The sequence below is a fragment of the Pseudomonas edaphica genome (assembly GCF_965277385.1).
Lineage (GTDB): Bacteria > Pseudomonadota > Gammaproteobacteria > Pseudomonadales > Pseudomonadaceae > Aquipseudomonas > Aquipseudomonas edaphica.
Genome location: NZ_OZ255725.1, coordinates 4,642,538 through 4,756,131, shown reverse-complemented (window position 1 = coordinate 4,756,131; position 113,594 = coordinate 4,642,538). Strand labels below are relative to the sequence as shown.

Annotated in this window: 104 protein-coding genes, 4 tRNA genes, 4 pseudogenes and 1 riboswitch (2 of these 113 running past the window's edge); of the genes and pseudogenes, 51 read left to right on the top strand and 61 right to left on the bottom strand. The window is 58.5% G+C overall.

The features are described from left to right. Positions 1-31, top strand: partial view of a flagella synthesis protein FlgN gene (locus tag ACQY47_RS21670; protein ID WP_017138391.1) — the final stretch only. The gene continues 440 nt to the left of window position 1, outside the view; only the last 31 of its 471 coding nucleotides appear in the window; its start codon lies beyond the left edge, outside the window; its stop codon occupies positions 29-31. A 96-nt stretch (positions 32-127) separates the two neighbouring features. Continuing rightward, on the top strand, positions 128-877 hold the full coding sequence (locus ACQY47_RS21665) for a flagellar brake protein (RefSeq protein WP_017138392.1): 750 nt from the start codon (positions 128-130) through the stop codon (positions 875-877). Positions 878-938: 61 nt separating this feature from the next. Here ACQY47_RS21665 and ACQY47_RS21660 read toward each other — a convergent pair whose 3' ends face one another. Together ACQY47_RS21660 and ACQY47_RS21655 are read right to left on the bottom strand one after the other, a co-directional pair. Beyond that, positions 939-2,330: an MFS transporter gene (locus ACQY47_RS21660; RefSeq protein WP_017138393.1), complete on the bottom strand. Its 1,392-nt coding sequence runs from the start codon at positions 2,328-2,330 to the stop codon at positions 939-941. Between the two features lie 329 nt (positions 2,331-2,659). Further along, positions 2,660-2,736: transfer RNA gene (locus ACQY47_RS21655), tRNA-Arg, on the bottom strand. A gap of 325 nt (positions 2,737-3,061) precedes the next feature. On the opposite strand from ACQY47_RS21655, the gene ACQY47_RS21650 reads away from it, so the two are divergent. The 3 genes from ACQY47_RS21650 to ACQY47_RS21640 all read left to right on the top strand — a co-directional run bounded on the left by ACQY47_RS21650 (position 3,062) and on the right by ACQY47_RS21640 (position 4,199). Then, positions 3,062-3,289: a hypothetical protein gene (locus ACQY47_RS21650; RefSeq protein ID WP_099548206.1), complete on the top strand. Its 228-nt coding sequence runs from the start codon at positions 3,062-3,064 to the stop codon at positions 3,287-3,289. 11 nt (positions 3,290-3,300) lie between these two features. Continuing rightward, entirely contained in the window at positions 3,301-3,480 is a 180-nt protein-coding gene (locus ACQY47_RS21645) for a PA3371 family protein (RefSeq protein WP_428551710.1), read from the top strand. 392 nt (positions 3,481-3,872) lie between these two features. Beyond that, on the top strand, positions 3,873-4,199 hold the full coding sequence (locus ACQY47_RS21640; protein WP_003193592.1) for an Arc family DNA-binding protein: 327 nt from the start codon (positions 3,873-3,875) through the stop codon (positions 4,197-4,199). A gap of 123 nt (positions 4,200-4,322) precedes the next feature. Here the strand turns inward: ACQY47_RS21640 and mgtE are convergent, their stop codons facing one another. From mgtE to ltaE, 8 genes are all read right to left on the bottom strand, one after another. After that, entirely contained in the window at positions 4,323-5,765 is a 1,443-nt protein-coding gene (mgtE, locus tag ACQY47_RS21635; protein ID WP_017138415.1) for a magnesium transporter, read from the bottom strand. Positions 5,766-6,104: 339 nt separating this feature from the next. After that, a tRNA-Arg gene (locus ACQY47_RS21630) sits at positions 6,105-6,181 on the bottom strand. Positions 6,182-6,253: 72 nt separating this feature from the next. Beyond that, a tRNA-Arg gene (locus ACQY47_RS21625) sits at positions 6,254-6,330 on the bottom strand. A gap of 108 nt (positions 6,331-6,438) precedes the next feature. Continuing rightward, positions 6,439-6,529, bottom strand: a tRNA-Ser gene (locus tag ACQY47_RS21620). 62 nt (positions 6,530-6,591) lie between these two features. Further along, positions 6,592-6,780, bottom strand: a complete 189-nt coding sequence (gene csrA / locus ACQY47_RS21615) for a carbon storage regulator CsrA (RefSeq protein WP_003175645.1) — start codon at positions 6,778-6,780, stop codon at positions 6,592-6,594. Between the two features lie 174 nt (positions 6,781-6,954). After that, positions 6,955-8,196, bottom strand: coding sequence for an aspartate kinase (locus ACQY47_RS21610; RefSeq protein WP_017138417.1), 1,242 nt, complete (start codon positions 8,194-8,196; stop codon positions 6,955-6,957). Positions 8,197-8,293: 97 nt separating this feature from the next. Then, the gene (gene alaS / locus ACQY47_RS21605) at positions 8,294-10,912 is read right to left on the bottom strand and encodes an alanine--tRNA ligase (RefSeq protein ID WP_138450939.1); all 2,619 of its coding nucleotides are present in this window, start codon (positions 10,910-10,912) and stop codon (positions 8,294-8,296) included. 146 nt (positions 10,913-11,058) lie between these two features. After that, on the bottom strand, positions 11,059-12,063 hold the full coding sequence (gene ltaE, locus ACQY47_RS21600; RefSeq protein ID WP_428551703.1) for a low-specificity L-threonine aldolase: 1,005 nt from the start codon (positions 12,061-12,063) through the stop codon (positions 11,059-11,061). A gap of 182 nt (positions 12,064-12,245) precedes the next feature. Continuing rightward, a riboswitch (FMN riboswitch) is annotated at positions 12,246-12,415 on the top strand. A 114-nt stretch (positions 12,416-12,529) separates the two neighbouring features. On the opposite strand from ltaE, the gene ACQY47_RS21595 reads away from it, so the two are divergent. Further along, positions 12,530-13,039: a 6,7-dimethyl-8-ribityllumazine synthase gene (locus tag ACQY47_RS21595; RefSeq protein WP_003233516.1), complete on the top strand. Its 510-nt coding sequence runs from the start codon at positions 12,530-12,532 to the stop codon at positions 13,037-13,039. A 166-nt stretch (positions 13,040-13,205) separates the two neighbouring features. Here the strand turns inward: ACQY47_RS21595 and astE are convergent, their stop codons facing one another. The 7 genes from astE to ACQY47_RS21560 form a co-directional block, all read right to left on the bottom strand. After that, positions 13,206-14,210 (bottom strand): succinylglutamate desuccinylase, encoded by a 1,005-nt coding sequence (gene astE / locus ACQY47_RS21590; protein ID WP_428551699.1) that lies wholly within the window; start codon positions 14,208-14,210, stop codon positions 13,206-13,208. A gap of 11 nt (positions 14,211-14,221) precedes the next feature. Further along, positions 14,222-14,512 (bottom strand): hypothetical protein, encoded by a 291-nt coding sequence (locus ACQY47_RS21585; RefSeq protein WP_003214319.1) that lies wholly within the window; start codon positions 14,510-14,512, stop codon positions 14,222-14,224. Positions 14,513-14,549: 37 nt separating this feature from the next. Continuing rightward, positions 14,550-15,896, bottom strand: a complete 1,347-nt coding sequence (gene astB, locus ACQY47_RS21580; protein WP_138450944.1) for an N-succinylarginine dihydrolase — start codon at positions 15,894-15,896, stop codon at positions 14,550-14,552. 169 nt (positions 15,897-16,065) lie between these two features. Beyond that, positions 16,066-17,535 carry a succinylglutamate-semialdehyde dehydrogenase gene (astD, locus tag ACQY47_RS21575; protein ID WP_428557373.1) on the bottom strand — a complete coding sequence of 490 codons (1,470 nt, stop codon included), beginning with the start codon at positions 17,533-17,535 and terminating at the stop codon, positions 16,066-16,068. Next, positions 17,532-18,557, bottom strand: coding sequence for an arginine N-succinyltransferase (gene astA, locus ACQY47_RS21570; RefSeq protein ID WP_017138423.1), 1,026 nt, complete (start codon positions 18,555-18,557; stop codon positions 17,532-17,534). The genes astD and astA overlap by 4 nt, the downstream gene beginning before the upstream one ends. A gap of 49 nt (positions 18,558-18,606) precedes the next feature. Beyond that, complete coding sequence (gene aruF / locus ACQY47_RS21565; protein WP_017138424.1) at positions 18,607-19,626, bottom strand: arginine/ornithine succinyltransferase subunit alpha; 1,020 nt, start codon at positions 19,624-19,626, stop codon at positions 18,607-18,609. Between the two features lie 246 nt (positions 19,627-19,872). Then, the gene (locus ACQY47_RS21560) at positions 19,873-21,093 is read right to left on the bottom strand and encodes an aspartate aminotransferase family protein (RefSeq protein WP_138814190.1); all 1,221 of its coding nucleotides are present in this window, start codon (positions 21,091-21,093) and stop codon (positions 19,873-19,875) included. Between the two features lie 299 nt (positions 21,094-21,392). On the opposite strand from ACQY47_RS21560, the gene ACQY47_RS21555 reads away from it, so the two are divergent. Further along, complete coding sequence (locus tag ACQY47_RS21555) at positions 21,393-26,429, top strand: dermonecrotic toxin domain-containing protein (protein ID WP_428551693.1); 5,037 nt, start codon at positions 21,393-21,395, stop codon at positions 26,427-26,429. Positions 26,430-26,436: 7 nt separating this feature from the next. Here the strand turns inward: ACQY47_RS21555 and ACQY47_RS21550 are convergent, their stop codons facing one another. From ACQY47_RS21550 to acs, 7 genes are all read right to left on the bottom strand, one after another. Next, positions 26,437-27,417, bottom strand: coding sequence for a GlxA family transcriptional regulator (locus ACQY47_RS21550; protein WP_017138427.1), 981 nt, complete (start codon positions 27,415-27,417; stop codon positions 26,437-26,439). Positions 27,418-27,663: 246 nt separating this feature from the next. Beyond that, positions 27,664-28,428, bottom strand: a complete 765-nt coding sequence (locus tag ACQY47_RS21545; protein WP_017138428.1) for an ABC transporter ATP-binding protein — start codon at positions 28,426-28,428, stop codon at positions 27,664-27,666. 27 nt (positions 28,429-28,455) lie between these two features. Beyond that, positions 28,456-29,568: a succinylglutamate desuccinylase/aspartoacylase family protein gene (locus ACQY47_RS21540; protein ID WP_428551688.1), complete on the bottom strand. Its 1,113-nt coding sequence runs from the start codon at positions 29,566-29,568 to the stop codon at positions 28,456-28,458. 1 nt (position 29,569) lies between these two features. Then, positions 29,570-30,268, bottom strand: coding sequence for an ABC transporter permease (locus tag ACQY47_RS21535; protein WP_017138430.1), 699 nt, complete (start codon positions 30,266-30,268; stop codon positions 29,570-29,572). After that, positions 30,265-30,954 (bottom strand): ABC transporter permease, encoded by a 690-nt coding sequence (locus ACQY47_RS21530; RefSeq protein WP_017138431.1) that lies wholly within the window; start codon positions 30,952-30,954, stop codon positions 30,265-30,267. Before ACQY47_RS21530 ends, ACQY47_RS21535 begins: the two co-directional genes overlap by 4 nt. A gap of 92 nt (positions 30,955-31,046) precedes the next feature. Then, positions 31,047-31,832, bottom strand: coding sequence for an ABC transporter substrate-binding protein (locus ACQY47_RS21525; protein ID WP_017138432.1), 786 nt, complete (start codon positions 31,830-31,832; stop codon positions 31,047-31,049). Between the two features lie 769 nt (positions 31,833-32,601). After that, positions 32,602-34,557, bottom strand: a complete 1,956-nt coding sequence (acs, locus tag ACQY47_RS21520) for an acetate--CoA ligase (RefSeq protein ID WP_056861684.1) — start codon at positions 34,555-34,557, stop codon at positions 32,602-32,604. Positions 34,558-34,954: 397 nt separating this feature from the next. Between acs and ACQY47_RS21515 the strand changes: the two genes are divergently transcribed. The 3 genes from ACQY47_RS21515 to ACQY47_RS21505 all read left to right on the top strand — a co-directional run bounded on the left by ACQY47_RS21515 (position 34,955) and on the right by ACQY47_RS21505 (position 39,062). Further along, complete coding sequence (locus ACQY47_RS21515) at positions 34,955-35,224, top strand: DUF2790 domain-containing protein (protein WP_017138434.1); 270 nt, start codon at positions 34,955-34,957, stop codon at positions 35,222-35,224. 577 nt (positions 35,225-35,801) lie between these two features. Then, on the top strand, positions 35,802-37,052 hold the full coding sequence (locus tag ACQY47_RS21510; protein ID WP_017134657.1) for a ribonucleotide-diphosphate reductase subunit beta: 1,251 nt from the start codon (positions 35,802-35,804) through the stop codon (positions 37,050-37,052). 423 nt (positions 37,053-37,475) lie between these two features. Beyond that, entirely contained in the window at positions 37,476-39,062 is a 1,587-nt protein-coding gene (locus tag ACQY47_RS21505; RefSeq protein ID WP_428551681.1) for a DNA cytosine methyltransferase, read from the top strand. Positions 39,063-39,202: 140 nt separating this feature from the next. Here ACQY47_RS21505 and ACQY47_RS21500 read toward each other — a convergent pair whose 3' ends face one another. The 5 genes from ACQY47_RS21500 to ACQY47_RS21480 are packed head-to-tail and all read right to left on the bottom strand — an operon-like array spanning position 39,203 to position 48,991. Continuing rightward, positions 39,203-40,975, bottom strand: coding sequence for an AIPR family protein (locus ACQY47_RS21500; protein WP_428551678.1), 1,773 nt, complete (start codon positions 40,973-40,975; stop codon positions 39,203-39,205). Beyond that, positions 40,965-41,987 carry a PD-(D/E)XK motif protein gene (locus tag ACQY47_RS21495; RefSeq protein WP_428551675.1) on the bottom strand — a complete coding sequence of 341 codons (1,023 nt, stop codon included), beginning with the start codon at positions 41,985-41,987 and terminating at the stop codon, positions 40,965-40,967. Before ACQY47_RS21495 ends, ACQY47_RS21500 begins: the two co-directional genes overlap by 11 nt. Beyond that, positions 41,971-44,883 (bottom strand): Z1 domain-containing protein, encoded by a 2,913-nt coding sequence (locus ACQY47_RS21490; RefSeq protein ID WP_428551672.1) that lies wholly within the window; start codon positions 44,881-44,883, stop codon positions 41,971-41,973. The genes ACQY47_RS21495 and ACQY47_RS21490 overlap by 17 nt, the downstream gene beginning before the upstream one ends. Then, on the bottom strand, positions 44,880-46,337 hold the full coding sequence (locus ACQY47_RS21485) for an ATP-binding protein (RefSeq protein WP_428551669.1): 1,458 nt from the start codon (positions 46,335-46,337) through the stop codon (positions 44,880-44,882). Before ACQY47_RS21485 ends, ACQY47_RS21490 begins: the two co-directional genes overlap by 4 nt. A 38-nt stretch (positions 46,338-46,375) precedes the next feature. Further along, entirely contained in the window at positions 46,376-48,991 is a 2,616-nt protein-coding gene (locus ACQY47_RS21480; protein ID WP_428551666.1) for a sigma-70 family RNA polymerase sigma factor, read from the bottom strand. 410 nt (positions 48,992-49,401) lie between these two features. Between ACQY47_RS21480 and ACQY47_RS21475 the strand changes: the two genes are divergently transcribed. The 3 genes from ACQY47_RS21475 to ACQY47_RS21465 all read left to right on the top strand — a co-directional run bounded on the left by ACQY47_RS21475 (position 49,402) and on the right by ACQY47_RS21465 (position 51,650). Further along, positions 49,402-49,851, top strand: a complete 450-nt coding sequence (locus tag ACQY47_RS21475) for a very short patch repair endonuclease (RefSeq protein WP_428551663.1) — start codon at positions 49,402-49,404, stop codon at positions 49,849-49,851. A 357-nt stretch (positions 49,852-50,208) separates the two neighbouring features. Further along, positions 50,209-50,733, top strand: coding sequence for a BRO-N domain-containing protein (locus tag ACQY47_RS21470; RefSeq protein ID WP_428551660.1), 525 nt, complete (start codon positions 50,209-50,211; stop codon positions 50,731-50,733). 272 nt (positions 50,734-51,005) lie between these two features. Then, positions 51,006-51,650, top strand: a complete 645-nt coding sequence (locus ACQY47_RS21465) for an HAD-IB family hydrolase (protein ID WP_099550488.1) — start codon at positions 51,006-51,008, stop codon at positions 51,648-51,650. Between the two features lie 126 nt (positions 51,651-51,776). On the opposite strand, the gene vapC is transcribed toward ACQY47_RS21465, so the two are convergent. From vapC to ACQY47_RS21450, 3 genes are all read right to left on the bottom strand, one after another. Then, on the bottom strand, positions 51,777-52,175 hold the full coding sequence (gene vapC / locus ACQY47_RS21460; protein ID WP_428551657.1) for a type II toxin-antitoxin system tRNA(fMet)-specific endonuclease VapC: 399 nt from the start codon (positions 52,173-52,175) through the stop codon (positions 51,777-51,779). After that, positions 52,175-52,405 (bottom strand): type II toxin-antitoxin system VapB family antitoxin, encoded by a 231-nt coding sequence (gene vapB, locus ACQY47_RS21455; RefSeq protein WP_428551654.1) that lies wholly within the window; start codon positions 52,403-52,405, stop codon positions 52,175-52,177. The genes vapC and vapB overlap by 1 nt, the downstream gene beginning before the upstream one ends. Before the next feature lie 285 nt (positions 52,406-52,690). Next, positions 52,691-53,650 carry a LysR family transcriptional regulator gene (locus ACQY47_RS21450; protein WP_428551651.1) on the bottom strand — a complete coding sequence of 320 codons (960 nt, stop codon included), beginning with the start codon at positions 53,648-53,650 and terminating at the stop codon, positions 52,691-52,693. A 193-nt stretch (positions 53,651-53,843) separates the two neighbouring features. Here ACQY47_RS21450 and argH point away from each other — a divergent pair, with 193 nt between their 5' ends. From argH to ACQY47_RS21420, 6 genes are all read left to right on the top strand, one after another. Beyond that, entirely contained in the window at positions 53,844-55,271 is a 1,428-nt protein-coding gene (gene argH / locus ACQY47_RS21445) for an argininosuccinate lyase (protein ID WP_428551648.1), read from the top strand. A gap of 98 nt (positions 55,272-55,369) precedes the next feature. Further along, on the top strand, positions 55,370-56,248 hold the full coding sequence (locus ACQY47_RS21440; protein ID WP_105695533.1) for an amino acid ABC transporter permease: 879 nt from the start codon (positions 55,370-55,372) through the stop codon (positions 56,246-56,248). A gap of 24 nt (positions 56,249-56,272) precedes the next feature. Then, positions 56,273-57,037, top strand: coding sequence for an amino acid ABC transporter ATP-binding protein (locus tag ACQY47_RS21435; protein ID WP_017134648.1), 765 nt, complete (start codon positions 56,273-56,275; stop codon positions 57,035-57,037). A 25-nt stretch (positions 57,038-57,062) separates the two neighbouring features. Next, on the top strand, positions 57,063-57,884 hold the full coding sequence (locus ACQY47_RS21430) for an ABC transporter substrate-binding protein (RefSeq protein ID WP_395600680.1): 822 nt from the start codon (positions 57,063-57,065) through the stop codon (positions 57,882-57,884). 203 nt (positions 57,885-58,087) lie between these two features. Beyond that, positions 58,088-59,263: an MFS transporter gene (locus ACQY47_RS21425; RefSeq protein WP_058422241.1), complete on the top strand. Its 1,176-nt coding sequence runs from the start codon at positions 58,088-58,090 to the stop codon at positions 59,261-59,263. A 94-nt stretch (positions 59,264-59,357) separates the two neighbouring features. Then, positions 59,358-60,311 carry a hypothetical protein gene (locus ACQY47_RS21420; protein ID WP_428551641.1) on the top strand — a complete coding sequence of 318 codons (954 nt, stop codon included), beginning with the start codon at positions 59,358-59,360 and terminating at the stop codon, positions 60,309-60,311. Here the strand turns inward: ACQY47_RS21420 and ACQY47_RS21415 are convergent. Continuing rightward, entirely contained in the window at positions 60,308-60,973 is a 666-nt protein-coding gene (locus ACQY47_RS21415) for a DUF6933 domain-containing protein (protein ID WP_099550482.1), read from the bottom strand. The two genes, ACQY47_RS21420 and ACQY47_RS21415, sit on opposite strands and share 4 nt — an antisense overlap. Before the next feature lie 43 nt (positions 60,974-61,016). Beyond that, a complete protein-coding gene (locus tag ACQY47_RS21410; RefSeq protein ID WP_017137865.1) occupies positions 61,017-61,379 on the bottom strand; it encodes a hypothetical protein in 363 nt (120 codons plus the stop codon). 189 nt (positions 61,380-61,568) lie between these two features. On the opposite strand from ACQY47_RS21410, the gene ACQY47_RS21405 reads away from it, so the two are divergent. Beyond that, positions 61,569-61,949 carry an XRE family transcriptional regulator gene (locus ACQY47_RS21405; protein WP_428551637.1) on the top strand — a complete coding sequence of 127 codons (381 nt, stop codon included), beginning with the start codon at positions 61,569-61,571 and terminating at the stop codon, positions 61,947-61,949. Here the strand turns inward: ACQY47_RS21405 and ACQY47_RS21400 are convergent. From ACQY47_RS21400 to ACQY47_RS21385, 4 genes are all read right to left on the bottom strand, one after another. Further along, on the bottom strand, positions 61,879-62,436 hold the full coding sequence (locus ACQY47_RS21400) for an AAA family ATPase (protein ID WP_428551634.1): 558 nt from the start codon (positions 62,434-62,436) through the stop codon (positions 61,879-61,881). The genes ACQY47_RS21405 and ACQY47_RS21400 overlap by 71 nt on opposite strands. 58 nt (positions 62,437-62,494) lie before the next feature. Next, positions 62,495-64,009 (bottom strand): amidase family protein, encoded by a 1,515-nt coding sequence (locus ACQY47_RS21395; protein WP_428551631.1) that lies wholly within the window; start codon positions 64,007-64,009, stop codon positions 62,495-62,497. Between the two features lie 125 nt (positions 64,010-64,134). Next, positions 64,135-64,593 carry a hypothetical protein gene (locus tag ACQY47_RS21390; protein ID WP_017137869.1) on the bottom strand — a complete coding sequence of 153 codons (459 nt, stop codon included), beginning with the start codon at positions 64,591-64,593 and terminating at the stop codon, positions 64,135-64,137. A gap of 389 nt (positions 64,594-64,982) precedes the next feature. Beyond that, complete coding sequence (locus tag ACQY47_RS21385) at positions 64,983-66,041, bottom strand: MBL fold metallo-hydrolase (RefSeq protein ID WP_428551628.1); 1,059 nt, start codon at positions 66,039-66,041, stop codon at positions 64,983-64,985. A 140-nt stretch (positions 66,042-66,181) separates the two neighbouring features. Between ACQY47_RS21385 and ACQY47_RS21380 the strand changes: the two genes are divergently transcribed. From ACQY47_RS21380 to ACQY47_RS21360, 5 genes and pseudogenes are all read left to right on the top strand, one after another. Next, positions 66,182-66,808 (top strand): TetR/AcrR family transcriptional regulator, encoded by a 627-nt coding sequence (locus ACQY47_RS21380; RefSeq protein WP_017137871.1) that lies wholly within the window; start codon positions 66,182-66,184, stop codon positions 66,806-66,808. Positions 66,809-66,998: 190 nt separating this feature from the next. Continuing rightward, positions 66,999-68,057: a diguanylate cyclase gene (locus tag ACQY47_RS21375; RefSeq protein ID WP_428551624.1), complete on the top strand. Its 1,059-nt coding sequence runs from the start codon at positions 66,999-67,001 to the stop codon at positions 68,055-68,057. Positions 68,058-68,281: 224 nt separating this feature from the next. Continuing rightward, positions 68,282-69,091 (top strand): annotated as a pseudogene (locus tag ACQY47_RS21370) (PAS domain-containing protein); the annotation flags it as partial. 114 nt (positions 69,092-69,205) lie between these two features. Next, positions 69,206-69,640 carry a methyl-accepting chemotaxis protein gene (locus ACQY47_RS21365; protein WP_395600972.1) on the top strand — a complete coding sequence of 145 codons (435 nt, stop codon included), beginning with the start codon at positions 69,206-69,208 and terminating at the stop codon, positions 69,638-69,640. A gap of 76 nt (positions 69,641-69,716) precedes the next feature. Next, a complete protein-coding gene (locus tag ACQY47_RS21360) occupies positions 69,717-70,235 on the top strand; it encodes a DUF1003 domain-containing protein (protein WP_099550475.1) in 519 nt (172 codons plus the stop codon). Between the two features lie 232 nt (positions 70,236-70,467). Here the strand turns inward: ACQY47_RS21360 and ACQY47_RS21355 are convergent, their stop codons facing one another. After that, positions 70,468-71,346, bottom strand: coding sequence for a LysR family transcriptional regulator (locus ACQY47_RS21355; RefSeq protein ID WP_176991466.1), 879 nt, complete (start codon positions 71,344-71,346; stop codon positions 70,468-70,470). 80 nt (positions 71,347-71,426) lie between these two features. Here ACQY47_RS21355 and ACQY47_RS21350 point away from each other — a divergent pair, with 80 nt between their 5' ends. Together ACQY47_RS21350 and ACQY47_RS21345 are read left to right on the top strand one after the other, a co-directional pair. Beyond that, positions 71,427-72,134, top strand: a complete 708-nt coding sequence (locus ACQY47_RS21350; RefSeq protein ID WP_236446355.1) for a CTP synthase C-terminal region-related (seleno)protein — start codon at positions 71,427-71,429, stop codon at positions 72,132-72,134. Beyond that, positions 72,131-72,451 (top strand): antibiotic biosynthesis monooxygenase family protein, encoded by a 321-nt coding sequence (locus tag ACQY47_RS21345; protein WP_428551619.1) that lies wholly within the window; start codon positions 72,131-72,133, stop codon positions 72,449-72,451. The genes ACQY47_RS21350 and ACQY47_RS21345 overlap by 4 nt, the downstream gene beginning before the upstream one ends. Before the next feature lie 206 nt (positions 72,452-72,657). On the opposite strand, the gene ACQY47_RS21340 is transcribed toward ACQY47_RS21345, so the two are convergent. After that, positions 72,658-72,981 (bottom strand): DUF2025 family protein, encoded by a 324-nt coding sequence (locus ACQY47_RS21340; RefSeq protein WP_056859595.1) that lies wholly within the window; start codon positions 72,979-72,981, stop codon positions 72,658-72,660. Positions 72,982-73,213: 232 nt separating this feature from the next. Here ACQY47_RS21340 and ACQY47_RS21335 point away from each other — a divergent pair, with 232 nt between their 5' ends. Together ACQY47_RS21335 and ACQY47_RS21330 are read left to right on the top strand one after the other, a co-directional pair. Next, complete coding sequence (locus tag ACQY47_RS21335; protein ID WP_285678859.1) at positions 73,214-74,341, top strand: glycerophosphodiester phosphodiesterase; 1,128 nt, start codon at positions 73,214-73,216, stop codon at positions 74,339-74,341. Beyond that, positions 74,342-75,019, top strand: coding sequence for a helix-turn-helix domain-containing protein (locus ACQY47_RS21330; protein WP_428551615.1), 678 nt, complete (start codon positions 74,342-74,344; stop codon positions 75,017-75,019). Here the strand turns inward: ACQY47_RS21330 and ACQY47_RS21325 are convergent. Beyond that, positions 75,011-75,874: a sterol desaturase family protein gene (locus ACQY47_RS21325; protein WP_138453571.1), complete on the bottom strand. Its 864-nt coding sequence runs from the start codon at positions 75,872-75,874 to the stop codon at positions 75,011-75,013. The genes ACQY47_RS21330 and ACQY47_RS21325 overlap by 9 nt on opposite strands. A 154-nt stretch (positions 75,875-76,028) precedes the next feature. On the opposite strand from ACQY47_RS21325, the gene ACQY47_RS21320 reads away from it, so the two are divergent. From ACQY47_RS21320 to ACQY47_RS21310, 3 genes are all read left to right on the top strand, one after another. Beyond that, entirely contained in the window at positions 76,029-76,334 is a 306-nt protein-coding gene (locus ACQY47_RS21320; protein WP_017137880.1) for a PepSY domain-containing protein, read from the top strand. A gap of 228 nt (positions 76,335-76,562) precedes the next feature. Continuing rightward, positions 76,563-77,585: a transporter gene (locus ACQY47_RS21315; RefSeq protein ID WP_017137881.1), complete on the top strand. Its 1,023-nt coding sequence runs from the start codon at positions 76,563-76,565 to the stop codon at positions 77,583-77,585. A gap of 469 nt (positions 77,586-78,054) precedes the next feature. After that, a complete protein-coding gene (locus ACQY47_RS21310; RefSeq protein ID WP_017137882.1) occupies positions 78,055-79,671 on the top strand; it encodes an inorganic phosphate transporter in 1,617 nt (538 codons plus the stop codon). 123 nt (positions 79,672-79,794) lie between these two features. On the opposite strand, the gene ACQY47_RS21305 is transcribed toward ACQY47_RS21310, so the two are convergent. The 3 genes from ACQY47_RS21305 to ACQY47_RS21295 form a co-directional block, all read right to left on the bottom strand. Next, positions 79,795-80,769 (bottom strand): biotin-dependent carboxyltransferase family protein, encoded by a 975-nt coding sequence (locus ACQY47_RS21305; RefSeq protein ID WP_428551609.1) that lies wholly within the window; start codon positions 80,767-80,769, stop codon positions 79,795-79,797. Beyond that, positions 80,766-81,644, bottom strand: coding sequence for a 5-oxoprolinase subunit B family protein (locus ACQY47_RS21300; RefSeq protein ID WP_017137884.1), 879 nt, complete (start codon positions 81,642-81,644; stop codon positions 80,766-80,768). The genes ACQY47_RS21305 and ACQY47_RS21300 overlap by 4 nt, the downstream gene beginning before the upstream one ends. A gap of 268 nt (positions 81,645-81,912) precedes the next feature. Further along, positions 81,913-82,698: a 5-oxoprolinase subunit PxpA gene (locus tag ACQY47_RS21295; protein WP_138452965.1), complete on the bottom strand. Its 786-nt coding sequence runs from the start codon at positions 82,696-82,698 to the stop codon at positions 81,913-81,915. Positions 82,699-82,920: 222 nt separating this feature from the next. Between ACQY47_RS21295 and ACQY47_RS21290 the strand changes: the two genes are divergently transcribed. Then, positions 82,921-83,838 carry a LysR family transcriptional regulator gene (locus ACQY47_RS21290; protein ID WP_017137886.1) on the top strand — a complete coding sequence of 306 codons (918 nt, stop codon included), beginning with the start codon at positions 82,921-82,923 and terminating at the stop codon, positions 83,836-83,838. Here the strand turns inward: ACQY47_RS21290 and ACQY47_RS21285 are convergent. Further along, positions 83,835-84,731: a LysR family transcriptional regulator gene (locus ACQY47_RS21285; protein WP_428551604.1), complete on the bottom strand. Its 897-nt coding sequence runs from the start codon at positions 84,729-84,731 to the stop codon at positions 83,835-83,837. The two genes, ACQY47_RS21290 and ACQY47_RS21285, sit on opposite strands and share 4 nt — an antisense overlap. Positions 84,732-84,837: 106 nt before the next feature. Between ACQY47_RS21285 and ACQY47_RS21280 the strand changes: the two genes are divergently transcribed. Next, complete coding sequence (locus tag ACQY47_RS21280; RefSeq protein WP_017137888.1) at positions 84,838-85,596, top strand: SDR family NAD(P)-dependent oxidoreductase; 759 nt, start codon at positions 84,838-84,840, stop codon at positions 85,594-85,596. Between the two features lie 50 nt (positions 85,597-85,646). Continuing rightward, positions 85,647-86,552, top strand: a complete 906-nt coding sequence (locus tag ACQY47_RS21275; RefSeq protein ID WP_186618137.1) for a LysR family transcriptional regulator — start codon at positions 85,647-85,649, stop codon at positions 86,550-86,552. Here the strand turns inward: ACQY47_RS21275 and ACQY47_RS21270 are convergent. Beyond that, positions 86,539-86,979, bottom strand: coding sequence for a multidrug/biocide efflux PACE transporter (locus tag ACQY47_RS21270; RefSeq protein ID WP_177033286.1), 441 nt, complete (start codon positions 86,977-86,979; stop codon positions 86,539-86,541). The two genes, ACQY47_RS21275 and ACQY47_RS21270, sit on opposite strands and share 14 nt — an antisense overlap. A gap of 88 nt (positions 86,980-87,067) precedes the next feature. On the opposite strand from ACQY47_RS21270, the gene ACQY47_RS21265 reads away from it, so the two are divergent. Further along, entirely contained in the window at positions 87,068-87,922 is an 855-nt protein-coding gene (locus tag ACQY47_RS21265) for a LysR family transcriptional regulator (RefSeq protein ID WP_099550467.1), read from the top strand. A 123-nt stretch (positions 87,923-88,045) separates the two neighbouring features. Here the strand turns inward: ACQY47_RS21265 and ACQY47_RS21260 are convergent, their stop codons facing one another. From ACQY47_RS21260 to ACQY47_RS21245, 4 genes are read right to left on the bottom strand one after another with little or no spacing between them, the layout of a single operon-like run. After that, positions 88,046-89,269, bottom strand: coding sequence for an RNA polymerase sigma factor (locus tag ACQY47_RS21260; protein ID WP_428551598.1), 1,224 nt, complete (start codon positions 89,267-89,269; stop codon positions 88,046-88,048). Next, positions 89,266-89,742 carry an SRPBCC family protein gene (locus tag ACQY47_RS21255; RefSeq protein ID WP_017135435.1) on the bottom strand — a complete coding sequence of 159 codons (477 nt, stop codon included), beginning with the start codon at positions 89,740-89,742 and terminating at the stop codon, positions 89,266-89,268. The genes ACQY47_RS21260 and ACQY47_RS21255 overlap by 4 nt, the downstream gene beginning before the upstream one ends. Before the next feature lie 35 nt (positions 89,743-89,777). Beyond that, on the bottom strand, positions 89,778-90,122 hold the full coding sequence (locus ACQY47_RS21250; protein ID WP_017135434.1) for a YciI family protein: 345 nt from the start codon (positions 90,120-90,122) through the stop codon (positions 89,778-89,780). Positions 90,123-90,164: 42 nt separating this feature from the next. Further along, positions 90,165-90,584, bottom strand: coding sequence for a YybH family protein (locus ACQY47_RS21245; RefSeq protein ID WP_169985084.1), 420 nt, complete (start codon positions 90,582-90,584; stop codon positions 90,165-90,167). Between the two features lie 148 nt (positions 90,585-90,732). Here ACQY47_RS21245 and ACQY47_RS21240 point away from each other — a divergent pair, with 148 nt between their 5' ends. Genes ACQY47_RS21240 through ACQY47_RS21225 form a run of 4 tightly spaced genes read left to right on the top strand, consistent with a single transcriptional unit; the run spans position 90,733 to position 93,391 of the window. After that, a complete protein-coding gene (locus ACQY47_RS21240) occupies positions 90,733-91,251 on the top strand; it encodes a GNAT family N-acetyltransferase (RefSeq protein WP_428551593.1) in 519 nt (172 codons plus the stop codon). A gap of 42 nt (positions 91,252-91,293) precedes the next feature. Continuing rightward, complete coding sequence (locus ACQY47_RS21235) at positions 91,294-91,548, top strand: helix-turn-helix domain-containing protein (protein ID WP_017135431.1); 255 nt, start codon at positions 91,294-91,296, stop codon at positions 91,546-91,548. Further along, complete coding sequence (locus ACQY47_RS21230) at positions 91,541-92,749, top strand: type II toxin-antitoxin system HipA family toxin (protein WP_428551589.1); 1,209 nt, start codon at positions 91,541-91,543, stop codon at positions 92,747-92,749. Before ACQY47_RS21235 ends, ACQY47_RS21230 begins: the two co-directional genes overlap by 8 nt. A 36-nt stretch (positions 92,750-92,785) precedes the next feature. Then, positions 92,786-93,391: a pyridoxamine 5'-phosphate oxidase family protein gene (locus tag ACQY47_RS21225; RefSeq protein ID WP_428551586.1), complete on the top strand. Its 606-nt coding sequence runs from the start codon at positions 92,786-92,788 to the stop codon at positions 93,389-93,391. A 43-nt stretch (positions 93,392-93,434) separates the two neighbouring features. On the opposite strand, the gene ACQY47_RS21220 is transcribed toward ACQY47_RS21225, so the two are convergent. Then, positions 93,435-93,917, bottom strand: coding sequence for a GyrI-like domain-containing protein (locus ACQY47_RS21220; protein WP_017135428.1), 483 nt, complete (start codon positions 93,915-93,917; stop codon positions 93,435-93,437). Between the two features lie 195 nt (positions 93,918-94,112). Between ACQY47_RS21220 and alaC the strand changes: the two genes are divergently transcribed. Next, positions 94,113-95,324 (top strand): alanine transaminase, encoded by a 1,212-nt coding sequence (alaC, locus tag ACQY47_RS21215; RefSeq protein WP_122484293.1) that lies wholly within the window; start codon positions 94,113-94,115, stop codon positions 95,322-95,324. 139 nt (positions 95,325-95,463) lie between these two features. Here alaC and ACQY47_RS21210 read toward each other — a convergent pair whose 3' ends face one another. Continuing rightward, positions 95,464-96,816 (bottom strand): GntP family permease, encoded by a 1,353-nt coding sequence (locus ACQY47_RS21210; protein WP_056859617.1) that lies wholly within the window; start codon positions 96,814-96,816, stop codon positions 95,464-95,466. 84 nt (positions 96,817-96,900) lie between these two features. Next, a complete protein-coding gene (locus ACQY47_RS21205; RefSeq protein WP_017139216.1) occupies positions 96,901-97,434 on the bottom strand; it encodes a gluconokinase in 534 nt (177 codons plus the stop codon). Between the two features lie 211 nt (positions 97,435-97,645). On the opposite strand from ACQY47_RS21205, the gene ACQY47_RS21200 reads away from it, so the two are divergent. The 8 genes from ACQY47_RS21200 (at position 97,646) to ACQY47_RS21165 (ending at position 105,119) form a co-directional block, all read left to right on the top strand. Further along, positions 97,646-98,677: a LacI family DNA-binding transcriptional regulator gene (locus ACQY47_RS21200; protein WP_428557372.1), complete on the top strand. Its 1,032-nt coding sequence runs from the start codon at positions 97,646-97,648 to the stop codon at positions 98,675-98,677. A 461-nt stretch (positions 98,678-99,138) separates the two neighbouring features. Beyond that, positions 99,139-99,378 (top strand): DUF6124 family protein, encoded by a 240-nt coding sequence (locus ACQY47_RS21195; protein WP_236370544.1) that lies wholly within the window; start codon positions 99,139-99,141, stop codon positions 99,376-99,378. Between the two features lie 189 nt (positions 99,379-99,567). Beyond that, complete coding sequence (locus tag ACQY47_RS21190) at positions 99,568-100,200, top strand: glutathione S-transferase family protein (protein WP_428551579.1); 633 nt, start codon at positions 99,568-99,570, stop codon at positions 100,198-100,200. Between the two features lie 15 nt (positions 100,201-100,215). Then, the gene (locus ACQY47_RS21185) at positions 100,216-100,953 is read left to right on the top strand and encodes an NAD-dependent epimerase/dehydratase family protein (protein ID WP_428551576.1); all 738 of its coding nucleotides are present in this window, start codon (positions 100,216-100,218) and stop codon (positions 100,951-100,953) included. Between the two features lie 9 nt (positions 100,954-100,962). After that, positions 100,963-102,372 (top strand): MFS transporter, encoded by a 1,410-nt coding sequence (locus ACQY47_RS21180; RefSeq protein WP_428551573.1) that lies wholly within the window; start codon positions 100,963-100,965, stop codon positions 102,370-102,372. A 124-nt stretch (positions 102,373-102,496) separates the two neighbouring features. Next, on the top strand, positions 102,497-102,976 hold the full coding sequence (locus ACQY47_RS21175; RefSeq protein WP_428551570.1) for a hypothetical protein: 480 nt from the start codon (positions 102,497-102,499) through the stop codon (positions 102,974-102,976). A gap of 178 nt (positions 102,977-103,154) precedes the next feature. Continuing rightward, the gene (locus tag ACQY47_RS21170; protein ID WP_428551567.1) at positions 103,155-103,664 is read left to right on the top strand and encodes a hypothetical protein; all 510 of its coding nucleotides are present in this window, start codon (positions 103,155-103,157) and stop codon (positions 103,662-103,664) included. An 82-nt stretch (positions 103,665-103,746) separates the two neighbouring features. Continuing rightward, positions 103,747-105,119, top strand: a protein-coding gene (locus tag ACQY47_RS21165; RefSeq protein ID WP_428551564.1) for an IS3 family transposase whose coding sequence is annotated in 2 segments (ribosomal slippage) — positions 103,747-104,218 and positions 104,218-105,119 — 1,374 coding nt in all. Because the reading frame shifts where the segments join, the coding sequence is not laid out codon by codon here. A gap of 64 nt (positions 105,120-105,183) precedes the next feature. Here ACQY47_RS21165 and ACQY47_RS21160 read toward each other — a convergent pair. The 3 genes and pseudogenes from ACQY47_RS21160 to ACQY47_RS21150 form a co-directional block, all read right to left on the bottom strand. Then, a pseudogene (locus ACQY47_RS21160) lies at positions 105,184-105,600 on the bottom strand (methyl-accepting chemotaxis protein); the annotation flags it as partial. A 126-nt stretch (positions 105,601-105,726) separates the two neighbouring features. Beyond that, positions 105,727-106,503: pseudogene (locus tag ACQY47_RS21155) on the bottom strand (PAS domain-containing protein); the annotation flags it as partial. Positions 106,504-106,670: 167 nt separating this feature from the next. Next, positions 106,671-107,540: a LysR family transcriptional regulator gene (locus ACQY47_RS21150; RefSeq protein WP_428551561.1), complete on the bottom strand. Its 870-nt coding sequence runs from the start codon at positions 107,538-107,540 to the stop codon at positions 106,671-106,673. Positions 107,541-107,636: 96 nt separating this feature from the next. Between ACQY47_RS21150 and gstA the strand changes: the two genes are divergently transcribed. Then, entirely contained in the window at positions 107,637-108,239 is a 603-nt protein-coding gene (gene gstA / locus ACQY47_RS21145) for a glutathione transferase GstA (protein WP_428551558.1), read from the top strand. A gap of 114 nt (positions 108,240-108,353) precedes the next feature. Here gstA and ACQY47_RS21140 read toward each other — a convergent pair whose 3' ends face one another. From ACQY47_RS21140 to ACQY47_RS21120, 5 genes and pseudogenes are all read right to left on the bottom strand, one after another. Further along, complete coding sequence (locus ACQY47_RS21140) at positions 108,354-109,289, bottom strand: aliphatic sulfonate ABC transporter substrate-binding protein (protein WP_017139207.1); 936 nt, start codon at positions 109,287-109,289, stop codon at positions 108,354-108,356. A gap of 128 nt (positions 109,290-109,417) precedes the next feature. Further along, positions 109,418-110,432, bottom strand: a pseudogene (locus tag ACQY47_RS21135) (ABC transporter substrate-binding protein). A 133-nt stretch (positions 110,433-110,565) separates the two neighbouring features. Further along, positions 110,566-111,111, bottom strand: coding sequence for a sigma-70 family RNA polymerase sigma factor (locus tag ACQY47_RS21130; RefSeq protein ID WP_428551555.1), 546 nt, complete (start codon positions 111,109-111,111; stop codon positions 110,566-110,568). Positions 111,112-111,243: 132 nt separating this feature from the next. Continuing rightward, entirely contained in the window at positions 111,244-112,035 is a 792-nt protein-coding gene (locus ACQY47_RS21125) for a phosphate/phosphite/phosphonate ABC transporter substrate-binding protein (RefSeq protein ID WP_428551552.1), read from the bottom strand. Between the two features lie 9 nt (positions 112,036-112,044). After that, entirely contained in the window at positions 112,045-112,974 is a 930-nt protein-coding gene (locus ACQY47_RS21120) for a fatty acid desaturase (protein ID WP_428551549.1), read from the bottom strand. Positions 112,975-113,275: 301 nt separating this feature from the next. Between ACQY47_RS21120 and ACQY47_RS21115 the strand changes: the two genes are divergently transcribed. Further along, positions 113,276-113,594, top strand: the 5' portion of a protein-coding gene (locus ACQY47_RS21115) for a GNAT family N-acetyltransferase (RefSeq protein WP_138452722.1). The gene runs 119 nt beyond the window's last position; only the first 319 of its 438 coding nucleotides appear in the window; it begins with the start codon at positions 113,276-113,278; its stop codon lies beyond the right edge, outside the window.

Sequence of the window (113,594 nt, the reverse complement as noted above, 5' to 3'; positions counted from 1 at the left end):
GGTCAAGCCAAGCACCCGCAGCCAAGCCTGACACCGGTTTACAGCGCGCCCTATCCAAGGCGCGCTACATGCTGGCAAAATGCCGGTTCTTGCGTGTAGTCGTATTTTGCCTGGAGATGGAAGAACCGTGTTCAACGCCCTTAATGCGGAAGATGCTCCGCAGCCACCCAAGGTGCTCACCACGCCTCTGGAAATCGCCAGCACGTTGCGAATGCTGCAAGAAAGCCATGACCCGCTGATTATCACTTTCCATGAACGCAGCCAGCGGTTCCAAAGCTATCTGGTGGATATAGATCGGGACAGCAAAACGCTCGCCCTGGACGAAATGATCCCCCGCGACGGTGAACGCTACCTTGAGAACGGCGAACCGTTCCGCATTGAAGGCTTCCATGACGGTGTGCGTGTCGCCTGGGAAAGCAACGGCACACTGACCATCAGTGAAAAAGGCGGCCACCGCATCTACACCGGCAGCATGCCCGACGAGGTGGTCTACCATCAACGTCGCAATGCCTTTCGGGCAGCGTTGAAACTGGCCCAACTGGTAAGCATCGAGCTGGGTGGCGAAAAGCTCAAGGCACCGATCAGCGGCAAACTGCTGGACATCTCCGCCACCGGCTGCAAGCTGCGTTTTGAAGGCGACATTTCCGATCGCCTGCAGCTGGGCCAGGTCTATGACCGCTTTATCGCCGCCCTGCCCTTTGGCAGCATGACCACCTCGGTGGAGCTGCGTTACCTGCACGTCGAAGACAAGATCAACACCACCTTCGCCGGCGTTCGCTTCCATAACATGAGCGGCTTGGTTCAGCGCCAGGTTGAACGTTTTGTGTATCAGTTGCAGCGTGAAGCGCGGCGCTTTGACAAAGACGACGACCTTTAAGCCTTAAAGGCCGTATCAATAAAAACGGGCAGATCCTGATGGGATCTGCCCGTTTTTGCTTTCAGGGGCGTGCCCTGCTCAAATCGTGGGGATGCTCGTCAGGCCCCAGAGGCTCCGGCGGCCCTTCAAAAGCCGGTTCATCCGCGGGTTGCTGCGGGTCAGTTTCGATTTCAGGTTCCGGGTCGGGCACCACGCTCTGCATTTGCTCCTGCACCACCGCTTCATCCACCCGCGGGTCAAGGCAGGCCACCAGCGGCGAGCTGGACATGCTGTCGGGCATCGCCACGTGATGCAGCGGCGCATCGTCCACCTGATGCAGGTTAGTCACCGCCTTCGGCCGGATCCGCCACACCAGGACCAATGCACACAGGCTGAAAAAGGCGTACAGCATGTGGCTGCCGAACAGCTTCATCACCACACCCGCCAACAGCGGCCCGACACTCGCGCCGATGCCGTAGGTCACCAGCAACATGGCCGTCAGCGACACGCGGCGATCACCTTCCACATGGTCATTGGAGAACGCCACTGCCAACGGATACAGGCAGAACTGCACCAGGGAACACAGGAAGCCAGCCACGAACAGCACTTCCAACGGCACTTGGGTCATCACGGCCAATGGCAACGCCGCCACCGCCAGGCACAAGGCAAAGCAGCGAATCAGCAAGGCACGATCATAGCGGTCCGACAACCAACCCAATGGCCACTGCACCAACAGACCGGCAAAGATGCAGCTACCCATGAACAGGCCGACCTGCTCGGTGCTCAAGCCTTGCTGCGAGGCATACAACGGCGCCAGGCCGTAGAACGAGCCAACGATCAGCCCCGCGCCCAGCACCGTACTCAGCGACTGCGGCACACGCTTGATAAAGAAGCGTGGCTCCATAGGTGCAGGGTGCAGAGGCGCCGGGTGAATGCGTCGGGTCATGGCCACCGGCACCAGGCACAAGGCAAAGCACAGCGCCACGAGCATGAGCAATTCAAGGCCAAGCTGCGGGTGCATGACCAGAATCAACTGACCCAATACCAGCCCAAGGTAGGAGGCGATCATATAGCCGCTGAATACCACGCCACGCTGCTTGGCGTCCGCCTGCTCATTGAGCCAGCTTTCGATAACCATGTACTGGCACATCATCCCCAGACCCACGATCATCCGCAGCACAATCCAGGCCGGCAGCCAGTTGATGAGGCCGTGGCCCAACACCGCCGCGCCGACAATCCCGGCACAGGTGGCATACGCGCGAATATGCCCGACGCGGGCAATCAGGCGATGCCCGATCTTGCCGCCCAGCACCAGGCCGAAGTAGTTGGCCGCCATCAGCGCACCCACCCACAGGCTGTCGACGTGGTCGGCTGCCAGACGCAAGGCAAGGTAAGTGCTGAGCAGGCCGGACCCGATCAACATCATCAAGGAGGCGAAATAAAGGGCTCGAAAAGATTTCCAGATCTGGCGCATCGGCGTTCCGAGCGGCTCCTTGCAGTGAGGGACAGGGCTATCAGCATGATAGTCCGGGGTTGCCGGGAGCGGACAGACGCAGCGGGCCGTTTTCCGGGGAATATTTTGCTTAATCGTTCAGACGCTGCCTGGCCGCATGCAAGGTACAAAAATAGCTGCAAGCTGCAAGCTGCAAGCTTGTAGCTTGTAGCTTGTAGCTTGTAGCTTGTAGCTTGTGACTGACAACTGCCCTGCATGCTGTGAACCCTGATAGGCGGCAAGGTTCGACCGGTGTTGCAGGCACGCACAAAAAAGCCCTGCCAGGACAACCTGTGCAGGGCTTTTGAAGATGGTGTCCCAGGGCCGGTTCGAACGGCCAACCTTCCCCTTAGGAGGGGGATGCTCTATCCAATTGAGCTACTGGGACAAATGACAGCCATTGGGCACGGGGCACAGCGACGGACGGCGTGCATGTTAACGGCCAAGGTGGGTTTTGTCATGTCGTCCGTGGGCTTTTTGAGTGTAGGCCGATCCTTGTTCGACCGAGGCCCGCGTTGCCCCGCAGCCACGGGGCCTGGATGCTGTCGTGCAAAATGCACTACCCCAAAATGCCATCATTGCAAATTGCAACCCGACGCCACTTTAAAGTAGACTCAAGTCATTGATTTTAATGAAATAATAGATTGGCACGGGACCTGCAATACTTCTCCTACAAACCCATCCAGCCACGGCGTTTAGCGGAGAACATGACCATGAACAGTGCCCTTCTGTTAGCCCTCAACACCATAGCCTTGGCTGCACTGGTGATGTTTCATTTCCAATCCACCGGCAGTAATGATCCTGCGCAACTTAGCCAGGCCGTGCCGCACCATCTGCAACAACGCCCGCAATTGGCGGTGATGACGCCCAACGCGCAATCGCCGGTACGCCTGACCCAAGGCACCCAGACTGCACCGGCATCCGAACATTGGGTTTTCTAAGGACGCCATTCATGAGCAAATCCGCCTGGCTGTTTTTGTGCCTGACTGTCGCCACTGGCCTCCTGGGCCTGGGCGCCACCTCTGAAGATGGACAAACTGCTGCAATGATCGCAGCCGGCGTGTTCACGAGCCTGCTTGTGCTGACGCTTTTCATGGGCCGCAAAATCAAATTCGACCCCGTTTTGCGGTAATCTCTGCGCCACCTCCCTCCCTCGACCTTATGTCGCCCCGCCCTAGCAAATCGGCAAATTGCCACTAGTCTTAAAGATAAGGGCAAAAGGCCACTTTGCTTTAGGATATGCGGCCTCAATCCCTGCGCGCGCCTGGACTTACGGGAAGTTCCCCTGAGGAATGACGCGTTGAAAAGTTTTCCAACCAGTCCGCAAAAATACAAATGAGTGCTGGCATTAAGCCTTTAGTCAGTTCAATATTTGTCACAGAATTGACGCCAAGGAAATGTCAAATCTGAGGCATGATGCGGCCTCTTTGCAATTCGGGTTGAACTTTGGTCGTGAGCCTTGTCTTAACACTCATCTTGCGGCCAATTCCAAAAACCGCTCCCCTGAACTAACCGGTTAAATATATGCGCCCATTGAAACAGGCAATTTATTCCAGCCGTACGGCTGACAAGTTCGTCGTACGTCTGCCAGACGGAATGCGGGAACGCATTGCCGAGGTGGCTCGCAATCATCACCGCAGCATGAACTCCGAAATCATCGCGCGCCTGGAGCAGAGCCTTATTCAGGAAGGTGCGTTGGGCGAAGAGTTGAGCATGCGCCTGGACAGCCCTGAGCTGTCACTGCACGAACGCGAACTGCTGCAGCGTTTTCGTCAGCTCTCCCACCGCCAGCAAAATGCTCTCGTCTCGCTTATCGCGCACGACGTTGAGGCGGCCGCAGAAGCCAATTGATCTGCAACTGAAAGCCGAAGCCAGCGCTATGCTGGCTTTTTTTTGCGTGAAATTTGAGGGCACCGCAGAGGACTTGTGTGGGAGCGAGCTTGCATTTGCTAGCAAGCCCGCCCCCACAGGGGATCAGAGCAGAAAGATCGTCGCCAGGCCCAGGAAGATGAAGAAGCCACCGCTGTCGGTCATGGCCGTGATCATCACACTGGCCCCCATGGCCGGGTCGCGCCCAAGGCGCGCCAGCGTCATGGGGATCAACACGCCCATCAACGCCGCCAACAGCAGGTTGAGGGTCATGGCAGCCGTCATCACCACGCCCAGCGACCAACTGCCATACAGCAAGTAAGCCACCACGCCGATCACCCCGCCCCACACCAAGCCATTGATCAGGCCCACGGCCAATTCTTTGCGCAACAGGCGCGAGGAATTAGCCGTACTGACCTGGTCCAGTGCCATGGCACGCACAATCATGGTGATGGTCTGGTTACCGGAGTTACCCCCAATACCTGCCACGATCGGCATCAGCGCCGCGAGGGCGACAAGCTTCTCGATGGAACCTTCGAACAACCCGATCACGCGCGAAGCAATGAACGCCGTGATCAGGTTGATCGCAAGCCACGCCCAACGGTTATGCAGGGAGCGCCAGACTGACGCAAAAATATCTTCCTCTTCACGCAGACCCGCCATGTTGAGGACTTCGGTTTCACTCTCTTCACGAATCAGGTCGACCATTTCATCGATGGTCAAACGGCCAATCAGCTTGCCGTTCTTGTCGACCACAGGCGCCGAGATCAAGTCATAACGCTCAAATGCCTGGGCAGCCTCGTAGGCGTCTTCATCCGGGTGAAAACTCACCGTATCGCTGGCCATCAGATCCGCTACTTTCTTTTCCGGATCATTGACCAGCAGGCGCTTGATCGGCAACACGCCCTTGAGAATGCCTTCGTAGTCGACCACGAACAGTTTGTCAGTATGGCCCGGCAGCTCTTTGAGCCGACGCAGGTAACGCAAGACCACTTCCAGGCTGACGTCTTCGCGGATGGTGACCATCTCGAAGTCCATCAATGCGCCGACCTGATCCTCGTCATAAGACAACGCGGAGCGCACGCGCTCACGCTGCTGGCTGTCGAGGGCCTCCATCAACTCATGGACAACATCACGCGGCAGCTCAGGCGCCAGGTCAGCCAGTTCGTCGGCGTCCATCTCCTTTGCAGCGGCCAGGAGCTCGTGATCGTCCATGTCGGCGATCAGGGTTTCACGGACCGAGTCGGATACTTCAAGGAGGATGTCGCCGTCGCGGTCAGCCTTGACCAACTGCCACAGGGTTAGTCGATCATCGAGTGGCAAGGCTTCAAGAATATAAGCGACGTCGGCGGAGTGCAGATCATCGAGCTTGCGTTGCAGCTCAACGAGGTTTTGCCGGTGAACCAGGTTTTCGACGCGGTCGTGGTGCGGACCTTCCTGGCGGTGCGTGAGGTCTTCGACCACGCGCTGACGCTGCAGCAGCTCGATGACTTGAGCCAGGCGATCCTGCAGGCTGTCTTGTGTTTTCTTTACTTCTACTTCGGTCATAGGCGAACTCCACTCCCAGCAGCGGGGCACGCCGGAAGGATCAATCAGTCAATTCATGATTGGTAAAACGGGGTACTGAGCAACTACTGGGTAAGTCCATGGAGGTATTCCACAAGCCCCGGCGGGGCTGACGGGCGCAATGATACACGCTGCGCGCGCTTTAAACGTTAAAAAACTGGAAAGAACAAGCGCTTGCGAGCCAAAGCTGAGCATTGGCTGCATCCATGAACTGCGACGACACAGCCCGAAAGGAAAACACATGAGACAGGAGAAAGAGTTGAAATCCTACACAAACCCCAGACGGCAAAAAGCCCGCACTAGGCGGGCTTTTTGTTTGTATGGTGCACTCGACAGGATTCGAACCTGTGACCGCTCGGTTCGTAGCCGAGTACTCTATCCAGCTGAGCTACGAGTGCAGATTGTGTTTTTAGACCAGATCACAACTGGTTGAAGCCAAGTCACCTGCATTGCTGCAACTGACTCTTAAATGGTGCACTCGACAGGATTCGAACCTGTGACCGCTCGGTTCGTAGCCGAGTACTCTATCCAGCTGAGCTACGAGTGCATTTGTTGCCGCGCATTATAGGCCGTTCAATCTCTATGTAAAGCTATTTTTTCGTTTAATTTCAACAACTTAGCGAAAAAACCAGATTGCAACGTACTAAGCAAATAATGGCGGAGAACGGGGGATTCGAACCCCCGACACCCTTTTGAGGTGTACTCCCTTAGCAGGGGAGCGCCTTCGGCCACTCGGCCAGCTCTCCGCAACACGGGGCGTATATTAACCACGTTCATCCCCGTTTGCAAACATAAAAAACGATAAAAATTAAAGGCTTGGTTCTTCGTCCTTCTCTTTCTTGATCCGCAGGTAGATTTCCTCGCGGTGGACAGCTACCTCTTTCGGAGCGTTAACCCCGATACGTACTTGATTGCCTTTGACGCCGAGCACGGTCACGGTGATTTCGCCATCACCGATAATCAGGCTTTCTGCGCACCGACGAGTCAGAATCAGCATAGCTTTCACCTCACGCATTTCAGTTCAGGAACAACAGTCTGCAAAAAAAAGGCGTTCGACCTACAACCTGATGGCCATAGCCCTAACGACCTAAGTATTGTCGAGCGCACGCAAAAGACCATGCGCTCCACAAAAAATGAAAGGCGCGGTATACCGCGCCTTCCTGGTATCGCATCACTCGCCCGGTCGGGCCGGAGCGTCCAGCTCAAAAGCGGTGTGCAGTGCGCGCACTGCCAGCTCCAGGTACTTCTCTTCGATCACCACCGAGACTTTGATTTCCGAGGTGGAGATCATCTGGATGTTGATGCTTTCCTTGGCCAACGCCTCGAACATGCGGCTGGCAACGCCGGCATGGGAACGCATGCCCACGCCCACGATCGACACCTTGGCAATCTTGGTATCCCCGACCACTTCACGGGCGCCAATCTCGCTCGCGGTGTTCTGCAGGATACGCTCGGCAGCATCGTACTCGTTGCGGTGCACAGTGAAGGTGAAATCGGTGGTGTTATCGTGCGAAACGTTCTGCACGATCATGTCGACTTCAATGTTCGCGCCACTGATAGGGCCGAGGATCTTGAACGCCACGCCCGGGGTGTCTGGCACGCCACGGATCGTCAGCTTGGCTTCATCGCGGTTGAAAGCGATGCCGGAAATGATCGGCTGTTCCATGGATTCCTCTTCATCAATAGTAATGAGGGTGCCCGGACCCTCTTTGAAGCTGTGCAATACGCGCAGCGGAACGTTGTACTTGCCGGCGAACTCCACCGCGCGGATCTGCAACACCTTGGAACCGAGACTGGCCATTTCCAGCATCTCTTCAAAGGTGATCTTGTCCAGGCGCTGGGCCACGGACACCACACGTGGGTCGGTGGTGTACACACCGTCCACGTCAGTATAGATCTGGCATTCATCGGCCTTGAGCGCTGCTGCCAGCGCCACGCCGGTGGTATCCGAACCACCACGCCCGAGGGTGGTGATGTTGCCCTGCTCGTCCACACCCTGGAAGCCTGCTACAACTACCACGCGGCCGGCTTTCAGATCTGTGCGGATTTTCTGATCGTCAATCTGCAGGATGCGTGCCTTGGTATGCGCGCTGTCGGTGAGGATGCGCACCTGGCTTCCCGTGTAGGACACTGCCGGCACACCACGCTTGTTCAGTGCCATGGCCAGCAAGGCAATGGTTACCTGCTCGCCGGTGGACACGATCACATCCAGCTCACGCGGCAGCGGCTGTTGATCACCACTGATTGCCTTGGCCAGATCGATCAGGCGATTGGTTTCGCCGCTCATGGCCGACAGCACCACCACCAGGTCATCGCCGGCGTCGCGGAATTTCTTAACCTTGTCGGCGACCTGCTCGATTCTTTCGACAGAGCCGACCGAGGTGCCTCCAAATTTCTGTACGATCAAAGCCATTTCTAAGCCGCCTCAGCCCGTAAAGGGGCGCCCAATAAACAAATCGTCCAGCACCCAAACGAGCCCATGACTAGACCATGGGCTCATTAACAGTGCCTTAAATGCCGGCCTCGACAAACGGCACGGTCAGGGCCAGGGCCGCGTCCAGGGAGCCTGCGTCTACACCACCGCCTTGCGCCATGTCCGGACGACCACCACCCTTCCCGCCCACTGCCGCAGCGGCTTGCTTCATCAAATCACCGGCCTTGAGTTGGCCAGTCAGGTCTTTGGTTACACCGGCAACCAGAACGACCTTTTCCTCATGGACACCGCCGAGCAGGATCACTGCGCGGCCGAGCTTGTTCTTCAACTGATCGACCAAGGCCAACAGCGCCTTGCCGTCCTGGCCGTCCAGGCGCACAGCCAGTACTTTCACGCCCTTGACGTCCAGCGCGGAGGCCGACAGATCGTCGCCCGCTGCGCTCGCCGCCTTGGCTTGCAACTGCTCCAGCTGTTTTTCCAGTGCGCGGTTGCGCTCCAGCACGGCCGACAGCTTGTCGATCAGGTTGTCGCGGCTGCCCTTGACCAGGCCGGCCGCTTCCTTGAGTTGTTCTTCAGCCGCATTGAGGTAAGCCAGGGCCGCAGCACCGGTGACCGCTTCAATACGCCGTACACCAGAGGCCACGCCGCCTTCGCTGATGATTTTCAACAGGCCGATATCGCCCGTACGGTTAGCGTGGATACCGCCACACAGTTCCACCGAGAAGCTGCCGCCCATGCTCAGTACGCGCACTTCGTCGCCGTACTTCTCGCCAAACAGCGCCATGGCGCCTTTCTTCTTGGCGGTTTCAATGTCGGTTTCTTCGGTTTCAACCGGGGTATTCTTGCGAATCTCAGCGTTGACGATGTCTTCCAGCGCCTTGATCTGCTCAGGCTTGATCGCTTCAAAGTGGCTGAAGTCGAAACGCAGGCGCTGGCTATCGACCAACGAACCCTTCTGCTGCACATGCTCACCCAGCACTTGGCGCAACGCAGCGTGCAGCAAGTGAGTGGCAGAATGGTTCAAAGCAGTTGCATGCCGCACGTCGGCATCGACTTGAGTGTCGACCGGCGCACCGACCGTCAGGTTGCCCAACACCAGCACACCGTGGTGCAGGAACGCGCCGCCGGTCTTGGTGGTGTCACGCACTTCAAAACGCCCGGAGGTCGAGCTCAGGAAACCACAGTCACCCACCTGGCCACCGGATTCGGCGTAGAACGGCGTCTGGTCCAGGACCACCACCGCTTCGTCGCCTTCGCTCAATACGTCGACCGACTTGCCATCTTTGTAGATGGCCACGATCTTGGCCGCGCCAACGGTCGCCGCGTAACCGGTGAACTCGGTGGGCACGTCAACCTTGACCAGGGTGTTGTAGTCCAGGCCAAAGGAGCTGGCGGAACGGGCACGCACGCGCTGGGCTTCCATCTCACGCTCAAAACCCGCCTCATCGATGGTCAGCTCGCGCTCACGGGCGATGTCGGCGGTCAGGTCCATCGGGAAACCGTAGGTGTCATACAACTTGAACACTACATCGCCCGGCACCACGGTGCCTTTGAGTTCAGCCAGGTCCTGCTCGAGGATCTTCAGGCCGTGCTCCAGGGTCTTGGAGAACTGCTCTTCTTCAGCCTTGAGCACGCGCTCGATGTTGGCCTGCTGCTGCTTGAGTTCCGGGAAGGCATCGCCCATCTCGGCGACCAGCGCGGCCACGATCTTGTAGAAGAAGCTGCCGGTGGCGCCCAGCTTGTTACCGTGACGGCAAGCGCGTCGAATGATGCGGCGCAGCACATAGCCGCGGCCTTCGTTGGACGGCAGCACACCGTCGGCGATCAGGAAGCCGCACGAACGGATGTGGTCCGACACCACCTTGAGCGAAGACTGGTTGTCATTGGCGCAGCCAATGGCGGCCGCCGACGCGCTCAGCAGGTTGGTGAACAGGTCGATTTCGTAGTTGGAATGCACGTGCTGCATCACCGCACTGATCCGCTCCAGGCCCATGCCGGTGTCCACCGACGGCGCCGGCAGCGGATGCAACACGCCATCGGCGGTGCGGTTGAACTGCATGAAGACGTTGTTCCAGATCTCGATGTAACGGTCGCCGTCTTCTTCCGGCGAGCCCGGTGGGCCGCCCCAGATGTCGGCGCCGTGATCATAGAAAATCTCGGTGCACGGGCCGCACGGGCCGGTATCGCCCATGGTCCAGAAGTTGTCGGACGCGTAAGGCGCGCCCTTGTTGTCGCCGATGCGAATCATGCGCTCGACGGGCACACCGATTTGCTGGGTCCAGATGTCATAGGCTTCGTCGTCGGTCGCGTAGACCGTGACCCAGAGCTTTTCCTTGGGCAGCTTCAACACGCCGGTCAGGAAGGTCCAGGCGAAGGTAATCGCATCTTTCTTGAAATAGTCGCCGAAGCTGAAGTTACCCAGCATCTCGAAGAAGGTGTGGTGGCGAGCGGTATAGCCGACGTTTTCCAGGTCGCTGTTCTTGCCGCCGGCGCGTACGCACTTCTGGCTGCTGGTGGCGCGGGTGTAAGCGCGCTTTTCCTGGCCCAGGAAGCAGTCCTTGAACTGGTTCATCCCCGCGTTGGTGAACAGCAGGGTTGGGTCATTGCCTGGGATCAAGGAGCTGGAGGCTACACGGGTGTGGCCTTGCTCTTCGAAGAAGCGAAGGAAGGCTTCACGGATTTCTGCGCTTTTCATTAGGTTCTTCCACGGAGTCTGCGGCCAAAGGCCAGTGCGCAACATCATCAGACGGAGCGACGGCAAAGGGCCGCATTATATCGGCCCTTTGCCGGTGGTACAGCGTGTTTATGCGATAGAAACAGTCAATTAGACGGTCTGCACGATCATTTTCGGGAAAACTCGACAAATGTCTGCACCACCTGCTCCATCTGCACTCGGCTGACATCCAAGTGAGTGACCATGCGCAGACGCGGCGCGGCACTCAACTTGATCCCGCGTTCGGCGGCAAAGGCCTTCAGCGCCTGGGCCTGATCGCCAATCTGCACGTACACCATGTTGGTTTGCACCGGCTCCACTTCAAAGCCGGCGTCGCGCAGTGCATCGCCCAGCCATTGGGCGTTGGCGTGGTCATCCGCCAAGCGCTGCACCTGATGATCCAGGGCATACAAGCCCGCCGCCGCCAGCGAGCCGGCCTGGCGCATGCCGCCACCGACCATCTTGCGCAGGCGCCGCGCCTTGGCGATCAGCGCGGTGGAGCCGCACAGCACCGAGCCGATCGGCGCGCCGAGGCCTTTGGACAGGCACACCGACACCGAGTCGAAATACTGGGCAATCTCCCGCGCATCCACACCGAGCTTCACCGCCGCGTTGTAGAGTCGCGCGCCGTCCAAGTGCAAGGCCAGGCCATGTTCACGGGTAAACGCCCGCGCTTTCGCCAGGTACGCCAGCGGCAGCACCTTGCCCTGCATGGTGTTTTCCAACGCCAACAGGCGGGTGCGGGCGAAGTGGAAATCATCGGGCTTGATCGCCGCCAGTACGTGGTCCAGGTCCAGCGAACCGTCGGCTTGCACCTCCAGCGGCTGCGGCTGGATCGAGCCAAGCACCGCCGCGCCACCGCCTTCGTATTTGTAGGTGTGGGCCTGCTGGCCGACGATGTATTCCTCGCCACGCTCACAGTGGGCCATCAAGGCAAGCAGGTTGCTCATGGTGCCGGTGGGCACGAACAGCGCGGCAGCGAAGCCCAGGCGCTTGGCCAGCTCGGCCTCCAGGAGGTTGACGCTCGGGTCTTCGCCGTAGACGTCATCACCGCTGACGGCAGTGGCCATCGCGTTGAGCATGCCGGCGGTGGGTTGGGTCACGGTGTCGCTGCGCAGGTCTATGACGGTCATCCGGGGGCCTCTGAATAGGGTTGTCGTATTGACGATTACTGCGGGCAAAGCCACGCAATATCAAGCCCCACGTGCATTCAATCGAATACCAACCAAACAAACCGATATAGGTTATCGATACGGCGATCGTGCAGTTTCTGAAAAAGCATGTTAAAAACTCTCCGCCGCCAGGGTTCTGGCGGCAACGTTCTCAGGGCGGGGTGTAATTCCCCACCGGCGGTAATTGCACGCAATGTGCATAGCCCGCGAGCGCTTGGCGCCTCGAACTGCTCACGCAGGACGGCGACAAGGTCAGCAGACCCGGTGTGATCCCGGGGCCGACGGTCATAGTCCGGATGAAGAGAGAACGGGATTGGCACCCAAGGGCCGCGCGCTGAACTCATGCCTGCATGATGCAGCTGTTCGTACCCTTGAAATCCCATTCGATTCATAACGCCCTGTTTTTTTCTTAAACAGGAGTCAGAACATGCAACCCACCGCAATCGACAGCAAAAGCAAAAACCACCACGGCGAGCGCGTCGCGTTTATCCAGGCCTGCTGGCACAAGGATATTGTCGACCAATCGCGCAAAGGCTTCCTCGCCGAAATGATCGCCCAGGGCTACCAGGAATCGGACATCGATTTCTTCGAAGTCGGCGGCGCCTTCGAAATGCCCCTGCACGCCAAGCTGCTGGCCAAGACCGGCCGTTACGCCGGTATCGTTGCCGCGGCATTGGTGGTGGACGGTGGCATCTACCGCCACGAATTCGTCGCCCAATCGGTGGTCAGTGGCCTGATGCAGGTGCAGCTGGAAACCGAAGTGCCGGTGTTCTCGGTATCCCTGACCCCGCATCACTTCCACGCGGGCAGCGAGCACCACACCTTCTTCTACGAGCACTTCGTGCACAAGGGCCAGGAAGCCGCGCGCACGTGCGCCGACACACTGCACAAGGTGCGTGCGATCCGTCGCAGCGAGCCGCGTGCTGTAGCCGTTTAAGCAACATCAAAAAACCCGGCCTCAGAGCCGGTTTTTTTGTGGGCGCTTGCTTGTGTGGGAGCTGGCTTGCCTGCGATAGCGGCAGGTCAGTCAACATCACTGTTGCCTGTGCCGCCGCCATCGCAGGCGAGCCAGCTCCCACATTTGATCGCGGCTGTCTTGGGACCTATATCAGGCCAGCATCCGTGGTCGGCACGATCAATATCCCCGCCCGCAAACCATTCTTGACCTTCGGGTTCGGGAAGATGATGCGCGCGCCCTCCTCCTCGATCACCCAGCGGGTCTTGGCCACGTCTTCGGCCAACAGGTAGCCCTTGGCCAATGGCGAAAAGTTTTCCACATCCGCCGGCAGGTGCAGCAGGAAGGCATCACTGTGCTTGATCACTTCGCGAGAGACGGCAAACAATTGCAGGCCATCGAGGCTCTCGGTTTCGGGCTCATCACCTTCGATGATCTGCTTCAACCGTGTCTCCAGGCGTGACACATCCACGCCCTGGTTCTGCCCGAACGGTCGGGCCTTGCCCAATTCCAGGGTGAAGGCTTCGGCGTCGAGTTGCTCGTAGGTGAACGCGGTGAACGTGATCGAGGTTTTGTTCTGCAACAACACCGCCTGCATACCGGCAGCGTTCAGGCGCGCCAGCTCGTGGCGCGAATGCTGGCGCCCGTTCTTGAACGGGTACAGCGCGAACTGCTCGATCTTCGAGCCGCGAATGGCCGTGTGCAGGTCGTAATGCAGGCGCGAACGGCCCGGCAGGCTGAAGAAGCTGCGAGCCAGTTGCTCAAGCTCGGCGGCGCGCATGGCCTCCGGGCCGATGTTTTGTTCGTGACGGCCGTTGAACAGCCGGTTGACGTCCAGCTCAAGGTAACGCTCGCCGCGGCGCATGGCCTCGGGGTTGCCGAACAGGAACAGAATACGATTGCGGGGTTTGATCTCCCCACGGGCAATGCCATGCAACACGCGGTCGAGCAATTCGATCGGCGCGGTTTCGTTGCCATGGATGCCGGACGACAGCAGCAGGTCGCCGCCGTTGTCCAAGGCCTGCGGAGGGCGCACTTCAAGCGCGCCTTCGCTGAGCCAGCGCATCTGCACGCCGTCGACAGTCAGTTGAATTTTTTGCGCCGGTTCGCGACCGGCGAGGGTCAGTTCAAGCAGTTTGCCGAGGGCGAGCATAAGCAGCTTCCTTAGTGGTTGCAGCCAGGACCGTGAACGTGATCGTCATCATCACCTTCAACGTCGGCCGGTTCCATTTCCAATTGCAGGCTCATCAGGTTGGTGGCCAGTGGGCGCATCAGCAGGTTGGCGTATTCAGCGTCACCTTCTTCCACGTCCACGCCGATCAGCAGTTGGCCACGACCGTCGTGCTGGATCCAGATTTCCTTGCCCTGCCACACCACGGCAACGCGGGTGCAGGAGGTTTCCAGCTGGGTGCCGTCGGTGTCTTCAAGGATCAGTTTGAGGGTGTCGGTGGTCATAAATTGTTCTCAGCATAGGGTGTAAAAAGAGGCAGATTTAATTGATCTGGAAAGGATAAACCGAGCCCAGTTTAAGGATTTGCGTCAGTTCATCCAGTGCCGTCCGGCACTCAAGCAGCAATTGCGGGTCAGCCAGGTCGCTTTCACGCAGGCTGTCGCGGTAGTGCTTGTCGACCCATTGGGTCAGCGTTTCGTACAACGGCGCGGTCATGATAACGCCTGGGTTCACCGCCGCCAGTTCCGATTCATTCAAGGCCACGCGCAAGCGCAGGCACGCCGGGCCACCGCCGTTCTGCATGCTTTGCTTGAGGTCGAAGACCTTGACTTCGCGGATCAGCCCACCGGAGGCCGTCAGGCCTTGCAGGTACTGCCAGACGCGCTCGTTGGCGCGGCATTCTTCCGGCACGATCAGCAGCATCGAGCCGTCGGCGCGAGTCAGCAACTGGCTGTTGAACAGGTAGGAACGCACCGCGTCCTCGACGCTGACCTCGGCGCGTGGCACACACACCGACTGGAAGTTGCCACCCAGCTTGCCCAACTTGCCTTGCAGTTCGGCGAGCATCTGCTCGGTATTGAGGAACGCGTCCTCGTGGTAGAACAACACCTCGCCGTTGCCTACCGCGATCACGTCATTGTGGAACACACCGGCATCGATTACCGCCGGGTTCTGCTGGCCGTACACCACGCCGTCATCTTTCAAGCCGTGCAGGCGTGCAACCGCCTGGGAAGCTTCAAGGGTCTGGCGCGCCGGGTATTTTTGCGGCGCCGGGTAACGGGTGTCGAACGCACTGCGCCCGAACACGAAAAACTCAACCCCGGCCTCGCCATAGTCACGGCAAAAACGCGTGTGGTTGGCCGCGCCCTCATCGCCGAACTGCGCCACCGCCGGCAACGCGGCGTGGTGGGCAAAGTGTTTCCCGTCAGCGAACATCGCCCCCAGCACACGGCTGGTGGTCGGGTGCTCGATGCTGCGGTGGTATTTGCAGTTGAGGTTGGCGGCGGTGAAGTGCACGCGGCCATCCGCCGTATCGGCGCTCGGGCTGACTGTGGCGGCGTTGGCCACCCACATGCTCGACGCCGAGCAGCTTGCCACCAGCAATGGCATGGCCTGCTTGGCGGCTTGCTGGATCACTTGGGCGTCAGTGCCGCTGAAACCGAGGCTGCGCAAGGCGGCCACATCCGGGCGCTCTTGCGGCGCCAGCACGCCTTGCACAAAGCCCATATCCATCAGGGCTTTCATTTTCTGCAGGCCCTGCAACGCCGCAACCTTGGGGTTCGAAGACTGCTGGCTGTTGCTCTGGGACGCGACGTTGCCATAGGACAAACCGCCGTAGTTATGGGTCGGCCCCACTAGACCGTCAAAATTGACTTCACAGGATTTCATCGGCGAGGCTCCACGAACATCTGTTTTTATAGGCATCAAGTTACTTGAACACACCACTGACCTTGTGTGGGAGCTGGCTTGCCTGCGATGGCATCACCTCGGTTTTACTGAAAAACCGAGGCGCCTGCATCGCAGGCAAGCCAGCTCCCACACAAGCCCGCACCCACCTTTAGATCAGTGCAATGCCCGGCGTCAGTGTCGCTGGCAATACCAAACTCGGGGTCTCCAGCGAAGCCACCGGGTACGCGCAATAATCCGCCGCGTAATACGCACTGGCGCGGTGGTTGCCCGAGGCGCCCACACCACCGAACGGTGCGGTACTGGCAGCGCCCGTCAGCTGTTTGTTCCAGTTGACGATACCGGCGCGGCTTTCCAGCCAGAACTGCTGGTAGCGCGCTTCGGAGTCCGACAACAGACCCGCAGCCAAGCCATATTGAGTGTTGTTGGCCTCGGCAATCGCCCCGGCAAAATCAGCGTAGCGGATCACTTGCAACAATGGGCCGAACAGCTCTTCATCCTCACGCTCGGTCACGCCGGTTACATCAATGATGCCTGGGGTCAGCAAGGCGGCCTGAGCCTGCGGCTGAGTCATTTCCAACAGCGCCACCGCGCCATTGGCCAGCATCCACTCCTGGGCGTCCATCAAGGCTTTGGCCGCGCCGAGGGAAATCACCGACCCCATGAACGGTGCCGGCTGCTGGTCGAATGCACCGACTTCAATCGTCGCACTGACCGCCACCAGACGCGCCAGCAAGGCATCGCCCCAGGCGCCTTCGGGCACCAGCAAACGCCGGGCGCACGTGCAGCGCTGGCCAGCCGAAATGAATGCCGACTGAATAATGGTGTAGACCGCCGCATCCACATCGGCCACTTCATCGACCACCAATGGGTTGTTGCCACCCATTTCCAGGGCCAGGATCTTGTCCGGGCGCCCGGAGAACTGCTGGTGCAGATGGTTGCCGGTGCGGCTGGAGCCAGTGAAGAACAACCCGTCAATGCCAGGGTTGGCCGCCAGGGCGATACCGGTTTCCCGCGCACCTTGCAGCAGGTTCAACACGCCCGCCGGCAAACCGGCTTCAACCCAGCATTGCACGGTCAGCTCGGCGACTTTGGGGGTCAGTTCGCTCGGTTTGAACAACACCGTGTTACCCGCCAGCAAGGCCGGGACGATATGCCCGTTCGGCAAATGGCCCGGGAAGTTGTAAGGGCCGAACACCGCCACCACACCGTGGGGCTTGTGGCGCAATACGGCCGTGGCGTCGCCCAACGGGCCGCTCTTTTCGCCGGTACGTTCGCGGTAGCTTTGCACCGAGATGGCAATCTTGTTGGCCATGCTGGTGACTTCGGTGGCCGATTCCCACAGCGGCTTGCCGGTTTCCTCGCCGATGCAGCGAGCGATTTCATCGGCGCGCGTTTTCAGCGCGGCGGCAAAGGTTTCCAGCACGCTGATGCGTTCTTCCAGCGGGCGGCGAGCCCAGCCTGGAAATGCCTGACGCGCCGCCTGCACGGCCGACTCGACCTGCTCGGCAGTGGCGCCATTACCAGTCCAGAGCACCTGCTGGGTCACCGGGTTGCGCGACTCAAACAGCTCACCCTGGCCGGCCAGCCAGCTACCTGCGATATACAGCGAATTCATTATTTCGACTCCCGAGCAGCAGACAACGCAACAGCGCGCACTTGATCACCCACCACCAGTTGCAGGCGTTTGGCGGTTTGCGGATCGACCACCAACGTGCCTGCCGCCAGCCGGGCCGGAGCGGCAGTAATGCGGCACTCCTCGCGCTTGCGGTTATGGATCAGGAACGGCGTAGCGTCGTCCCCCGGCGTGCCGATGGCCAACACCAGCGACTGGCTGTCGCGCACCGCACGGATTTTGCTGGTTTCACATTCCACCGCCGGGCCGGCGTCGAAGATATCGACATAACCCTGGTAGCTGAAACCCTCACTCTTGAGCATGCTCAATGCAGGCTCGGTGTCCGGGTGGACCTTGCCGATCACATTACGCGCGTCTTCAGACAAGAAGCAGCTGTACAGCGGAAACTTCGGCATCAGCTCGGCGATAAACGCCTTGTTGCCCACGCCGGTGAGGTAATCGGCCTGGCTGAACTCCATCTTGAAGAAGTGCCGGCCCAGGCTTTCCCAGAACGGTGAGCGCCCGGCGTCGTTGGACACGCCACGCATCTCGGCAATGATCTTGTTGCCGAACAGCTGCGGGAACTCGGCGATAAACAGCAGGCGCGCCTTGGCCAGCATGCGGCCGTTGAGGCCGGTGCGGTAATCGGCGTGCAGGAACAACGAACACAACTCGGAATTGCCGGTAAGGTCGTTAGCCAGGAACAGCGTCGGAATCTCGCGGTAAATGTTCAGCTCCTGGGAAGCGCTGACCGTGAGGCCGACCCGGAAGTTGTACCAAGGCTCACGCAGGCCGACGGCACCGGCAATAGCAGAAATGCCCACCACACGGCCTTCGTCGTTTTCCAGCACGAACAGGTAGTCGGCATCACCCCGCCCGGCTTCACCGCGAAAGGTTTTTTCCGCCCAGCCAACTCGATGGGTCAGGCGCTCCTCGTTGGCCGGCAAGGTGGTGAGGCCGGTGCCGGTGCTGCGCGCCAGATCAATCAGGGCCGGTAAATCGCTGCTGCGTACGGGACGAACGATCATGCTATCTCCTCAGACGGGCCGCTTTGCAGCCACCCGCGAAACTCTCTTTTTAAACCGCTACCAGACGCACACTTGCGCCTTCGCCAACGCCCAGGGCTTCAGCCGCTTCCAGGTCCAGGGTCACCGGCTTGCCGGGCGCGTAGTCCAGTTCCAGCATCACCGCGCGGTAATCCTGCAACTGCGCGTTGCTCACCAGGTACTGGCGGCCGACACCTTTGACCATCTCGCCGATTTTTACCGGCACCACGCGGCTCTGGGCGATCGAGCGAATGCCCGAAACCCGTGCGTGCAACGTTGGGCCGCCGTCGAAGATGTCGATGTAGTGGTCGGTCTCAAAACCTTCGCGCATGAGGATGTCGAAGGTGATTTGCGCACGCGGGTGCACCTGGCCCATGGCTTCCTGGGCTTCGTCCGGCAACAGCGGCACGTAGATCGGGTAATGCGGCATCAGCTCGGCGAGGAAGGTGCGGCTTTTAAGCCCGCACAGGCGCTCGGCGGCGGCATAGTTGAGGTCGAAGAAGTTGCGACCGATGGCGTCCCAGAACGGCGAATCACCGTTCTCGTCGCTGTAGCCGACAATCTCGGTCACCACCGAGTCGGCAAAGCGCTCGGGGTGGCTGGCCACGAACAGCAAGCGGCCACGGGAATTGAGTTCCGACCACGGCGAACCAACCAGCGCAGGCTGCACGTAGAAACTGGTGAGCAGGCTGTTGCCGGTGAGGTCGTGGCACTGGGAAAGCACGTGGATCTTGTTGTGGATCTTCAGCTCGCGAGAAGCGTGTACGAAGGTCTCGTTACGAAAGCTGTAGAACGGTTCGGAGTAACCGGCCGACGCGACGATGGCCGAGCAGCCGGCGAGCTTGCCGGTCTCGGTGTCTTCGAGCACGAAGAAATAGCTTTCTTCACCGTTGAAACTCACCTCGGCCGCGAAAGACGCTTCGCTGGCAGCGATCTTGTCGCTCAGGCGTTCCACATCGTCCGGCAAGGAGGTGACACCAATCGGGCTGTCCGCAGCCAGACGCTGTACCTCGCCCAGATCAGCCATTTGCGCGGGGCGCATCACCAGCATGGTGTCACTCCTTAACTCGAAAAACTCATAGGGGAAAAAATGCCGGACAGGAGGCCTGCTCACACCATTCTGATGGTGTAAGCAAATCCATGTGGGAGCCGGGCTTGCCCGCGATGGCGGTGTGTCAGTCAGCACAGAGGTTGCCTGTGCCACCGCCTTCGCAGGCAAGCCAGCTCCCACATTTGATCCGGTCCGGCCTTTAGAATTTTTGTTCGGCACCCGGATCGCCAGGCACCGAACGGTCCATCAAGCTTGCGTCAACGTCTTCACAGCACGTTCGAAGCGGTCCAGGCCTTCGTTGATATCCGCGTCTTCCACCACCAGGCTTGGGGCGAAACGCACCACGTCCGGGCCGGCTTGCAGGATCATCAGGTTTTCTTTTTCGGCCGCGTTGAACACGTCCTTGGCACGGCCTTTGAACGCGTCGCTCAGCACGCAACCAATCAGCAGGCCCATGCCGCGCACTTCGGTGAAGATGCCGTATTGCTTGCCGATCTGTTCCAGGCGCGCCTTGAACAGGTCGTGCTTGGCGTTTACGCCGGCCAGCACTTCTGGGGTGTTGATCACGTCGATCACCGCCTCGGCCACCGCACACGCCAGCGGGTTGCCGCCGTAAGTGGTGCCGTGGGTGCCGACCACCAGGTGCTTGGCCAGGTCTTCACGGGTCAGCATGGCTGCGATCGGGAAACCACCGCCCAGGCTCTTGGCGCTGGTGAGGATGTCCGGCGTCACGCCGTAATGCTGGTAGGCGAACAGGTGGCCGCTGCGGCCCATGCCGGTTTGCACTTCGTCGAACACCAGCAGCGCGTTATTGGCGTCGCACAGTTCGCGGGCGCCTTGCAGGTAAGCCAGTTCGGCTGGCAATACGCCGCCTTCGCCCTGGATCGGCTCCAGCACCACGGCGCAAGTTTTATCCGACACGGCCGCTTTGAGCGCGTCCAGGTCGTTATAAGGCACGTGGGTAATGCCGGTGATTTTAGGCCCGAACCCATCGGAGTACTTGGACTGGCCACCGACGTTGACGGTGAACAGAGTACGGCCGTGGAAGCTATTCAACGCGGCGATGATCTCGTACTTCTCGGTGCCGAAACGGTCGAACGCAACGCGACGGGCCAGCTTGAATGCGGCCTCGTTGGCCTCGGCGCCGGAGTTGCAGAAGAACACGCGTTCGGCAAAGGTGGCGTCGATCAGCTTATGGGCCAGGCGCAGGGCCGGCTCATTGGTGAACACGTTGGAGACGTGCCACAGCTTGTTGGCCTGTTCGGTCAGTGCACCGACCAGCGCCGGGTGGGCATGGCCCAATACGTTAACCGCGATGCCGCCGGCAAAGTCGATCAGCTCGCGACCGGCCTGGTCCCAAACGCGCGAACCTGCGCCACGCACGGGAATGAAGGCGGCAGGTGCGTAGTTGGGCACCATCACCTGGTCGAAATCGGCACGTTGCACCGGGGCTTGCTCAACGGACATCGGAGTCTCCTGAAGAGGAACGCCTGCCTGGAACTGGCGGGCGATGCAGGGATTGTAAGGACAGTTTTCGGCGCGGCCTTGCCGCCAAGCGACAACTTCTTATAGCGCAAACCCGCGTTTTTGGCGGGTTTACGCCAATGCGACAAATAGCGTCGCAATGGCGCAGTTTAAACGTTGCATCGTTTGAGAGGCAGGGGCATCGCCTGCTGATTTCGAAGGTTGTATTAACTATCTGCCCCCTGTACGCCAATCAGACTTGCTGTGATGACGGTGACTCAACCCACTGAAGGATCAGCCACGTGCCTCCCCTGACTCAAACCACGCTCACCCAACACCTGACACTCACCGCCAGCAGGGTGCCCGCCGGGGCTCACACCCGCCTGCCGCAATGGCTGGGCAACGCCTCAAGCGCGCGGCGCGAGACTTTGAAAAACACCCGGCTTGAGTTTGCCGATTGGCAGGCCGACACCCGCCGCCAGCAACAAGCCCCCCTCCAGCAAGCCATGGCCGAGAGCTGGGCCACGCAAAACCAGCTCGACACCGCCCTGGCAGCGCTGCAAGCGCCCCAAGCGTTCGCGGCACCCTTGCTGCAACAGGGTCTTACTTCCCGCTTTGGCATTGAGCTGGATGTCACCGCCACTTACCTGCGCCTTTACGCCCCCGTGACGGTTCCGCTGTTCCCTGTGGACTTGGGAGGCGTCAAGGCCTGGACCGTGTCGCTGGTGGACGCAGCGCTGCACAATTTCGACGCCGCCGAAGGCGAAAAAGCCGCTTACACCACCGACTCCACCTTCATCACCCAACCCTCAGCCGCTGGGCAATTCGACACCCTGCCCGCTGTGAGCGAAAAAATCAGCATCGCGCAATTCGTCGGACTGTGCCGCGAGCTGGACATCGGCGCGCAGTACCAACGCTACCTCAAAGGCTTTTTCGGCTTCCAGAACGCCACGCTGCAGGCATCGCTGCGCAGCAAGGTAATCGCCAATCTCAAAGCCGAGGCGCAAACCTGCGTGCACATGGCGCGCCTGAAAAAAGACGCGAGCGAATCGACGCTGCGCACACTCCAGGCGCAGCTCGACGGCCTCAGAGGCTTGACACTCCAGGGCAAGGTACTGCTCAACCACGACCTGAGCCTGATGGGCGCACCGCTGACCGGCATAGTGCTGTTCGCCGCCGACCTGGAGCAGCACCGAAGCGCAGTCCCCATAGTGGCGTACATTCCCGGCGACCCACTGGCGGCCCTCAAGTATTACCCCGACGGCACAGCATTCATGCGCGACCTGGCCGACAAGCTGCGCGACACCGACTACCAGGCGTTTTTCAGCCGCTTCGTCAACCAAGAATACCGCGGCTACTTCTTTGCAGACCTCAACAGCCGGCTATCCAAAGTCGTCTGGCACTCGCCGCAGCCCGGCGACTCACGCCCCGCCTGGCGCGACGAACCGGTGGTCAACCCGAACCTGCAGTTCTATGCAACGAAAATCACCGGTGATCTTTACGAACACCTGTACGAGACCAAGCTCGACAAGCTGCTCAATGACGCTCGGGTAACCGCCATCTCCACCGCAGACGCCGACAGCAAGGCACGCTGGCAACGCTGGGACATTGTGCAGAAGGTTGCTAACGCCATTCTCGAAGTCGCCGCCTTCATCGTGACCCCTTTCCTTCCACCACTGGGCGCGCTGATGCTGGGCTACACCGCTTACCAACTGCTCGACGACGTATTCGAGGGCATCATCGATTGGGCTGAGGGCCTCAAGCGTGAAGCCTTCGGGCACCTGATGTCGATCCTCGAGCAAATGGTGCAACTGGGTATGTTCGCAGTCGGCGCACCGATTGCCGAAGGTTTGCTGCGACAGGCACTGCCCAACGAACTGTGGCGCTTTTTTGAGCAGCTCACCCCGGTCACAACTGACGGCAAGACCCGCCTGTGGAAGCCCGACCTGGCGCCCTACACCCATGACATTCAACTACCGCCCGAGTCACGCCCCAATCACGAAGGGCTATATGCCCATGCGGATAAACAGATCCTGACACTCAATGGACAACACTTCTCCATCAAGCAGCAATTGGGTAGCACTTTCCTTGCCCACCCTACCCGCGCGCACGCTTACCGCCCGCAAATCATCAGCAACGGCAAGGGCGCCTGGCTGACAGCAACAGATCGCCCACTGACCTGGGATCGCAGCACCTTGCTGCGTCGACTCGGCCCACCGGCTGACACACTCAGTGAGACGCGCCTGGAATGGGCGCATCGCATCAGCGGCGCCGACGATGCCGCCCTGCGCAAGCTGCATATGGACCGCCAACCACCGCCTCCACTATTGGCCGACACCCTCAAGCGCGTCGCCATTGATCAGCAACTGCAAGACTTTATCGACCAGATGAACAGTGACGACCCTGCGCAGTATCAAAAAGCCGACCCGCAAACCCAGCTTTGGCTGTTGAGTCAGACCGGCCTGTGGCCCGAGTCCAAGACCTTGCGCTTTCTCAACGCGAAAGGTGAGACCGTCTGGGAGCATAAAGGCCAGGAAAACTCGGCGGTGGCGCAGATACATGAAGCCCAGATGAAAAATGGTGATTTTCTCAAAACGCTGCTGGAAACCCTGGACGAATCAGAACGCAAAATCCTGCTTGAGGAAGAATTCGGCACCCCCGCCACCCAACTGCACGTGCGCGCGGCCAAACTGCGTAAACAGCTGGCACGCCAAGCCCAGGCCAAGCGCGCTTCATTGTTTGACTCCCGCTACCGAGGACTGGAAACCACCGATGACCCGCGCCAGCAAAAAATCATCGACAGTGCGCCCGGCCTGCCCACCAGTGCGGCGCACGAGGTGCTGTTCGGCGCCAGCGGCCAAGACCTGCTGACCATGGATCAAGGTAGTCTGCCAACCCATCTGGTGGAGCGCGCACGCTGGGCTGCGCATCAGGTCAGGATCAGTCGAGCGTATGAAGGGTTGTACATGGATGCCCTGGAAAGCAACGACACAGAACAACTCGCGTTGCATTCCCTGGAAAAGCTGCCGGGGTGGTCGCCGCAGGTACGCCTGGAAGTGCGCGACTTCAGCCGCACCGGTACGGTACGGGACACCATCGGCCCGATGCAGGCACCGATCCAACGCACCTTGGTGCGCGCCATTGATGGCGGTTACGTTCCCGAAGACGGCAAGGGCACCCTGTTCGGCGAAACCGACCTCTATACCGCTGTGCTCCAGGCACTGCCCGACGCGCAACGCGACGCGCTGGGTATCCACATTGGCCAAGGCCCACTGCTGAAACAGACCTTGCGCCAGTACGCGCTGGCCCGTGAGCCGCTGGGGGAGCTGCTGGCAACTGCGCCAGTGCGCAAGCCTTTTTACGACCCCAAGCTGATGCGCTTGCCCGGCGGCATGGAGGGTTACGACGCCAGTGCCCCTGGCAACACAAATAACCTTGAGGCGCTGTTAGTACACGAACTGTATCCCCGCCTCGCCCCAGCAGAAGTGGACTATGTACTGAACGCCATGCGAAGCCACCCTGGCTCGCCCTTACAGACGCTTCATTATTTGAAGGCTGAATTTTCACGACTGGAAACCGACCTGGCGACCTGGCGCTCCAACCTCTCTCAAACCTTCCTCAACACCGAAGTACCGCTTTTCTCCTCAACCGTTGCCGAAGAGAAACTTAATCGCTGGATCTGGACTCACCAATTGCTCCGTGCCTGGCGGCACGAGACCCCGGAGGACAGCGAGTTTTCTCTTGGCCGCCAATTGCACCTCGACGCCCCCTTGCAAAGCGAACTGCCCACCATCAGTGCCAACTTCGACCACATCTGCAACCTGAGATTGAAGGGTTATCCCACCACCCAAGGCGTACCCCCCTTTTTGGCCCACTTCCCCAACCTGCGCACGCTGGATATCAGCGACATAGCACTCAACACACTGCCTCCCGAGGTCATGGCGCGCACCCAGCTCAATCGGCTGACGCTGAGCAATTGCAACCTTAACCTGACCACACAAAGCCGTGCACAGCTTGCCAATTTGAGCCAATTGAGAAGCCTGGACCTTTCCCGCAACTACCAGCTGTCACTTTCTCCCAACCTTGGGCAAATGCCTGAGCTGCAGACGCTGAACCTTAGCCAGACGCATATTTCGCTATTCCCCGAACACCTGATCAATCGCCCTCAGCTCACGAGCGCCGACCTCAGCGGCAACTACCTGAGCAGGCTACCCGACGCGCTGTTCAGCCTGCCCGCCGAACGGGCTAGAGCGTTTGATTTGTCGGGCAACCCCCTTTCACGCGCCACCCTGGAAAAGATCAAACGTTACTGCCAGAGAACCGGCGAACACTTCGGCGCAGACGCCAACCCATTCGAGCGTCGCTTGGTTCATGAGCTTTACCCCACCTTCACTGACGACGAGGCGAATAACTTTATCTTCAGGTTGCCCGGTGAGCTGAATGACTCAATGCCCGCACTCCTGCGCTTGAAAACCGACTACGAGCGACTGCAAACAGACTTGCAGGAGTGGGCATTGGATATACCTGAACGGTACCCGTTCATAGACACGCCCATGGACGAAGGCGTACGAGCGCAACAGCAACTGCTTCGCCACCAGCTCAAGGCCTTGCTGGAAGAAAGCTGGCGACGGGAGACCGGTCTGGATTCAAGCCAGGAGCCGCCGACCACCGATCATGAAATGGCGCTGAAACTGCCTTTACTCGGCGATTTACCGGTGCTGAATATGGACTTTAAACATGTGTCGAAACTGGAGTTGAGCGCAGAGCAAGCCACCTCAATTCCCGAAGGCTTTCTTGTGCGTTTTCCCAACCTGGAAACCCTGCATATTCATCGTTATGCCCTGCCGGACATTCCCGCCGATGTGTTCAAGCTGACCAAACTCAAGACACTGATCCTGTCCCATAGCCGTATGCGGTTGACCGCAACCAGCGCCGACGCCTTGAGCGACCTGCAAAACCTTGAGTACCTGGACCTCAGTGGTAACTCACTGGGAATCACGCCCGACGTCAGCAAGATGTCCGGGTTATCCACCCTGATCATCGAAAATGCCGGCCTGACCGAGGTACCCAACGGGACGTTCAACCTGCCATCCCTCGATCAACTGGACCTGAGAAACAACCGGATAACCGAACTTCCCACCGACCTGCTTGAGGTGGCGCCGGACAGGGCCGATGGGTTCGTTCTTGGCGGCAACACGTTCTCGCCTGAAACGATCGCCCTGCTGGTGCCGTATTACAACCGCACCGCAGTGGACTTTGGCATCCCGGAGGTCAGGCAGCGCGCGCAACTCAGCCCAGCGTCGTCAACCGACGCATCAGATCAGGACACCGAACAATAAAGGCCACTCAACCACGCTCGGAGGGCACCGACGACAATTCAAACGGGCTGCTGCTACGCCGCTGGTTACGGTCTTCACGCGGGGTGGCGCCAAAGAAGTTGCGGTAAGCGCTGGAGAAGTGCGGCCCCGAGGAGAAGCCGCACGACAGGCCGATCTGGATGATCGACTTGCTGGTTTGCATCAGCATCTGGCGGGCCTTGTTCAGGCGCAGTTCCAGGTAATACTGGCTGGGAACGCGGTTGAGGTATTGCTTGAAGATGCGCTCGAGTTGTCGTCGTGACACGCACACATGCTGGGCGATTTCGTCGGTGGTCAGCGGCTCTTCGATATTGGCTTCCATCAGCAGCACGGCCTGGGTCAGCTTCGGATGGCTGGAACCCAGGCGGTTTTGCAGGGGGATGCGCTGGCGCTCGCCGCCTTCGCGGATGCGCTCCACCACCAGTTCTTCGGAGACAGCACCGGCCAGTTCGGCGCCGTGATCACGGGCCAACACCGCCAGCAGCAGATCGAGTACCGACATGCCGCCACAGGCGGTCAGGCGGTCGCGGTCCCAGTCAAACAGATGGCTGGTGGCGATCACCTTGGGGAAGCGCTCGGCGAAGTCGTCCTGCCAGCGCCAGTGCACGGCGGCGCGGTAGCCGTCGAGCAGACCCAACTGAGCCAAGGGATACACACCGGCCGACAACCCGCCGATCACGCACCCGGCGCGCACCAACTGCTTGAGTGCAGTACTGAGTTGGGACGCAATGACGGTAGGTGGTTCGTCCGCCAGCAGGAACAGCTTCTGAAAGCCTTCAAGCTTGCCGGCCCACGGTTCGCCCGGTAATTGCCAGGCACCTTCGGTGCGCGGCTCGGCCTGCAAGAACGACAGTTCGTACACCACGTCCGGATGCACCCGTTGAGCAACGCGCAAAGCCTCCTCAGCCAGCGCAAGCGTGAGTGCTTTTGTGCTGGGCCAAATCAGGAAACCAATTTTATGGGCGGTCATTTAGGGGCTATCCGAAGCGAGTAACAGTAATGAAGACAAGGGCCAATGCTAGCCGGTAAACGAACACAAATCTCAAAACATATGGAGATCCAATGTGGGAGCTGGCTTGCCTGCGATGGCGGTGGGTCAGTTCCCACACTGGTTACTGATATATCGCTATCGCAGGCAAGCCAGCTCCCACAGGGACGGAAGTCAACGTCCGAGTTGCGAAATATGCACTATTTGAGTGCACAAAAGCAGTCTTGATTATTTCAAGCTACCGGAAAGAAACTGCTGCAACCGCTCGGATTGCGGGTTCACCAGCACTTCACGCGGGTTGCCACGTTCTTCGACGATGCCTTTGTGCAAAAACACCAGTTGGTTCGAGACTTCACGGGCAAAGCCCATTTCGTGGGTCACCACCACCATGGTGCGGCCTTCCTGGGCCAGGTCCTGCATCACCTTGAGCACTTCGCCGACCAGTTCCGGGTCGAGGGCCGAGGTCGGTTCGTCGAACAGCATCACCTCCGGCTCCATTGCCAGGGCGCGGGCGATGGCCACGCGCTGCTGCTCGCCGCCGGACATGTGGCCGGGGAACGCATCCTTACGATGGCCCACACCAACTTTGGCCAGGTAGTGCTCGGCCTTTTCACGCGCGTCTTTTTTCGACATGCCCAGCACGTGCACCGGCGCTTCCATCACGTTTTCAAGCGCAGTCATGTGCGACCACAGGTTGAAATGCTGGAACACCATGGACAGGCGCGAACGCATGCGCTGCAGCTGTTTCGGGTCGGCGGCCTTCATGGCGCCGTCCTTGTTGGTCACCAGTTTCAGCTCTTCGTTATTGAGCAGAATCTTGCCGGCGTGGGGTTGCTCCAGCAGGTTGATGCAGCGCAAAAAGGTACTTTTGCCCGAACCACTGGAACCGATGATGCTGATCACATCACCGGCCGCGGCGGCCAGGGACACGCCTTTGAGCACTTCATGACTGCCATAGCGTTTATGCAGGTCTTGGACTTCAAGTTTGTACATGCGGTCGGTTCTCACAAAAACAGGTGGTCAGTCGTTGAGCAAGCGCCCGTGGCGCAGCGCTTCGCGCCCCGCCACCTTGGCCAGCCAGAAACCCGCTTGGGCATAACGTAGCCGTTCAACGGCAAACAACACCCCGGACGTCCCCGCGCAAACAATGCTGACGCGGTCGGTCAGAGGGTCAATCACTTCAAAAATCTCATCGCCCTCTTCTACCCGGTCACCGGCTTTACGCAGGTAACTGATCACCCCGGCATGGGGCGCAAACAGCAACTCGGTGCCTTCGAAGGGCAAGCCTTCGCACGCGTCGTATTGCGGCGCCGGCCATTGGCCGGTGATCAAGCCTTGCTCGGCGAGGAACGCGAGGATGCCTTCGGCGTGGAAAATCGCTTCATCACGGCCGGTGTCGGCCTGGCCGCCCAACTCCAGGGTAGTCGCCAGGCAGGCCAGCGGAACCTGTGCGTCCGGGAACGCCTGTGACAGACGCAACCACGGCAGCGAGCAGGCTTCATCAAACGAACTGCCGCCTGAGTCTTCCGCCAGCAGGCCGACTTTCACACCCAGGTGCGCCGACAACGAGCGCCACTGCGGCCAGTGCTGGGGCAACGCATACATGTGCAACGCGGCTTCGGCGTCGCAATGCAGGTCCAGGACGATATCGGCGGTGCAGGCGTGGCTCAGCAAGATGCGCTGCATGCCTTGCAGCTGGCTGCTCGGCGCGGGCAATGCATTGAGTGCATCGGTCATCGCCTGGCGGATCATGCGCACATTCGCGTGCGGGTCATCGCCTAGCTTGCCCTTGAGCAACTCGGCAACCGGCGCGCTCAGCTCGACGAAATCACGGTTGAAATTCTTGCCGCTGCCGACTTCGAAACGCCCTTGGTGGCTGCCTTGCAGCAGTTGGCCCAGGCCCATCGGGTTGGCCACCGGCACCAGCTCGATCACCCCGTTGAGGGCGCCTTGCTGTTCCAGTTCAGTGAGGCGCTTTTTCAGCTCCCACGCGGCGCGCATCCCCGGCAATTCGTCGGCGTGCAGGCTGGCCTGGATATAGGCCTTGCGCTCGCCACTGCCAAAACGAAACACGCTCAGTTGGCGCTCGCAGCCCAGGTGGCCCCAGGGCAACAGGTGATCGATACGTTCCATATCAATGCTTCCGTGGAGCCAGGTAGCTCAGCCAGCGGCCTTCGGCCAACTTGAACAGGCGCACCAGGATAAAGGTCAGGCACAGGTAGAACACGCCGGCGGTGATATAGGCTTCGAACGGCAAGTAATACTGGGCGTTCACGGTGCGTGCAGCACCGGTGATGTCGATCAAGGTGACGATGGACGCCAGACTGGTGGTCTGCAGCATCATGATCACTTCGTTGCTGTACTGCGGCAGCGCGCGGCGCAAGGCCGACGGCAGCAGGATGCGGCGGTACAGCTTGTAGCGCGACATGCCCATGGCCTTGGCCGCCTCGATCTCCCCGTTCGGCGTGGCCTTGAGGCTACCGGCGATGATTTCGGCGGTGTAGGCGCTGGTGTTGATCGCAAACGCCAGGCATGCGCAGAACGTGGCGCTCGACAGCAGCGGCCACAGGAAGCTTTCGCGCACGGCTTCGAATTGCGCCAGGCCGTAGTAGATCAAAAACAGCTGCACCAGCATCGGCGTGCCGCGGATCACGTAGGTGTAGAGCCAGGCCGCACCGTTGATGACCGGCTGCTTGGACACGCGCATCAAGCCCAGCGGCAAGGCGGCGAGCAGGCCAAAGAACAGCGAAATAGCCAACAGTTTCAGGGTGGTTACCAGGCCGCCAAGGTACAGCGGCATGGCTTCCCAGATGACGTTGTAGTCGAAGATCATAGATCAGCCGCCCTTACGCCTACCGAGTAGCGCTTCTCAAGATAACGCAGGGCCAGCAACGACACGCTGGTGATCACCAGGTACATCGCCGCCACTGCGAGGAAGAAGGTAAAAGGCTCGCGGGTGGCGTCTGCCGCCTGCTTGGCCTTGAACATCATGTCTTGCAGGCCCACCACCGAGATCAGCGCGGTGGCCTTGGTGAGTACCAGCCAGTTGTTGGTGAAACCAGGGATCGCCAGCCGAATCATCTGCGGCACCATCACCCGGAAAAACACCTGGAAACTGCTCATGCCATACGCAAGGCCGGCCTCGGCCTGGCCCTTGGGAATGGCCATGAAGGCGCCACGGAAGGTTTCCGAGAGGTAGGCGCCAAAGATGAAACCCAGGGTGCCGATACCGGCGGCCAAGGGGTTCAAGTCGATATAGTCGTCATAGCCGAGCATCGGCGCGACGCGGTTTAACAAGTCCTGGCCGCCGTAGAAAATCAGCAGAATCAGCACCAGGTCGGGGATCCCGCGGATCACCGTGGAGTACAAGTCACCCAGCCAAGCCAACCAGCGCACCGGCGACAGGCGTAACGCGACCCCGATCAGACCCAGAACAATGGCCAAGGCCATGGACGACAAGGCGAGCTGAAGCGTCAACCATGCGCCATCGAGGATGACAGCCCCGTAGCCGTTCAACATGATTCAGGTCCTCGAAAAGGGGGATGAAAAAATGGCGCAAACTTCAGAATCTTCTGTTGCTTGCGCCATTTAGGACAGACAGCTGCGACGAGTTACTTAGGGTCAGCGCCGTAAATATCGAAGTCGAAGTACTTGTCCTGGATTTTCTTGTATTCGCCGTTGGCACGGATCGCGGCAATCGCAGCGTTGATCTTGTCCAGCTCGGCCTTGTCGCCTTTACGCACAGCGATACCGATGCCGTCACCGAAGTACTTGGCGTCGGTGAACTGTGGGCCCACGAACGCGTAGCCTTTACCGGCAGGGGTTTTCAGGAAACCGTCTTGCAGCAGGGTGGCGTCGGCCACGGTGCCGTCAAGGCGACCGGCTTCCACGTCCAGGTAGATTTCGTTCTGCGAGCTGTAAGGCACAACCGTGACGCCTTTAGGGGCCAGGACTTCCTTGGCGAAACGATCGTGGATCGAACCGCGTTGCACGCCGATTTTCTTGCCTTTGAGTTCATCCAGGCTGTCGCTGACGGTGGTGCCTTCCTTCATCACCAGCTGCGCTGGGCTCAGGTAGTAGCGGTTGGTGAAGTCCACAGACTTCTTGCGGTCTTCAGTGATGGACATGGACGACAGGATCGCATCGATCTTGCGCACTTTGAGCGCAGGGATCAGGCCGTCGAATTCTTGCTCGACCCATACGCACTTGACCTTCATCTCTGCGCACAGCGCGTTACCGATGTCGTAGTCAAAACCAACGATGCTGCCATCCGGCGCCTTCGAGGCAAACGGAGGGTAAGCCGCTTCGATACCAATCTTCAGGGGCTTTTCATCAGCGAAGGCCTGCATGGACAGCACGGACAGCGCCAGGGCGCCCAACAGCACAAGTTTCTTCATCTTGGGACTCCATCGGTATAGGGCAAAAAGCAGAATGAGCCGTGGCCCACGATGCGACTTAAGTGAAACCGAATAGCGGTGCTGCGTCCTACCCTGAATTGATACAGGAGACGACGAGCGAGTGATCGGCATTCTAACGACAGGCCGGAAGCCGATATTTCCTCAATGCGACAACAATTTACAGAAGCACTGAGAAAGCGGTTCCAGCACATTGACAGCCTCTGGATTTTATGCAGAGACAAAAGATATTAAACCTGTTGATGCTGCAAATTGCGGGCCTATTATTCGCAAACCCTTCTAGCACGGCAAGTCTGGCGTTTAATCTTATTTCTGAGGGTGTCTAAAACGCGGGTTTTCGGGGCGCAGGCGTAGCACATTGCCTCAGGATTGGGCGTGGGGTTACACATTTAGGCTGGACGGTAACATTCAGAAACCTCCTACGAAAGAAACCGATATTTATTGGCCTACACACATATCGTTCCCACGCTCCGCGTGGGGATGCATCCTGTGACGCTCTGCGTCACGCCTCAAGAGCAGACGCGGAGCGTGGGAACGATCAAACTCCGGCCATGAAACACATTCCAAATGTGGGAGCTGGCTTGCCTGCGATAGCGGCCTGTCAGCTAACCCACCTGTGCCTGATACGCCCTCATCGCGGGCAAGCCAGCTCCCACAGTGATCCGGTTTCGCCAGTGCTATCGAAATCAAACCCCACAAAAAAGCCCCACCCGGCTCACGCCGAATGGGGCTTTATCTGACCCAGCCCGCCTTACGCGACGTTCATGGTCTTGTGCGTCTCAATCAAATGCGCCACCACACCTGGGTCGGCCAGGGTGGAGATATCCCCCAACCCGTCATACTCAGCCGTAGCAATCTTGCGCAGAATCCGGCGCATGATTTTCCCCGAACGCGTTTTCGGCAAGCCCGGCGCCCACTGGATCACATCCGGCGAGGCAATCGGCCCGATCTCTTTGCGCACCCAGTTTTTCAGTTCCAGGCGCAGCGCTTCGTTAGGTTCTTCGCCATTCTTGAGCGTGACATACACATAGATGCCCTGCCCCTTGATGTCATGCGGCACACCCACCACCGCCGCTTCGGCGACTTTAGGATGCGCAACCATCGCACTTTCAATCTCGGCAGTGCCCATGCGGTGGCCGGAGACGTTCAACACGTCGTCCACCCGCCCAGTGATCCACCAGTAGCCGTCTTCATCACGGCGCGCGCCGTCGCCGGTGAAGTACATGCCACGGAAGGTCTTGAAGTAAGTGTCGACAAAACGGTCATGGTCGCCATACAGCGTGCGCGCCTGGCCTGGCCACGAATCGAGGATCACCAGGTTGCCTTCGGCAGCGCCCTCGATGATGTTACCGAGGTTGTCCACCAACGCCGGCACCACACCAAAGAACGGGCGTGCCGCCGAGCCCGGCTTGAGCGCGTGAGCACCCGGCAGCGGGCTCATCAAGGTGGCGCCGGTTTCGGTCTGCCACCAGGTGTCGACGATCGGGCAACGGGATTGGCCGACGTTCTTGTAGTACCAATCCCAGGCTTCCGGGTTGATCGGCTCACCCACCGACCCGAGCAGACGCAGGCTGCTGCCATCCACGCCTTCGCAGGCAGCGGTGCCGGACGCCATCATCGCGCGGATCGCGGTCGGCGCGGTGTAGAGGATATTGACCTTGTGCTTGTCGACGATCTTGCCCACCCGCGTGATATCCGGGTAGTTCGGCACGCCTTCAAACAACAGCGTGGTCGCACCATTGGCCAGCGGGCCGTATACGATATAGGTGTGGCCGGTGACCCAACCCACGTCGGCGGTGCACCAATAGATTTCGCCTGGGCGGTAGTCGAACACACGCTCGTGAGTCAGGGCTGCGTACAACAAGTAGCCGCCAGTGGTGTGCTGCACGCCTTTAGGCTTGCCGGTGGAGCCCGAGGTGTAAAGGATGAACAGCGCTTCTTCGGCGCCCATCTCCTTAGGCGCGCACACAGTGCCCGCCACTTTCATCAGGTCTTCGTACCAGATGTCGCGATGCTGGTTCCACTTGATGTTGCCATTGGTGCGCTTGCACACAATGACTTTCTGGATGCTGCTGGTTTCCGGGTTGGTCAGCGCGTCGTCGACGTTGGCCTTCAGCGGAATTTTCTTACCGGCGCGAATGCCTTCGTCGGCGGTGATCACCACCTTCGACTTACAGTCGATAATGCGACCGGCCAGGGCTTCCGGTGAAAAACCGCCAAATACCACAGAGTGAATCGCACCGATGCGGGTACAGGCCAACATGGCGACCACGGCTTCGGGGATCATCGGCATATAGATAGTCACCACGTCGCCGCGGTGCACATCCTGACCGCGCAGGGCGTTGGCGAACTTGCAGACTTCTTCATGCAGCTCGCGGTAGGTGATGGTGCGGCTTTCGGAAGGGTCATCGCCTTCCCAGATGATCGCAGCCTGATCACCACGCTCGGCGAGGTGGCGGTCCAGGCAGTTGTAGGAAACGTTGAGGGTACCGTCGGCGAACCATTTGATGTCGACATGGTGGTCGTCGAAAGAGGTCTGCTTGACCGCAGTGAAAGGCTTGACCCAGTCAAGGCGCTTGGCTTGCTCGCGCCAGAAGCCATCGGGGTTGACCACCGACTGCTGGTACATGGCCTTGTAGGTCGCCTCGTCGGTCAGCGTGTTGGCTGCTACTTCGGGGCGAACGGGGTACAGGGAAGCCGCACTCATCTTTCTTACCTCGGTGACAATAGTTGTTTTTGTATGCCCTGTTGTAGCCGGGGCGCCCCCATAGAACCATTCGACGATGGTAGTAACAAGCCCCTACAAAATGCCCTGCTATGCCCTTTCAGGGCTCTGGCCCACGGCCTGCGCGGCTTTGGCGCCTGATGAAAAAACCTTTACCACGGGATTGTTACAAAAACCGCCAATAGTGTTTATCAAAAGCACGGGTATATGAATAAAACCCACAGGCCTAAAATCAACTCCGCCAACAAGGCAACGTGATTAACACCGTAACAGCCCCCACGAAGGCAACGTTAATCCGAACTTCCCAATTTTATAGTTACACACGCGGCCTCATAAGGGCCCCGTGACCCCTTTCGCCCTGAAGAAGGTAAATACAGTAATGAAAGCTCTCGTAGTTATGGCCCTCAGCAGCTTGTGCGCCACCGCCGCCCTGGCCGATGAGGCCCCGACCGAGCTGGCCGGCCAGAACGCCCCGATTGTTGAAGATTACACCTACAGCACACACTTGGATGTGGCCAAAGTATTGTCCATGAGCAACATCCCTGATGTCTGCAACGTTGTACCGGTACAAATGGAATATGAAGACTCGCAAGGTCAGCGTCATATTCTTAATTATCAAGTGATGGGCAATGGTTGCTCTAACGGGTAATAACTTTTTCAGTAAGATTTAAACCCGGATCTTGGTCGCCGCAAGAAATCGTTCTTGCGGCCAAGAACCGCCCTCTGGCCCACCGCCCACCCAATGTGGGAGCTGGCTTGCCTGCGATGGCGATCCCAGCCAAACACACCCCATACAGCCCTCCTCAATTCCCCCTCCCACAGCCCTACAAAAACTATCCCACCGCCCGTCAAAAAATTCCTACCCCAGCAAAGCCTTGCAAACACACGCTCTGGCCGAAAACCACAGCATTTTGCCCCTCCATCGTGACCATCGGCCGCAACACAAAGCCGATTTTTTCCCTATAATGCGCGGGTAAATCGGGCCTGCAATATCCCTTTACACTGGGATGAAGAGCCAGACCTGAGGCCTTCGCGCAAGCACGCGCCTGTCGCTGCGCACCTCAAGCCTCAAGCAGAACCCGTAACCCTATTCCGTTTAATTGCCTGCGCGAGCTGTTGCAACAAACGATTCCTTAAGATCCACCGCGGCCTCTGGGCCGTGTGAACACCCAACCATCCGGTTTCACACGGGCACCTTTGAGCCCTCACGCAGGAGACGACACGTCATGCTGAGCTGGGACGAATTCGACAAAGAAGAAGAAGGCGAAGTAGCCGCCAAAGGCGCCAACGCCGGCCACGCCACCGAAGCCAACATGGACCGCCTCGACGGTGCCGGCGCTGCCGCCGCCATCGAAGCCCGCGCCGTCACCGCCAATGACTCCGCCGCCATCGTGCGCGCCAAGGCCGCCCTCGACAAACTCGACGTCGCCGAAGGCCTCGCCGAGCTGGAAGGCTCCGCCGCCCGCGTCGCCGTTGACGAAAAGCGCATGATCAACTGCCGCGCCGACCTCAACCAACTCGTGCCCTTCAAGTACGACTGGGCCTGGCAAAAGTACCTCGACGGCTGCGCCAACCACTGGATGCCGCAAGAGGTCAACATGACCGCCGACATCGCCCTGTGGAAAAACCCCGAAGGCCTCACCGACGACGAACGCCGCATCGTCATGCGCAACCTCGGCTTCTTCTCCACCGCCGACTCCCTGGTTGCCAACAACCTGGTCCTGGCCGTGTACCGCCTGATCACCAACCCGGAGTGCCGCCAGTACATCCTGCGCCAGGCCTTCGAAGAAGCGATCCACACCCACGCCTACCAGTACTGCATCGAATCGCTGGCCATGGATGAAGGCGAGATCTTCAACATGTACCACGAGATTCCATCGGTCGCCAAAAAGGCAGCCTGGGGCCTCAAATACACCCGTTCGATCTCCGATCCGAAGTTCGAAACCGGCACCGTCGAAACCGACAAAGAACTGCTGCGCAACCTGGTCGCCTACTACTGCGTCCTGGAAGGCATCTTCTTCTACTGCGGCTTCACCCAGATCCTGTCCATGGGCCGCCGCAACAAAATGACCGGCGTGGCCGAACAGTTCCAGTACATCCTGCGTGACGAGTCGATGCACCTGAACTTCGGTATCGATGTGATCAACCAGATCAAAATCGAAAACCCGCATTTGTGGGATGCTGAAATGAAGGAAGAAGCGACCCAGATGATTTTGCAGGGGACGCAGCTGGAGATTGAATATGCGCGCGATACCATGCCGCGTGGGGTGTTGGGCATGAATGCGGCGATGATGGAGGATTATCTGAAGTTTATTGCTAATCGTCGGTTGTCGCAGATTGGTCTTAAAGAAGAGTACCCAGGGACGACTAACCCGTTCCCGTGGATGAGCGAGATTATGGACTTGAAGAAGGAGAAGAACTTCTTTGAGACTCGGGTTATTGAGTATCAGACTGGTGGGGCTTTGAGCTGGGATTGATTCCCATAGCAAAAAAATCCAGTTTTGAACGACTTACTCAGATCCGCTAAGAAGCCCTGATTTCCAGGGCTTTTTTCACACTAAACAGAATTCTACTTACACGAATGCCACCCACAGAAAGGTAAGGCGTTTTTTTGCCGAATAGCCCTGCACACCAGAGAACAACGTTTAGGCCATTCATAACCCCCACAGCAATAGAATTGCCTAGCTCCAATCATGATTGCGTGGACATTCTGCAATTTCCTGCGCGCCCCTTGTACGCGGTAAAACTCAGTTGCCTCTCGTGAGGTTCATTTCTTGCCGACCACTAAGTGAACCGTTACCATTTATCGCACATAAGTGCCCGCCCCCCCCGGTTGAGCACCCCCCTGAGCGCTGCAATGCGCTTTTTTTATTTTTGTCTTAGGCGCCTCGGCTAAATCAATGAAATACAAGGAATCTATCCCGGTAATCGACCTCTTTGCGGGCCCGGGCGGACTGGGGGAAGGATTCTCCTCAATCGGTGGCCATCAGAAGGGAGTACGCAAATTCCAGCTCCGTGTCTCGATCGAGAAAGACCCTGTCGCTCATGCAACCTTATCTCTCCGTGCATTATTTCGCGCCTTCCCCAAAGGCGAGGCACCGGAGGCTTACTATGAATACATCCGGGGAGAAATTACTCGTGAAGAGCTTTTCAAGCATCCGGACGTACCGGCGGAAGCAGTAGAAGCAGCACAAGAAGCAAAGCTCGCAGAGCTTGGTAAAATTTCGCCAGAAGAAGTCGACAAATGGATCAGGAAAGCCCTGATTGGGGCAGAGGAATGGGTACTCATTGGCGGACCACCTTGCCAGGCGTACTCTGTGGCAGGACGTGCCCGTCGCACACGCGAGTCCCAAGAGGAATTTGAAAGCGACGAGAAGCACTTTCTCTATAAAGAGTATTTACGGATTATTCGCGAGTTCAAACCAACGATTTTCGTAATGGAAAACGTTAAAGGCATATTGTCTTCAAAACACAGTGGCTCGAACATATTTCAACAAATTTTCGACGACCTCTCGGCGCCTGCCGAAGACCTTTCGTACAACATCCGCTCTTTAGTCGTCCCTAGAGACGTGGAAAAACCAGACCCGCACGACTTCATCATTCAATCAGAACAGCACGGCCTTCCACAGGCTAGACACCGCGTTATCCTGCTTGGCATACGCTCTGACATTGCTTCAAGCTGTCCCGCTTTACTTGAAAATCCTCACAAACTCGTAATGGAACGCAGCAAAACTGTTTTTACAGTTGGGCAAGCCCTGTCAGGACTCCCGCCGGTTCGCAGCAAGATTTCAAGAGGTGGTGACTCTCTCGAAGCATGGTTATCCGCTTTGGAAGAAGCCGGCTCTATGCTTTTACGGCCGTACGTAGCCGGCAACGGTGACTTGATAGATTTGATGAAAAAAGCGGCGGTTGACGCACAGAGACTGCAGTCTAACGGTAGTAAATTCACATACTGGAAAGTAGATCCAGAAATGAGTACCAAGCAGCGTGAGTGGTTCCTCGACCCAAGACTGAAAGGGGTGCTGCAGCATGAGGCTAGGAGTCATATGCGCTCAGATCTTCATCGGTACATCTATGCAGCAAGCTACGCGAGATTGAATGGCTCCTCCCCAAAAATACACCAGTTCCCTGCGCAGCTACTGCCAGCTCATGAGAACGTGTCTTCTGACTCAGTCCCCTTTAGTGACCGTTTCAGAGTTCAGATGGAAAATGGTCCTTCTACAACTGTCGTCGCACACATAGCTAAAGATGGTCATTACTATATACACCCGGACCCGAGTCAGTGCCGCAGCTTGACTGTTCGCGAAGCCGCTAGATTGCAGACCTTTCCTGACAATTACTTTTTCGAGGGAAATAGAACACAACAGTACACACAGATAGGAAATGCAGTACCTCCACTGCTTGCTAGAAAAATAGCAGCTGTCGTCGCAACGGTCATTGACTCCTACCGATCTGGAAGAAATCGGCAGGCGTCTTTGGATATCTGATAGCGCCGCGTAGACTATCGCACCGTATCAAGTGCCAGATAGTCTACGTTATGCTCCCGAAACATCGACGAATCCTCTTCGCCATGTTTACTAATAAAATGGTGCCCCTACATCACGAGCACTTTCTGTGAGCCGGGATGTCAGAGAGCCTCAGGAATATCTGTAAATGGAGGAGAGAACGGCCGGGAAAACATAGCTTCTCGGCATTCTGGTCGCTTTGCCCATTCGGAAATCATCCTGCCACTTGCAGTCTCATGAAGACGATCATTAACTTCCCGAGCCCAGATTTCTATTTGCTTAATGAGTTGAGGCGAAATACCTTGCCTAGTCCAAATACGATCAAGGTTAAAGGAATCACCGTAAACAAGGGAAATTAAGGCAACAGTATAAGCAGCAACGTTTGCGAGAAAGGCTGGAACCAATGGTCGCGCCGTTTTGTGTACTGCTTTAAATAGCAAAGCTTTCGAGACAATGGCTTTGAAGTATGTAACATCCGGAGCGAATGTTGCCCCATCAGCCTCCATCTCAGTCATACGAGACATAAATCGATCAAAGCATTTTTGCGCACCGAGGCTGACAACATCAGCATGTCCATCCCAAGCAATAAAATATTTCGCCAATTCAGTTTTCGTAATTTTTCTCGATGTTGGTACCGACTCCTTTAGGGCGCGGAGCTTTGCTGGGGTGACACCATCACGAGCAAGAAGAGTGTTGTAACTGCCCGCTGCTCTCTCATAAAACCATCGACCCATACCATCGGGGCAATAAACAGAAAGAGACAAACGCTCAATATCAACATGAAACGGCTTATTAGCGGATAGATCTGACTGCCGAACAGCGTTTTGACTATTAGCGTAACGCGAAATGTCCGAGACAAGAGCCTCCTCTTTTGCAGGATCCTGCTCTTTCATAACAATAATTTTTGCCGGAACGCGTACTTTGCTCAAATCTGTATCTGCGTATTTTTTCTTTGCGAAGAAAATTGAAGCAGTAGTTTGACCTCCGTTAACAATTTGCATGCCTCGTAACCATGAGATCCCCGGCGCCCCATCTGCGGTGCGATCAAGACGCATCTCATCAGCAACCAATACGATGCCATTATTATATGCCATGAATCGTTCCGGAGAGTTTCTCAATGTACTCTGAAGGCCCGCATTCACGCCCTTCGCCTTCACGCTTAAGAAGGAACGCACATTCGCCTCAAGCAAACGTGGGCCAAATTTCTCATAAACAAACCGAAGCGCTTCGCCTGGTATAGCGGTAAGTGCGTAGTCATAATCTCCAGTTTCCCCAGGTACGAAAACACATGGCAGTGGAGAGCCAGACACTTCATTGAAGTCAACGACAAGTTCGTCCCGAGGTTTACCCTCTGAACGATGACGGTAAAGCCGCTCGATATCCATGACCTCTAGCTTAACTTGCTTGCCGCCAACATCTCGCGCTTTGAAGCTCTTCGACTTCGCTATCCCATCCGTAAGTACGTAAACACGAACCTGTTCAAGTCCGTCGTAAATTTCTCGAATCGTCAATGCTAAAGAATGGACATCGCTTGATGGATCGAGTTTTTCGGCAATACGTCCGGCCGCACAGAGCTCTAAGAAACGGACACATTGAGCCGCTGCAGTCTTGATGTCTTGGTCAGAAATTGGACTGAGGCCTTCAAAGCCCTCGTACAAACTTACGAATAGGTCAAGCTGATCAGCGTCTTCAGACATGGCATAGCCACTCAAACGCAAATTCGCATTGCCTACTTTCCCCTGAAAGTGACAGACCACAGGATCGAAAGTCATTCCAGCATCAACAAGGTGCTGCATAACCACTTCTGAAAAAACGAGTTCGCCGAAGGGTGCGCCATCGGACATCAGGGCCGCTATTTCGCCCTTAGTTTCGGCGAAGAAATCATCAAGCGTCATCCTTAATTACTCCTAGTAATTTCAGAGCCGTGCCGAGGTCCGAGATGAACGCTCCGGCATGGTCCAGATTTATTTCGTAAAGGGCTCGCACGACTCCCATGGTGACTATTCCCGGAGTCAACCTCGGGAAGCCCTCAGTGACAGAGAAAATATGCTTCTCCTTCGACTCGAACTTTCGTGTGTAATGGCCGAAGTGGCCTTCGAAGTAACCGGAGACCATCAGCCTTTCCCTAAAAAGGTTGACCATTCTTAGATCCCCACCTAGTTTCAGCTCAGTCTCGGAAATCATCTTGGGAAGAGTGAATCCGCCCTCCTCACGCGAAAAACGCACGGCAGAGAGAAATAAAGGCGATGCTACGGAGTCGTCCAACTGCTCAAGGGAGGCTATTTTCACGGAAAAACCAGAGGAGGACATCGTGGCTTTGACTTCAACTGCCCCGTCGCCCAACAAAAAATCTTGCGGGGCGTCATCAGGTCCCACCCAGCCTCGAAGCATCTCCTCCGCGGGTACTCCTGACTCTAAAAGATCGTGCATAAAGTTGAGCTCTCCCATGAGACCGAGTTCCGCCTCAGGACTGAGAGGATTCGCACCTCGTGACATGAACTGCTTCCAAGCAACTACTCGACCAATCAAAACCCGTAACAACATATTTTCGTCAGCGCCAGTAGCAGCGATGTCATCTAAAGCGCCGACAATATCGTGAACCATTGCAGCGAAAAGCTCGGTGCTTCCGGCTTCTTGTCGAGTCAGCGCTAATCTAAGCCCGCCATAGCTATCGGGATCAGCTCTCTCGATCAAAAAGCCCTGCCCCTCGGGCAGTTTTTCGGCACGAGCTAACTTTGCAGTCGGAAAGCAGAATAATATCGCTTCAACATTGGCTGGCGAACGCCGGCCAGCTTGGACCGCGACCGGGCCCGCAGAAGCGAGAGAAATAGCTTGCCAGCCTGGTATGGGGTCATTTCCGGAAAGAGAAGACCAGGCCAGCAGGAACTCTTCATTCGGACGGGCCATATTCTTGCATCCAGTAGAGGAGGTTAACTTCGTATTCCACACTTATCGAGTGATCACTGCTGGGAAACGCGATGGCGAAAGCCATAATAGGCTTCTTCCACCCAGGGACTATGAGTCGCTCAGGCGTTACCTTATCCTTATAGAAGTAAGGAGTTAGCGGGTATAACAAAAGCACCCCGCAGTCCGAGTCCCCGCCAAGCTTCCTACGTGCTTCGCGGATACCTTTACCACTCGGGAAGCTCGGCAAAGAGGTTCGACCACGCGAAGGCTCAGGCTTCCAAGCTGCGCGGGTGAGTGCCAAAGCCTCTCGCCATACGTCATCGTTTAAGTCGATGCCTTCGTCTTTAGGATCTGTGAGAACACCAATGGCAAAACTCTTAGGGTCAACCTTCTCAGGATCGACAGGGTCCTCGGTTTTGCGAATGGAGTAGCTACTCGATGGAGCGCCACCAGGGAAGACGTGCTCATCTCCCTCGCCGGCACCGCCCCCGAGCAGTGCAACGCTCCAATTTCTCAATTGCCCTGTGTTGACCATCTTGGTTATGAATTCCGACAGCAGTAAAGCCTTGGCGCTGGTGGCATTCGGATGAGTCGCATAAGAGCCGAGGAATTCTAGAACCTTGGAGACGCTTACGTCCTTCCAGAGACGTGCGCTTGGCCATGAGTCCTGATCGCCATCTCGGCCATACTTCGGCGAATCCGACCACGGCTTTCCGAGTGCCCCGACCAAAGTATCGACAGCATCGAGATTCTGTTGCTGAATCTTGGCATCACGATGGAAGAGGATGGTTTGTGGTCGTGTCCCGCTGTATGTCAACGAGAGCGTCTGCGCGTTCCGCATTTTCAACGGTGAGGTGACAGTAAGTACCTCGTGTGACATTACTTTGAGCCCGTACTGCTCCGGCGTCAGCTTTGCTTCAGCCATAAAGTCGAACTCGTCACGCAATTCTTCCGACGCATCAGCAATGTGGCCAAACCACTTCACCAGATCGGGTGAAGTGTAGAGGCGACAAAGATCAAGGTAACCAGGGCGGTAGCCAAACCAGCGTCCCATTTGCATAAGCGTGTCGTACATTTTCGTCGTACGCACAAAGTAGCTCACGCACAGCCCCTCCAGAGTCAGGCCGCGAGCAAGCTTGTCTCCGCCGACGGCTATCACCTTGAGCACCGCGCCGGGTGTCGCATAATCCAGTGCATCCTTGGCCGTTCCATTAATCGAGCGGACCTCGATGTCATCCAGAACATCAGGTAGAACTGCAAGGACGTCGTCCCAACTTGGCATTGTTGGCGGCCGATCCTCGACTGGGGAGAGTTCTGCAACTTGGTCTCGGACAGGGAGGAAATCTTCATCCCAGAGCCTACGCAATTCATCTATTTGTTCTTGAGCGCCAATGCCACGAGTTATCTTCTGACGCATGCGGCGCACGGCCGTCTCGATCTGTTCGCGTACATGATTTTGTACGTCTACGTAACGAGTGACGTGAACCAACATGGAGTTGTGCTGCCCACCTTGGCCGCGTAGTTCTCGAACCGCACAGGTCAACACGAAGGCGCATATCGCCTCTTGCAGTGAAGGGGGAATAATCTCCTCCCCTTTATAGGTAGGGACATGTATTTTCTTATGCTTCGGCGGCATCCACCCGGTTCCTTTCTCCGGGTCGTAGTGATCTGCAATGCTCCGAGAAAGAGGAAGAGCGCCCTTACGCCCATCCTTAGTCATCTTGCCAAACATGCGCGCGGGGCCCACATAGTTGGAGGGCGCGGCCAAATTGATTATGAAAGAACTAGGGAAGAGGTCAGGCCCCTCCTTAGCCGTAGCGCCTTTGTGATGAATGAAAATGTTGGCGAAAGGTGTGGCCGTATATCCAACATAAGCTTTGCGCGAGAACGAGTGCAATAATTGGCGGATCAGGCGATTGATCGTTTTGGGCTGATGCTCCTCGTCGGGTGTGCCATCGTCGTTGAACACCTGCTCACCTGTATCGACCGAGGCGTTATCTGCCTCGTCGTCGATCATCAGTAAAGGAAGTTTCGTTACGAGCTTTCGTCCGGTGCTTGCATCAGTGCTGTCAGCCACGCGCTTCTGTATCCAAGCCAACAAGGCGGTTAAAACTGTCTTCTGCTTCTTCACCACAAAGAGCCAGGGTCTCTCTTCAGGGGAGATGCCATGGAAGTGCCTTGCGATGGCGTTGCTGAAATCCCCGTTTTCAGCACGAGTGGTCGCAGAGTTAGTTTTCAGATCTTCGCCGAACTCAGCGACACCGATCGGCATGCCCGGATCGCGGTCGATGGTTGTCTCGTAGCCTAGGAAACTTTCCTCCAAGCGAATTTGGGTCTGCGAGCGAAGATTATTGTGCATGCCGGCGAGGACGATAATTATCTTGTAGCCCGCATCAGCCGCTTTACAAATGAGCCCAGAATAGTTGCTTGTTTTTCCGGACTGCACGTGCCCAACAACAAGTCCCCTTCTATCCCAATCATCTCCCCGTTGCGGATCCTCCAACAGGCTTAAGATATCGTCGGTAGCCTCATCAAGCCCTTCAACTACCGTATCGGAAAGTTTTGACTCCAAAAAGTCCCCGTAACGCCGCCAGTATTGCCAATCACGTTTGCGCGCAGCAGTCAACCAATCAAAGTGGCCAGCGTTGTCTTTAAGCGTTGTCGATTTACCGATCCAGTGGCTAAAACGTTGAATCAGTGTGACAACGGCCTTTCCCTCATCCACGACATGAGGTGAATCGCCAGCAAACATTGTCGCTGCAAGCCGCACTTTCTCAGCAATGAGGGTTGGGGTAATTTTGGACTTGTCCTTCTCCGCCTTAACAAGCCGCTGCGCTGTAGCGATAACATTTTCCAGCAGTTCCACTTGCGCTGCTATCTCTTCCGCTGAGGTCATTCGCTCTCCCCTAATTTAGCGATCAGTTTTGGGAACTTTTGAAATGGCTCGGTCCTTAGCATCGATTTGCGAGCTTCTTCGACGCTTAGTCCCTTACGCTCAATCAAGTCATTAAATAGTACACTTGCAACCTCAATCACCGCAGCGTTGGGTTCGCCATCAAACCCGGTACGTGGAGTATCTTTGTTCTCTGCGGTGTCCAGCCATATCCGCTGTACAGGTACCGTTTCCTCAACGACGCGTAGCATGGCCCGAACAAGGCCTGCATTACCGCCAACAGCATCAATTACCGCAGCCACCGCAGGATGCCTCTCGTCAATGCAGTAGCGGACACCATCCTTGAGTCTGTCGACACGCCAGGCCTCCTGCTCAATCTTAAGACCTCCAGGTCCGAGCGTCGGCGTGCCACGAAAAGCGAATACTCTCCTAGCTCTTCCTCTCGTGTCCTCGGCCAACTTAGTAAGCCAAGGACGCACAGTTACGGGAGGGCGGGCCGTGGACTTCTTCACATCAATCTTCCAGGCGGAATCAGCAGTATTAGGGATATCCAACCTAATTCTGGCAAGCCGGTGCGGCTCCTCTCGGTTCCATGCTCGTCCCTGCCCCAACCCAAGCCAACCACCAGCCAGAAGCAAACGGTGATTTCGATATACGTAAAAACCTTGTTGAGAGGTCCACCCCTCCGCTCCCCCCGCTTTGCGAAACTCATCTTCGGAAAGCCGATCTTTGTGTGGTAGAACGTGGCATTGAGCCTCTAGGAGGCCAGACGGCGTGAGGATTCGAGCGACGGGAGAATGCCACGGCTTCGCAGCATGCCCAGTCATAAACGGGTCCCACGGACTAACGAGCTTTTCGTTAAGGAACAGTCGAAACACTGGATCCGCCCCTTCCAACAGACGATGGAATACCATGGCCAGACGCAATTCGATATCGTCTACCAAGTCGGCGAAGTGATCGAGCGTATAGCCAGGAGTGACGATACGATCCAGCCGCTCCCAGAGAACTAATGTTCCGGACTGAAGCGTATTGACCGGGTTAACAAAAGCTTCGGATCCACGGGCGGCCCCTTCAAACATCCTCCATCCAAGGTCCGTCGATGCCGCAATAGCATCGAGATCCCAACGTAAGCAAGAAACTGGACCACTTATCCGCTTAGACGCAACAGTGAGACAGCGACACTGCGAAAAGGAAGCGGTTTTTAAGCCCATCCCAAAACGACCAAGATCACTAGGCGCACGGTCATCGAGAGGATTCTTAACACCAAGCGTCATTGCCGCTTCTAACTCCGCATCGTGCATGCCTCGTCCGTTGTCCAATATAGAAATTCGACTTCTCTCTCCATCCCACTCAAACGTCACATGAACTTCTGACGCACCGGCAGAGACACCGTTATCAATAACATCAGCCAAAGCAGCAGCGGTCGAGTATCCGAGACCACGTAGGGCTTCCAGCATTGCATCGGCTCGGGGCGGGGCATACCTAGTGCGCTCGTTCATTTGACGTAAGTAGTTCCAGTAAGAAGTGTGAAACCAATATCAACCATTTTGCGGGCAACTCTGCGAACCTGCGCATCCGGCAGTGCCGGCAGTGATACGCGAATCCGACGATCGTCCGAATCTCCCACCTCAACACTAAGACCAAGAGCCTTGGCCTCATTCAAAAGATTGGTTAACTGGATACTTGGTTGAGCGGAGCCCATCGCTACCAGAGACTCCGAACTCGGATGCTTACTAAAAACCGGCTGAATACACTCTATATTCTCGCGGACCGGTCGATGAGGCTCGACAGCACTAGCGCTCTTAGTATCTTGAACTGCCAGATCCTCTGATCGGTATTCCGGACAAGGGGCTTCCTTTAAATCCCAGTAGTCGCCCAAGTACACAGCTAGCCTTGCCATTCTGACAGGGTGACGTAATTTTTTAAGTGCCTTCGACTCGATTTGTCGAATCCGCTCACGCGTTACATCGAATCTTAGACCAATTTCTTCCAAGGTCATGGGCTCGTCTAAATCCAAACCGAAACCGAAACGAAGAGTTATGACTTCGGCCGAGCGGTCATCAAGTTCGCCAATGATTTCGAGCATAAGAGCTCGAAGAGAGGCTGCTTCTACAGTGATCGCCGGGTCCGATGACTCCTCTTCGAGGAGGAAATCGAGCAAGGGTGCCGATGCGCCTTCAAGATGCGCATCCAAGCTGCTAACTTTCTCTGAAACAGTCAAAAGGAGCTTGAGCTTATCGAGAGGTATTCCCGTTCGAAGTGATGTCTCACGCTCAGTTTCAGGACGCCCGATCTTAGCCTCGAACTCGTCTCGCTCATGCAAAGTGCTCCTTGCCAAATCTTGCATGTGGACGGGCACCCGGATCGCGCGCTCAGTATTAGAGATTGCGCGCGAAATATGCTGACGAATCCACCAAGTAGCATAAGTGGAAAATCTGAAACCCTTGCGCCAGTCAAAGCGCTCAACGGCCTTCATAAGACCTAGATTGCCCTCCTGAACGAGATCATCAAAAGGAAGTTCGGACCAAAGGTACTTTTTGGCTATAGAGAGCACTAGACGAAGGTTGGAAAGAATCATCCTCTCCCGTGCCACCTCTCCGCGTCGAATTGCTGAGGAGAAAGCCGAATCGCAATCAGGCATCCTCGATAGTTCAAGCAGGAAGCACCGATTAAGACAGGCGGCCGCAAGCGCCTCACGAACCCTTATGGAATCATTACTGGCGGAGCGCGCCGCTGACACCGCTACTACAAACGCAGACGCTTCCGAGTCGAGTCCGAACTCATTGTCCTCGGCCATAACATTACCAACAGACGACACATCTTCTGAGCTCTCGTCCCCAACGCCCTCTCTAACAAGATCATGACCTGAGGTGAAAAACTCATGACCTACCTCTGCGCGGGCTACCTTTTCAGCTGCGTCGAAAATGGCACTCAGACCTCGGGGCCAGCAAGATAGGGCATCTAGTGCTTGGTTTCTTGCGTCCTCCATCTCGCGGCCCAAAGAGATCTCCTCTGCGGCTAGGAGTAGGTCTTTCTTTAGGCCCCTCGCGTAAAATCTAAGCGGCTCGTTACGACCTGATGCAAGGTCGTCCACGAACTCCAAAGCCTCTGAAAGCCTTACTTCTTCTTCAGTTGTAGGATCGAGAAGATCTGCCTGCTCGGAAAATCCTATCCATTGATCGGTCACTATGCCGAGGTCACCTAAAACAAAACTCAGCAGACGTTCAGCTTCTTCATCACGACTATGTGAGATGTCAGCTCCTCGACAAATATCGATTAGAGCAGCCTCCGAAACAGTACCTTCGCGCAGCCCCCGGAGTATCAAACCACGGATACCTTCATTTTCATCCGTGAGGGGACGCGCCCTTTCTGGAAGAAACAGCGCGATATCGTCCCATTCAATATCGGTGTCGATTGCCTTGTGCCGACCTATGGTTTCTTGGATTACGCTAATTGTTTTCGCAACTGTTACGTCCCCCGCCGGAGGAGTCGCTTCGGCCTCCGCCACCCAATCGCCTTCGAATCCAAAATCCAAGGGCTCGTCGTCGATCTCGATGAAATTCGAGAGCGCATCCTCCTCGACAATTACGACTATATTCTCCTGCGCGTAAAGAACAGAGACCTCACCGTGGATAGCGGCATCAAGAATTCGGTGAGGCTCAGGCTCAAATAAGCCATCGACGTGACTTATCAGGTCAGTTTTTTCTTCTTTAGCTTCGTGATACGAAGAGTCACTCACGAGCAACGAAGGAAAGGGTGCCTCCAGCTCCGCAATGGCCTGAGGCAAAACTTCGTCATATGCGTAGGTTTCATTTAATTGGCGGTTACTACTAAAAGCGTCCTTCAACAATGAAATACATTGCGCACATCCACCCTTCTCCGCGTATGCGAGTGCATCCTTACCGTCCGCATCCAGCAAATCGGTCTGCGCTCCAGCGGTCAGCAGTAGCTGTACAACTCCCGCTTTTTTTCGGGCAGACGCCAACATTAGGGGGGTCGCGCCTCCAGCATCAGGAGCATCAAGATCATCGCCCCGCGCTATGTGGAGTTTGACAGCAACCTCGACACCAGCAATGACCGCCATGCGTAATAGAGGGTTCAGCTTAGCCACTGAACACCCCACATGCCCACGCGCCCGTCTCATACGTCGTTTTCGAAAAAATGGCTCGGAAAATGAGATGGCTGCGTATATCTGATTTCAGGGTCGACTCCTTGTCTATATCCAATTTTCTAAGACTTGCTAACTCAAGCTGACCTTAAGATAACATCTACGAAAGACGGCCGAATTTGATATGAAAGGGTAAGGAATCACTTGCGTGAAAACTCACCAACAGGCTGGAAATGGCGCATTGCCACTCACAATATCCCCTTGTCACCAACACGTAAAGGAAGAGCAGGGGTAACGTAGTAATCCAAGGCATGCCATTACGATACCTAGGACCATTTTCCAAGGCGGTACCCAAATTTAGGACAAGATGCCGATGGTAGGCTAAAAAGAGTTTTTCATCAGGCGAACCTTGAATGAGTACAGACATCGTCACCCCAAAACAACGCTCTAAAAACATGTCAAAGATTAAGGGGAAAAATACCAAGCCCGAAATGACTGTTCGATCGCTATGCCATGAGCTGGGGCTTCGCTATCGTCTACATCGGGAAAATTTACCGGGAACGCCTGACCTTGTATTCCCGAAGCACCGGCTGTGTTTATTCGTACACGGCTGCTTCTGGCATAGACACCTAGGATGTAAATACGCGTACACACCCAAAAGCAGATTAGATTTTTGGCTACCTAAGCTCGCTAAAAACGTTGAGAGAGATGCGAAGGCTCAGCAAGAGCTTGAAGCAGCAGGTTGGCGCGTATCGATCATCTGGGAATGCCATACAAAAAACAAAGATGCTCTGCGAACTGAAATCCAAAAAATGATCGACCTCAAGCTCGATAGTCAGCACGTCACCACTGAAACAGAATGAATAATCTTGGAAGCTTGACCACCTCCACCCGCCCACCTACCCTCTCAACTCGGCGCCTAAGAAACGCCTCAACCAGAGCGGCCCTCCGCACCCGACAGCCATGCGGCTTTTTTTGCCAGCGGTTTCTCTACGCCTGTGAAAAATCCCCGTTATGTCGGGAGTGGGCGAATACAAGACCCGAAAGGGGAATATGTCCGGCCCGTCTCTGGTGGGTTTCTTAGCTCCCGACACCCATAACGCCTGCCCTAAGAAAGCAACCAGAGGTAACGGAAATGCCTGGATACTTTGCATCATCTGCGAAGGTCATTCGCAGTACCCGCACCACATCTCAAACACCCTCCAAGCCGGAGGTGTGCCATGTATGAACCTACCGTCTTCACCCGCCAAAACCTGCAAATGCACGCCCTGCTACTGGAGAACCAGCCATGGTTCTGTGCTCGCGACCTTGGTCGCCTGATGGGGCTGTATCTGCATGAACGAATGGTCAGCAAGCTCGATGAGGATCAGCGGCAAACGCTGGAAATCTGCTACCACGGTCAGCCTGAAAACATGCTGATGATCAGCGAATCCGGGGTGTATGCATTGCTGGTTTATCACTACTCACCAGGACATCGCCTGTTGCGTGAATGGCTTACCCATCAAGTGGTCCCGACATTGCGTGACAAGCATCAACCACGACCTACAGATCGTCCAATGCTGAGCTTGCTTGATTGGCCCGAAATGTCGTTGAGCCTTCTGCATTGGCAGGATGAAGGCTGGATTCGGTTACGAGATATGCCATATCTACTGCTCAACCGGACTCGCCGACGCGCGCCGCCGAGCAAGACTTGGTTTCAAAAGATGGCAGAGTATTTCCAGCCATCAAGCCATTCGACACGCTGAACCCTCAAGAATAGTCCGTCCGGGCTGACGCTCAGACGGACCACAAACACACCTTTCCCAATCCGCGCTGTAACAATGCCGGATACCTCACGACGTTCATTCCTATGCCCGACCGGGTAAACTCCCTTGATCATCGCCAGTAGAAGCACAAGATCACTATCTGGCTGATCTGAACTGCATAGCCGTTATCCACCTGAACCCATGCAGTGGGCACCAGTCACACGGTTATGAGAACCGCTTCAAACGATCAAGGACCACCCGTGAACCCAGACATGCTCGAAGCCGGCCCCATCGACGCCAAAGTACTCTCCGTCTTTGACTTCGACGGCACCCTCACCCACCACGACAGTTTCGTGCCCTTCCTCAAATTCGCCTTTGGCCCCGGCGAGTTCTATGGCCGGATGGTCAAACTCGCCGTGCCGGGGCTGCGCTTTTTGCTGCAGCAGATCAGCCGGGATGAGTTGAAGGCGCAGTTGATCCGCACCTTTATGACGGGCGTGGAGAAGGCGTGGGTGCAGCAGCAGGCTGAGGCGTATTGCCAGCGTTATTGGACCAAGTTGATGCGTCCCAAGGGCTTGCAGTCGGTGGAAGATGAGGTGAAGTCCGGGGCGGTGGTGACGCTGTGTTCGGCGTCGCCGGCGTTGGTGTTGCAGCCGTTTGCGAATCGGCTGGGGATCAAATTGATTGGCACTGAGCTTGAGGTGGTCGACGGCGTGTTGACGGGCAAGCTCACGGGGAATAATTGCCGTTGTGAGAACAAGGTGCTGCGGCTTGAGGCGGTGTATGGGGATTTGGGCGAGTATCGGCTACGGGCCTGGGGCGATACGCGTGGGGATCGGGAGTTGTTGGCGGCGGCGCAGGATGCGCATTTTCGGCATTTTCATTCGAAGAAGAAGCGCGCCAAGTTGCAGCGGTGATGCGGGTGGGTGGGGTCGGCGGGTGGACCGAGGCGATCCTATCGCTGCCTCGCTGGGGCTCGAGAGCTCCCACAGGTTGATCGGCGTCAGGCTGGACGCACTTAGCATGGGTGCCAAGAGGTCAGCTCACACCCAATCTTCTACCCGCAATCCTGGCACGCGGTCGAACTCGCGTCGATTATTCGTGACCAAAATCAGACCCTGCGAACGGGCATGCCCGGCGATCATCTGGTCATAGGGACCTATCGGAGTACCCGTTCTAGCCAGCTCTGCGCGAAGCTGCCCAGTATGTATCGCGGCGTCTTGGTCGTATTTTAAAACCTCCAGGCGCGCAGCAAACCCTTCTACGTCGGCGAGGTTTCGCTCCGGGTTAGCTGATTTTTCAGCACCGTAAATCAACTCCATCAGGGTCACTGTACTAATACCCAGTTGGCCATGGTGCCTTTTGAAGGTTTCACGCACCTGTTGGGGTTTGTTTTTGATGGTGAAGATGCAAATGTTGGTATCTAGCATGAACTTGAGCATTAAAAAGATTCCCGCTCTTGTTCCGCTGGTTGCTCGCGGTCGGTCATGAAGTCAGGCGTGCCCCCCTCGCCATCAAACCAGCTGTCCCATGACTCACCGGCTGGGGTGATGATTCTGGCTCTTCCGATAGAGATAACATCTACGCGCTTTACATCGTCCGGCATGGCAGCAGCTTTTGGCAAACGTACCGCTTGGCTGCGGTTGCTTTGGAATACAGAACCTTGGTCCATGATGGCCTACCTCTAGTGATCGTTTAATATCGCAACGCTACACCACAGCCTGGATATGTCAACGGGATATACATTTCGTTACGGGTCGAACCGCTGGTCATACCCTGCATTCACGAAAACACCAAAGAGCATTTGAATTTTATAAAAAATTCACTCTTCGCGCCAAAAACGTTAATGGCTTACTGAGAGGTGACGCAGGTAAATGGGTTTGGCAGGTTGACCGAGTCGATCCGTTCGCAGCCTCGCTGGGGCTCGAGAGCTCCCACATTTGAACATTGTTGAGGCTTAGGCCGGCGTCTTCAGGTCCACGCCCAGCGCTGTTGCAAAGGCTTTCACCATCGGGCTTCTCGGCGCGTTGTGGCGCAGGATCAGGTTGAAGGCGGTGCTCAGGTGGACGTGTTCCGGGCACAGCACGCGCAGGCGCCCTTCCCTGACCAATGGCGCGGCGTAGTGTTCCGGCAAAAACCCTAAGAAGCGGCCGGTGAGGATCAGGATGGCGACGGCTTCCACCTGTGAGGCCGAGGCAGACTGGCTGTCGTAGGTGACGAAGTTGACTTTGTCGCGGTGGATCGCGTACCGGTGGTTGACCACTTCGTATTGGCGCAGCACGTCTGGGGTGATGTCGCTCGCGTGGAACAGCGGGTGTCCTACGGCGCAGTAGGCGTGGGCTTTTTCTTCGTAGAGGGGGAAGTAGTCGAATTCTTCGCGGCGCTGGTACACCGGCACGATGCCGACGATCAGCCGCCCTTCCACCACGCCGCGTTCAACTTCGTCGAGTTGCGAGGCATGTAGGCGCAATCTAATTTTTGGCGATTCGCTGTGTAGTTTCCCTAACGCGGTAATTAGCGGCGAATTAACGTCGGAGACGGTGTTATCAATTACGCCGACACTAAGGTCACCAATAAGCTCGTTTTGCGCCGAACTAAGCTTGTCGCGAAAACTGTCTACCGAGGTAAATAACTCGATGGACGCTTGATACACCAACTTGCCTTCTTCGGTCAGGCCGAACCCTTCGCGGCCCCGCGTACACAGGCGCATGCCAATGCGAATTTCAAGGTCGGAGATCTGTTTGCTGATGGCCGCCAGGCCCACGTTCAGCTCGTTTTGCGCGGCGCTGAAGCCGCCGGCTTCGACCACGGCCATGAACACGCGCAGCAGTTTGAAGTCCAGCCCGCTCAGTTGCAGCGGCGGTCGTGTGCCGGGTTTTGGCGGCATGTTTCCAGAAGTGGAAAGTGGGGTTTCCATAATACGCGTTGACCTCAAGTGCCATATTCAACAGGCTGCAACCCAATCCTTGAACATAGCCAGGCGGCGATAATGAACATAAACATCCGCCCTTGGCAACCTTGAATACGGCGCGTCAGACGCTGGTTCAGTCTAGTTGAAATCTTATTTTTACTGCCTCCGACTCTTCTAAAAACAAGCGTGAGGAATACCGATGTCCCAGCCCACCGATCGCCTTTGGGGCGCGCGTTTCAAGACCGGTCCGTCTGCTGCCTTGGCGGCGTTGTCCCGCTGCCCCGAGCGCTATTTCCGCCTGACGCCCTACGACCTGGCCGGCTCCCGTGCCCATGCCCGTGAGTTGCAGCGCGCCGGTTTGCTGGATGAGTCGGAGACCTTGCGTACCCTTGAGGCCCTGGACCGTATCGGTGAGGATTTCGCCGCCGGGCGCCTGCATCCAACCCTGGATGACGAGGACGTGCACACCTTTATCGAACGCGTATTGACCGAGCGCCTGGGCGCCTTGGGCGGCAAGTTGCGCGCCGGGCGTTCGCGTAACGATCAGACCGCCAATGACCTGCGCCTTTTCCTGCGCGACCATGCGCGCACCATCACCACCGAGGTGTTGAGTTTGCAGCAGGCGTTGGTGGAGCAGGCTGAGCAACACATCGAAAGCATTTGCCCGGGCTTTACCCATTTGCAGCAGGCGCAACCGATTGTGTTTGCCCATCACTTGTTGGCCCACGCCCAGTCGATGTTGCGTGATGTGCAGCGCCTGGTGGATTGGGATGCGCGCACGGCGTTGTCGCCGTTGGGTGCGGCGGCCATGGCCGGTTCCGCAATTGCACGCCAGCCTGAGCATTCGGCCAAGGAGATGGGCTACACCGGGCCGTGCGAAAACTCCATTGATGCCGTGGCCAGCCGTGACCATGTGGCGGAGTTTCTGTTTGTGGCGGGCATGCTCGGGGTGAATATTTCGCGGCTGTCGGAGGAGTTTTGCCTGTGGTCTTCGCGGCAATTTCGCTGGGTGGTATTGGACGATGCCTACGCCACCGGCAGCTCGATCATGCCGCAGAAAAAGAACCCGGACATTGCCGAACTGGCGCGGGGCAAGGCTGGGCGTTTGATTGGCAACTTGACCGGGTTGATGTCGACGCTCAAGTCGTTGCCGCTCTCGTACAACCGCGATTTGAGTGAAGACAAACACAGCGTGTTGGACAGCGTCGACACCTTGCTGCTGGTGCTGCCGGCGATGGCCGGGATGGTGGCGACCATGCAGGTGCAGGTCGAAGAACTGCGACGCCAGGCGCCGATGGGCTTCACCTTGGCGACCGAGGTGGCGGATTGGTTGGCCACTCGTGGTGTGCCGTTTAAAGAGGCGCATGAGATTACCGGCGCGTTGGTGCAGACCTGTGAGAAGCATGAGATTGAGTTGTGGGAAGCCTCGCCGGCGATGTTGGCAGAGGTGGATGCTCGGTTGCTGCCTGAGGTGCGTGAGTGCCTAACCCTGGAGGCCGCGATTGCGGCGCGCAGTGGCTGGGGTGGCACGGCGCCGGAGCGGGTTAGGGAGCAGATTGGGCGGTTGAAGCTGGCGTTGGCGGCTCAGCAACAATGGGCTGAGCGTTATCAGGGGTTCAGAATTTAGGATTTGTGGTGTGAGGGTTGGCGCCATCGCAGGCAAGCCAGCTCCCACATTAGACCGAGTACATCCGCAGTAGCGTTATCAGTTTTTGGAGAGTCAGCATGAACCAAACCCCGGCGGAGCGCTTGGAAGCCGAGCGCAAGTTGTCCGAGAACCAGTTCGATATCACGCAGTACGAGCATGTGCCGCGGCGGTATTACGGGCGGATGTTTTTTGCCACGTTGATCGTGATCGCCCTGGCCGCATTGTTGCGCGCATTTGCCAATGGCCAGATCGAGTGGTCCTACATCGGCCAGTTCCTCACGTCTGAGGCCATCCTCTGGGGGTTGGTGAACACCATCGTCATGTCGATCCTGGCAATGGCGCTGGGTGTGGTGATCGGGGTGATCACAGCGATCATGCGCATGTCGGCCAACCCGATCCTGCGTTATGTGGCCATCACTTACACCTGGCTGTTCCGCGGTACGCCGCTGATTTTGCAGTTGCTGCTGTGGTTCAACCTGGCGCTGATTTTCCCGGTGATCGCGATTCCCGGCGTGTTCAGCATCGACACCGTCGACCTGATGACGCCGTTCGTGGCCGCCCTGCTTGGCCTGAGCATCAACCAGGGCGCGTACACCGCCGAAGTGGTGCGCGCCGGTTTGCTCTCGGTCGACACGGGCCAGTATGAGGCCGCCAAGTCCATCGGCATGCCGAGCCTGCAAGCACTGCGTAGGGTAATTCTGCCGCAGGCCATGCGGGTGATCATTCCGCCGGTAGGCAACGAGTTCATCAGCATGGTGAAAATGACCAGCCTGGCGAGTGTGATCCAGTACTCGGAGCTGCTGCACAACGCGCAAAACATCTACTACGCCAACGCGCGGGTCATGGAGCTGCTGATTGTGGCCGGCATCTGGTACCTGGCGGTGGTGACTGTTCTTTCATTTGGTCAGAGCCGCCTCGAGCGTCGTTTTGCCCGCGGCGCCGGCAAGCGTTCGTAAGTTTGGGTTGAGGAGATTTGCCCCATGAGAAGCATCGTCAAGGCCGTCAACCTGAACAAGTATTACGACCAGTATCACGCGCTGCGCGACATCAATATCGAGGTCGAGCAAGGCGAAGTGATGTGCATCATCGGCCCGTCCGGCTCGGGTAAAAGCACCCTGCTGCGTTGCGTCAACCAGCTGGAAAAAATCGACAAGGGCGGCCTGTGGGTCGACGGCGAGCTGGTCGGCTACCGGGTGGTGGGCAACAAGCTGCATGAGATGAATGAATCGCAGATTGCCCGCCAGCGCCTGGCCACCGGCATGGTGTTCCAGCGTTTCAATTTGTTCCCGCATATGACCGTGTTGCAGAACATCATCGAAGGCCCGGTGCAGGTGCTCAAGCGCTCGCCCAAGGAAGCCATCGAAGATGCGCTGGAGTTGCTGGCCCGCGTGGGTCTGGCGGACAAGCGCAATGCATACCCGGTGGAATTGTCCGGCGGTCAGCAACAACGTGTGGCTATTGCTCGCGCCTTGGCGATGCGCCCCAAGTTGATGTTATTCGACGAACCCACATCAGCCCTCGACCCGGAGCTTGTGGGAGAAGTGCTGTCGGTGATGCGTGATTTGGCTACCACCGGCATGACCATGATCGTGGTCACCCATGAGTTGGGCTTCGCCCGCGAAGTCTCCAACCGCATGGTGTTTATGGACGCTGGCCAGATTGTGGAAGCCGGCAGCCCCGAAGAAATTCTAATAAGCCCACAAAACCCGCGTACCCAAAGCTTTATTTCTGCCGTTCGCACTTAACTAAAAAACTAACGAGAACGCCCCCATGAAAAAATTGTTTATCCCCACGTTGCTCGCAGGCCTGATGGCCTCCACCTGTGTATTGGCGGCATTGCCGGCAGCAATCAAGGAAAAAGGCGAGATCAGCGCGGCCATCGTGCCGAACTACCCGCCGATGGATTTCAAGGACACCGCCACCAATAAACTCACCGGCCTGGACTTTGACCTGGGCAATGCCCTGGCTGAGCGCCTGGGTGTGAAGATCAAATGGCAGGAAACCGGCTTCGAGCAGATGCTCAGCGGCCTGACCACCAAGCGCGTCGACATTGTGCTGTCGGGCATGAGCGACACCGCCGAACGCCAGAAGGCCGTGACCTTCATCGACTACTTCACCAGTGGCCCGCAGCTGTACACCCTGGCCAAGCGTGAAGACCTTCAGGCATTGACTGACCTGTGCGGTAAAAAAGTCGGCACCAGCCGCCGTACCACCTGGCCGTCGGAGATTGCCGCATGGAGCAAGGAAAACTGCGAAGCGGCCGGTAAGCCAGCCATTGTGGTGATCGGCACCGAAGGCTCGGCAGATGCGCGCGCGCAGTTGCAGCAGAACCGTCTGGATGCGGCGATGCAGGGCAGCGAGACCATTCCTTATCTGATGGCGCTGGACAAGGGTAAGTACAAGCCGGTGGGCCTGGCGATTTCCAAGCAGTTCACGGGGCTGGGGATTGAGAAGAGCAACACTGAGCTGGTGACGGCGATCAGTGAAGCGCTGCAGGGCATGGTGGATGATGGCACCTACGGCAAGATCCTCAAGAAGTGGGATCTGGAGCAGGGTGCGGTGGAAAAAATCTCCATCAATGCGGGCCAGTAAATACACGATCTAGAATGTGGGAGCTGGCTTGCCTGCGATAGCGGTGGGCCAGTGAGAAATACTCAAGCTGACCCACCGCTATCGCAGGCAAGCCAGCTCCCACATTAGCTCTGTGTTCACATTGGTTCTGTGTTCACAGTTGAGCTGTTTTCACAGTTGATCTGTGTTGTCTTGAAGCAATAACAAGGACGCTCGCCCCCACCGTGGCCACCTATTCCCTGGTAATTCGCCGCCTGATGATCTGCTCGGTGACCATCGTGGTCAGCCGCGCGATGACCAGCCCCTTGCTGGCCTTGCTCTTGAGTACCCGACTGGGCCTCAACCAGCAGGACATCGGCCTGTTGATGGGCATTGCCGTGTTTATCGCCACGTTGCTGGGCCTGTATGGCGGCTACATCATCGACCGCCTGGAAAAGCGCAAGCTGCTGATCCTGGCCATGCTCTCCAGCTCCATCGGTTTTCTGTTGCTGACGTTCGCCAGCAACCTCTATCTCACCACCCTGACCCTGGTCATTACCGAAGCCGCCTCGGCGCTGTTCCTGATTGGCTCCAAAGCCATCATCAGCGAGAACCTGCCCGTGGGTGATCGCGCCAAGGTGTTTTCCCTGCGTTACACCCTGACCAACGTTGGCTACGCCACTGGGCCGATGATCGGTGTAGTGATTGCCGGGCATATGCAACTGGCGCCGTTCTTGATCGCCAGCGCCATTGCGTTTGGCAGCCTGTTCCTGATGATCGGCATCCCACCGACCCAACGCGATGACAGCCACAAACCCTTGAGCTTCCTTAGCACGCTGCGCACGTTGCGCAGCGACCGCACGCTGATCCTGTTCACCAGTGGCAGCCTGTTGAGCACCATCGTCCACGGGCGCTACACCCTGTATCTGTCGCAGTTTCTGCTGGTGGCCTACAAACCCGCCGAGGCGCTGAAGATTCTGTCGGCTGTGCTGGCCTGCAACGCCATTACGGTGATTGTGATGCAGTACCAGATTGGCCGGTTTCTCAAGCGCGAACAGTTGCGTTACTGGATCGTGCTGGGCACGTTGCTGTTCATTGCCGGGCTGGTCGGTTTCAGCCAGGCTCACAGTCTGCTCACGTGGTGCCTGGCAATGTTCGTGTTTACCTTGGGCGAGATGATCATTTACCCGTCGGAATTCCTGTTTATCGACACCATCGCCCCAGACGCATTGCGCGGCAGTTATTACGGCGCACAAAACCTGGCGGCGTTTGGCGGAGCGATGAGCCCGGTTATTTGCGGCTATTTGCTGATCAACGCTGCGCCGACCAGCATGTTCTATGCGTTGGGTGCACTGACTGCGATGGGCGGCACTTTGTGTTTCTTGAGCGGCCGCCGTGTAGCTGGCACACCGCTTATCTAAGGTGGGAGCTGGCAAGCCAGCTCCCACATTTTGCTCTCCGTAATCTCTGGTATTTGCGTAGTATCCAGCCATTCATCTCACGGACCCGAGCCCCATGAAATTCGACACGGCCTACAGCCTGAGTCTCGACGACAAGCTGTCGATCTACGACGTTCGAGACCTGAATTTCGACGAAACCGCCGACTTCGACTCCGATAAGGACAGCTTCCTGTGCCCCAACGATGAATGCCGCGCAGCATTCGAAACGGGCAATACGCTGAGCACGTTCAACGCTAAAAACGTCAATTATCAGCGCACGCCGCATTTCAAGAACAAGACCAGCACCCGGCATATCGACGGCTGCCGCTATGCCAGCACGCACAAGTCTGCAACGGGTGAAAGCGACGACGAGCGCGAGGACAACTTCCCATCCGAATTTGTACTGACGCGGCGTCAGTACGAGCGCAACACTGCGCTTGTCGGCAGCGAGGGAAGAGCCCCACAAGATTCGGCGAAGGCGCCTTCGACAAGTACCCGTTCATCCCACATCAGCGGCGACACAACCCCGGACAAAACCAGCGTCTTCGCACACCCGGTCGAGTGCTATGTGTCGAATATCGACGACAAGGACAAGCTCAAGTCCATGCCGCTGAAGGTGGGTGAGCACACCGCGACCTACTGGACGTTTTTCAAGAAAATCGAATACCTGCAGGACAACAAAGGCCTGATCTACTGGGGCAAGATCAAAGCGATCAAGGATTACACCAGCAGCTTTCGCATCGACTTCGAAAAAAAGGTGTGGCTCGACAAAAAACCCTACTCGGTGAACGTCTACCTGAGCAAAAAACTCATCGAGAACTACCGCAAGCGCACGGCGTTCCTGGAGCAGATCAAGGCGGCCGCCAGTAGCGAACGGGCCTTGTATTGCTTCTTTTACGGCGTGACGCCGGCGCTCAAACAGGTGCCGAGCAAGAAGAACCCCGAGCAGACATTCGGGGTGTTCAGCGCCAATATCGAGAACCTGGACCACTTGATCATTCGTGAGGCACCGGGAATGCAGGAGCATTAGGCAAGGGCGCGTGATCGCTGAGCTTGCCGGTATTGTTCGCGTGCAGCTCGGGCGGTGGCCGCGTCTATCCCGCCAAATGCTGTCAGCCAGTGAATCAGCATTTCTTCCTCTGGCCAACCATAGCCCTTTATCCCGGGAATGGTTCTGGGTGTACGATTGATGGCTTCGTCATAGCGTCTCGCACTCCACGGCTGCTTCACAAAGTCGAAACCTTCAGCGTCCCATTTAAACACGCGCAGGATTTCATTGATTTGGCCCTGGCTGCTGCGGTCGCTGCGCTGGTACAAGCAATAAGTGCTCCCCAAGCCGCTCAGCAGCGGATCACAAACGGACGGCGAGAGTATGTCCAGCACGCCACACTTCAGCGCTACATTCATCACGCCATCGATCCAGCGATGGGCAAATGTCTTCACAAAACCCGCGTCATCGGCCTTTTTCATATCGAAGAACAGCATGCTATAGCGCGTCTTCAAATGCGTCGCCACCAGCACATGCTTACGCTTAACTATTGCCGCATGGACCAGCCACTGGTTAGGGTCTGTGTGCAGCGCAAGACCCTCGGCGCTCGGTATCGGTGGTTTTTCAACTGGGGTAATTTTCTTACCCTTGTGAATACGGCTGAAAAAGTCGCTGCCAGCTTGTGAGCAATTAAATGTCAGCACACTGTGTTCCTGCGCAAAGTGATCAACGCCAAGTGTGCCCTATTTACTCGCCGGGCAATTGCTCCTCAACCCACTCAAGTTCATAAGGCTGCCTGACGGCATAGCTGATGGCATCAAGCGTTTCTTCGCTGAGTATTGCCAACTCGGCGTCGGTCAACAGGTCATGGTGCACCATCAATGCCAAGCACGGATAGGTTGATGAGCGACTGTAATAGTCGAACATATCGGCCATATCCTTGTTGCGGGCATGAATCACGCCATACAGCATTCCGTACCGGGCGTGAGCGGACAAGGCACCGTGCTCACTGATAGTCCTGGCATCCGCCAGGACACCGAGGCAAAACCGATCAAGGGCCAATGCCCTCAAGCCTTTGAATTTCTTCCAATCACTTTCGGAAATAGACATAGCGTCGTTCTCTCGTCAGCTCAATCGGTCCGCAGATCTTGCTATCGGCGTGCGAGCTTTGCAACGTCCACTGTCCTTCTGGATAGGGCAAGTGAACCCCCGATAAAAAATCCAGTTGATGAACGGCGCAAACAACTGTACAAAAACACAGTATAGTTTGCCTTCCCCCGTCGAACCTGGAGAAACCCCATGTCCTCTCTGGCAATGAGCTCTTTCGTAGAACAGCAGATCGTCCTGCACCAATTCACCGCCAAACACAGCGCACAGGCCCGTGTGATGCTGGGCTGGAGCCGTGAAGACCTGGCCCGCCAGGCCGGGCTGGCGGTGGAGGTGGTTCAGCGTTTTGAAAGCCTGGGTGAGGTGGAGGATCAAGCTCGGTTAGCCCTCGCGTTCCGGCTGGAGGCTGAAGGCCTGGTGTTTTTTCCAGGGTTTGCCCCGGGCTGGGGGATGAGCGCACGCAAGTTTGCAGCCGCCCCTGCCGAGCTCGCGACACCTGGCCTCATCTCGCGGTTGATGGGCTCAGCAGCGGCATCAAATGACTCACCAACGCCTCAGCCGAATGGTGCGTAGAGTCCAACCGAAGCACCGGGCAGGTCAGCGGTTTCAACCAGCTTTCATGCCGACGCAGGCTGCGTAGGCTGTGGTTGCCGCCGTCGTAACGGGCGGCCCAGGCCAGGAATGCGATGCTGTTGGCGTGGCGGCTGCCGCCCTCCAGGATCTGTTCGCCGTAGCGTTGCACTTCGCGCAGTTGCAAGCGGTGCAGGCGCACATGTGGGTCCAACCGCAGGAAGACTACGTGGGTGAACTGCGCGATCATCGCATCGCCCCAGCCGCACAGTGAACCGGACAGCACCCAACCTTCAAGACCGGCACTCTGTTCCTGCAACAGGCGGATGCGTTCATCCTTGGGCCGGGCGACCGTGAAAGGTTCTGACGTTTGTTGCCAGTAGAAATAGTCAGAGTCGAAATAGGCGACGCCCAGGCGTTTGGCCAGAGCCTGGCCCAAGGTCGAGGTACCGGCCCCCGCAGCGCCGAGAATGTGTATTTTGTAGGCCATGCTTGCTCTCCATGGCTTTGAGTGTAATACGCGAGGTTTGCAGCACGCAGCGCGTCATTTAAAGCTCGGGTTTTACACCGGCTTGGGCCGCCTGCTCGTACCCATAAGCCACTGCCAGCAAGGTGGGTTCCGACCAGCGAGTACCGAAGAAGTAGGCACTGGTAGGCAGGCCGTCCTCACTCGTCCCAGAAGGTACGGTGACCCCTGGGTAACCTGCTGCGGCAACCCCGAAGTAACTGTTGGTATCGTAGTCCGACACTATGGCATGCAGGTTTTTCTCCTTGATCGGGTCATCCACGCTGCTGCGAAAATCCTGGATAAGCGCATCCCACAGCGTTTTGCGTTGCTGCGGCGTAAGGGCGGCAGCGTTGACCTTCTTGAGTACAGATTGGTGATCCGTCTCAGTACCATCACGGGTTTCATTGAATGTTATCAGCTCGGCCAATGATGTGACCGGCAGGCCCGGACGCTTGGCCAAGTAGGCATTCAGTTCTTCCCTTACATCCGAGAGCAACAGTTCGTCGTAGCGTGAAGCATCTGCCAGCCGCAGGTTGATCGGTAACAACGTAGCGCCTTGCTCACGAAGTACTTGCAGTGTCTTGCTAAATTGCGGGCTGTTGTCCACCGGCAAACTTTCACCGTTGAACGTAAAGGTCGCGGGATAACCGATACGTTTGCCCTTCAACGCGCCTGGCACCAGCAGTTTGGTGTAGTCGATGCCTTGAGGGGCGCCCAGGCTTTCGGGATCGCCAGGGTCACTGCCGGACATGGCATTGAGCATCAACGCAACGTCATACACCGAGCGAGCCATGGGGCCGGGTGTGTCTTGTCGGCGGCTGGCGGGAATAATCCCGTTGCGATCCAACAAGCCAACGCTGGGTTTGAGCCCCACCACACCATTGAGCGCCGCCGGTACGATGATCGAACCATTGGTTTCTGCACCGACCGCCAGGGGTGCCAGCCCGGCCGCTATCGCTGCAGCAGACCCCGAACTGGAGCCACCGACGTCGGCATCCGCACGGTGAGGGTTAAGGGTTTGCCCTCCCCGGCTACTCCAGCCATCGGGGCCACCGCGAAAGCCGGCCAGTTCGCTCATGTTGGTTTTACCCAGGATCACCACCCCTTGCTTGATGAGGTAATCGACAAGAGCAGCATTCTTGCCGGCAGCCGCCCCCACAAGACCAAACGCACCTGCACTGGTTTGCATGCCAGTCGTTTCGATGGTGTCCTTGAGCAAAATGGGTACGCCATGCAACGGGCCGCGCACCTTGCCACTGGCGCGTTCACGGTCCAGTTCGCGCGCGACCTCGAGTGCCTCAGGGTTGAGTTCGATGACGGAGCACAGTTGAGGGTCCAGCGTGCGGATACGCTCTTGCAGGAAGTTCACCAGATCAACCGACGTAAGCCCGTGCGGCCGAGCCATTTGTTCGCCCAGTTCGCGAACGCTTGCGTATGCAGTCTCTGGCGCCACGTGCTTTGCAGCCATTGGCGTTTCTACTACAGGCGAGGTCTGCGCCGGCAAGGTTTGCGCAGCCTGGCGAATCATCGAATAGATGCTGTAAGCAACCGTCATAAAGGTCTCTCCTGAGTTCAGAATTCATGCGGGATCAAGTCCGCCATTCTAAAAACCCCAGGGGTTCAAGACCCTCAGGCAGTCTCTGCTCACATCGTAGGAGGGTTCAGCACTTCCTGTAGTTGTTACGAGTTCTTTGACGCGCAGGCGCTGACCTGGCGATAGGCATGCAACAACAGCGGCAATGCATCACGCGACCATTGTGCGCCGTAAAACCACAGTTTCGCCCCATCTCCCAACGGTTCGCAAAGCGACGGATAGCCGCTGATGCAGGCACGATGAAACGCGACGCTCTCGCTGCCAGAAACCAGCGCATCCAGGCGATGCGCGGTCATGAGGTCGTCGATTTCATTGCTTTGCAGGGAAAATTGCAGGCTGCTGTCTTCACGACGCGCGTCCACTGGCACCAAGTGCGCACCGGCCTGGCGCAGAAGGTCGAAGGCTGCACACAAGGCTTCGCTGTGTTCGACGGCCTCGCGATGACCGCCTTGCACATAGCGGTCAGCGAACCCGATACGCCAACCCGATAGCATCTGTGAAGCGGTGAAGCTGGTGTTGTTCAGTACCAGGGGGACTTCCACCATGACCGGCCCAGTAGGGTCGATACCGCTTAAAGCTGCGAGTGATAACGCGGGATCCCGCGCAGATCTTGCCGGTAGGGCCGGCGCGTTGTAGCCAGGAATGGGCGCCGCGCCAACCACTTGCGCCGCGCCGAAGACGATACCTGCGCGGCTCAGATTCTCGGGTTTAGCATAAACGGACTCGGCCGCGGGCTCCACGCTGCCCGCCTCCTCCGTCACAGGCAAGGAAAGCCCTGGGCGACACGGCATCCCTGATCGCCAATGCTCCCTACAGTTTTTTTCCATCAAAACCCGACCTCCGACAATTGATTGCGCGGGATCATCGCACTCTCATCTGGCGTTTGTCGCAGTCCTGAAACACCCTGAAAATCCTTTTTCCAGGCGGCAACGTTTCAACCCGCTGCGTGTTCTTTTACACCTTGAGTTTCCACCTCCAGCCACCACGCATGCCCGCGCTCCGGCTGGTTCAGGCTGAACGCCTGCCCCATCGCCGGCGTGGTAATCGCCACGTTGCGCTCCCAGGCCAGGGCCATGATGCGGTCGAACGGTTCGTGCCAGGCGTGGAAGGCCAGGTCGAAAGTGCCGTTGTGGATCGGTAGCAGCCAACGGCCTTTGAGGTCGATGTGTGCTTGCAGGGTTTGCTCAGGCTGCATATGCACATGGGGCCAGTCGACGTTGTAAGCACCTGTTTCCATCAGCGTCAGATCAAACGGGCCGTATTGTTCACCGATGCGTGTGAAGCCGTCGAAATAACCGGTGTCGCCGCTGAAAAAGATCCGCCGCGCGCCGTCGATCATCACCCAGGAACACCACAAGGTCTGGTTGCCATCAAACAGGCCACGCCCGGAAAAATGCTGGGCCGGTGTGGCGATAAACCGGATGCCCTCGACTTCGGTGCCTGCCCACCAATCCAGTTGCCGGACTTTGCTGGCATCCACACCCCACTTGACCAGCGTGTCGCCCACGCCCAGCGGCGCAAGAAAATAGCGGGTCTTGTCGGCCAGTTGGATCACCGCATTGCGGTCAAGATGGTCGTAGTGATTGTGGGAAAGAATCACCGCTTCCAGAGGCGGTAACTCTTCAAGGCTGATCGGCGGCTGATGAAAGCGCTTTGGCCCAGCCCAACTGAAAGGCGAGGCACGTTCGGCAAATACCGGGTCAGTGACCCAGAACTTGCCGCGCATTTTCAGCAGCACAGTGGAATGCCCCAAGCGAAACACACTGTGATCGGGTGCTGCCAACAACTGCTCACGCGTCAGCGGTTGCACCGGGATCTTGCCTACCGGGCGTGTGCTGCGTGGTTTGTTGAACAGCATGTTCCAGAAAATGCGCAAGGTTTTGCCAAAACCACCGTGCTGCACTGGAGCATCGTTGCTGAATTGCCCTGGCGCTTGCTCGGCGGTCTTTGGCGCAGCCGGCGCGGGGTCGAGACGGGTTGAAATCGTGGCCATTGCAGAGTGACTCCGGGGTCGGCTCATAAAAGACACTGCGAAGACTAACTACACTGCACAGTGTAGTTTCTAGATTGCAACAAAACCCTGAGCAAGTAAACTACCGAGTGTAATTTCCTTTTAGAGCCTTAGAGCCGACCATGACTGCACCTCTGCGCCTCACCGATCGTAAACGCGAAGCCATTGTGGCAGCCGCTATTACCGAGTTCCGCGCGAATGGGTTCGAGGTCACCAGCATGGACAAAATCGCCGCCACCGCCGGCGTTTCCAAGCGCACGGTGTACAACCACTTCCCCAGCAAGGAAGAGTTGTTTGCCGAAATCCTCCACCAGTTGTGGGCCAGCAGCGTTGCCCAACTGGACGTGAGCTACGCCAGCGACCGCCCGCTGCGCGAACAATTGCGCGGGCTACTGGAGGCCAAGATGCTGATGATGTCGGACGCCAACTTCCTCGACCTGGCCCGTGTCGCGATTGCCGCCACCATCCATTCGCCGGAACGCGCACAAGACATGGTCAACCGCCTGAGCAAGCGCGAAGAAGGCTTCACCCAATGGGTGCGCGCCGCGCAGGAAGACGGCCGGCTGTCCTGCACTGACCCCGCCTTCGCCGCCCACCAGATACAAAGCCTGCTCAAGGCATTCGCGTTCTGGCCGCAGATCACCCTGGGCCAACCTGTGCTCGACGCCGCCTGCCAGGCCAGCGTGATCGAGTCAGCCATCGACCTGTTCCTGGCCGGTTACGAAGTGCGCACACCAAGGCCGCAGTAAACCCTGTTACAGACGCGACATTCCAGGTCGCTTTTGGCGTATTCCCACGCTGTGCTGCGCAAATGGCCTGGAAGGACACTGATTATTCCCACGCGAATAACTGACAATATTCACCGTTAATATCCGATCAACGGTTCTACCCGCTGACGCACGTTGTCGTACCCGCAAAACAGAGCTGACCCGGAACATTATGGAAAACAGACGAGGCAAAGGGCTTTCATTTGCCAGACGTATCTACAAGCCAAGGATCATCGGCCTGGGTATCGGTTGTATCAGTGTGGCCGGCGCCCTTTATCCCCTGGCGATGCCGGGCTGGGTGTGGGCGTTCCTGCTGTTCAATGGCTATGCCTGGGCGCATGTGGCGTATCAGCTCTCGACCCGTTCGCAGTTTCCCTATCAGGCTGAACAGCGCAACCTGCTCTATGACTCGTTGTTCGGTGGTTTCTGGGCCGCCGCCACCCAGTTCACGCCCCTGACGGCCGTGACCGTGCTGTCGATGATGACCATGAACAATGTCGCGGCCGGCGGTAAACGCCTGTTTCTGCGCGGGCTGCTGGCGCAAGCGGCTGGTATCGCGGTGGCGTGGGGTTTGTTCGGGGTCAAGTTCAACCCCAATGTCAGCCTAAGCCAGGTCTACACCTGCCTGCCGATGCTGACGCTCTACCCGATGGCCATCGGTATGGTCTGCTACCAACTGGCGATCAAGCTCTCGGAACACAAACGCGCCCTCAGCGCCCTGAGCCGTATCGACAGCCTCACCGGCCTGCTCAACCATGGCTCGTGGAAAGACCTGTTGAACCTCAAGTTCCATAAGTGCCAGCAGCAAAGCAGCCACGCCACTATCGCGCTGATCGACATCGACCACTTCAAGCAGATCAATGACACCTACGGCCATATCGTCGGTGATGCGGTGTTGCGCCAACTCAGCCAGGAGTTGCGCCTGCACCTGCGGGAAAACGACTTGGCCGGCCGCTATGGCGGCGATGAGTTCTGTGTGATTTTGCCGCAAATGCCGCTGGAAGAAGCCGCAAAAGTCATGGAACGCATGCGCGAAACATTCGGCAACTATCGTAATGCCCAGATCCCGGAGTTGCGCGTGAGCCTGAGCATTGGCCTGGCCGACTTCCAGCCACTGTTCAGCGATGCCGCGATGTGGCTCAACGCGGCGGACCGTGCACTGTACACAGCCAAGGAAACCGGGCGTAACCGGGTGAATGTCAGCGATTACGTGGTCGCCCATTCCGCTTGAGTTGTCCGATAACACCTCGTCTGAATCTTCCGCCCGCGCCTCGCAGCGATAGCATAATGCCGCCACTGGTCGCCTGCCCAAAAATGGTCCTGCCCTAACGGCGAACTTCTTGGCAGGCTGATCACTCTGAACCCCTTGTTCCGCCCCCTCTGTCAGCACCAGGAAGCTGACAATGAGCAAGTCAACCGTAAGGCCCAGGGCCATACGGGGTCAGGCGCCTATTCATGGATACCTCTGACGCGTGCTTCCCCGAGCCCTCGAACATGCTATTTAACGCCCATAAAAAAACCATCAGTACCCTGCAACACACCAATGCCCAGCAGGCCAGCCTTCTCGACGCGATTGAGCGCTCCATGGCCGTTATCGAGTTTGACCTGCAAGGCAGCGTGCTGCGTGCCAATGACAACTTCCTCAAGACCATGGGCTACCGCGCCGAGCAGATCCTGGGCCAGTCACACCGGATGTTCTGCACACCCGCGTTCGCCCGCAGCGCCGAGTACAACCAGTTGTGGACGAACTTGCGCAATGGCCACTTCCAGTCCGGCACCTTTGAGCGGCTGGCCGGCAATGGCCAGTCAGTATGGTTGGAAGCGAGCTATAACCCGGTGCGCGATGACACGGGCCAAGTGATCAAAGTGGTGAAGTACGCCATGGATGTCACCCCGCGCCTGCAGGCCGAAAGCGAAGCCAACGCCAAGCTGGGCGCCATCGACCGTGCCATGGCAGTGATCGAATTCAACCTCGACGGCACCATCATCACCGCCAATGACAATTTTCTGCAGCGCATGGGCTACAGCCTGGCGCAGATCCAGGGCAAACATCACCGCATGTTCTGCACACCGGAGCTGGCCAACAGCGCGGCGTACACCGAGTTCTGGAAACGCTTGAACCAGGGCGAACTGTTCAACGGCCAGTTCGAGCGCGTTGATAAACACGGCCAGACCCTGTGGCTCGAAGCCAACTACAACCCGGTGTACGACGCCAGCGGGCGCCTGTGCAAAGTGGTCAAGTTCGCCTCTGACGTCACCGCCAGGGTGCAACAGCACGCAGCCGACGCCGCCAGCGCGGCCCAGGCTTACCATATTTCCCTGAATACCCGGGATGTGGCCGAAAAAGGCGCCGACGTGATTCAGCAAACCGCCAGTGGCATGCGCGAAATCGCCGCCGACATCGACACCTCCTCGCAACTGATCGCCAAGCTGGGTGAGCGTTCGCAGCAGATCACCGCCATCGTCAACACCATTCGCGGGATCGCCGACCAGACCAACCTGCTGGCCCTCAACGCCGCCATCGAGGCGGCACGCGCGGGTGAGCAAGGCCGTGGTTTTGCCGTGGTGGCTGACGAAGTGCGGCAACTGGCAGCCCGCACCAGCGGCTCGACGGCGGAAATCTCCAGCATGATCGCGATGATCCAGGACGAGACCCGCCAAGCCATCGAGAGCATGGACAGCACCCGCGACCGCGCGGCGCTGGGGGTCGACCTGGCCAACCGTGCGGGCACGGTGATCCTGCAGATTCGCGAAGGCACCACCGAGGCGGTGCAAGCGGTGAGCGCGTTCGCCAACGAGCGCGGCAACACCTGACCGGTTCTTCATGTGTGTGTCGGGGGGCGCGGTCTATAGTGCTAGCTTGTCTTAACGCTTAGGATTCGAGCCCGCCATGACCCCCGACAAGCCAGACGCCGTACCTGTCGATCACCTGCGCTTCCACCGCGGCCACGCCCATCTGGCGCCGACCTTTGGCAACGACACCTTTGCCCTCAAGGCCGAAGCCTTCGCACGCTTCTTTGGCACGCCGACCTTTCTCGGCGCGCAAACCGCGATCGTGGTGGTGTGGGTGGTGCTGAACATCACCGGCGTCACGCATTTTGACGTGTACCCGTTCATCCTGCTCAACCTGGCGTTCAGCCTGCAGTCGGCTTACGCCGCGCCGCTGATCCTGCTGGCCCAGACACGCCAGGCCGCCCGCGACAAAGCCCAGTCCGACGCCGATGCGCAACACCGCGAAGCCCTGGCCATTGCCAATACCGAACGCCAGGCCCAGGCCGCGCAAACCACCAAACAGTTACTGGAGTTGCTGGAGCAGAACACCCGGCTGACGGAAATGACCAAGCAACTGACCGAGCGTATCGAGACGTTGACGTGCGAAATGCATGAGCAGTTTGTGCGAAAACCCTGAGACGTTTACCCAGAGGAACTCTCCTGGGGCTGGCAAGCGGGCTTGTTGTGGCGAGCGGGCTTGCCCCGCGTTGGGCTGCGCAGCAGCCCCAGTAAAGTCGATGCGGTACTTAAAGCAAAAACCGCGGCGTCTGGTTTTGGGGCCGCTGCGCGCCCCAACGCGGGGCAAGCCCGCTCGCCACAACAAGCTCCCTCGCCACAGTTACCTTCTCGCCCTTGGTTGATAGCCCAGCTCAAGGCAGCCGAATATGCCGCCCCAACTCATCAAACAAGGTCACCACCGAGCGCAGTGCCCGGCAGTCCGGGCGTGTCAGCAGCCATAGCGCCGTATCACGCCCCGCCAGCGCGGGGCCGAGTGGTTGCAAACCGTCCTCCAACAGAAAGTCCGGCAGCGCCGCCACGCCCAGCCCTGCGCGTACCAGTTCGGCCACGGATAACATGCTGTTACAGCGATAACTGGGACGCACACCCGGAAGGTGTTCACGCCGCCAGGCTACGGTGGAGTGATCGGGCAAGAAGTCATCCGGCGCGATCCACGCCAGCTCGGCCAACTCACGCCCCTGGTTTTGGCGGGCATAACCCGCGCTGGCGCACACCTGATAGGCCACAGTGCCCAGTCGGCGGCCAACCAGATGCTCCGGCGGCGTCTTGGTCAGGCGCAGCGCAATGTCCGCGTCGCGGCGGCTGAGGTTGGCAAAATCATTGGACGTGCTCAACTCCAGGGTCAACGCCGGGTAGGCCGGCATGAACTGCGCCAGCGCCGGTAGCAGCAACCCCTGTAGCACCGAGTCGGTGCAGGTCAGGCGCACGGTGCCGCTGATTACTTCACCACCCTGCTCCACCCCGATGCGCGCCGCTTCCAGCGCTTGCTCGGCCTGTTCGGCCTGCTGCGCCAGGTGGCTGGCCAAACTGGTGGGCAGGTAGCCGGCACGGCTCTTTTCGAACAAGGTCTGTCCCAGGGCCGCCTCCAGCCGTCGCACGGCACGGAACACCGTGGACACATCCACCCGCAGCAGCGCCGCCGCCCGCGCCAAGGTGCCGCCACGCACCAGCGCGAGAATCAGCGACAGGTCCGGGTAATCGAGCTGATAGTGCGTGGCTGCATTGAGCATGTGGGCAAACGCCAATTTTGATTGCGTGAGCGCCAATCTATAGTGCGCCCCAGGACACCACAAGCCATGGGAAGTACACGATGAAAACCACCACCCTGCACCTCGCCCTGATCGGTGATTACAACCCCGACGTAACGGCCCACCAGGCCATCCCCGTGGCGCTGCAACAGGCTGCCGACGCCTTGGGCCTGAACGTGCAGTTGCACTGGCTGGAGACCGACTCGATCACCCCGGCCACCGAACTGCATGCCTTCGACGGCTTCTGGTGCGTGCCCGCCAGCCCCTACCGTGATGCCGACGGCGCACTGCGGGCGATTCGTTTTGCCCGCGAGCAAAAACGCCCATTCCTGGGCACCTGCGGTGGTTTTCAACACGCGGTCATCGAATATGCCCGCAACGTGCTGGGCTGGGCGGATGCGGAGCATGGCGAACTGGCGCCCGAGGCCAGGCGCGCGGTTATCACGCCGCTTGCGTGTTCCCTGGTCGAAGCCACCGGCAGCATCCGCCTGGCGCCCTACACACGTATCGCCGAGGCTTACGCCAGCCTGGAAACGGAGGAAGGTTACCGTTGCAGCTACGGCATCAACCCCGAGTTCGCCCAGGCATTACTCGAGGGCGACCTGATCCCCAGCGGCCACGATTCGGCGGGCGATCTGCGTGCCGTCGAACTGCTGGGCCATCCGTTTTTCGTCGCCACCCTGTTTCAGCCCGAACGCGCGGCACTTAAAGGAATTACGCCGCCACTGGCGGTTGCCCTGCTCAAAGCCTGCCAGGCGCAATCGGTATGATCGCCACCACACCCGCCCCGCCCTATTACGCCGTGATTTTCAGCTCGTTGCGTACCGAAGGCGATCAAGGTTATAGCCAGGCCGCCAACCGTATGTTGGAACTGGCGCGCGAACAACCGGGGTTTCTGGGTGTTGAGTCGGCGCGGGAAGACGGCTTGGGCATCACCGTTTCCTACTGGGAAAGCGAAGCAGCGATTTTGGCCTGGAAGCAACAAACCGAACACAGCCAAGTGCGCGAGCAAGGCCGCGCCAGTTGGTATTCGGCGTTTCACACCCGCGTGTGCAAGGTGGAGCGGGCTTACAGCTTCGAGCGTTGAAACACAGCCTCAAGCCCCCTGCAAAAACCTGTGGGAGCTGGCTTGCCTGCGATAGCATCAACTCTGTGTGCCTGATACACCAAGGTGTCTGCATCGCAGGCAAGCCAGCTCCCACAATTAGACCGAAGTGTCTCAGGACAATGGTGATCGAGCAGGTGGCCGCCTTAGCGAGCAAGCCCCACAGGTTGCTCTCCACTTACCTGGACCTAGCTCACCAAACTGCGCAACGCACTGATCTGCGGGATCTCCACCCGGCGCATATACACGCGCAACGGCTCGGTGATGTTGATACGGTCATCGATATTCTGGTCCAGCAGCAACTGCAGGCGTTCGCGCGACAGGGTCATGGTGTGGTCGGCGGCCGGCAGCCAGACAAATTCGGCGGTGGGGATGATGCCGTCATCGGCCACGTCCATGCCGAAGGCGTCTTCGCTGAAACGCACGATGTAGTGGCCGGTTTTGCGGTTAAGGCCGACAAAACCCTGGAGTTGGTCGGCGGCCTGGCAGATAAGCTCGGAAGTGATGCGCATGGTAAACCTCACTGAAAAGTCCCACAGGGACTGGAAAGATGGTTTACACGCGTGGCAGAAATTACTGCCCTCTAACGGGGCAGCTTTGGCCAAGAATACTGCAACGCAGCACAAAAAAACCCACAAAAATGCCTCGTGAGTACCTTAATGTCGGTTTGGTGATAGCGCCTTTCGCAATCAATTGTTAAAAAGGACGCCTTCTCAAAGTTACCTCCACGAAAGGACTTCGCATATGCCTGTCACGTTTACCAAGAGCGCCCTGCTGCTCGCTCTGATGCTCGGCCTTGGTCAGGCACAGGCTGCCGACCCGATCAGCCCGGCTGAAATGGCGACAAACGAAGGCATTCCGTACCCGGCTGTCATTGCTCACCGTGGCGCATCCTACGACGCCCCCGAATCCACCGCGGCGTCCTACAAGCTCGCCCGCGACCTGGGTGCCGACTACCTGGAAATGGACCTGCAGCGCAGTAAAGACGGCGTACTGTTCGCCCTGCACGACAACAACCTGCAACGCACCACCGACGTGGCCACCAAGTTCCCCGAGCGCAAAGACGCTCCGGCCAACGAGTTCACCTGGGCCGAACTGCGCACCCTGGACGCCGGCAGCTGGTTCAACGCCGCTTACCCGGACCGTGCCCGCCCGGCGTTTGTTGGCCTGAAAATCCAGAGCCTGGACGAGATCATCAAGATCGCCGAAGGCAACCCGCAGCACAAACCAGGCCTGTACATCGAGACCAAGGAGCCCAAGCAGTTCCCGGGCATCGAAGCCGACCTGAAAAACAAGCTGCTGGATAAAGGCTGGTTGAGCTCCGCCGGTTCCAAGCTGGGCAAGAGCAACACCGGCGTGGGCCAGGGCAAAGGCCGCGTGGTGCTGCAGACGTTTGAAAAAGACAGCTTGAAAGAGCTGCAGAAAGAAATGCCCAACACCCCGAAAATCCTGCTGTTGTGGGTTGGCCCAGGCAGCATCGAGCCTAAATCGGCACAAACCTTCGCTGAGTCCGGCGAAACCACCAAGGCCGCCTACTACGCCAAGCAAGAGCCAAAAGACGCCGCCGAGTTCGAAAAGTGGGTGGACGAAGCCAAGAGCCTCGGCGCCATCGGCACCGGCCCTTCGGCCGAGCTGACCAACCACGGTGACCAGAGCTACACCGACCTGGTGAAGCCTGAGATGAACAAGCTGACCCACGACAAAGGCCTGCTGGTGCACGTCTACACCGTCGATGAGCCCGTGGACTTCGAAAAAGTCATGAAAGCCGGCGTGGACGGCATCTTCACCAACCGCGCCGCCGAACTGCTGAAGTTCTACAAGCGCTGGCCTTCGTCGAGCGTGCAGGACCTGCTCAAGGACAACGGCTACTGAGTGAAACCCGAATGGTCAGGTCGCCTGTGGTTGGGGCATGACTACGGCCTGATCTTCGGCGAGCTGGGGCGTACCGCGCCCCATGCGCACTATGCCCATCAGTTGATGCTCTGCCCCGGCAAACCGGTCACGGTCAGCCTCGATGGCCGTGTCACCACGGCCCATCGCCTGTTTATCCCCTCGCAATACCCCCACGCCCTTCTCGCCAGCGACGGTGACGTACTGGTGCTGTATGCCGAACCTGCCACCTTTGCGACCCAGACCCTGGAGCATCTGCTGCTCGATGCGCAGCTATGCCTTGGGACACTGCAATTGCAACTGAGCCAGTTACCCCGGCGCGCCCGCGTCGACCCGCGCCTGGAACGGGCACTGTCGGCCCTGGATCAACAGCTTGCCGGCAAGGTTTCAGCCCAGGCACTGGCCCACGCCGCACACCTGTCATTAAGCCAATTGGAACGCCTGTTCACCCATCAACTGGGCGTGCCCGTGCGCCGCCTGGTGGTATGGCGGCGCTTGCGTGTGGCGCTGCAAGTGGCCCTTGGCGGCAACACGTTGACCGAGGCCGCCCACGCTGCGGGGTTTGCCGACTCGGCACATTTTTCGCGCACCATGAAGCAGTTGTTTGGCGTGACGGCCGGCGCGTCATTGCGTCAGTTGGACGTGCGGCTGCTAACGTAGCGCGTCCGGCAAAGGCGGTTCTTTGCTCAAGCGCGCCGGCATGAACGGGTCACGTATCTGCGCCGCATAGGCCACCGGGAAATTCGGCCGGCTGCCAATGCCCAGGTCGCCAGGGCCCATCTGATAGTGCTCGCGATAAAACGCCGTGCCCAACAGCCAGTCCCACAGGTTGAAGAACAAACCGAAATTCACATCCCCGGCGCGCCCGTACTTCATGTGATGAAAACGATGCACCGGCGCCCAGGCAAATACCCAACGCAATGGCCCTAAACGCATGTCGACGTTGGAATGTTGCAACAACAGCTGGATCGCAATTGCCAGGGCCAGCAACTGCGCAACCTCCACAGGAATCCCCAGCAGCACCAGCGGCAACAGGCCCGCCGTCGCCTCCAGCATCTGATGCAAAGGGTGTTTCATCAGCCCATTGAACCCATACAGCCGCTGCACGCTGTGGTGTACCGCATGCAGGCGCCAGAGCGGCGCAATACGGTGGCTGGCGTAGTGCATCAGGGTAATGCCGGCATCGGCCAACACAATCGACAACAGCAGTTGTGCCCACACCGGCCAGCCACGCGGCCAAATGCCTTCGAACGCCAGCAAGGCCGTGAGCCCCGGTAGAATCAACAGGCCCAGGGCATTCAGGCTCTCGTTGACCAACGCGTGGAGCGTGTCCCGGCGCCGATCCCCGAGGCTGCGATTCCATTGCGGCTCATAGGGCAGCCATTGCTCCATCACAAATGACACGGCGACGGCTGTCGCAAACACTACGACCAGCCAACCGGGCTTCCAAAGCCCCCAAGCTAAAAAACCCACCAGGAATACAGGCGCGTACAGCCAAGCCACTAAACGTTTCATCCGAGTCTCCCTTCCAGTGAGCCCCCAGCATGCAACCCTCCACACGCAGCGAATTGAACAAACGGCGCAACCGTTTGAATTAATTAAGGGTGAATTAAGTTGCGCTGGATAACCTGAGGCCACTTAAACAGCTCACCGAAGAAGGACACACACCATGAAAACCCTGACCGCCCTGTTCGCTGCCACCGCCTTGACCCTGACTGCCGGGTTGGCCCAGGCGGATGTTCGCCCGGACCACATTGAAGGTTTGCTCAAGTCCGGCGCCGTGATGCCGTTCGAAAAACTCAACGCCGCCGCCGTGGCCAAACACGCCGGTGCCAGCATCACTGACACCGAGCTGGACCACAAAAATGGTGTGCTGGTCTACGAAGTTGACCTCACCGACACCGCCGGCAAACGGTTTGAAGTGAAGCTCGACGCCAAGACCGGCGCCGTGCTGGAAGACAAACTGGACACCTGAGTCATCGTTTAAAAAAACCGCGCCACGTTTAAAGTGGCGCGGTTTTTTTATGCCTGCTCGCCAGCCATCACGGAGGGTTGATCAAATTACACCGACAAAGCGCAGGCCTGCGCCTGGAAACCCGCTGAGCGAGTTTTCAAACTGTCACAAAATCGTCATCCCGCCTTGCAATGATTCGCCCACGCGAACCTGTGAAACGTCCTACAGGCGCTTTCTCTGCGAGCCTCCATGAACCACAGCATCGACCACAGCCACCAGGATCCCGATCTGTTTGGCTTGCTTTACGGTTTTCGTTTTCGGCCCGGTGAAAAGGGCGAGCAAATTGATTCAGCGACCGCGCTGGCCGCGCTAAAAGCGCCGCAAGACCCGGAAGAATTCCTGTGGCTGCACCTGAACCTGGCCCACGCCGCCTGCGAGCGCTGGATGCAGGCCAACCTGTCATTGCCGGACGAGTTTTTCGAAGCCCTGCACGAAGGCTCGCGCTCCACGCGTATCGAACACGTCGACTCGGCCTTGCTGGCGGTGGTCAACGACGTGGTGTTCAACTTCAGCAGCATGGTTTCGTCGGATATCTCCACGCTGTGGGTCTGCGCCCGCAGCCGTTTGCTGGTGAGTGCACGCCTGCAACCCCTGCACTCGGTGGATAAATTGCGCTCGTCGGTGAAGGCCGGTGAACGCTTTCGCTCGCCACTGGAACTGCTGGTGCATCTGTTGCGCGACCAGGGTGAGGTGCTCACGCAGATCGTGCGTAAAACCAGTATCAGCGTCGACCATATCGAAGACCAGTTACTGTCTTCGCGCCTGTCCACCAACCGCGCCGAACTGGGTGCCGCACGCCGGGTGCTGGTGCGCCTGCAACGTCTGCTGGCACTGGAGCCGGGCTCGCTCCTGCGCCTGCTCAACCGCCCGCCGCAGTGGCTGCAAAAGGAAGACGTGAAGGAGTTGCGCAAATCCACCGAGGAGTTTGCGCTGATCATCAACGACCTCACGGCCCTGGGCGAACGCATCAAGCTGTTGCAGGAAGAAATCGCCGCCAACCTCAACGAACAAAGCAACCGCACGCTGTTTACCCTCACCGTGGTGACGGTGCTGGCGCTGCCGATCAATATCATCGCCGGTTTTTTTGGCATGAACGTGGGCGGCGTGCCGCTTTCCACCGACCCGGAAGGGTTCTGGATCCTGGTGGCGCTGGTGGCGACGTTTACCTTGATTGCCGGGCGCTGGGCGTTCCGTAAGCGCAAAGACTATTGAATTGCAATACAGTCAAATTGTGGGAGCTGGCTTGCCTGCGATGGCTATCTACCAGCCAACTGTTCATTGCCTGATGCACCGCTATCGCAGCCTTTTGAAGGCCACCACATTCTCCTGTGGCGAGCAGGCTTGTCCTGCGTTGGGCTGCGAAGCGGCCCCAAACCCAAACACTGAGTACTTTCAGGAAAATTGCGCTGCCCTTACTGGGGCCGCTCCGCAGCCCAACGCAGGACAAGCCTGCTCGCCACAACAACCCACCTGCCACAGACTTCGTGTTAACCGGTTGTGTAGATGCCTATGGCTATCGCAGGCAAGCCAGCTCCCACATTGATTGCACTCTGACATTAGCTTTGCGGGGGTTTATAGATCAACGGTAGGCTCAATTCCTTAAACACTGACCTACCGCAGCATCTCTGTAACATTCTGCAATGATCATCAAGACCATCCTCCCCACACTGGATGCTCCGGCATGGCCACCCCTTCCCTGACCGCTTCCAACACCGCCACACACGCAGACCCCAAACCCCGGCTGGATACAAAACCCGGCCTGCTCACCGTGATCATTTTCTTCGCCGTGCTCGCCATGGGCTTGTTGTTTACCGCCTACAGCCTGATGCACGACATGACCGAACTGGGCACCGTGGTCACCACCTGGACGCCGTTCCTGCTGCTGGGCGTGGCGCTGTTGATTGCCCTGGGCTTTGAGTTCGTCAATGGTTTCCACGACACCGCCAACGCCGTGGCGACGGTGATCTACACCAACTCGTTGCCGCCGCACTTTGCGGTGGTATGGTCGGGCTTTTTCAACTTCCTCGGCGTGCTGCTGTCCAGCGGCGCAGTGGCGTTCGGCATCATCGCCTTGCTGCCGGTCGAGCTGATTTTGCAGGTCGGTTCCTCGGCCGGCTTCGCCATGATTTTTGCGCTGCTGATCGCGGCGATACTGTGGAACCTCGGCACTTGGTGGCTGGGCTTGCCAGCCTCGTCATCGCACACCCTGATCGGCTCGATCATCGGCGTCGGCGTCGCCAACGCCCTGATGCACGGGCGTGATGGCACCAGCGGTGTGGATTGGAGCCAAGCCACCAAGATCGGTTATGCCCTGCTGCTGTCGCCGCTGATCGGTTTTGCGTTTGCCGCCCTGCTGTTGCTGGCGCTGCGCGCCTTTGTCAAAAACCGCTCGCTGTACAAGGCCCCCAAGGGCGACACCCCGCCGCCATGGTGGATTCGCGGTGCGTTGATCGCCACCTGCACCGGTGTGTCGTTCGCCCACGGCTCCAACGACGGGCAAAAAGGCATGGGCCTGATCATGCTGATCCTGGTGGGGACGCTGCCGATGGCGTACGCGCTGAACCGCACCATGCCCGCCGAGCAGTCCTTGCAGTTTGCTGCGGTGGCTGAAGTGACCCAAGTGGCACTGGTGAAAAGCGCACCACAAGTATTACCGGGCGACCCACGGCCGATTCTCTCGACCTATGTGCGCACCAAGGAAGCCACCCCGGAACTGGTGCCGGCCCTCGCCGCCCTCGCCGGCCAGATTGGTGACGAAGTGAAAGGCTACGGCTCCCTGGCCAAAGTCCCCGCTGAAGCCGTCGGCAACGTGCGCAACGACATGTACCTGACCAGTGAAACCATTCGCTTGATGGACAAGGGCAAGGTCGGCAACTTCGACGCCGACACCCAAGGCAAGCTGAAACTGTTCAAAGACCAGATCGACGCGTCCACACGCTTTATCCCGCTGTGGGTGAAGATCGCCGTGGCCATCGCGCTCGGGCTGGGCACCATGGTCGGCTGGAAACGCATCGTGGTCACGGTGGGCGAAAAAATCGGCAAGACGCACCTGACTTACGCCCAAGGCGCCTCGGCTGAGACAGTGGCCATGCTGACCATCGGTGCCGCGGATATGTTCGGGCTACCGGTTTCGACTACCCATGTGTTGTCGTCCGGTGTGGCAGGGACCATGGTGGCCAATGGCGGTGGCTTGCAGATGAAGACCATCCGCAATCTGCTGATGGCCTGGGTGCTGACGTTGCCGGCGGCGATTTTGCTGTCGGGCAGCCTGTACTGGCTGTTCACCAAATTGTTCTGACCTCGGTGGGAGCTGGCTTGCCTGCGATGGCATCACCTCGGTTCAACTGACAGACCGAGGCGCTTGCATCGCAAGCAAGCCAGCTCCCACACAAACCTGTTCCCACATGGGTTTTAGGGTGTGTCAGTGATTGAACAATCCAGCCATGGCCTTCAAGCGCTTTTTGTAGATCCGCCGCGCCTCCAGTGCTTCCTCCAGTGTCACCGCCACAAACCCCGCCCGCTGGTTCGGCTGCATCTGCCCGATCAAGTCGAGGTCCGCACTGATCACCGTGCCGATCATCGCGTAGCCGCCACCCGACACCGCATCGCGGTGCAGCACAATCGGCTCCAACCCCGCCGGCACCTGGATCGAACCGATCGGGTAGCAACTGTCGACGATATTCGAGGGGTCCGAGCCAGCACCAAACGGTTGTTCGCGTGGTTGAAAACTCAAGGCGCTGCCGCCCTTGAAGCGATAGCCGATGCGATCCGCCTCGGAGCCCACCGTCCACGGCTCAGCAAAAAAACTGCTTTTTGCCGCATCCGTCAGGCGCTCGTAATACAGCCCTGGCACCACGCGCAGGGTCACGTCGCCACCGACCGAACGGCGCAAGGCCATCGGTAAGCTATTGCCCGCGCGGCCTGTTCCGCTGGCCTCGCCGATCGGCAGTTCATCGCCTTCCTGCAAGCGTCGCCCTTCAAACCCACCGAGCGCACCAAGGGTGTACGTCGAGCGGCTGCCGAGCACCCGCGGCACGTCGATGCCACCGGCCACCGCCAGATACGTGCGCGCGCCAGCCTTGGGAAACTCAAAGCGCAACACCTGCCCGGCGCGCACCGGGAAAGCGGTGTCCTGATGCACCACTTCACCATCCAGGCGCGGCGACATCAGCGCACCACTGAGCGCCACCAATGCGTCCTGGCGAAACTCCAGTTCAGGGCCGATCAGTGTGCACTCCAGGCCCGCCGCACCGGCTGGGTTGCCGACCAAATGGTTGGCCGCACTCAATGCGTACTGGTCCAGGGCGCCCGAAGGCGGAATGCCCAAGTGGTAATAACCTTCACGGCCAAGGTCTTGCACAGAAGTGGCGAGGCCGGGTTTGAGGACCTTGATCATGCCAGCGCCTCCTGCAGGGTTTTCGGATAGCCGATGGGGTCGGCGAGAAACGCATCGAGGGAAAACTCCACCGGGCGGATACGCAAATCAAAACGCCCTGCCTCCACTTCGGCCACCGCCAAATCGTAGGCGTCGCGGTCCATCGGTTTGAACTGCACGATGTCACCGGGGCGGAAGAACACCATGTGTTCCTTGAGGTACGCCAACTGCTGCGCCGGGTCGTAGATTGGCGCCGGGGTTACGCCAAACATCTGGTAACCACCCGCGCCGCGCACTGAGTAAATGCAACCGAAACAGCCGCCATGGCCGAGGGTCAGTTTGGGCGTGTCGGTGCGCGGGCGCAGGTACTTGGGCACCTGCAATTGCCGCTCGCGCTCGACCATCTGGAACATGAACGGCAAGCCCGCAACAAACCCGACCATCGACACAAACCACGGCGCGCCACTGTGGGCGGCGATAAACGCGTCCACATCGGCCAGGCCGTTGATGCGTGCGGCGTATTCCAGGTCGGTGCCGCTGGGGTCTTGGTGGCGGTCGCGAAAGCGCATCAGGGTTTCGTGGGTCCAGGGGTCGTTGTAGAGCACCGGGATTTCGATGATGCGCGTGTGCAAGGTGCGTTCGGCCACCGCCTGGGCTTCGGCACTTTGCACCGCGTCGAGCAGCACATGCGGCGCGATACGGTCGGGGTCGAAGCGAATCTGGAACGATGCATTGGCCAGGCACACATCCAGCACGCCCTCCAACGCCAGGCGCTCCACGGCGCGGGTCACGGCCATGCCTGTGAAAAAGGCCTCCAGGGACATGCTGTCGCTGACCTCGGCAAACAGGTGTTCATCACCGCCGAAGCTGTAGCGGATGGGGGTGGTTTCAGCCATGTCTGTTCCTCTTGGAATCATTGTAGAAAGGCAGGCAAAAAATCAAATGGATGGGCAGCTTATTGTGTTGTGGTTAGCAGGCTTGTAGTGGCGAGCAGGCTTGCCCTGCGCTGGGCTGCGCAGCGGCCCCATCACAGCCAACCGTGCAGTTACGGGTAAACCTCGGCCGTATGGTTTCAGGGCCGCTACGCGCCCCAGCGCAGGGCAAGCCTGCTCGCCACAGAAAGCCCACTCATCAGGACAAGCCTGCCAACCACAGAAAGCCTACTCAACCAACAACATGCCCGTTCAACACGGAGCGCTCGTTGGTCACCACAATTCCCGCCTGATCCAGGGCTTCGCGGGTGGCTTCCACCAGTTCCAGCGCGCCGGGCGTGTCGCTGTGCAGGCAGATGGAGTCGAATTCGATCAACAGGTCTTCGCCTTCTACGGTTCGCACCCGGCCCATCTGACAAGCACGCAGGACGCGCGCCGCAACGGTTGCAGGGTCCAGTGCACGCACATTGCGGGTAAACACAATGGACCCGCTTAAATCGTACTCACGGTCGGCGTAAAACTCGCGCACCACCGGTTGCCCCAGTTCCTTGGCCACGCGCCAGATCACCGAGTTGGGCATGCAATACAGCAACAGCGTCGGCTCGATGATTTGCAGGTTCTGCACCAGCAGCCGCGCCGCTTCTTCGTCGCGGGCCAGGTGCATATAAAGCGCGCCGTGGGGCTTGATATGTTGCAATGTCAAACCTTGGGCACGCGCGATTTCGCGCAGCGCGCCGAGTTGGTAGAGGATGTCGTCCACCAGTTCCTGGGCCGGTGCGTTGATGTGCCGACGGCCGAACCCCACCAGGTCACGAAAGCCCGGATGCGCGCCAATGCCCACACCCAGTTGCTTGGCGCGTTCGACGGTGCGGCGCATGGTGCCGGGGTCGCCGGCGTGGAAGCCGGTGGCGATATTGGCCGAGCTGATGTAGGCCATCAGGTCAAAGTCGACGCCATCGCCGATGGTCCAGGGGCCGAAGCCTTCGCCCATGTCCGAATTGAAATCCACTGCCTGCATCGAGGTCGCTCCGCCAAAAGAAGATGACTGAAAGTAGGCTGGGGCTTGACCCCTTGGGAAGATCTATTATCAGATGGCCCATCTTCTGAAAATCAGATACCCAAAGATCGTTCCCACGCTCCGCGTGGGAATGCAGCCCAGGACGCTCCGCGTCCCAAAGCGTGACGCAAAGCGTCACAAGAGGCGTTACCACGCAGAGCGTGGGAACGATCGGAGAAAGCCATGTCCCTGACCTTGCGCCAAGTGCGCTACTTCGTCGCCACCGCCGAAATCGGCCAGATTTCCCAGGCCGCCATTCACCTGAACATCTCCCAGTCGGCGGTGACCACCGCGATCAAGGAACTGGAGGCGATGCTCGGCGTGCAGTTGTTCGTGCGCTCGGCCCAGGGCATGAACCTCACGGACGCCGGGCGGCATTTTCTCAACCGCGCCTATGTGATCGTGCGCAGCGTGGACGACGCCCTCAACAGCCCACTGCCCGACTACCGCGCCAGCGGCGTATTGCGGGTAGCGGCCAGCTACACAGTGTTGGGTTACTTCCTGCCGCATCACTTGCAACGCATGCAACACTGGCACCCGGACGTGACCATCGACGTCTTCGAGCAGGAGCGCCAGGCCATTGAACATGGCCTGCTCGACGGCCAGTTCGACATGGCCGTGGTGCTCACCGCCAACCTGACTCACGCGGATATCGTCTCGGAAATCCTGTTCAACTCCGAACGCCGCCTGTGGCTGCCCAGCCATCACCCGTTGTGCGAGCGCGGTGCCGTGAGCCTGGCGGATGTGGCGCAAGAGCCTTACATCCTGCTGACCGTCGACGAAGCTGAGCACAGTGCCATGCGCTACTGGGAACAGGCCGGGCAAACGCCCAACGTGCGGCTGCGCACCAGTTCGGTGGAGGCGGTGCGCAGCATGGTCGCCAATGGCAGCGGCGTGGCGATCCTGTCAGACCTGGTGCACCGGCCGTGGTCGCTGGAAGGCAAGCGCATCGAAACCCTGACCGTCACCGACCCGGTCACGCCCATGAGCGTCGGCCTGGCCTGGCACCGCGAGCGCGCGTTTACCCCGGCGATGCAAGCGTTCCGCGATTACTTCCACGACGCCTTCCTGGCACCGCAACAGTTGTCGGCTCGGCGTTAAATACGCGCCTGCAAGGTAGCCGCCAGCCACTCCATGAACACCCGCACCCGCAACGGCAAATGCCGCTGGCCGGCGTAGAGCATAGAGACGTCCAGCGGCGGTGCGAGGTAGTCCGGCAACACCGAAACCAACTCGCCACTGGCCAATAAATCGCGAATGCCGAGCAGCGGCACCTGGATAATCCCCAAGCCGCCAAGACACGCCGCCTGGTAGGCATCGGTGCTGCTGACGGTCACGCGCCCGGCCATGGCCACGCGCTGCACCTTGTTACCCAGCAGGTATTCAAACCCGGCCGAGCGCGCACCGAGCGGGCGCACGTAATGCACCAGTTGATGCTGCGCGAGGTCGGCAATGGTTTCGGGCACGCCATAACGTTGCAGGTAGGCTGGGCTTACGCAGTTGACCATCGGCATGCTGCACACCTTGCGTGCAACCACGCTTTGATCGGGCTGCGCGCCCACGCGCACCACGCAATCAAAGCCTTCAGCAATCACGTCGACCTGGCGATCCGAACTGCTGATTTCCATCTCCACCAGCGGGTGGCGCGCCATGAACGACGGCAGCTGCGGCATCACCAGGCCGCGCGCCATGGCGTTGGGCATATCCACCCGAATGCGCCCGGCCAATTGCGCTTCGTCCTGGCGAAACAGGCCTTCGAGCTCTTCCATGTGCGCGAGCAAATCCTTGCTGCGCTCATACAACACGCGGCCGTCCTGGGTGGCTTGCACGGTGCGCGTGGTGCGCTGCAACAGGTGCGCACCCAGCAATGCTTCCAGCGCCTGCACGTGCTCGGACACGGTGGAGCGTGGCAGGCCCAGGCTCTCGCCGGCCCGGGTGAAACTCGACAGCTCGGTGACGCGCACGAAGGTGCGCAGTAGCTCAAGTTTGTTCATGGGATTGTTCGCCTTATCCGGCCAGTGATTCCGATATCAGCCTGTTTATCACGTTATAGGCGGACAAATACACTCAGTCCCACTGATCACCCATGAGGACTACCGCATGACTCGTAAAATCGCACTCATCACCGGCGCCAGCCGTGGCCTTGGCAAAAGCGCCGCTTTGCACCTTGCCGCACAAGGCGTGGATATCATCGGCACCTACCACAGCGCCGCCACTGAGGCCCAAGCGGTGGTGGCACAGGTTGAAGCGCTGGGCGGCCGCGCCGCCATGCTGCAACTGGACGTCAGCCAGAGCGGCAGCTTCGATGCTTTTGTCGGGCAAATCGCTACGGTGCTCAAAGACGTTTTCGCCCAGCAACATTTTAATTTCCTGATCAACAACGCGGGCATCGGCGCTCACGCCAGCTTTGCCGAAACCACCGAAGAGCAGTTCGACAAACTGGTGGCCATTCACTTCAAGGCGCCGTTTTTCCTCACCCAAAAACTGCTGCCGCTGATCAGCGATGGCGGGCGCATCATCAACATCTCCAGCGGCCTGGCGCGGTTCAGCCTGCCGGGCTACGCCGCCTACGCGTCGATGAAAGGCGCCGTGGAAGTGCTGTCGCGTTATCAGGCCAAAGAACTCGGCCCGCGTGGCATCACCGTCAACACCCTGGCACCCGGCGCGATTGCCACCGACTTCAGCGGCGGCGCAGTGCGCGATAACCCACAGGTGAATGCGATGGTGGCCGACAACACCGCCCTGGGCCGTGCCGGTTTGCCGGACGATATTGGCGGTGCAATTTCGATTCTGCTGGCCGATGGCAGCAACTGGATCACCGGCCAGCGCATCGAAGCCTCGGGCGGCATGTTTCTGTAAGCATTCTGCGCTAGCATCAATGCCTTCAGATCACTGACGGGCAATCACCGATGAGTTTTGATCCAGGCTTGGCCGGCGGCATGGGCGTATTGGCCGCCGTAGTCGACAGCGGCAGCTTTGCCCGCGCCGCCAACAGCCTGGAGATGACGCCTTCGGGGGTCAGCCGGGCGATTTCCCGCCTGGAAAAACGCCTCGGCATTCGCCTGTTCGACCGCACCACCCGCTCGGTGCAATTGACCGACGAAGGGCGACGTTTCTACCAGCAAATCGCCCCGCTGTTGGCCGGGCTGGAGGAGGCCGCCCATTCGGCGGCCGACAGCGCCCTCACCGTGCGCGGGCGTTTGCGGGTGAACATCGACCCGTATTTTTCGCGGCTGGTACTTGGCCCTGTACTCGGCGACTTCATGCGCCAATACCCGCAACTGCAACTCGACCTGCACACCCGTGACCAACTCGGCGACCTGGTGGCCGACGGCTTTGACTTGGCCATTCGCTTCGGCATCCCACAGTCCTCCTCGCTGATCGCCCGCAAACTGATGGAAGTGCGCGTGCTCACCGTGGCCTCCCCCACTTACCTTGAACAATACGGCCGACCAGCGATCCCGCAAGACCTGGAAACCGGGCATATGTGCCTGGATTTTCGCGACTCGCAAACCGGTCGCCCGTTTGCCTGGGAATTCCACCGGCCCGGCGAGCAAGTGATTGTGCGCACCAACGGCCGTTTGGTGGTCAACGACGCCAGCACCTTATACAGCGTGTGTGAACACGGGCATGCCGTGGCGCAGATGCTCGACCTCGGCCTGGACTCGGCGATCCAGGCCGGCAGCCTGGTGGAGCTGTTCCCCGATTGGCCGGACGAGCGTTTCCCGTTGTACGCCTATTACCCGTCGCGGCACTTGCCCGCCGCCAAGGTGCGGGCATTTCTGGAGTTTGTCGCTTCGCTCAAGCTTGGCTAGGCAGCCGTTGCTGTACGATTTTTTCCCGCAGCACGTCATAACCCCAGTGGTACACATAGGTGTACGGCAGGAAGAACAACAGCACGCCGATGTCGAGGATGAAGGCTTCCAGCAGGCTGATCTTCATCAACGCGGCAATCAACGGCACCGCCAGGATGATCAGGCCGCCTTCGAACAACAGCGCATGCACCACGCGGGTCCAGCCGCCGCTGGTCAATTGCAGGCGGGCTTTGAGGCGGTCGAACAGGCTGTTGAAAATGACGTTCCAGCTCAGTGCCAACAGGCTGATGCCCAGCGTCACCGCGCCCATTTCCAGGGCCGGCCGGCCGGTGATCCAGACCAGCAGCGGCGTACAGATCAATAAGGCCAGCCCTTCAAAACCAATGGCCTGGCAAACACGTTCAGTAATCGACTTGGTAGGGTTCATGACCCGGCTCCTTGAGTGACGATGGTTGCCATGATTACCCTTTGACTCGATACTTCATAACTAATAACCATCGATAAAGGCGATAGTCATGGCCTCCAATGAAGTGCTGCAGGCGTTTGTGCAGGCGGCTACCCAAGGCTCGTTTTCGGCGGCGGCGCGCAAGCTGGGTAAAAGCCAGTCCACCGTCAGCGCGGCGGTGGCGAGCCTGGAGATTGATCTGGATGTGGTGCTGTTTGATCGCAGCAGCCGCAAGCCGACGCTTACGCCAGCCGGCCATGTGTTATTGCAACGCGCCGAGCAGGTGCTGGAGGCCAGCAGCCGCCTGGAGTTGGCAGCGAGCCAGTTGTCACAGGGTTTGGAACCCAAGCTGACCATCGCCATGTCCGATACTTACCAGTCCGACCGCTTTGAAATCGCCCTCAAGGCCTTTGAACAGCGCCACCCGGACCTTGAGCTGGAATGCCTGATCGCCGAATGCGAAGACCTGATCGCCCTGGTGCAAAGCGGCCGGGCGCAGATTGCGTTTATCGAAAAACAAGACACTTACCCGCCCGACCTGACCGGCGCGCCGGTCGAAGAACGTACCGAAATTGCCCTGTTCGCGGCGCCCACGCACCCGCTGGCCAAGCTGAAGAACATCCCGGCGCAGACCTTGCAGCAACACCGCGAATTGCGCCTGGCCAGCATCATCAACCCGACTGAAACCCGCCCCAGCGGGCGGGTGTGGTCAGCGCCCAGTTACTTGATGTTGATGGAGATGGCACAGCTGGGGTTTGGCTGGGCACCGATTCCGCGCTGGTTGGTGGAGCGTTTTGGTGGCGACCACTTGGTCGAACTCAAGGCCCGCAGTTGGCCACGTTCGGTGGCGGTGGATGCGCTCTGGTCAAGGCACCACCCACCGGGGCCGGCGGGGAGTTGGTTGCTGGGCAAGATGCTGGAGTGATTCTGTCCGGACACTGAGGTTCCAGGTGGGAGCTGGCTTGCCTGCGATGGCGGTGAGCCAGTCTAGAATCTGGCGACTGACACACCGCTATCGCAGGCAAGCCAGCTCCCACAGTTTTGATTTTCACTGTATGGGAAGTTTGAGTTCGGCGAGGCGGCGTTCGAGGAAGCGTTTTTCTGGGGTTTGTTGGGTGAGTGAGAGCGCTTTTTCATAGGCTTCCCGCGCGTCTTCAACCCGCCCCAACTGCCGACAAAACTCCCCGCGCGCCGAATGCGCCAAGTGATAATCGCGCAACTCCCCGCGCTGCAAAATGCCCTCCACCAACTGCAACCCCGCCAACGGCCCCTGCTCCATCGCCACCGCCACAGCGCGGTTCAGCTCGATCACCGGCGACGGCACTGCGCGCAGCAACACGTCGTAAAGCCCAACAATCTGCAGCCAGTCCGTGTCCTCTGCCTGGGGCGCTTCGGCATGCACTGCCGCAATTGCCGCTTGCAGGCAATACGGGCCAAAACGCCGTGTGTTCAACGCCTGCTCCACCAGTGCGCAGCCTTCAGCAATCAAGGACGCGTCCCACACCGCGCGGTTCTGTTCATGCAATAACACCAACTCACCGTCGGCCGAGGTGCGCGTTGCTCGGCGCGACTCATGCAGCAGCATCAGCGCCAGCAAGCCCATGACCTCCGGCTCTGGCAGCAACTCCAGCAGCAAGCGCCCCAAACGAATGGCTTCGCGGGTCAGGTCTTCGCGGGTGAGGTCGGCGCCCATCGACGCCGAATAGCCTTCGTTGAACACCAGGTAAACCACGCGCAGCACGCTGTCCAGACGCTCGGGCAACGCGTCCAGGGTAGGCACCTGGTAGGGGATTTTTGCTTCGCGGATCTTGCCCTTGGCGCGCACGATGCGCTGGGCGATGGTGGTGGGCGTGGCCAGAAAGGCGCGGGCGATTTCTTCGGTGGTGAGGTCGCAGATCTCACGCAAGGTCAGCGCCGCCTGGGCGTCGGGTGCCAACGCCGGGTGGCAGCAGGTGAAGATCAGGCGCAGGCGGTCGTCTTCCACGTCTTCCTCACTCCAGTCAGCCGCTTCCAGCGCGTCGGCCTGCTCCTGCAGTAACGGGGTAAAACGTGCCTGTCGGCGCAGGCGGTCGATGGCTTTGAAGCGGCCGGTGGAGACCAGCCAGGCCCGTGGGTTATCCGGCACGCCGTCTTGCGGCCAGCGCTGCAGCGCAATAAAAAACGCCTCGTGCAGCGCCTCTTCAGCCATGTCGAAATCACCCAGCAGGCGAATCAGCGTCGCCAGTACGCGGCGTGATTCGCTGCGGTAAATCGCCTCGACCTGCGGGGTCAATCGGGCATGCCCTGGGTCACCAAAGCCACCAGGCGGTCGAGGCTCTGGCCCCAGCCGTCATGGAAACCCATGGCTTCGTGGGCCTGCTTGTCAGCTTCGCTCCAATGCATGGCGCGGGCGGTGTACTGGGTCTTGCCGTCGACGGCTTCGAAGGTCACTTCGGCGGTCATGAACGGCTTGCCCGACGGTACCCAGCCCGGCGCAAAGGCATCGGTAAACACCAGCCGGTTCGGCGCCTTGATTTCCAGGAACACGCCGGAGGTCGGGTACTCGGCGCCATCCGGCGCGCGCATCAAGGTACGAAACAGACCACCGACCCACAGGTTCATTTCGCACTCCGGCGTGGTCATGCCGTGTGGCCCCCACCATTGCTGTAACAGCTCGGGCGTGGTCCAGGCGCGAAACACCTTGCTTGGCGGTGCGTCGATCAAACGGCTGATGGACAGTTCAAATTCAGCGGGTTGGGTATTCATGGGTAAACCTCCTTAAACTCTTGTGGTTGTTGTGTTCAGAGATTCAATTCACGCACGGGGCGCACTTCCACACTGCCGACCCGGGCTGCCGGTATGCCGCCCGCCACCTGGATCGCTTCGTTCAGGTCTTTGGCCTCGATCAGGTAAAACCCGGCGAGCTGTTCCTTGGTTTCGGCAAACGGCCCGTCGGTGATCGACAGCTTGCCATTGCGCATGCGCACGGTGGTGGCGGTGCTTACCGACTCCAACGGCTCGGCGGCGAGCATTCGGCCGCTGGCCTGGATGGCCTCGGCGTAGGCAAAACACTCCGGGTCCGCCGGGCTGTCGGGCGAGGTGTGCAACACCTCTTCGTTGCTGTAGATCAGGCAGAGGTATTTCATGGCGCTCTCCGTTTTCGGACTACTGACTATAGTTCGTGGCGGTCAAGGTTTCAGGTCGAACAATGCCGTGCCGCTTTCCATGTCGAAGGGCGCCGACCAGTGCTCATGCACCACCTTCCACTGCCCGTTGATGCGCTGGTAGCCGGCAGTCACGCGCATCCAGCACGCCTTCACCACGCCATCCGGCCCGGCGCCGCCGCAGTGGGCCAGCCAGTGGGCAAACGCGCTGTCGGGCGCCTCAACGATATGCAGCTCATGAAATTCGAAAATGCCCGGGCCAGGGCAATGCTTCATGCATTCATCCCAATGGGCGCGGTAGGCGGCCTTGCCCTTGAATTGCAGCGCAGTGACGGCGTCGAACGAGACGATATCGTCGGCGTAATAGCTGACAATTTTGTCGATATCACGATCAAGTACGGCTTGTTTCCATTGCTCGATCAGGGTGTTGATTGCAGTGCTCATGGCGATACTCCTGGGGGTTGGAAAATCACAAAGGACACTCCTGGTCGAATGGCCTTGAATGAAATCGACACGCCACTGAAAAATAATTTCGCGTGCATCAAACCCGCTAGAATCCACGCCTCTTTGTAGGATTTCGGATGCGCCCCCGATGGAAACCCGCCTCGTCGCCTATGAGACGCTGAGCCTTGTGCAAAAACAGCAGCTCGACACCCTGCAAGTGCACCCCGAGCAACTGGCGTATTCCGGCGATATCTACTGCGCGCTCAACAGCCTGCTGGTCAACCCCAAGCCCGGCGCAATCAAAGGCTTTGCGCTACTGGCCGACGAAACGCCCGTGGCCTTCCTGCTGCTCAAACGCCCGCCCTGCCTGCCCCATTGGGCCGATGAACACAGCGCCACGCTGCATGCGTTGCAGGTGGACCGGCACCAGCAAGGGCACGGGTTTGGCAAAGCGTGTTTACAGGCATTGCCGGCGGCGGCCCTGCAGGCGTGGCCGCAGATCAAGGCGCTGGAGTTGTCGGTGGACACGGACAATGTGGCGGCGATGGGGTTGTATCTGGCGGCTGGGTGGGTGGACAGCGGGGAGGCGTATAAGGGGCGGGTTGGGTATGAGCGCAGGTTGAGTTGGGTGTTTGGTCGGGATGGCATTGACAGCTTAAAAATGTAACGTATATATGACTTAAATAATCAAAAGTAATGAATACGTGACATGGACACTTCTATTATCACCCAACGCTTAGGCCAACAAGTTCGCTCCATGCGCCTCAACCGTGGCTATACACAAGCGGACCTGGCGAAACTTGCGGGCGTTACCCGGCAAAAACTGATCGAAATCGAGAAGGGCAGCCTCTCTGTTTCCATGAATGCCTATGCTCGCGTGATTGCCGCCCTGGGCAGTGAGGTCAAATTAGTGCCAGTGACTCTGCCGACACTTGAAGAGTTAGAGGACTTGTTCAATGAATAGCCCCGCTCTTAGCGTTCATACGCCTCAGGGCGACAGCGGCAGCGTCTTGGTGGGCGCTGATGATTACCTGTTTCGCTACGACGCTAAGGCACAGGCCCAAAGCGCCATCAGCCTTACCATGCCCGTGCGCGCAGAAGAATATCGCCGCCGCGAATTGCATCCAATCTTTCAAATGAATTTGCCCGAAGGCTACGTACTGGAACAATTGCGTAACCGTCTGGCTAAAACGGTAAAAGTGGACCCGATGCTGTTACTGGCCTTATCAGGTAGCAGTGCACCGATTGGCCGGGTTTTCGTGATTTCCGATCAGATAAACGAATTGATCCAACGCAACGGTCCGCCCGCAAACGGAGAGAACCTGGCAGAAATTCTCGCGTGGGATGGAGTAGAAGACCTGTTCGCCGACTTGGTGGACCGTTACATTCTGCGAGCGGGCATTTCTGGCGTACAGCCCAAAGTGCTGGTGCCAGAAAAACCTCAAACTCCCGAGCAAAAATTCACCTCAAAAACCAACGACCTGATTATCAAAAGCGGGCGCGATGAGTTTCCGGGCTTGGCCATCAATGAATACCTGTGCATGTCCATTGCGCGGGATGCAGGCCTGCCCGTGCCGCCGTTTTATCTGTCGCAGAACCATAAGCTATTCATCATGCGGCGCTTTGATCGCGACGCGCAGCTCAACCCGCTGGGTTTCGAAGACATGACCACACTGATGGGCCTGTCTGCCGAACAGAAATACACCAAGAGCTATGCCGCCATCGCCAAGGCTGTACGCGCGTTTTGCTCACCAGAAAACCAACGCAGCTCGTTGGACCAATTGTTCGATAGCGTGGCTTTGAGTTGCATCGTGGGAAATGGCGATGCTCACCTGAAAAACTTCGGTGTGCTCTACAGTGACCCGATTAAATTTGACGCGCGCCTGGCCCCGGCTTACGACATCGTGAATACCACCGCCTATATACCTGAAGACACACTTGCGCTGGATCTGTCCGGCAACAAATCAATGTTTGCCTCACGCTTGGGCATCCTTGAGTTTGCAAGAACCTGCGAAATTGCAGAACCTCAGGCGCGTATTCAGGCGCTGCTTCAAACCCTTGAGGTCGTGCTCAAGCGCGAAGACGAATACTGTCGGTTAGCGCCTGACGTTGCAAAAGCCATTCGACAATCCGCCCAGAGCTACCAGCAGAGCTTCGGTGGCTGAACGCTTCTGTACTCATCCAAGGACAAGGTGGTGAATATGCTGACAACCCTCGAACAACTCGAAACCCTCTACGGCCTCCCCCACGAACGGGCGGTGCGCAAGGAGATCGGGTTTCTCAACGAGGATTACCAGGCCATGGTGCGGGCGTCGCCCCTGGTGGTGGTGAGTTCATCCGGGCCGGACGGCATTGATGGCTCGCCACGTGGTGATGTGCCGGGGTTTGTACAGATTGTGGATGAGCGCACCCTGGCGATCCCGGACCGGCCGGGCAATAACCGGCTCGACACCCTGCGCAATCTGCTGCAAGACCCACGCATTGCCTTACTGTTCATCATCCCGGGCATTGGCGAGACATTGCGCGTGAACGGCCGCGCACAGATTTCCATCGAGCCCGAGCTGCTGGAGAGTTTTGCGGTGAATGGCAAACCGGCGCGTTCGGTGATTCTGGTGCAGGTGGAGGCCGCGTATTTCCACTGCTCCAAAGCCTTTGTGCGCTCGGATTGCTGGAACCCCGAGAAGCACTTGGACCGCTCGGCACTGCCGTCGGCCGGAGCGTTTCACAAGCGGCTCAATGCTGGGCAGTTTGATGCCGAGGCCTATGACCGAGAGATGCCGGAGCGGGTCAAAAACACGCTGTATTGATACGTCTGTCAGCGCCGGCTTGCCGGCGCTGACAGCACCGCCGTCAGCCCTTTTCGCCAACCGGCAGCCAGATCTCCACCGTCCCCGTACCCTTGCGCGCGTCGAAATCGGCGCTGTAGCGTTCGAAATCCGCGCCCATCACCTTGTAGCCCGAGTGCGGCAACCACTCGAACATGATGCGTTCGTAGGTTTGCTCAAGTGCCTGCACCGGCCCGTAATGTGGGAACACTGCATAGTTGAGCGGTGCAATTTCGATGAACTCGAAGTTGCTCGGCACGTCGCTTTTAGTCGGGACTTCAACCCCGGCCATGTAGTCGAACTCGCCATGGTGGGGGTTATGGCACACACCATAGGTCACGCCACCGACGCGCTTTTTAATGTCTTTGATGCAAGTGTCGAACAATTCCCACAGCTTTGGGATATCACCCACTGTGGCCTTTGAATAACGCCCTTGTACCCCAGCGATTACCAAGGCTTTACCGGCTTCCATGCGTGGTTCTAACGGTTGTTTTGTCTGCTGATCCATACGAACAGTCTCCTTCTTATGAGGGAACAAACCCGCATCGAGTATAGGGGCATATCCAGGCTTCACTCCAAGTAGAAATTTTTCCTACACATCTGGACAACTGGCCATCATCGACCGTATTGTCTGCCCCGCAGGCCACCGCAGTGGCCGACGTCGCTCGGACGGTTCCGGGCGCTTACGTACCTCGAGGCAACAATGGCAGACCAAGGTTCGCCGCGCCGCTTTGCGCGCATAGATCGACTCCCCCCTTACGTTTTTAATATCACTGCCGAGCTGAAGATGGCTGCGCGTCGGCGCGGCGAAGACATCATCGACTTGAGCATGGGTAACCCTGACGGCGCCACGCCTCCCCACATCGTGGAAAAAATGGTCACCGTCGCCCAGCGTGAAGATACCCACGGCTACTCCACTTCCAAAGGCATTCCGCGGCTGCGCCGGGCGATTTCGCGCTGGTATAAAGACCGCTACGAAGTGGATATCGACCCGGAAACCGAAGCCATCGTGACCATCGGTTCCAAGGAAGGCCTGGCGCATTTGATGCTGGCCACCCTCGACCAGGGCGACACCGTGCTGGTGCCCAACCCCAGCTACCCGATTCACATCTACGGTGCCGTGATTGCCGGCGCACAGGTGCGTTCGGTGCCGCTGGTGCCGGGCGTGGACTTCTTCGCCGAGCTGGAACGGGCGATTCGTGGCTCGATCCCCAAGCCGAAAATGATGATTCTGGGCTTCCCGTCCAACCCCACCGCGCAGTGCGTGGAACTGGACTTCTTTGAACGTGTGATCGCCCTGGCCAAGCAGTACGACGTGCTTGTTGTCCACGACCTGGCCTACGCCGACATCGTCTACGACGGCTGGAAAGCGCCGTCGATCATGCAAGTGCCGGGCGCCAAGGACATTGCGGTGGAGTTTTTCACCCTGTCCAAGAGTTACAACATGGCCGGCTGGCGCATCGGCTTTATGGTCGGTAACCCGGAACTGGTCAACGCCCTGGCGCGGATCAAGAGCTACCACGACTACGGCACCTTCACCCCGCTGCAAGTGGCCGCGATTGCGGCGCTGGAAGGTGATCAGCAGTGCGTGAAGGACATTGCCGAGCAGTACCGCCAGCGCCGTAACGTGCTGGTCAAAGGCCTGCATGAGCTGGGTTGGATGGTCGAGAATCCCAAGGCGTCGATGTACGTCTGGGCAAAAATCCCCGAGCAGTATGCCGCCATGGGTTCGCTGGAATTTGCCAAGAAGCTGCTGCTGGAGGCGAAGGTGTGCGTGTCGCCGGGTATCGGCTTTGGTGAGTATGGGGATGATCATGTGCGCTTTGCGCTGATCGAGAACCAGGACCGGATTCGCCAGGCGGTACGCGGGATTCGCGGGATGTTCCGGGCGGATGGGTTAGTTCAGAAAGCCTGACCCCTAACTTCCTGAAGAAACCGAATCAATGTGGGAGCTGGCTTGCCTGCGATAGCGATAGTGAATCCAACACCGCCATCGCAGGCAAGCCAGCTCCCACATTTGATTGGGTTACCACATAGGTTTTGTGGTGCGCCTGTTACACCACCAACGACAGCAACATGATAAAGATCAGCGCCACCACCGACAGAATGGTCTCCATCGCCGTCCAGGTCTTGAAGGTCTCGACCACGGTCATATTGAAGTACTGCTTCACCAGCCAGAACCCCGCATCGTTGACGTGAGACAACACTAACGAGCCCGCCCCCGTCGCCAACACCAGCAGCTCACGGTTAACCCCTGGAATCATCCCGACCACCGGCACCACAATGCCTGCGCCGGTAATGGTCGCGACCGTCGCGGAGCCTGTGGCCACACGAATCACCGCCGCCACCAGCCACGCAAGCAGAATCGGGTTGATCTGCGCGTTCACCGCCATATGGCCGATCACGTCGCCCACGCCGCTGGTCACCAGCATCTGCTTGAAACCACCACCGGCGCCGATGATCAGGATGATCGCAGCGGTCGGCGCGAGGCTGGCGTCGAGCAGCTTGAGGATTTGCTTGGAGTGAATGCCCTGGCGATGGCCAAAGGTGTACAGCGACAGCAGCAACGCCAGCAGCAGCGCAGTGATCGGGTGACCGATCATGTCCATCCAGTTGCGGATGGCATGGCCGTCCGGCAGCGCGACGTCGGCGAAGGTTTTGAGCAGCATCAGGAACACCGGCAGCAGCACGGTGATCAGGGTGATGCTGAAGCTCGGCAAGCTTTTGGACTCTGGCTCGCGGGCCAGTTGGTCAACCAGTTCCTGGGACGGGTTGCCTGGAATGTACTTGGCGATAAACGTGCCGAAAATCGGACCGGCAATGATGGCGGTCGGCAGTGCGACGATCAGGCCGTACAGGATGGTCTTGCCGATGTCTGCGCCAAACACGCCGATGGCCAGCAGCGGGCCAGGGTGCGGTGGCACCAGGCCGTGTACTGCCGACAGGCCGGCGAGCAGCGGGATGCCGATCTTGATCAGCGACACGCCGGTGCGGCGCGCGACGATAAATACCAGCGGGATCAGCAGTACAAAACCGATCTCGAAGAACAGCGGGATGCCCACCAGGAACGCGGCGAACATCATCGCCCACTGGACTTTGTCTTTGCCGAAGGCACGGATCAGTGTCTGTGCGATCTGATCGGCGCCGCCGGACTCGGCCATCATCTTGCCGAGCATGGTGCCCAGCGCGAGGATAATGCCGACAAAACCAAGCACACCGCCAAAACCGTCCTGGAATGCCTTGATGATCTTGTCCACGGGCATGCCCGAGGTCAGGCCGAGGAAGCCGGCCGCGATGATCAGTGCAATGAACGGGTGCACCTTGAACTGGGTGATCAGAACGATCAACCCGATGATTGTGACCACTGCGTCTAGCAGCAGGTAGGACTCGTGGGACATGCCAAACATGGGGGGTCTCTCCTGTTTGTTGTTGTTATTAAAGCGGGTATTGAATCTTTCGCCGGGGGTAGCGCTACCTTTTCCGGCAAAAAATTAATGGGTAGGTTCAAAGCCGTGTTGCAGCCACCAGGCATTGGTTTGCTCGGCCAAGTCCTCGACGCTGTCTTCGCTGGCGTTGAGCGCCAGGGTCAGCGGCTCGCCCACGGGCGATTCGAGGGTGGCGAACTGGCTGTCGATCAGGCTTGCCGGCATGAAATGGCCGGGGCGATGGGAAACGCGGTCAGCGGCCACGGCGCGGGTCAGCTCCAGGAACACAAACCCCAGGCCCGGCGCAGCTTCGCGCAGGTGGTCGCGGTATTTCTTTTTAAGGGCTGAGCAGGTGAGCACCGGATGCTCGCCCGCTTTGAGCGAGCGGCGCAGTTCATCGCAGAGGATGTCGAGCCAGCCGGCGCGGTCGTCGTCGTTGAGTGGGTGGCCGGCGCTCATCTTTTCGATATTGGCGGCAGGGTGAAAGCTGTCGCCTTCAATCGCGGTGGCGCCGTTCAGGCGGCACAGGGCTTCGCTGACGCTGGACTTGCCACAGCCGGAAACACCCATGATGACCAGGGCGGTAACAGGTTGACTCATGAAACACCTCAGGACGCAGATAGCGCTACCTTTGCACGCTGTAAGGCTAGTGCAAAAACAGGCTTTTCCCGCGCCGACTTGTCATTTTTATGGAGTGACGCGTGCATCCTCTCCAACCGTTTGAACAGGATCAGGCAACCCAACGTTCAAGTATTTGCAGCCGTTTGGAGACAGCGCTACCTTAGTGCCTCGATTTTTGTTTGGCAACAGCCTGATGACCTCCAAGAACGATAAAAAATTACGCACCACGGGTCGCCCGACCCTCAATGAAGTGGCCCGCTTGGCGGGCGTTAGCCCCATTACCGCCTCCCGCGCACTGCGTGGCGTCAGCACGGTTGCTACCGAGCTGGTGGAAAAAGTGCAACTGGCCGCTGCCGAACTCAACTACGTCGTCAACCCCGCCGCTCGCGCCCTGGCCTCGGCGCAAAGCCATTCGGTGGTGGTCATCGTGCCGTCGCTGTCCAACCTGCTGTTTATCGAAACTCTCGAAGCCATCCACCAAGTGCTGCGGCCCAAGGGCTTTGAAGTGCTGATCGGCAACTCGCACTATTCGCGTGATGAAGAAGAAAACCTGCTGCGCAACTATATGGCTTACCAGCCACGCGGTTTGCTGCTGACCGGGTTTGACCGCACCGAAAGCGCACGGCGGATGGTCGAGGCCAGTAATGTGCCCTGTGTGTACATGATGGATCTGGACCCGAACGCGGGCGTGAATTGCGTGGGGTTTTCGCAATTGAGCGCAGGCGAAACAGCCGCAGCGCATTTGCTCTCCCGTGGGCGCAAGCGCCTGGCGTATATCGGCGCGCAGTTGGACCAGCGCACGTTGCTGCGCGGTGAAGGGTTCCGCCATGCCCTGCAGCAGGCGGGTATGTACGACCCGGCGCTGGAACTGCTGACGCCACGCCCCTCCTCCGTGGGCTTGGGTGGTGAGTTGTTTTTGCAGCTGCTGGCGGCGCATCCGGACGTGGATGCGATTTTCTTCGGTAACGACGACCTGGCCCAGGGCGCACTGCTGGAGGCCATGCGCCACGGCATCAACGTGCCGGAGCGCGTGGCAGTGCTGGGCTTTAACGATCTGCCGGCATCGTCTTTTATGGTGCCGCGTTTGAGCAGTATCAGCACGCCACGGGAAGCGATCGGGCGGCGCTCGGCGGAGCATTTGTTGACGATCATGGCGGGCAACAAGATTGCCAAGCCGGTGGTGGACATGGGGTTTGCGTTGCAGGTGCGCGAAAGTACTTAACCTTTCAAAGCCCAAACACAATCAAACTGTGGGAGCTGGCTTGCCTGCGATGGCGGTAGACCTGTCGGCACATCGTTGCCTGACACACCGCTATCGCAGGCAAGCCAGCTCCCACATTTTTTTACCGTGCTCGCTTGATATGTAGGAAGGCTGTAGGACGCGGCTGACATTGCCGTAAGCGCCTTGCCCGGTTGCCTACGCTTACGTCAGAATCCGCCGGCTTGTGCGCTTGGGGGGTGGTCTCTAAGGTTGATCGGTCACTGAATTTCTCGGTGATCGGGTTTAGTAGCCCAACTTCTGGACACTCTTAGTGCATAAGCCTCATCTGAGTTTGATGGCGGCTGTGCGTAGGGCACCTTCGGGTGCGCCGGCTTTGAGTGTCCACCGGTCTACTAACCTGCGTACAGCTGCCACCCTTCGTTTAGTAGCGATCCGGCGGCGGCTTATTCCAGGATGCTCAAATGATCAAAAAAACTGAAAAACCGCCAACTACGCTCTTCACCCTCACACCCGACACACCCCTCGAATCCCTACTGATCAACAGCTACGAAACCGTGTGTTCCGTCAGCACCTTGTTGCTCGACCTGTCCAACGACCTCACCGGCAAACACCGCGACGTGGCACTCGCCATTCATCAACTGAGCGAGTTGTCAGTGCTGATGGTCGGCAAAGCCATGGACCAGCAAACACCACGCACCTAAAGCCTAACTCGGTTAACCCTGTGGGAGCTGGCTTGCCTGCGATGGCGGTAGACCTGTCGGCACATCATTGCCTGACACACCGCTATCGCAGGCAAGCCAGCTCCCACATGTTGTCCGTGCCCACTTAAGATATCGCCGTAAAGTCCTGCCCCTGCTAGATTGACCGCTCGCCATCGTCAGGGAAGCACCATGGGACACTCACTGAAAATCCTCGGCCGCACGTCCTCCATCAACGTGCGCAAAGTGCTCTGGACCTGCCAGGAACTGGGCATCGACTACGTACGTGAAGACTGGGGCATCGGCTTCAAGCCCACCCAGTCAGCCGAATTCCTGGCCCTGAACCCCAACGCCCAGGTGCCGGTGCTGATCGACGACCACGGTGTGTTGTGGGAATCCAACACCATCTGCCGCTACCTGATCGGCCTCTACCAACGCACCGACCTGCTACCCGCCGAACCCGCGCCACGGGCGCGGGTCGAGCAATGGGTGGACTGGCAAGCCGTGGAACTCAACCGCGCCTGGGGCGATGCCTTCACCGCGCTGGTGCGCAATAACCCCGACAACCTCGACGCGGCGCAGATTGCCGCCGCCGTGCAGCGCTGGAATGACAAGATGGGCCTGCTGGAACAACAGTTGGCCAAAACCGGCGCCTATGTGGCCGGAGATGAATTCACCCTTGCCGATATCCTGATCGGCCTCTCGGTGCACCGTTGGCAGAACACGCCCATGCAGCGCCCGCCCTACCCTGCCATTGCGGCGTATTACCAACGCCTGAGCCAACGCCAGGGCTTCAAGACCTTCGCCCTCGACGGCCATCACTAAAACAAGGACTTCACCGTGAACGGACTCAACGTACTGCTTACCGGCGCCTGCGGCAGAATCGGCAAGACGTTTTTCGAAGCCTCGAAAGACCGCTACCGCTTCACGCTCACTGACCGCATCGCGCCGGCGTTTGACCTGGGCGAGCACCGTTTCGTCCACGCTGACCTGAGTGACAAAGCCAGCCTGGCCGCGCTGCTCGACGGCATCGATGTAGTCGTGCACCTGTCGGGCATCCCCCACGCCAGCGCGTCGTTCGACGAATTGCTGCCGAACAATATCCTCGCCACCACTTACCTGTTCGAAGCCGCCGTGGCCGCCGGCGTGAAACGTTTGGTATTCGCCAGCAGCGCACAAACCATCGAAGGCTACCCGGTAGACCGGCAGATCACGCCCGGCATGCAGGTAATGCCCGCCAACCTGTATGGCGTGAGCAAATGCTACGGCGAGGCGTTGTGCGGCTACTACGCAGCCAAGACGCCACTGTCGACCATTGCCCTGCGTATCGGCGCCTTTGAGTTCCCCGAAACCCACGACCTCAACAACGCCCGCGACCTCAGCGCCTGGCTCAGCCCACGGGACGCGGTGCAATTGCTGCAACGCTCGGTGGAGGCCGAGGGCGTGAAGCATCTGATCGCCCATGGCATTTCCAATAACCGTTTCAAGCGCCTGGACCTGAGCGAAACCACGCGGGTGCTGGGTTACCATCCGGTCGATGATGCATTCCAAGCATTTGAAATCCCGATTACTTATTGAGTTCTGCCCATGCCTGCACTCTCCACCGCCGACGGCATCGACCCGATCCGTGCTGCCCACATCAGCGCGCGCATTGACCGCCTGCCCGCCGTCGCCACCGTCTGGCGCCTGGTGGCGCTGCTGTCGATCGGTGGTTTTTTCGAGCTGTATGACCTGTTCCAGACCGCCTATATCAGCCCCGGTTTGATCAGCGACGGGATCTTCCACACCGGCAGCGAGGGCGTGTTCGGCTTCTCGGACCAGGCCGCGTTCGCCTCGGCGACCTTTCTGGGCCTGTTCCTCGGCGCCAGCCTGCTCAGCCCCATCGCCGACCGCTTCGGGCGCCGGGCGATCTTCACCTTTGCGCTCATCTGGTACACCGTGGCCACGGTGTTGATGGGCATTCAAACCTCGGCGCTGGGCATTATCGGCATGCGTTTTCTGGTGGGCATTGGCCTGGGGATCGAGCTGGTAACCATCGACGCCTACCTGTCGGAACTGGTGCCCAAGCGCATGCGCAGTTCGGCGTTCGCCTTCGCGTTTTTCATCCAGTTTCTGTCGGTGCCGGCGGTGGCGTTGATGTCGTGGTGGTTGGTGCCCCAGGCGCCATTCGGGGTGTCCGGCTGGCGCTGGGTGGTGCTCAGCAGCGCAGTGTTTGCGCTGTTTATCTGGCAACTGCGCAAGCGCCTGCCGGAATCACCGCGCTGGCTGGCGCAAAAAGGTCGCTTTGATGAAGCCGGGCAGATCATGGACAACCTGGAGGCGCGCTGCCAAAAGGATCACGGCAAACCGCTGGATGAACCTGAACCGCAGGCCGTCAGCGTGCAAGGCAGCGGCCGTTTTGCCGATATCTGGCAACCGCCGTACCGGCGCCGTGCGTTGATGCTGATTGTGTTTCACGTGTTCCAGGCTATCGGCTTTTTCGGCTTCGGCAATTGGTTGCCGGCGTTGCTGTCGGGTCAGGGCGTGAGCGTGACCCACAGCCTCATGTACGCCTTCATCATCACCCTCGCCTACCCGCTGGGGCCGTTGCTGTTTGTAAAAGTGGCCAATCGCTTTGAAAACAAATGGCAGATTGTCGGCTCAGCCATGGGCGCAATGATCTTCGGCAGCCTGTTCGCCCTGCAAACCACGGCGGTGGGGCTGGTCATCTGCGGGGTGATGATCACCTTCTGCAACGCCTGGCTGAGCTTCAGTTATCACTCGTACCAGAGCGAACTGTTCCCGACCAATATCCGCGCACGGGCGGTGGGGTTCTGCTATTCGTTCAGCCGCTTGTCCACAGTGTTCAGCAGTTTGTTGATCGGTTTTATCCTGGAGCACCTGGGCACGCCGGGCGTGCTGGCGTTTATTGCCAGCAGCATGTTGATTGTGATGATCACCATCAGTTGGTTCGGGCCGCGCACGCGCAATTTGGCGTTGGAGAATATTGCGCACTGACGCGTAACCCGCTGGTCGGGTAGACGCCAAAACCTGTGAAATATGACAGTAGACGGTTTGTTTTATAAGTCACTAAATGGCTTTCAACCTTCTGCCTATTGCAGAAATGAAAGGAGTTGGCTCTATGGAACAGACAGGACAACCCGTACCCGACAGTACCGCTAAACTTACTGAAGGAGCAGGCCCCCTTGGGGCCCCCTTACCCAAACCTTTGGTATACGTCTACCTTGCCTACATCAGGAACACTTATATAACCGAAGATGCGATCTATCGCCGATCCGGGACAGCAGCGGTGCAACTTACAAGCTGGAATACTTATAAAACGCAGCAGTTGTCTGTTTATAGCGCGTCCAAATTTATCGTAGGAAAGGCCTACAATTTGGTCGTTAGCCCTAGTCGAGACAATGAGGCAAGGCTGATTTTTTATGGCCCGCTGCTAAACGGTGGAACTCATCACTTTATTCCTGAACACGGAACGCTAACAGTAAAAAATGGGCCCACTCCAGGCTGGATAATCATTGACTTTACTTCATCGACATTATCCTGGCCTGGCGCACCCAGCGCTGTTATCGACGGCTCCATTCATGTGAAAGACGTTAGTTAACCCAACATCCACTTAAATGTCCTCTGACAGGAGAGCCGGCACCTGACGGCAACGCGTGGCCGCCCACGGGACAATAATTGCCGCGACGGCCACGCCATCCCCAACAAAACCAGGGCTGGTGCTCCCGGCATGCTATTTGCTCCACCTGACGCACCGAACACATCCCAGGTGAGCAATCATGCTGATCAACAACAACACCCAAGCCGTAACGACCGTGCAACAGCTCAAGCGTCCCGACATGGACCCGGCCAACGCTGCCGCCAGCACGCTGTACAGCGGCGCCCTGCAGGCGGCGCAGCAAAGCGTGACCGTGCCGGCCGCGCAGAAGGACCTGGACAAAGCCAACGACCGCATCGACGAAGCCTTCGCCAAGACCCGTGTGCAGCTGCAAGCCACCACCGCCGCCCCTACCGCATCGACGGATGTGCCGGCAGCCGGTTCGAGCACCAGCACCGCACGCGCCGACTTCACCGACTACATGAACAAATCCCCCGCCGAACGCATCCGCGAGCAGTTGCTCAAGGAACAGGGTTTGACCGAGGCGCAAGTGCAAGCAATGCCGCAGGAAAAACAGGACGCGATTGCCAAGCAAGTGGCTGAACGCGTGAAGCAGCAGCAAGATCAGCAGGTAGCGGCGAAAGCCACTGATCCGGCGCAGGCGGTTAAAGAAACCCTGGCCGCGATCTGACCGACACCGCTGATGATCGGATGATCGTTCCCACGCTCCGTGAACTGACCCCCAAAGGCTGGACACAACCTTTGGGGGCGTCATGGGTAAGTACACAGAGCAAGCAAAACTCGCAGCAGTGCAGGATTATTGTTCCGGTAGCGCGGGTTTGAGGGATGTTGCACACCGTCACAATGTTGACTTTTCATCCCTTCGCCAATGGGTTGCGGCCTATCAGGTACATGGCGCTGCTGGGCTGAAACAGAAAAGGCTGCAGCGCTACAGCAACAATTTCAAACTGTCTGTTTTGAAGCGTATGCGTGAGGAGCAGCTGTCCTATCGACAGACGGCGGCCTTGTTCGATATCCGTAAATTCGACATCATCGGCCTCTGGGAGCGCCGCTATGATGAGGGCGGTTTTGATGCCCTTACCAAGCAGCCTGATAGAGCCGGACGTCCGAAAAAAATGCCAACCTCCATTCCTCCTGTTCAACCCAACTTACCTGATGACGAGTCTCGCTCACGTGATGAATTGCTTGCTGAAGTGAAGCAGTTGCGGATGGAAAACGACTACCTAAAAAAGCTCGAAGCCTTGGTTCAGGAGAAGAAACGAGTAGCGCAGCAGAAAAAGCGCAAATCGTAATAGGACTGAGGCCGCTGCACTCTCTCGAAAGCCTGCTGACGTTTGCCGGTTTGGCACGCAGCACCTTTTACTATCAGCAAAAGGCGCTGCAAGCGGCTGATAAGTACGCCGAGTTGAAAGACAAGATTCGTTCTACGTTCGATGAGCACAAGGGCCGGTATGGCTATCGTCGGATAACGGCTGCGGTACGAAGCGCCGGCCATCTCGTCAATCACAAGACGGTTCAGCGACTGATGGCACAACTTCAGCTCAAGAGCTTGGTGCGTGTGAAAAAATACCGAGCTTACAAAGGCGAGGTAGGCAAGGCAGCGCCTAATCTTTTGAAGCGAGAGTTTGAAGCTCCGTCCCCCAATCAGAAGTGGGTGACCGACGTTACTGAGTTCAAAGTTGGAGGTCAGAAGCTTTATCTGTCTCCCGTTTTGGATCTGTACAACGGCGAAATCATTTCCTACGAGATTGCCAGAAGGCCGCTGTTCGATATGGTTGGGAAGATGCTCAAAGGTGCATTCAAGCGGCTTCAGCCGCATGAAAAACCGGTTTTGCATTCAGACCAGGGCTGGCAGTATCGAATGCCAATTTATCTAAAGGCTCTTAAGGAGCGCTCAATCACGCCAAGCATGTCGAGAAAAGGTAACTGCTACGACAATGCGGCCATGGAGAGTTTCTTCGGTACGCTGAAGTCAGAGTTTTTTTATCTAAATAAATTTAGCGATCTGGATGAGCTTCAGGCAGGCATCGACGAGTACATCCAGTATTACAATCACTCGCGTATCAAGCTGAAACTAAACGGCCTGAGCCCTGTTGCATACAGAGCTCAGGCCGTTCAGGCATAGGCGTGTAATCGTCCAGCTTTGTGGGGTCAGTTCACCGCGTGGGAACGATCTTGAGCCCCCAGCCTTACTGCAGTTGCAACGTTGAGTTGAACTGGCTGATCGCATCCACCACATGCCGCGAGCCTTCCTGAATCTCCAGGATCACCTGCCCCGCTTCATTCGCCAATTCCACACCCAGCCCCGTACGGCTCAGGCTCGACTGCATGCTCGACACCGCACTCAGCGACAGGTCGTGGTTCTTGCGCACTACATCCACAATCTCCACTGTCGCCTGACTGGTGCGTGCGGCCAGGCTGCGCACTTCATCGGCCACCACCGCAAAACCACGCCCATGCTCGCCCGCCCGCGCCGCTTCAATGGCTGCGTTAAGCGCGAGCATATTGGTCTGCTCGGCAATGCTGCGGATGGTCTGCACGATGGAGCCGATGATGTCCGATTGCTTGCTCACCGCATCGATACTCTGGGCCGCCTGATTCAAGTCGCTGGAAATCTCTTCAATGATCTGCACGGTTTGCTGCACCACCTCCGAACCTTTGCGCGCACAGGCATCGTTTTGTACCGAGGTGGCATGCGCCGAATCGGCGGCGGTGCGCAGGGTGGTGACTTGGTCGGTGATGTCACTGGCGAATTTCACCACTTTGTACAGGCGCCCGTTGGTGTCGAAAATCGGGTTGTAGGACGCTTCCAGAAACAGGGTCTTGCCGTATTTGTTCTTACGCTCGAAGCGATGGGAATGATATTCCCCACGGTTGAGCGAGGCCCAGAACGCCTTGTAGGCCGGCAATTCAACCTCGGCACGGTGGCAGAACATGCTGTGGTGCTGGCCGATGATTTCTTCGCGTGAGTACTGCACGGTGCGCAGGAAATTATCGTTGGCGTTGAGAATCTGGCCCTGGGGCGTGAACTCGATCACCGCCATTGAACGGCTGATGGCGTCGATCAGGCTCTGGTTCTCGTGTTCATGGTGGACCCGCGCCGATATATCCGAAGCCACTTTGATCACGCTCTGCACCTGGTTGTTGCTGTCGAGCACCGGCATATAACTGGCTTCAAGCCACACTTCTTCGCCACGCTTGTTCAGGCGCATAAAGGTGCCGCTGAGGGCTTCGCCCCGCGCCAGGTCACGCCATAGCTTGGTGTAGGCCTCGGTGTGGGTGTAGGCATCCTCGCAAAAAATGCGGTGATGCTTGCCGCGAATTTCCTCCACCTTGTAGCCCATGGCTGTGCAGAAGTTGTCGTTGGCATCGAGGATGATGCCGTTGCGGTCGAACTCGATCATTGCCATGGAACGGCTGATGGCGGCGAGTTTGGCGTTGGCTTCGGTGAGGGCACAGGAGAAACGTTCGATTTCTTGCAGGTCGGATTTGTGATGGCGGTTGAACATGGTCAGATCACCCTTGATTCCCGGCGCCTGAAAGGCGCATTCCATTCATTTTTTGGATAGTGCTGGCTAACCTTCATGGGGAAATAACCATCCGAAACGCTTTATATGCCAAACGTCATCAACGGTTCTGGGTGAGCATAGACAGGGCTTGGCGCTATGCAAGGCCACTAGTCAGCCAGCATTTTTAACAATGCGCTTGCCGCGGCTGAAGGCGGCCGGGCGGGCGAGCCGACCAAGGCAAATTCGCGATACAGCGGGACGGTCAGCGGCATCACGCGCAAGCCATTGCGCTTTACCGGCAAGGCCATTTCAGGTACCAGCGTGACGCCGACGCCTTCGCGTACCAGGCTGTAGGCGCTGTTCCACTCGCGTACTTCCACGCGAATATCGCGCAGGGTAAGCCCCGCAGCGCCCGCCAAGCTGCGGGCACTGGCGGTGCAACCGCCGGTGGCAAGTACAAAGGGTTGCTCCAGCAGCGCCTCAAACGACACGCTGGCGTTGGCCGGGCGCTGCGCCAAGGGATGATCGGTCGGCAACACGGCCATCCAGCAATCTCGCCCCAATACGCTGGCGTTGCGCTCGGGCTTGGGGTTGAGCACCACGCCCAGGTCGATCAGGCCGGCGTCAAGCAAGGTGAGCACTTCACTGTCCGTGACATCCAGCGTGGTCACTTCAATACCGGGGTTCAGCTGACGAAAACGCTGCAGCAGCGGCGTCAGAAAAGTCGCCATCACCATCGGGAAACTGGCGATGCGAATACTCCCACGCAGCAGCGGCCGAGCGTCGTCGACCGTTGTACGAATCGCCTGCAACGCCCCCATCATCACGCGAGCTTGTTCGATCACACTCAACCCGAGCGCGGTGGGCAAGGTCTTGCGCGGCTCGCGCGTGAACAATTGCGCCCCCAAAGTCGCCTCCATGTTGGCCATGGCCTGGCTGGCGGCGGACTGGGTCATGCCCACTTGCTCGGCAGCCGCCGTAATGCTGCCTTGATCGGCCACGGCCACCAGCAAGCGCCAGTGCATCAGGTTCATCATGGCAGTAGCTGTCCTTATGGGTGGGGTCTGAAGGTTTAATTTTACCCACGGTGCCATGCCCGTGAGACTGGCGCAAATTCAACCGAGTAGCCCCACATGAAATTGTATTTCTCCCCGAATGCCTGTTCCCTCGCCCCCCATATCGTGCTGCGCGAATTGGCGCTGCCGTTCGACTTGGTAAGGGTCGATAACAAGGCCAAAACCACTGCCGATGGCGCAGACTTCCTGCAAATAAACCCCAAGGGCTATGTGGCGGCGCTGCAACTGGATAACGGCCAGGTGCTGACCGAAGCCAGTGCGATCCTGCAATACTTGGCCGACCTGAAACCCGCCGCCCGGTTGGCCCCGGCCAATGGCAGCTGGGAGCGTGTACGTTTGCAGGAATGGCTGAATTTCATCGCCAGCGAGATTCACGGCGGGCTGGGGATTTTCTTCAACCCGGCGATCCAAGGCGAAGTGCGAGCCACGTTTGTGGCCAAGTTGTTCAAGCGTTTTGCGTTTCTGGTGCAGACGCTGGAGCGTCAGGATTATTTGCTGGGCGAGCAGTACTCGGTAGCGGATGCGTATTTGTTTGTGCTGCTGCGCTGGGCGGCGGTTCATGACATTGATCTGCAGCCGTGGCCGGCGTTGACGGCGTTTATGCAACGCGTTGGCGCACGGCCTGCCGTGATTGCAGCGCTGGCCGCTGAAAATCCATGACCTGAAATGCAATCCACTGTGGGAGCTGGCTTGCCTGCGATGACTGTGTGTCAGGCAATGATGTGCTGTCTGGGCCAGCGCTATCGCAGGCAAGCCAGCTCCCACAGTTGATGTTCATTGGTTTAGAGCCTTGAAGACTATTTGCTGCACATCGACCTTTTTCGGGATCAGGCCGTTGGCGAAGAACAGGTCGGCGGTGCGCTGCTGATTGGCGATGTCGATGGCCTGCAGCGGCCGAATCGGCTCCGGCGAGCGGTGTTCGAAGTAGCTTTTGACCACCGCCGGTTGCAGGCCCAGGGTCTTGGCCATCAAGGCGATGCTTTCTTCGGGCTGGTCCAGAGACAGGCGCTGGGCCTTGCCGAGCGTCTTGATGATGGTGGCGACGGCGTGCGGGTACTGTTTGGCAAACGGGCTGTTGACCACAAAGAAACTGCCGGCCGGGTTAAGGCCCTGGCCGTCGCCCAATACGCGGGCGGAGCCATCGACCACGGCTGCCGAGTAGTACGGGTCCCACACCACCCAGGCGTCGACTTTGCCTTGTTCAAACGCAGCACGGCCGTCGGACGGCGACAGGTACACCACATTCACATCCTTCCACTGCAAGCCCGCGCGCAGCAGGCTTTTGAGGAACAGGTTGTGTGCGCTGGAGCCCTTGAGCAGCGCCACGCGCTTGCCCTTGAGTTCGGCCACGCTTTGGATGCTGCTGGCTGTGGGCACCAGCACCGCTTCGGTTTTGCCTTCATTGGGCTCGACAGCGAAGTACTGCAAGTCGATGCCGGCGGCCTGGGCGAAGATCGGCGGGATGTCGCCGATATTGCCAATGTCCAGGCTGCCGGCGTTCAGCGCTTCGATCAGTGGCGGGCCGCCGAGGAATTCAGTCCACTGCACCTGGGTGCCGGGCAGCGCCTCTTCGAACAGTTTGTGCTCACGGGCCAGTACCATGCTCACCGAGCTTTTCTGGTAGCCGATGCGCAAGGTGGACGGTTCGGCCGCAGACACCGCTGCCGAAAACACAAGTGAAGCCAGGACCACACTGAAAAACTTAACCATCATTGTTACCTCCGATCGTTCCCACGCTCTGCGTGGGAATGCCGCCAGGGACGCTCCGCGTCCCGCTCTAAAATCGTGACGCAGAGCGCCACGGGATGCATTCCCACGCGGAGCGTGGGAACGATCAGCTACAGGCCAGCTTTGACCTTGGCCGCGACATCCGCAGGCACCCATTGCTGCCACACTTGCGGCTGCTCTTTGAGGAACGCCAGCGCGACCTGGCGCGGCTGTTCACGTTTCTCGCTCATTTGCGCGAGGATGCCGTTGAGCAGGTCGATCGGCAGGTCGACTTTTTCAAAGAAGGTGACTAACTGTGGGTACTGCGCCTTGAACGGCGCCGACACACCAATCGCCAAGTGTGCAGGCATCGAACGGGTGCCAATGGGGTGCGGGTTGTTGGCGTCGGCCAGGGTTTTCCAGGCGTCGGCGTTGAACGGCGGTTCTTCGAGCTTGATCAGCTTGAAGCGGCCCAGCAGTGGCGTCGGCGACCAGTAGTAGAACAACACCGGTTTGCCACGGCGGATCGAGGAGGCCACTTCAGCATCCAGCGCCGCGCCGGAACCGGTGCGGAAGTTGACGAAGGTATCGGTCAGGCCATAGGCCTTGAGCTTCTGGCTGTTGACGATTTCCGAGGTCCAGCCGGTGGGGCTGTTGAGGAAGCGGCCTTTGCTCGGGTCTTCAGGGTCGCGAAATACGTCCTTGTAGCGCGCCAGGTCAGCCACTGACTTAAGCTGCGGCGCCAGCGGTTTGATGCCGCGTTCGGCATCACCCTTGATCACGTATTCGGGCACCCACCAGCCTTCGTGTGGCACCTTTGACCGTGTCGCCCAGGCCGAACACTTTGCCTTCGGCCTCGGCCTTGACCCACGCCGGACTGCGCCCGGCCCATTCTTCGCCGATCACCTGAATGTCGTCCTTGGCCAGGGCGGCTTCCAGGCTCACGGTGCTGCCTGGCAAGGTGTCGGTGGGCAGGCCGTAACCTTTCTCGACGATCAGGCGCAGCACTTCGGTGATAAGGCTGCCGCTTTCCCAGGTGATGTCGCCGAAGTGGATGGGTTTGATGGCCTCGGCGGCCTGGGTTGGCTGCGCCAGGACAGCGAGAGCCAGCAGCGAGCCACCGAGCAGGTTTTTAATTGTTTTCATGCAGAACCTCATTTTCCGGAACACAGGAGATCAACGGTGGGAGCTGGCTTGCCTGCGATGGCGATGGTGGCTTCAACATCGCTATCGCAGGCAAGCCAGCTCCCACACTGGATCGGTGTGCCACTCAAGTTGTTTAAAAGTCATAACTGAGCCGCGTGTAGCTGTATTGCTGGCCGGGCGTCTGGCGCAGGCAACGGTTGAGGGCGCGGGCCATGTAGCCGCTGACCGAGCGTTGGGAAATCCCCAATTTGGCGGCGATCTCGGGATACGTCAGGCCATTGAGCTGCGAAAGCAAAAAGGTCGCCCTGACCTTGGCCGGCAAGCCGTCGAGCAATTGGTCGAGGGCCTGCAGGGCTTCGAGCAATTGCGCGAGGTCTTCAGGCGACGGTGCGTTGCAGGTTTCGTCGTTGTCCAGGGCGCCGAGATAAGCGCGTTCCAGGTCACGGCGACGCCACAGTTGGTACATCAAACGCTGAGCGATGGTGGTGAGCAAGGCGCGGGGCTGACGAATCGGCAGCACGCCGGGCGAACTCAGCAGTTGGACGAAGGTGTCGGCGGCGATGTCTTCGGCGTGTGCGCGGGAATCGAGGTGGCGGTGCAAACGGCTGCACAGCCAGTCGTAATGACTGCGGAACAATCCGCCCACGTAATCGCTGTGAGAAGTGTCGGCGCCGGACATAGTGGCTCCATCTGAGAAGGTTGCGCGTTATGTCCGGTGTTCCGGTGGAGCGATCCTAGCAAGGCTGCTTATTCTTTAATAATATTTAAAATTCATTCTTATATAACCGATTGTTCGCACGATCAGCGTCGATCAGCGTAGGTGCGGGTAGCCGGCAGTGGCGGCGGCTTGTTGATAGTTCAGCAGGACTTGATAGTCGTCTTCGCTGGCAGGCAGAACTGCCTGGATGCACAGGGTTGCGACCACGTGCGGTAAATCCTGCAACGCCTGATTCATTACCTCACGAATGTGCGCCGCTTGCTCATCACTCAAGTGCAGCGGGCCGATGAAGGGCAAGGTCGGGCTCGGCGCGCTGCGGGTGACGATGCGCAGCCCCGCCACTTCTTCGGGGGCGAAACGGGCGAGGTAGTCGTAGGTCACGCTGTCGACGGCGGCAAGGTCGGCGCGGCCTTCGCGCAGCCAGCGCAGGCTTTCGCGGTGGGCGCCGCTGATGCCGACGCTGGCGAAGAAACGGCCGTCGCGTTGCAGCGGTGCCAGGCGTTCACGCAGCAGGTTCATGCCGCTGTTGGAGTCGTGGCCGTTGATCACGCCGCGACTGTCGTAGAAGTCCGCCAGTTCGTTAAGCGGGTTGTCCTCGCGGGTCAGCAGCAGGCTGCAATGTTCGCCCTGGCTGCTGTGGGCCAGCTCATAGCGCGGGCGGCCGATCACGCGCACTTTGCCGCGCAGCTGGGTCATCAGCGGGTAGCCACAGGTTTGGGTCACCAGCAGCTCGGGCGCGAGCCACAGGCCGTGCAGGTCGAGGTGGTCAGCGTTACGGCGGTTCAGGTTCAGGCGCTGGAAAATGCGCGTAAGCCACGCTTGGTTGGCCTGTTGCACCGCTGCGGGCGCGACGTACATCAACAACTCGGCGTAGTGGTCACTCATGGTCGTCTCTCACGCAAAAGGGTGCCTTGGGCTGTCGATGGCCTTGAGGCCGTGGCGGCTGATCAACTGGCCATAACCCTGCACCAGAAAGCCGCCACTGCGCGCGACCCATTGTTCACGTCGCGCCCGGTAGACCGTGGGCAGCAGATACCAGGGCAACTTGGGCAAGTCGTGGTGCACCAGGTGCAGGTTGTTATTGAGGAACAGCCAGGTCCACGGCCAGGACGCTTCGTTGAGCACCGTACGCTGTTCCGGCTGCGGGTGCGGGCGGTGTTCATAGTAGGAACGGATCGACGCCAGGGACAAGGCTGGCGCGGTCACCAGCAGCAGGTAATGCCATACCGGGATGGCGCTGGAGTGGGCGATAAAGCTGAGCATCAGGATTGTCACGCCGCCGTGGGCCAGCCACATTGGCCACACCTGGGGCAGGCATTGGAGTTGATGACGGGCCAATCGGGCGATGGCCAGCGGCGATGCCAGCAGAAAACGCCCCAGTAGGGTTTTGGTCAGCCAGTGAACGCCGCGCTTGAGCAGCGAGCTGTTATCCCACTGGTGTTGATTGAGGTAGCGGCTTTCCGGGTCGATGCCCGGCAGGGTCAGGTCTTCATCGTTATGGTGCAACAGGTGACTGTCGCGGTACAGCGTGTAGGGATACCACACGGCAAACGGCGCGTAGCCGAGCAGTTTGTTCAACAGGAGCGAACGGGTGGGATGGCCATGCAGCAATTCGTGTTGCACCGACAGCCAGAGTGTCACCAGTGGGATCAACAACACGGTGCTCAGCCACAGGCCCAGCCAGTGGCTGGCGAGGATCACGGCGAACCAGCCGGTATATACGCCGATCAGCAACAGCCAGGTCGGCCATTCGGTGACTGCGGTAAAACTGCGTGCCAGGGCTTCGATTTCCCGGCGTTGGGTCAGATCAAGGTAGTTGGCCATCGGCAGCTCAGAGCAGGTGTTTCCTGCTCTGTGCAGTGAGGCGCAAAAATCTTGCAGATCGTTTGGTTCTAAGCTTGTAACTCAGTGACCGAACAGGCCGGTTTCAGTCTTTTTGGCTTTTTTGTCGGCGCGTTTTTCATCGGCGGTCTTTGCCGGCTTTTTCTTCGCGGCTTTCTTTGAATCCATACCTTTGGCCATGATGCATGCTCCACGTGAAGGGGATGTAACACTGGGTATACCACCTATTGCCCGGCAGAAGGCGCTTATAATCGGCGGCCCTTGATTACGTTGCTCAAACACCATGCCCGAACTGCACATCCAACTGCTGGCAGAGCCACTGTGGCCGCTGCTGAACAAGTTTTACCGCCGCCATAATTCGCCGATGAAGGCCCTCAAGGGCGGCCGCTTGTGGGTGGCGCGTGACAGCGAGATTGTCGCCGGGTTGTGCCTTACGCCTGTGGTGGGAGGGCAATGGCTGACCGGCGTGTTTGTTGACCCGGCGTATCGCGGCCACGGGCTGGCGGCGCGGTTGATTGCTGCGGCAGTGGCCGATGTGGAAGGCACGGTGTGGTTGCTGTGTCATCCGCAGCTGGAAGGGCTCTATCAACATATGGGTTTCA

What these genes read in the sequence shown, in the direction of transcription:
- ACQY47_RS21550 (WP_017138427.1), bottom strand. Translation starts at nt 27,417, where the DNA reads ATGACCGCCCATAAAATTGGTTTCCTGATTTGGCCCAGCACAAAAGCA.
- ACQY47_RS21365 (WP_395600972.1), top strand. Translation starts at nt 69,206, where the DNA reads ATGCGCGAAATCGCCGCCGACATCGACACCTCCTCGCAACTGATCGCC.
- astE (WP_428551699.1), bottom strand. Translation starts at nt 14,210, where the DNA reads ATGCTCGCCCTCGGCAAACTGCTTGAACTGACCCTCGCCGGTCGCGAA.
- ACQY47_RS21380 (WP_017137871.1), top strand. Translation starts at nt 66,182, where the DNA reads ATGACTGCACCTCTGCGCCTCACCGATCGTAAACGCGAAGCCATTGTG.
- ACQY47_RS21500 (WP_428551678.1), bottom strand. Translation starts at nt 40,975, where the DNA reads ATGACGCTTGATGATTTCTTCGCCGAAACTAAGGGCGAAATAGCGGCC.
- ACQY47_RS21315 (WP_017137881.1), top strand. Translation starts at nt 76,563, where the DNA reads ATGAACCACAGCATCGACCACAGCCACCAGGATCCCGATCTGTTTGGC.
- ACQY47_RS21255 (WP_017135435.1), bottom strand. Translation starts at nt 89,742, where the DNA reads ATGAATACCCAACCCGCTGAATTTGAACTGTCCATCAGCCGTTTGATC.
- ACQY47_RS21240 (WP_428551593.1), top strand. Translation starts at nt 90,733, where the DNA reads ATGGAAACCCGCCTCGTCGCCTATGAGACGCTGAGCCTTGTGCAAAAA.
- ACQY47_RS21295 (WP_138452965.1), bottom strand. Translation starts at nt 82,698, where the DNA reads ATGCAGGCAGTGGATTTCAATTCGGACATGGGCGAAGGCTTCGGCCCC.
- ACQY47_RS21410 (WP_017137865.1), bottom strand. Translation starts at nt 61,379, where the DNA reads ATGTCTATTTCCGAAAGTGATTGGAAGAAATTCAAAGGCTTGAGGGCA.
- ACQY47_RS21270 (WP_177033286.1), bottom strand. Translation starts at nt 86,979, where the DNA reads ATGAACCCTACCAAGTCGATTACTGAACGTGTTTGCCAGGCCATTGGT.
- ACQY47_RS21640 (WP_003193592.1), top strand. Translation starts at nt 3,873, where the DNA reads ATGCGCCCATTGAAACAGGCAATTTATTCCAGCCGTACGGCTGACAAG.
- ACQY47_RS21400 (WP_428551634.1), bottom strand. Translation starts at nt 62,436, where the DNA reads ATGGCCTACAAAATACACATTCTCGGCGCTGCGGGGGCCGGTACCTCG.
- argH (WP_428551648.1), top strand. Translation starts at nt 53,844, where the DNA reads ATGTCCCAGCCCACCGATCGCCTTTGGGGCGCGCGTTTCAAGACCGGT.
- ACQY47_RS21660 (WP_017138393.1), bottom strand. Translation starts at nt 2,330, where the DNA reads ATGCGCCAGATCTGGAAATCTTTTCGAGCCCTTTATTTCGCCTCCTTG.
- ACQY47_RS21360 (WP_099550475.1), top strand. Translation starts at nt 69,717, where the DNA reads ATGACCCCCGACAAGCCAGACGCCGTACCTGTCGATCACCTGCGCTTC.
- ACQY47_RS21320 (WP_017137880.1), top strand. Translation starts at nt 76,029, where the DNA reads ATGAAAACCCTGACCGCCCTGTTCGCTGCCACCGCCTTGACCCTGACT.
- ACQY47_RS21470 (WP_428551660.1), top strand. Translation starts at nt 50,209, where the DNA reads ATGTATGAACCTACCGTCTTCACCCGCCAAAACCTGCAAATGCACGCC.
- ACQY47_RS21120 (WP_428551549.1), bottom strand. Translation starts at nt 112,974, where the DNA reads ATGGCCAACTACCTTGATCTGACCCAACGCCGGGAAATCGAAGCCCTG.
- ACQY47_RS21385 (WP_428551628.1), bottom strand. Translation starts at nt 66,041, where the DNA reads ATGGCCACGATTTCAACCCGTCTCGACCCCGCGCCGGCTGCGCCAAAG.
- ACQY47_RS21405 (WP_428551637.1), top strand. Translation starts at nt 61,569, where the DNA reads ATGTCCTCTCTGGCAATGAGCTCTTTCGTAGAACAGCAGATCGTCCTG.
- ACQY47_RS21475 (WP_428551663.1), top strand. Translation starts at nt 49,402, where the DNA reads ATGAGTACAGACATCGTCACCCCAAAACAACGCTCTAAAAACATGTCA.
- ACQY47_RS21350 (WP_236446355.1), top strand. Translation starts at nt 71,427, where the DNA reads ATGAAAACCACCACCCTGCACCTCGCCCTGATCGGTGATTACAACCCC.
- ACQY47_RS21340 (WP_056859595.1), bottom strand. Translation starts at nt 72,981, where the DNA reads ATGCGCATCACTTCCGAGCTTATCTGCCAGGCCGCCGACCAACTCCAG.
- ACQY47_RS21645 (WP_428551710.1), top strand. Translation starts at nt 3,301, where the DNA reads ATGAGCAAATCCGCCTGGCTGTTTTTGTGCCTGACTGTCGCCACTGGC.
- ACQY47_RS21490 (WP_428551672.1), bottom strand. Translation starts at nt 44,883, where the DNA reads ATGACCTCAGCGGAAGAGATAGCAGCGCAAGTGGAACTGCTGGAAAAT.
- ACQY47_RS21435 (WP_017134648.1), top strand. Translation starts at nt 56,273, where the DNA reads ATGAGAAGCATCGTCAAGGCCGTCAACCTGAACAAGTATTACGACCAG.
- ACQY47_RS21265 (WP_099550467.1), top strand. Translation starts at nt 87,068, where the DNA reads ATGGCCTCCAATGAAGTGCTGCAGGCGTTTGTGCAGGCGGCTACCCAA.
- ACQY47_RS21420 (WP_428551641.1), top strand. Translation starts at nt 59,358, where the DNA reads ATGAAATTCGACACGGCCTACAGCCTGAGTCTCGACGACAAGCTGTCG.
- ltaE (WP_428551703.1), bottom strand. Translation starts at nt 12,063, where the DNA reads ATGACCGTCATAGACCTGCGCAGCGACACCGTGACCCAACCCACCGCC.
- csrA (WP_003175645.1), bottom strand. Translation starts at nt 6,780, where the DNA reads ATGCTGATTCTGACTCGTCGGTGCGCAGAAAGCCTGATTATCGGTGAT.
- ACQY47_RS21235 (WP_017135431.1), top strand. Translation starts at nt 91,294, where the DNA reads ATGGACACTTCTATTATCACCCAACGCTTAGGCCAACAAGTTCGCTCC.
- ACQY47_RS21530 (WP_017138431.1), bottom strand. Translation starts at nt 30,954, where the DNA reads ATGTTGAACGGCTACGGGGCTGTCATCCTCGATGGCGCATGGTTGACG.
- ACQY47_RS21440 (WP_105695533.1), top strand. Translation starts at nt 55,370, where the DNA reads ATGAACCAAACCCCGGCGGAGCGCTTGGAAGCCGAGCGCAAGTTGTCC.
- ACQY47_RS21375 (WP_428551624.1), top strand. Translation starts at nt 66,999, where the DNA reads ATGGAAAACAGACGAGGCAAAGGGCTTTCATTTGCCAGACGTATCTAC.
- ACQY47_RS21355 (WP_176991466.1), bottom strand. Translation starts at nt 71,346, where the DNA reads ATGCTCAATGCAGCCACGCACTATCAGCTCGATTACCCGGACCTGTCG.
- alaC (WP_122484293.1), top strand. Translation starts at nt 94,113, where the DNA reads ATGGCAGACCAAGGTTCGCCGCGCCGCTTTGCGCGCATAGATCGACTC.
- ACQY47_RS21465 (WP_099550488.1), top strand. Translation starts at nt 51,006, where the DNA reads ATGCTCGAAGCCGGCCCCATCGACGCCAAAGTACTCTCCGTCTTTGAC.
- alaS (WP_138450939.1), bottom strand. Translation starts at nt 10,912, where the DNA reads ATGAAAAGCGCAGAAATCCGTGAAGCCTTCCTTCGCTTCTTCGAAGAG.
- ACQY47_RS21540 (WP_428551688.1), bottom strand. Translation starts at nt 29,568, where the DNA reads ATGGAACGTATCGATCACCTGTTGCCCTGGGGCCACCTGGGCTGCGAG.
- ACQY47_RS21505 (WP_428551681.1), top strand. Translation starts at nt 37,476, where the DNA reads ATGAAATACAAGGAATCTATCCCGGTAATCGACCTCTTTGCGGGCCCG.
- ACQY47_RS21610 (WP_017138417.1), bottom strand. Translation starts at nt 8,196, where the DNA reads ATGGCTTTGATCGTACAGAAATTTGGAGGCACCTCGGTCGGCTCTGTC.
- ACQY47_RS21305 (WP_428551609.1), bottom strand. Translation starts at nt 80,769, where the DNA reads ATGATCAAGGTCCTCAAACCCGGCCTCGCCACTTCTGTGCAAGACCTT.
- ACQY47_RS21325 (WP_138453571.1), bottom strand. Translation starts at nt 75,874, where the DNA reads ATGAAACGTTTAGTGGCTTGGCTGTACGCGCCTGTATTCCTGGTGGGT.
- ACQY47_RS21450 (WP_428551651.1), bottom strand. Translation starts at nt 53,650, where the DNA reads ATGGAAACCCCACTTTCCACTTCTGGAAACATGCCGCCAAAACCCGGC.
- ACQY47_RS21535 (WP_017138430.1), bottom strand. Translation starts at nt 30,268, where the DNA reads ATGATCTTCGACTACAACGTCATCTGGGAAGCCATGCCGCTGTACCTT.
- ACQY47_RS21210 (WP_056859617.1), bottom strand. Translation starts at nt 96,816, where the DNA reads ATGTTTGGCATGTCCCACGAGTCCTACCTGCTGCTAGACGCAGTGGTC.
- ACQY47_RS21545 (WP_017138428.1), bottom strand. Translation starts at nt 28,428, where the DNA reads ATGTACAAACTTGAAGTCCAAGACCTGCATAAACGCTATGGCAGTCAT.
- ACQY47_RS21125 (WP_428551552.1), bottom strand. Translation starts at nt 112,035, where the DNA reads ATGAGTGACCACTACGCCGAGTTGTTGATGTACGTCGCGCCCGCAGCG.
- ACQY47_RS21275 (WP_186618137.1), top strand. Translation starts at nt 85,647, where the DNA reads ATGAGTTTTGATCCAGGCTTGGCCGGCGGCATGGGCGTATTGGCCGCC.
- ACQY47_RS21300 (WP_017137884.1), bottom strand. Translation starts at nt 81,644, where the DNA reads ATGGCTGAAACCACCCCCATCCGCTACAGCTTCGGCGGTGATGAACAC.
- gstA (WP_428551558.1), top strand. Translation starts at nt 107,637, where the DNA reads ATGAAATTGTATTTCTCCCCGAATGCCTGTTCCCTCGCCCCCCATATC.
- ACQY47_RS21220 (WP_017135428.1), bottom strand. Translation starts at nt 93,917, where the DNA reads ATGGATCAGCAGACAAAACAACCGTTAGAACCACGCATGGAAGCCGGT.
- ACQY47_RS21650 (WP_099548206.1), top strand. Translation starts at nt 3,062, where the DNA reads ATGAACAGTGCCCTTCTGTTAGCCCTCAACACCATAGCCTTGGCTGCA.
- ACQY47_RS21170 (WP_428551567.1), top strand. Translation starts at nt 103,155, where the DNA reads ATGCTGATCAACAACAACACCCAAGCCGTAACGACCGTGCAACAGCTC.
- ACQY47_RS21510 (WP_017134657.1), top strand. Translation starts at nt 35,802, where the DNA reads ATGCTGAGCTGGGACGAATTCGACAAAGAAGAAGAAGGCGAAGTAGCC.
- ACQY47_RS21290 (WP_017137886.1), top strand. Translation starts at nt 82,921, where the DNA reads ATGTCCCTGACCTTGCGCCAAGTGCGCTACTTCGTCGCCACCGCCGAA.
- ACQY47_RS21430 (WP_395600680.1), top strand. Translation starts at nt 57,063, where the DNA reads ATGAAAAAATTGTTTATCCCCACGTTGCTCGCAGGCCTGATGGCCTCC.
- vapC (WP_428551657.1), bottom strand. Translation starts at nt 52,175, where the DNA reads ATGCTCAAGTTCATGCTAGATACCAACATTTGCATCTTCACCATCAAA.
- ACQY47_RS21395 (WP_428551631.1), bottom strand. Translation starts at nt 64,009, where the DNA reads ATGACGGTTGCTTACAGCATCTATTCGATGATTCGCCAGGCTGCGCAA.
- ACQY47_RS21250 (WP_017135434.1), bottom strand. Translation starts at nt 90,122, where the DNA reads ATGAAATACCTCTGCCTGATCTACAGCAACGAAGAGGTGTTGCACACC.
- ACQY47_RS21585 (WP_003214319.1), bottom strand. Translation starts at nt 14,512, where the DNA reads ATGACCACCGACACCCTCAAACTGATCCTTGAAGACACCGACGGCACC.
- ACQY47_RS21195 (WP_236370544.1), top strand. Translation starts at nt 99,139, where the DNA reads ATGATCAAAAAAACTGAAAAACCGCCAACTACGCTCTTCACCCTCACA.
- aruF (WP_017138424.1), bottom strand. Translation starts at nt 19,626, where the DNA reads ATGCTGGTGATGCGCCCCGCGCAAATGGCTGATCTGGGCGAGGTACAG.
- ACQY47_RS21190 (WP_428551579.1), top strand. Translation starts at nt 99,568, where the DNA reads ATGGGACACTCACTGAAAATCCTCGGCCGCACGTCCTCCATCAACGTG.
- ACQY47_RS21245 (WP_169985084.1), bottom strand. Translation starts at nt 90,584, where the DNA reads ATGAGCACTGCAATCAACACCCTGATCGAGCAATGGAAACAAGCCGTA.
- ACQY47_RS21180 (WP_428551573.1), top strand. Translation starts at nt 100,963, where the DNA reads ATGCCTGCACTCTCCACCGCCGACGGCATCGACCCGATCCGTGCTGCC.
- ACQY47_RS21335 (WP_285678859.1), top strand. Translation starts at nt 73,214, where the DNA reads ATGCCTGTCACGTTTACCAAGAGCGCCCTGCTGCTCGCTCTGATGCTC.
- mgtE (WP_017138415.1), bottom strand. Translation starts at nt 5,765, where the DNA reads ATGACCGAAGTAGAAGTAAAGAAAACACAAGACAGCCTGCAGGATCGC.
- ACQY47_RS21485 (WP_428551669.1), bottom strand. Translation starts at nt 46,337, where the DNA reads ATGCTGGAAGCCCTACGTGGTCTCGGATACTCGACCGCTGCTGCTTTG.
- ACQY47_RS21595 (WP_003233516.1), top strand. Translation starts at nt 12,530, where the DNA reads ATGCAACCCACCGCAATCGACAGCAAAAGCAAAAACCACCACGGCGAG.
- acs (WP_056861684.1), bottom strand. Translation starts at nt 34,557, where the DNA reads ATGAGTGCGGCTTCCCTGTACCCCGTTCGCCCCGAAGTAGCAGCCAAC.
- vapB (WP_428551654.1), bottom strand. Translation starts at nt 52,405, where the DNA reads ATGGACCAAGGTTCTGTATTCCAAAGCAACCGCAGCCAAGCGGTACGT.
- astB (WP_138450944.1), bottom strand. Translation starts at nt 15,896, where the DNA reads ATGAAATCCTGTGAAGTCAATTTTGACGGTCTAGTGGGGCCGACCCAT.
- astA (WP_017138423.1), bottom strand. Translation starts at nt 18,557, where the DNA reads ATGATCGTTCGTCCCGTACGCAGCAGCGATTTACCGGCCCTGATTGAT.
- ACQY47_RS21140 (WP_017139207.1), bottom strand. Translation starts at nt 109,289, where the DNA reads ATGGTTAAGTTTTTCAGTGTGGTCCTGGCTTCACTTGTGTTTTCGGCA.
- ACQY47_RS21310 (WP_017137882.1), top strand. Translation starts at nt 78,055, where the DNA reads ATGGCCACCCCTTCCCTGACCGCTTCCAACACCGCCACACACGCAGAC.
- ACQY47_RS21280 (WP_017137888.1), top strand. Translation starts at nt 84,838, where the DNA reads ATGACTCGTAAAATCGCACTCATCACCGGCGCCAGCCGTGGCCTTGGC.
- ACQY47_RS21390 (WP_017137869.1), bottom strand. Translation starts at nt 64,593, where the DNA reads ATGGTGGAAGTCCCCCTGGTACTGAACAACACCAGCTTCACCGCTTCA.
- ACQY47_RS21515 (WP_017138434.1), top strand. Translation starts at nt 34,955, where the DNA reads ATGAAAGCTCTCGTAGTTATGGCCCTCAGCAGCTTGTGCGCCACCGCC.
- ACQY47_RS21525 (WP_017138432.1), bottom strand. Translation starts at nt 31,832, where the DNA reads ATGAAGAAACTTGTGCTGTTGGGCGCCCTGGCGCTGTCCGTGCTGTCC.
- ACQY47_RS21230 (WP_428551589.1), top strand. Translation starts at nt 91,541, where the DNA reads ATGAATAGCCCCGCTCTTAGCGTTCATACGCCTCAGGGCGACAGCGGC.
- ACQY47_RS21205 (WP_017139216.1), bottom strand. Translation starts at nt 97,434, where the DNA reads ATGAGTCAACCTGTTACCGCCCTGGTCATCATGGGTGTTTCCGGCTGT.
- ACQY47_RS21345 (WP_428551619.1), top strand. Translation starts at nt 72,131, where the DNA reads ATGATCGCCACCACACCCGCCCCGCCCTATTACGCCGTGATTTTCAGC.
- ACQY47_RS21560 (WP_138814190.1), bottom strand. Translation starts at nt 21,093, where the DNA reads ATGTCCGTTGAGCAAGCCCCGGTGCAACGTGCCGATTTCGACCAGGTG.
- ACQY47_RS21495 (WP_428551675.1), bottom strand. Translation starts at nt 41,987, where the DNA reads ATGGCCCGTCCGAATGAAGAGTTCCTGCTGGCCTGGTCTTCTCTTTCC.
- ACQY47_RS21150 (WP_428551561.1), bottom strand. Translation starts at nt 107,540, where the DNA reads ATGATGAACCTGATGCACTGGCGCTTGCTGGTGGCCGTGGCCGATCAA.
- ACQY47_RS21225 (WP_428551586.1), top strand. Translation starts at nt 92,786, where the DNA reads ATGCTGACAACCCTCGAACAACTCGAAACCCTCTACGGCCTCCCCCAC.
- ACQY47_RS21175 (WP_428551570.1), top strand. Translation starts at nt 102,497, where the DNA reads ATGGAACAGACAGGACAACCCGTACCCGACAGTACCGCTAAACTTACT.
- ACQY47_RS21130 (WP_428551555.1), bottom strand. Translation starts at nt 111,111, where the DNA reads ATGTCCGGCGCCGACACTTCTCACAGCGATTACGTGGGCGGATTGTTC.
- ACQY47_RS21285 (WP_428551604.1), bottom strand. Translation starts at nt 84,731, where the DNA reads ATGAACAAACTTGAGCTACTGCGCACCTTCGTGCGCGTCACCGAGCTG.